This window comes from Parabacteroides sp. AF48-14 (genome assembly GCF_003477465.1).
In the GTDB taxonomy this organism is placed as follows: Bacteria; Bacteroidota; Bacteroidia; order Bacteroidales; family Tannerellaceae; genus Parabacteroides; species Parabacteroides acidifaciens.
Genome location: NZ_QUDI01000001.1, coordinates 57672 through 173014, shown reverse-complemented (window position 1 = coordinate 173014; position 115343 = coordinate 57672). Strand labels below are relative to the sequence as shown.

Here is a 115343-nt window from a genome sequence, read left to right as displayed (position 1 = left end):
AAAAGCTATGGGGAATATATTACAAGAGTTCAAACAGTTTGCCATGCGCGGAAATGTGATCGACATGGCTGTGGGTATCATTATTGGCGGCGCTTTCGGCAAGATCGTATCATCAATTGTAGGTGATCTTATTATGCCCGCCGTCGGTTTGCTAATTGGCGGTGTAAATTTCACCGATCTGAAAATCGTATTGAAACAAGCAGTAATGGAAGGCGATAAGGTTGTATCACCGGCTGTTTCCATTAATTACGGAAACTTCCTGCAGGTCACTTTCGACTTCATCATTATTGCATTTGCAATCTTTATGTTGGTAAAAGGAATCAATGCCCTGAACCGGAAGAAAGAAGAAGCACCGGCAGCTCCGGCTCCTCCACCAGCCGACGTACAGTTGTTGACAGAAATCCGGGATTTATTGAAAAAGAATCAATAACAAATATAAAGGATGTCGTTTTTCGACATCCTTTTTGTTTTAAACCATTCCTAATTGTCTATATTTGCAGATATCGAAAAACGAAATTCAAACATAGACTGACATGATCAAGAAACTACTACTTCTCTTTATTCCTATATGCATATTCACATCTTGTTATACCACCAGGATGAAAAATGAATGGAAAGCCGATGATAATATGCAAAAAGTCAGAATCGGCATGACCAAAGAAGAAGTTATCTCTATAATGGGAGACACATACAAAGTGATGGAAGCCAAGCAAACGGCAGACGGTTATCAAGAAGTAATCGGATATGTAGATTTGCAAAACGGCATCTATCGTCTCCGCCTGTCAAACGGCAAGGTGGCAGAATGGGACTATATCCTTCCGCCAGCTCACAGACACAGCGAGAACACCTCGACGAGTAATTGACTAATCCGATAATATTTCCAGCCCCGTTTCCGTCATCAAAAACGTGTGTTCCCACTGCGCGGAAGGCAATTCGTCTTCCGTCACGACTGTCCAGCCATCTTCTTCGTCGATAAAGACCTGCCACGTACCCATATTGATCATCGGTTCGATGGTAAACACCATGCCGGGAACCAATAACATTCCGGTTCCTTTCCGGCCGAAATGGCAGACTTCCGGCTCTTCGTGAAACTCCAGCCCGACACCATGCCCGCACAAATCGCGAACGACAGAGAAACCGTTTTTCTCGGCATGACGCTGAACGGCATTTCCTATATCGCCGACAAAACCGAAAGGTTTAGCCGCCTGCATCCCCACTTCAAGACATTCTTTTGCGACCCGCACCAACTTTTCTTTCTCCGGTGTAGTTTTACCGATGACGAACATACGGGAAGCATCCGAATAATATCCGTCCAGGATTGTAGAGACATCCACATTGATTATATCTCCCTCCTCCAATATTTCATCTTCGCTGGGAATCCCATGGCAAACCACCTCATTGACTGAAGTACAAACACTTTTCGGAAATCCTTCAAAGTTGAGAGGCGCAGGAATAGCCCCATGGGAAACGGTATAATCATATACCAACTTGTCGATCTCGGCCGTAGACATCCCTGCTTTAATCTCTTTTGCCACCAGGTCGAGGACACCGGTATTCACCACGCTGCTCCGGCGGATTCCTTCTATCTGCTCTGCTGTCTTGATTAACTTACGGGAGGGAACCAGATGGCCTTTATTCTGGAAGTAAAGTACTTTTTTGTCTAACTCGGTAAGAGGCTGCCCTTTAATGATATGCCAATTGTTTTTAACTCTTCTGCTATACATAGCTTTATTCTTTTATACACACAAAGGTAACGGTTATCCGGCATTTTCCAGATACTTTTCCTTGAATATATTGAAACAAAGAATAAAGATAGAGATCAGAAGCGGACCGAAGATAATTCCCATAAACCCGAAGAGAGACAAGCCAATTATCACCCCGAATATAGTAATCAACGGATGTGTATCCGCCATCTTTTTCTGCAAGACAAAACGGATCAGATTATCCACATTCGTAACGACGATCAGCGCATAAGCCGTCAGTCCGAGCGCATTTACCCAATCGCCTGTCAGCGCCATATAAAGAGCAAGCGGAAACCAGACCAACGCCGTCCCGACAACCGGAATGATCGTCGCAAAGCAAGTCAGAAAACCGAATAGGAAAGGGCTCGGCACATTAAATATCCAATAGCCGATCAAAGCGATCACGCCCTGGATTATGGCCAACAACGGGATACCGATCGCATTGGACGTTACAATCATATTGATTTCGCTCAGGACATTCTTCTTGTTTTCGTCGCTGAAAGGCAGGATACTATACACATATTTCTCCATCTTGCCCCGCCGATCAACATAAAATAGAGAATAAGCACCAGGACCGCCACATTGATGGCAAACCCGCTGATACTTCCCATCACCGTTTGTCCGATCTTCGGCAAGATGGAAACGGCCGACATCAGGTTAGAGGTGTCGAGCACATCATACCCGGTACGCTGTTCGATCAGGCTTGCGACATGTTCGATCGACTTGACCAGTTGAGTCGGGTCCAGGTTAAAGTTTTGCAGTTTGCTCACAAACAGCCAGACGGCCAGTGATAAAGGAATCAGGAAACAAAGAACCGCCTCCAAGAGGAGAAGGAAAGCGACGAAACTCCGGTTCAAATGCTTCTTTTCCGTCAGATATAACATTTGTTTCCTCACCAGTATATAAATGGTGGAAGCCCCCAATATTCCACCCAGAAAAGGAATAAACTCGACAAAGAGAATAACACCCAATACAATAATAATTGCAATCAGGGAGAATCTCCAATACTGTTCTTTTAAGCTCATGTTGTTATTTCGATTTATTATACCTTATACCTATATAAATAACAATATGGGAGCAAGGTTGTTTATCATCTCCTTAATAAAGACTGAAGTCAGTCGGCTTGATTACAAATCCGATTCTCAACATACTCTTGAACTTATTATATTCCAGCAGGTTTTCTCCGAATCCGTTATAATATTGCAGGAAGAAATACTGATTCTCGTTATTGTTGAATTTATAGCTCAGCTCTACCTGGGAATTGAAACTCGTCCAGGTCTTACGTTTGGTCAGGATCACGCCACAATTGAAACGGCGGTTATTGGTCCGGTAATTAGCTGCCACTTGAAAGATACCGTTATACTTCAGCAAGTCTTTGTTGTATTTGCCGTCTACGATCGGTATCCAAGTCTTGAACTGCGCCTCCCAATTCCGGGAGAGCGTTATGGCAACGGCAAAAGTCACTTTATTCCAGCTGCGGGAAGCGGTGCTGTCTTTCCCGTTCGACTCGTGTTCAAACATCAGGTATCCTTTTCCTATATATTTATTATGGGAGACAATCAGGTGCCCTAAGCCGATACCGGGATTAAAATTCAGGTCTTTCATCGGCAACGATTCCTGAAAGACATTCCAAAAGGCTTTCTGGGTATATTGGATAAACAGATACGTATCGAACGGCAGCTTACTTTTTGTCAACCGTTGGGCGATGCTCAACTGGAATTTCACATCCGAATTGGCAGCAGTCGGTTTGTGACCGATCGTCGTACCTCCGACAAAATAGTTGTCTTTGAACAAAGTGAAGTACGGCATTTTGTCTAAAACGGCGCGGACACTATCTGCATTATATGCATTCGCCACGATCTTTTCTCCGATGGTCTCTCCTTTTTTCTCCTGTGCCGACACCCGGCATGCCATCATGGACAGAAGCAGGAGCATAACGATTTTTTTCATAAAATGCATCAAGTTTACTTATCAATAAAGATATACGCAAATATAGGCGAATCTTTTAAATAGAACCAATTGCAGAACGGTTAGTTCATTTTTTCTATCTTTGCGTCTATGGAAAAGATATACAACTATTATAAAGAGACTGTCACGGCTTATACGCGCAGAGCTGAAAACCTGAAAAGAAAAATACACTTGCTCGGAAGCATCCGGCTGTTGTTGGTAGCCGGACTGATCGCGATGATCTGGCTTTTCAAGTCGGAAGACTGGAAGGTGCTGGCAGGTATCGTGGTGGTGTTCATGATCCCCTTCATTGCTTTGATGGTATGGCACACCCGGTTGTTTGCCCGGAAATGTTATGCGGAAGCGCTGGCACAGCTTTGCCGGAACGAGCTGAACGGGTTGGACTACGATTTCAGCGCTTTCGACGGGGCACCGGAAAAAAGTTCGGCCGAGCATTCGTTCAGCCTCGACCTGGATTTGTTCGGAGACCATTCCCTCTTTCAGTCCATTAACCGCACGGTGACTTATATCGGAAAAGAGAAGCTGGCCGACTGGTTTATCCACCCGCTGACCGACAAAGCGATGATCTTAAAACGACAGGACGCCATACGCGAGTTAGAGGCATACACGCAGCTGCGCCAACATTTCTATGTGACAGGCATCCTGCAACCGGGAAACAAAAACGACCAACGGTTGGTTTCCCTACTCAGCAACGAGGCCCCAAGTTTTATCAACAGTATCCTTTGGAAGGTATTGGTCTGGCTGATCCCGGCGATCTGGGTAGTCGTGATTGCCGGCTGTGTGTTAAACCTGCTCCCCGCCTCTGCCGCCGGAATACTTTTCGGAGCCTCGTTTGTCATCTCTTATCTGAATGCCGTACAGATCACAAAGCTACATAATTCGTTGGACAAGACCGAGCAAATCCTCCATACCTATTCCGACCTGATCAAGAGCATCGAAAAAGAAAACTTCCGGTCTTCCGAATTGACAGATATCTACAAACAGTTTGTCAATGACGGACAGACAGCCTCATCAGTCATCAAAAAACTTTCCAAACATATCGGCGCACTCAACCAACGTTTCAGTGCGATCGGCGTCATTCTGAATATCCTCACCCTGCGTGATACCCGTATGGCTATGAAATTAGAAAAGTGGAAACTGGCACACGGGCACGACACGGAACGCTGGTTCGAGGCGTTAGGGCTGTTCGACGCTTACTGCTCGTTAGGCGGTTTTGCCTTCAATCACCCGGGATATATCTATCCGGAAATAGCCGACACATACTTCAAGATGGAAGGGAAAGCGCTCGGACATCCGCTCCTGCGCCGGGATGTCTGCGTAAAGAATGACATCGACATCGAGAAAAGTCCCTGGTTCCTGATCATCACAGGGGCGAATATGGCGGGAAAAAGTACATACCTGCGCACGGTCGGAGTCAACTACCTGCTGAGCTGCATTGGCGCTCCGGTCTGTGCCGGTTCGCTTACCGTATATCCGGCCCAGATGGTAACCAGCCTGCGCACCTCGGACTCGCTCGTAAGCAACGAATCTTATTTCTTTGCCGAACTGAAACGGTTGAAGATGATAATCGACCGCCTGCAACAGGGCGAAAAGCTTTTCATCATCCTGGATGAAATCCTGAAAGGAACCAATTCGATCGACAAGCAGAAAGGCTCGTTAGCCTTGATGAAACAGTTGGTCGCAAACCAGGCTTGCGGCATCATCGCCACACATGACTTGGCTTTAGGGGAACTGGAAAAAGAATTTCCAAACCAGATCAAAAATTACCGTTTCGAGGCTGACATCACAAATGAAGAACTGACCTTCTCCTATCAGCTCCGCGAAGGTATCGCACAAAATATGAATGCTTGTTTTCTGATGAAGAAGATGGGAATCACTGTGTAAATTATAGCCGGTTTTGAACCTCCTGCAAACCTAAAGAATTACAAGAACCCTCTTTCCGACCATATTTCTATTTCGTCCGAAATCTTGATCGATTTTGGATTGACTTTTTTCATGGTTTTATCCAGATCGGATGACAATAGATAAAATGAGGTGCTGAGCCCATTCCAAAAAGCGTGCAATTTGATTACCGAAAACCGGAAACACCGACAAAGTGATAAAGCTTAACTCCCGGAGAATCGAATATTTGAAAACAAAACGGACGGCGTCCCAAATATCGCAAGGAAATTCAGGGGCTTTTTTGCCATGAAAACGGTCCTCTTTCCAATTAGGACGGTCATAATCGCCATTACGACCGTCCTAATCTTCGCGAGGTGCCGAGTGCACTACACATTAGCACGGTCGTAATAGCAAAGAGGACGGTCGCAATGGCGGAAAACATTCAAAAAAGAGAGAAAAGTCCCTTTTTGAGGTCAAAAAAGCGGATTAACATTTGTTTAATTTCGGATGCCTTTTGAATCTAAAAAATGCGTTTTATACAATAAGTCAATGATAAAATGACAACTTACAATATCATTTTTCAGCACGTTTACAAATCAAATTTATAACCCAATGAAAAATAAAAAGTCCTGTTTTGAAATCCCTCCACATTTTTGTAAGCGCTTGTCAGCCCCAGCAAATACCTGAAATCAAAAAGAAATCCGTTTTTGAATTCATATCCGGCTCCAAAAGCAAGGCTGAAATCGAAAGGTTGCTTTTCGCCCATCAGTTTCTGCTGCTGTACCACTTCACCGACCCGCAACCTTCTTTTAAGTAGAAAACCGATCTGTGGTCCGAGCTGAAGATTAAGACCCGTCTTATGCGTAAATTTGGCTAACAAAGGAATTTCCAAATAATGAAGGGCGATATCCATATCCATCGGATCATCCCCCATGTTAATCCAAATAAGATCCTTCTCCTTATAGCCCTGTTTCATGTACAACAACTCGGCTTGCAGGCTGAAAAAACGGTTAAACCGATACTGCGTGAGAAAACCTCCGTTTATACCAAAGCAATGCGAAGGATTCTCGATATCATCCGGATAGTTTACGGAAGATGTATTCAAACCTATTTTCCCTCCAACAGACCACTGCGCAGACATAGGGGCAGCCAACATAAGGACCAAGGCAAACAATAATACTTTTTTCATGTTCATACACTTTCTATTTTAATCATTCATACCCTTTAATAACGAAGCGATGAACAAATATATTATCGACACAAAATTTCTTTTTTGATGTAGGCAAGTTCACGCATGATATTGTTTACCCTGATTATTTTAATGCGCGTAAAGAGTAGCGCAAGGAAACACCAAACAGATTGTAAAGACAGAAATTCAATTTCTGAGTTAAAAAGGCTTGCAACAATCACTGAAAAACACGACCTTTGCAACGTATTGAAAATAACGTAGAAGCGTTTCGATATTATCTTGCTTTGAAATCTGGACAATTTCAATCGACCAAGATAATAGACAAAATGGCTCCTGCGCTTGTGTTTGTTATATACCTATCTGGTAATGGATGGACTATATACATACATAAAGCGTGGGATCATTGTTCTATTATTGGTCGGTGGGCAGTCCAGAGCCTCAAAGCAGTAATAGACGATGGTCCTCACGCTTTTTTATTTAATAATGCCGAACGGAGGGGACAGGGAGGAAAAAATTCAATAACAATGGACTACTTAACAAGTATTTTTCACGAATTACCTTTGAATTTTATTGGTAATTTAAGAATCGGAGAAATTATCTTTATATTAATGATAATTCTCATTCCTATTATTTTGCTGATATTCATTATACATCTAATCAAAAAACACAGAAAGAAATAGGAGATTTATCTTTAAAACGGTTTTATTATGAACGAATTTATTTCAGCACTAAGAAAATATGTTGTTTTTTCTGGACGAGCGAACAGGAAAGAATATTGGACTTTTTGGTTGGTATCAGTTATTCTTTACATATTAGCGTTTATGTTAGATACATATTTGGATCATTCTATTATTGTAGTTTTTTTAGGACTATTTTTATTATTACCAACATTATCCATAACATCAAGACGTCTACATGATGTCGGAGTTCCCGGCTGGTTAAGCATTTTCACTTTGCTTCCTTTTGTGTGGCTTGTAATGTTATACGCATTAGTCAAAAAGGGAGATGATGGCGATAATAAATACGGAAAACATCCACTTATATAGATGTATTCTTGATAGTCTAAACATTTTAGACAGCCATCAAAGAAACTTTTAACTTCTTCGATGGCTGTCAAGATATCTTGTATAAGCAAATTCAGTCTTCATCATGGAGCAATCCATAAACCTCTTCCTGCAATTTGGGCAGATGATTAACGACTATACTCCATAATATATCTACAGATAAGCTGTCATAACCATGAATGATATAATTACGGGCATCTACTATTTTGCGGGAATTGGTAATTGCGATAGAAGGATTCGTCTTTAATATCCGGTTCATGGCTTCTCCTATAATTTCGATATTCCTTTCTGTCGCACGCCTACGCCAGATTTCTTTAGAAAAATCGTCGAAACGCTTTGGCTGGCCATCGAAGAAACTTTCAATTTCTTCGATGGCTGTCAAAATATCCTGTAAATGTTTTTTAGTGTAGTTATCCATATATAAGTTGTTTGGTCATGTCTATGTCCTTTTTTAAATAAGGATTGCGAATGGCCTGTTCTTCGAGCAAATCCACCTCTCTGCCTAAAAGATTTTCCAATGCATACTTTAAATCAAAGAAGTTGGAAAAATAATCATCTACTTCTTCTTTGTCAAAATCCACCACCAAGTCAATATCGCTTTTATCGGTAAAACGATTGGTCAGGACAGAGCCAAAAGCAAACAACCTCTTTACCTTGTACTTTTTGCACAAAGCGATAATACTCGGATAATATTGGGCAAAGAAACTCATAATTATCATGTTTGTTTCAGACAAAGATAAAGATTTCAGACAAATAACCAAATTACTTCTTCGTCCGATACTTCTCAATCTCCGGCAAATGCTGCTTGATCTCATTAATACGCGTGGCATCGCTGGGGTGGGTGCTCATAAATTCGGGGGTGGAGCCGGAACCTCCGGCGGACATCTTCTGCCAGAAAGTGACGGCGACTTCGGGGTTATAACCTGCCATTGCCATAAAGACCAATCCCATGTAATCGGCTTCCGATTCGTGCTTGCGGGAGAAAGGCAGCATAACGCCGTATTGTGCACCTAAGCCATAGACTGTATTTCCTACCTGCTGGACAGCGGCCGATTTATTGCTCAACGCCTGCCCCAATATCTGGGCACCGTATTGTGCCATCAACTGCTGGCTCATGCGTTCGTTGCTGTGTTTGGCAACGGCATGCGCCACTTCATGGCCGATTACGACAGCCAATTCGTCGTCCGACGAAACCAACTGCATCAGCCCTTCATAGACGACAATTTTACCACCGGGCATACAAAAAGCGTTCACCTGCGGGTCTTTCACCAAGTTAAACTCCCAGGAGAAATTCTTGATTTCACTCTCCAACCCATTATTTTTCAAATATTGTTCGGTAGCGGCGGCAATCTTCTTGCCGACACGCGTCACCATAGCCGCCCCGTCTTTGGAGGACGATTTGGCAGCCGACTTCATATAATCGGAATATTGGGTCAGACTGGACGACAACACTTCCTGATCCGAAACAAGCAACACCTGCTTTCTTCCGGTCAGTGGAACACTACCGCAACTACTTAACAATAATAGCATTGCAACAAATAAACCTGTAATCTTTTTCATCTCTTATCTTTTGTTTCTAAGTGTTTGCAAAAATATGATTTCTCTTTTATTAATAAACAATTCACAAGAGCTTTTTACCCAACGAATAAAGAATATAAAGATTTATGCAAAAAAAGAGCGGATATTTGCATATTTATTCAATCATACTGTTTATATTTGCAGCCTTGTTGCATAAATATACAAGTATGAGTACAAAAAAAGAACGATTGGATGCCATCTGCCGCATTATACAGACAGAGAAAATAGGTAATCAGGAGGAGCTGCTTAAACAATTGGAGAATAGCGGATTCCAGGTTACCCAAGCAACACTGTCGCGCGACATCAAGCAGCTGAAAGTTGTCAAGGTACACGACGGAAACGGGAATTATGTATATCGCCTGCCTGATTATTCAGCGCTTATGCAACCCGCGAAAGAGCAAACGCAGCATCATCCCAACATCGAGTTTTCGGGAAACTTAGCAGTAGTCAAGACCCGTCCGGGATATGCAATGGGAATCGCCTCCGACATCGACACGCATGCCCCCCACGAAATATTGGGGACAATCGCCGGTGACGACACCATCCTGATCATTCCTCGCGAAGGGATCAGCCGGGATAAGATAGTTAGCGCCTTGTCGCATTTCATATAACGTAGAGACACACGGCCGTGTGTCTCTACTACGGCCGCGTGTCTCCACAACAAGAAGATAAAAGAACAAACATAAAATGGAACAACAAAGAAAAATTGATGTGATGATTGCTGAATCCTGCCACGAGGAATATGTCGACATTATCCTCGACACTATCGAGGCGGCAGCCAAAGTGCGCGGAACCGGTATCGCCAAGCGTACGCACGAATATGTTGCACAGAAGATGAAGGAAGGAAAAGCCGTCATCGCGCTCGAAGGTAACAAATTTGCTGGTTTCAGTTATATCGAATCATGGGGAAACAAACAATACGTGACCACTTCCGGTCTGATTGTACACCCGGATTTCCGGGGCTTGGGCATTGCCAAGAGGATTAAGGAAATGACCTTCCAATTGGCACGTATGCGGTGGCCGCACGCGAAGGTTTTCAGTCTGACTTCCGGAGCCGCAGTGATGAAAATGAATACGGAGTTAGGATACGTTCCGGTTACCTTTGCCGACCTGACGGACGACGAATCATTCTGGAGAGGCTGCGAAGGTTGTGTCAACCACGATGTCCTCGAACGGACCAACCGGCGGTATTGCATCTGTACAGGTATGCTCTTCGATCCGGACGATCCTCACCGGGCGGAAAGGGAAGCGAGAGAGAGGAATCTATAATAATGGGCTGATTGTTCAATGTGCCAATGTGCCAATTGAAAGAGGGCTCGATAAACAGGAATAATAACATTAATATATAGAATAATGAAGAAGAAAGTAGTAGTCGCATTCAGCGGAGGATTGGATACATCTTTTACTGTTATGTATCTGGCTAAAGAGAAGGGTTATGAAGTGTATGCAGCTTGTGCCAACACAGGCGGTTTCAGCGAAGAACAACTGAAGCAGAACGAAGAAAATGCCTATAAGTTGGGCGCAACCAAATATGTGACTATCGACGTTACAAAAGAATATTATGAAAAGAGCCTGAAATATATGATCTTCGGAAACGTACTGCGTAACGGCACGTATCCTATCTCCGTCAGCTCGGAACGTATCTTCCAGGCATTGGCAATCGCCCGCTATGCAAATGAGATTGGTGCGGATGCTATCGCCCACGGTTCCACCGGCGCAGGAAACGACCAGATCCGTTTCGACATGACGTTCCTGGTACTGGCTCCGAACGTAGAGATCATCACGCTGACACGCGACATGGCCCTGACGCGCGACTACGAAATCAACTACCTGAAAGAACATGGTTTCGAAGCGGATTTCACCAAGTTGAAGTATTCTTATAACGTAGGCCTGTGGGGAACATCCATCTGTGGCGGCGAAATCCTCGACTCCACACAGGGTTTGCCCGAAAGCGCTTACCTGAAACAAGTCGAAAAGACCGGAAGCGAAGAACTTCGTATCGAGTTTAAGAATGGTGAGATTTATGCCGTGAACGGTGAAGTTTTCGAAGACAAGATCGCTGCCATCCAGAAGGTGGAAGAGATCGGAGCTGCATACGGTATCGGCCGCGACATGCACGTCGGAGACACCATCATCGGCATCAAGGGACGTGTCGGATTTGAAGCTGCCGCTCCCATGCTGATCATCGGCGCACACCGTTTCCTCGAAAAATATACGCTGAGCAAATGGCAGCAGTACTGGAAAGACCAGGTTGCCAACTGGTACGGAATGTTCCTCCACGAAAGCCAGTACCTCGAACCGGTTATGCGCGACATCGAAGCCATGTTGCAGGAATCGCAGCGTAACGTAAACGGAACAGCCATCCTGGAACTTCGCCCGCTCTCCTTCTCTACCGTCGGCGTTGACTCGAAAGACGACCTGGTAAAGACCAAATTCGGCGAATACGGGGAAATGCAAAAGGGCTGGACTGCCGAAGATGCAAAAGGATTCATCAAGGTAACTTCCACTCCGCTGCGTGTTTATTATAATAACCATAAAATATAATTAATCAATGTGCCAATATGCCAATGTGCCAATTAATGGATACATTCGCATTCTTATTGCACATTGCATATTGGCAAATTATACACATTATTTATGATCAAGATAGGAATTATAGGTGGTGCGGGATACACGGCAGGCGAACTGATTCGCCTGCTGCTGAATCATCCGGACGCCGAGATTACATTTGTGAACAGTACGAGCAATGCAGGCAACAAGATAACGGATGTGCACAGCGGACTGTATGGAGAAACCGACCTGGTATTTACCGGTGAACTGCCGTTGGACCAGATCGACCTGCTGTTCTTCTGTACCGCCCACGGCGACACGAAGAAGTTCATGGAAAGCCATACCGTACCCGAAAATGTGAAGATCATCGATCTTAGCATGGACTACCGTATCGAAAGCCCCGAACACGATTTCGTGTACGGCCTGCCCGAGCTGAACCGACGCCGCATCTGCGGCGCTAAACATATTGCAAACCCGGGATGTTTTGCCACCTGTATCCAGTTAGGCGTTTTGCCATTAGCCAAGCACCTGATGCTGAACTCCGAGTTGCATGTAAACGCAATCACGGGTTCGACGGGAGCCGGCGTAAAGCCGTCGTCTACTTCCCACTTCAGCTGGCGAAACGACAATATCTCGATCTACAAACCATTCACGCACCAGCACCTTGCCGAGATCGGACAAAGTTTGCGCCAGTTGCAGAACAGTTTCAGCAGCTCGATCAACTTTATCCCGGTAAGAGGAAATTTCTCGCGAGGCATCTTCGCGACAACTTATCTGGACTGTAAGATCGGGTTGGATGAGATCACGCGTATTTACGAAGAGTATTACGATGATCATTCGTTCACCTTCATCACAGACAAGAATCCGGATCTGAAACAGGTGGTCAACACCAACAAATGCTTGATCCATTTGCAGAAACATGAAGACAAGTTGCTGATCATCTCGATGATCGACAACCTGCTGAAAGGCGCCAGCGGCCAAGCCGTCCACAACATGAACCTGTTGTTCGGCCTCGAAGAAACGGTCGGCCTGCACCTTAAGCCTTCAGCGTTTTAATAATTAATCAATGTGCCAATTTGCCAATATGCCAATTAAGAAATACAGGTGTCTTCTTCATTGCATATTGGCACATTGGCAAATTAAACACATTATTCATTATGCATTTATTCGACGTATATCCATTATTTAATATCGAGATACAGAAAGGCAAAGGATGCCATGTATGGGACACGGAGGGAAACGAGTACCTCGACCTGTATGGCGGACATGCCGTGATCTCCGTCGGGCATAGCATCCCACTTATGTGAAGGCTATCTCCGAACAAGTCGGCAAGTTAGGATTCTATTCCAACTCTGTCATCAACAGCCTTCAGCAGAAGTTAGCAGACAAGTTAGGTAAAGCCTGCGGCTACGACGACTACTCGCTGTTCCTGATTAACTCGGGAGCCGAAGCGAACGAAAATGCCCTGAAGTTAGCCTCTTTCCATAACGGCAAGAAGCGGGTGATCGCCTTCAAACACGCGTTTCACGGACGCACATCGGCAGCCGTACGCGTGACCGACAATCCGAAGATTATAGCACCGGTAAATGAAGACCTGGCCGTAACTTACGTGCCTCTGAACAATGCGGCAGCCGTAGAAGCAGAACTGAAAAAAGGCGATGTATCCTCGGTTATCATCGAAGGGATCCAGGGTGTAGGCGGTATCCAACTACCGACAGATTCCTTCATGCAGGAACTGCGTGCCTTGTGTACGAAATATGAAGCCTGCCTGATCCTGGATGAAATCCAATCCGGTTACGGACGTAGCGGAAAGTTCTTTGCCCATCAGTATGCAGGGATCAAGCCGGATCTGATCACGGTTGCCAAAGGTATCGGCAACGGTTTTCCGATGAGCGGATTGCTGATCAGCCCGATGTTCAAGCCTGTATATGGTATGTTGGGTACGACATTCGGAGGTAACCATCTGGCATGTGCGGCAGCCATTGCCGTACTGGATATTATGGAAGAAGAGAAGCTGATCGACAATGCGGCCAAAGTGGGTGCATACCTGCTGGAAGAACTGCACAAACTTCCGGGTATCAAGGAAATTCGCGGACGCGGCCTGATGATCGGTATCGAGTTTGAAGAGTCGATCAAGGAAGTGCGCAACAAACTGCTGTTCGAGGAGAAGGTCTTCACGGGTGTTGCCGGAACAAATACGATCCGTCTGCTCCCTCCTCTTTGTCTGACGATAGACGAGGCAAAGGAGTTCCTGGTTCGTTTCCGCAAGGTGCTAAATGCCTGAAAATAAAAGAGGGCGGTTCACGAACCGCCCCTACCAGATTTAATTGTGTCTTTATTAAAAAAGCTCCACCCCGGAAGTTCCGGAAGGTGGAGCTTTTGCTTATATCATTATTACAATCTAACTCTTATCAATTGAATTTCTCAACCGTATAAGTGAAGATCAGGGTTGAACCGGCTGGAACCGGAACATTCCCATAATATCCGTAAGCCAAATAAGCGGGGATAATAGCCTCTACCCGTTCACCGACAGTATTTTCTAACCAAATGGCCCCCAATCCTGGTATCACTTCTGCCGGAGTAAAGTCCATTGACATTTCTTTTTGGAAATTGGTTCCGTTAATCAAGTCACCTTTCAAAAGCGTTGTAATCTTTGTCTGTCTCGTCGGTTTCTCCGTTTCCGTTCCTTCCTTACTCAACACACGATACAATGCGGTATCGCCACCTAAAACGACCTGTTTGTAAAGCAATTCCCCGTCCTCACCCTTGAGGGCTTTCTTCTCGCGGATATAATCGCGGTTCTTTTCGAAATAGGCGATCTGCTCGGCAGAAAAGTTGTTGTCATCATCTCCACAGGCTGTAAACCCAATCAGCAATACCATCATCAAACAGGCTGCCGCATAAATAGTTCTCTTCATTTGTTCTTCAGTCTTTTATTGTTTTGAAGGCACAAAGATAACATTCAGAGCAATACGGCGCAAATGGGAAAGATCAATCCACGACAAAGCTATAACTCCCTGAACCGATCTTTCCGGCATACAGGAACGGTTCGCCTTTGACGCGGGAAACCTTTACAGGAGTCCCATTCTTCGTTACAGCATACTTACCGGAGGGAAGCGGCAGGTAAACTTCAGCAGACATATTGGCCGGGATCGTCACTTTCAGCGTATAGGAGCCGGCCTTGTTTTCGACAGACATCCGAACGCCACCCCGAACAGTCGGGATCGTAGCTTCAGCCCATTCCAAAGAGGCAAGCTGCGGTTTGATACGGATCGTACCGAAACCCGGCGTCAGCGGTTCGACACCCATCAGACGGCGCGGGATGATATTGGCCGGGGCAGCACCCCAGACATGGTTCCAATCCTGGTTCGGTTTATATTTGTTATCCCAGGCTTCGAGCGAAATGGTCGAGCCGACACGGATCATATTATACCAGCTCCGGTCGTCCGTTTTCGTCAGCATATGCAAGGCATATTCGGCATCGTTCGCTTCATAGAGGGCATCCATCAGGAATTGCGAACCATAGACGCTGCAAGCCATACCACGGGTTTGGAGAAAGCAGGCAACCCCTTCTTTCTTCCCTGCCGGAACCAAGTCGAAAACTAACGGAAACATATTGCCATGCAGGGACGCATGTTCAGTATCGGCAGCCAGCCCATCAATGAAATACCCTTTACGGGCGTTGAAGAAAGAACGGGTGTACAACTTTCTGAAAGCCTCCGATTCGGAAGTAAAGAATGCAGCTTCCTCCGCCTTGTCGAGCACGCCGGCAATACGCCCCATCAGCTTCAGGGCTTCATAATGCCAGGCATTCGTTACGGCGTTATAGTCGGTAAAGACAAATCCGTCGGATTCTCCTCCCTCCTGTTTCCCTAAACCGAGAATACCGGTATGAGGCCAATCGACGATATCCCGTATCTTACCGTTAAAACGAATGGATTTCAGAAAAGCATCCGTCTGCAAGCCGGTTGTCGTACTGATCAAACCATTTTTCTCACGAAGCTGCAACAAGGTACGGGCTTTCAAGATATCATAGCTTGCCTCCAACGAGCGGCTGTCACCCGTGTACAGATAATCATACCAGGCAATCGACACAGCCTGCAGAATCCACTCGGTAGGCCAGGTAGGATATTGCAACAAGTATTCATGCGAACGCCGTGCAATCGCATATTCGCGATCCACGCCATAATGGCAAAGCTGATTGATCAAAGCATCCGCCTCATACGGGATTCGTTCGCGATCTCCATCCACATAAATGCCTGTAAAAGAGGTTGCACGGACTGAATATTTACACAGGTCCCAAATCTGGTTCAGCGTATCATTGGAACAACGGAAAGAGGAAGCCGTCTCGTCAAAAGGATAATGCACTGTTTCGCGGACAACAGCAGCAGGCGTTAAAGCGCCCTCATATCCTTCGATCTCACAATAACGGAAAGGCATGACCTCACCGACATACTCCGGCATCAGCACAGCTGCCGAACCGGTATTCCGTCTGTCTTTATCGATCTTGATACGGTAGGTATTGGTCCCCTTCATCAAAGCCAACGGATAGCGATGGTAACGGATCGTTGACTTTCCCGGATCGCGCAGGATACGTCCGTTTTCCAGACACTCTCCCAGATGCACGATCACCGAATCGCATCTCCCGTCCGACGTAAGCGTCAGCACCAACTGTCCGAAAGCATCCTTACCGAAGTCGATCAGTCGCGTACCGGAACCAAGTTCCTTCACTCCGGCCGGATATTCCATTGTTTTCACCTGCGGATAGTAAGTCGTTTCATATTCGGACAAGCGGTCGGCCGTACGGAATGCTTTCACTTCAGACCAGTCGCTTTCACCTTCGGTATTCGTCGTTGTCTTCACCCGCCAGAAGTAGGCAGTGCCGGGTTTCAATGCCTCACCAGCATAACGGACAGCCACCGAACGGTCACTTCCAACCTCCCCGCTATCCCATACATTGCCTTTTCCGGCGGCGGCATCAGCCGGGTTATCAGCCACGATCAACCGGTAGGCCGTCTGGCACGTCCCCTCGGTTTCACCGGGTACGATCCAGGAAAAAGCGGGATGCGCCGATCGGATAGCGGCATATTGCAGGGGTTCTATCGCAACATCGAGTTTCCAGACCGGCAGGTTCGACGCATAGCCGTTCTGCCAGGTCCGTTCAGTATGTTCAATCAGATCAGTCATTAGCCCGGAAGGCTTCCTGTCAGCAGCCTGCAGGCAAAACGCAGAAAGGGCGCAAGAGGCAAACAGGGTGAATCGGTTCAGTAATTTACTCATGGTATTCTTCTTTTTGTGATTTGAGGACAAAGGTAAAATGAGTGAAAGAATTGTCTATTCTTATATCTGACATTTTTCTTTTTAAATATGGGAAAGAAGAGCATGTTACACAAAAGCATTATATTCCCTATGCGCCAAGTTAATTTTTTTCTGTTACATAAACATTTAAATTCTTTCTTTTGCCCATCTCGTAAAACATTCCGTTCTTTGCAGGCAGCAAACTATTAAAACTAATATACATGAAACTAAACAAACTCATTCTTCCGGTAGCCTGCATGCTGTTTGCCGGAAATGTCTGTATGGCACAAATCATGCCTTGGGAAAACCGGACGGAGACGGACAATGATCCGTTTGCCAAAAGCGAAACAGCCAAAACGCAAGGCAAGCTGCACCTCGAAGATGTCGTAGCCGGACGGTTGGTGCAGACCAGAGGGATCGGCGCCATGAACTGGATGAAAGACGGCGAACGCTACAGCCGGATGGAACCGAACACTGAGACAGGCGGCGTGGACATCGTTGCCTACCGTGCCAAAGACAACCGCCGCGAAGTCATCATCCCCTCTTCCATGTTTATCAACAAAGAGACAGGGAAACCGATCGCTATCCGCAGCATCTCCTGGAGTGCCGACAATGAGAAAGTTCTGATATATACCAATACCCAGCGGGTATGGCGCTACGACACACGAGGCGACTACTGGGTGCTGAGTTTGAAAGACGGTTCACTCCGCCAATTGGGTAAAGGGCTGCCCGAATCGTCCATGATGTTCGCCAAGTTCTCTCCCGACGGAACGCGTGTGGCCTATGTTTCACGCAACAATCTATATGTGGAAGATATCGCCTCCGGCCAGGTCACACAGTTGACGCACGACGGAAGCGACAGGATCGTGAACGGGACATTCGACTGGGTGTATGAAGAAGAGTTCGCCTGCCGCGACGGTTTCCGCTGGAGTCCGGACGGACAATACATCGCCTATTGGCAGAGCGATACGAAAGGAACGGGTGTATTCGATATCATCAACAATGTGGATTCCATCTATCCGACCATCCTGCATTTCCCTTACCCGAAGGCAGGAAGCACGAACTCGGCTGTCAAAGTCGGCTATCTGCCGGTGGCCGGCGGAGCGACTACCTGGGTGGAGATTCCCGGCGACCCGCGTAATAACTATATTCCGCGTATGGAATTTATCCCCGGAAGCAACGAACTGTTTATCCAGCAGTTGAACCGCCAGCAGAATACGAATAAGGTCTGGATTGCCCGCATCGGCAGCGCCACGCCTGAAAATATATTCACCGACACGGATGCCGCCTGGTTAGACACGAACGACAATATCCAGTGGTTGAAAGACAACACCTGGTTCACCTGGGAAAGCGAACGCGACGGCTGGCGCCATCTCTACCGCATCAGCCGCGACGGGAAAGAGATTCTGCCCATTACGAAAGGCGATTTCGATTACATCTCGCCGGTCGGGACAGACCTTCAAAAAGGGTTGGTCTACTTCATTGCTTCTCCGGATAACTTCACGCAGCGTTATCTGTACAGCGCTAACCTGTTCGGCAAAGGCGATGTGAAACGCCTCAGCCCGGCGGACCAACCGGGACAGCACCGCTATAATATGTCACCCACCGGTAAATGGGCCGTCCACACATACAGTAATGCGGCTACACCTTCGGTGATCGATATGGTTTCTTTCCCCAAACACCAGTCCGTACGGGTCATTGAGGACAACGCCAAGGCACGCGAACAATATGCAGCCCTCGGCCTGAATCCGAAAGAGTTTGTCAAAGTGACATCGGGCGACCTCACGCTGGATGCCTGGATGATCAAGCCTGTCAATTTCGATGCGACAAAGAAATATCCCGTTATCATAGAAGTCTATGGCGAACCGGCAAGCTCTACCGTACAGGATGTATGGGGCGGCGGCGACCTGTGGAACCAGTATATCGCCAACCTCGGGTACATCGTGGTCAGCATCGACAACCGCGGAGCCAATACACCGCGCGGACGCGAATGGCGCAAGTGCATCTATGGCGAAGTCGGCACGTTTGCTTCCGAAGACCAGGCACGCGGCATCCAGGATATGGCACGCCGTTATCCGTTTATCGACACCGCCCGCATCGGCATCACCGGATGGAGCGGCGGAGGAAGCCAGACGCTGAATTCCATGTTCCGTTATCCGGAGGTGTTCCACACGGGTATCGCCATCGCTTTCGTTGCCGACCAGCGCACCTACGATACGATCTACCAGGAACGTTATATGAATACGCCGCAGAACAACCCGGACGGCTACCGCAAAGGTTCGCCGATCACATACGCATCCGGTCTGAAGGGCAATCTGCTGCTGATACACGGCACTGGTGATGACAATGTCCATTACCAGAACTGCGAAATGCTGGTGAACGAGTTGGTGAAACACGGCAAGATGTTCAGCCAGGTCAGCTACCCGATGCGTAGCCACGGCATCTATGAACGTCCGGGAACGACGCTTCACCTGCGCATGACAATGGCTAAATACTGGATCGACCACCTGCCGGCCGGCGGCAAATAACAAACAAGCAGATATACAGTAATAGTTCGACATGAAACAATTAGCGGAATATTTCCTGATCTTTATCGGGATATTTGCTTTCTATTCTCCGGCCCAGGCACAGTTGATCGAAAAGGCTGAAAAGCTGATCCAGACAGCCATCAACGAGCCTCACCCCGATTCTCTTCCGACAGTCTCGGCTGACACGCTGACTGTCGAAGAGCGTCACCGCCAGGATTCGATCCGTATCCAGGAGATGACACTACAGCTACAGGAAATGAGGCTGAACGAGATTGTTCTGCGCACGGAATTAGATGACGCACACAACCGGAATCTGGCAACCGATTCACTGAAACGCGTAGAGCAACGTCGCAGTATAGACTCGCTCCGTGCCCTCACGCCCGGCGTACCGGTCTTGGTGGATGGCGACACGCTTTTCACCCTGTATGCCAAGCGGGGCGGACATTCAGCCCTCGACCGTGCAGCGAGCGTCAACGACATCATCCTGAAGATCGGGAAAGACCGCAAGCTGCACAAAGATTCGGTCTATACGTTCGACAGCGAGTATTACGTCGACATCATGTACGGCGATAAAGTGATCGCCAGCATTACCGACCAGGATGCGCTTTGGCAGAACACGACACGCCAGGAGTTGGCACAGCAATATGTGCCCGTCATTGCCGAAAAAATCAAGGAGCTGAAAGAGGAAAACAGCTTGTTGCAGGTTGCCAAACGGGCAGCACTATTCGTGTTGGTCCTGGCAATCCAATACCTGCTGTTCCGCGTGACCAACTACCTTTTCCGGAAGCTGCGCCGGCAGATCATACGGCTCAAGCAACAACGGTTGAAATCGATCGTCATCCGGGATTACGAGTTTCTGAATACACACCGGCAAGGGCGTATCCTGATATTCTTCAGCAATGTATGCCGGTATATCGTCCTGCTGATACAGTTGATGTTCAGTGTCCCGATGCTGTTCGCCATCTTCCCGCAGACAGAGAAACTGGCACTCCGGATATTCATCTATATCATGGAACCGGTCAAGATGGTTTTCAAATCAATCATAGAGTACATCCCGAACCTGTTCATCATCCTGGTAATCTGGTACTGTATCAAGTATATCATAAAGGGAATGCAATACATCGCCAACGAGATCGAGAACGAGAAGCTGAAGATCACCGGCTTCTACCCGGACTGGGCGCAGCCGACGTTTAATATCATCCGCTTTTTGCTCTACGCCTTTATGATCGCAATGGTCTATCCTTATCTGCCGGGATCCAAATCCGGTGTGTTCCAGGGGATATCGGTGTTTGTGGGTTTGATTATCTCACTCGGTTCCAGTACGGTGATCGGGAATATCATTGCCGGACTTGTCATCACCTATATGCGCCCCTTCAAGCTGGGCGACCGTATCAAGCTGAACGAGACAACCGGTAACGTAATCGAAAAGACTCCCTTCGTCACCCGCTTGCGTACGCCCAAGAATGAGGTGGTAACGATACCGAATGCCTTTATCATGTCGTCCCATACGGTTAACTACAGCGCTTCGGCACGTCAGTTCGGACTTATCATCCACACAACGGTAACAATCGGTTATGACGCACCCTGGCGACAGGTCCACCAGTTGCTGATAAATGCAGCCCGCTCCACCCCTGGCGTTCTGGCTCATCCGAAGCCGTTCGTATTGGAGACTGAACTACAGGATTATTATCCTTGCTATCAGATCAACGCCTACATCAAAGATGCCGACCGACTGGCACAGATCACCTCCGATCTGCACCAGAATATTCAAGACACCTTCAACGAAGCCGGTGTCGAAATCATGTCACCGCACTACTTTGCCGGCCGCGACGGAAGTGCCACGACAATCCCGGAAGACTATCTGAAAAATAAATAAAAGGAGCTTTTCCCCGAAATAGTTAAAAAGACCCTCTGCAAAAACAAAATGCAGGGGGTCTTTTGTTATATCCCCAAAAGTCACTAAATCATCAAATAAAAAGCAGAATAATGAAAAAGTATTTTATCGCAGTAGCAGCACTGGCATTTTTGGCTGCATGTAGCGGGAAAGCAGCAAAAGACGCTCCCGTATTAGTAGAAGAAGAAAGTCTTGCCGTAGCCGAAGCAGCTCCTGACGCTCCTTCTCTTCCGGAATTACCGGTTGTAAAGGCAAAGCCTGCAAAGCCGATCAATATGCGTGACTCCCTGAAAACGGATCCGAAAAAGGGTGCAGTCGTACAGAAAAAATATAAAGGCACGGTTCCGGCTGCCGATGGTCCCGGTATTGTTTATGATCTGACTCTGTATTATCAGCAGGATAGCGATGATGGTGTTTACGAACTGGATGCCACTTATCTGGAAGCGGAGAACAACAAGGATCAGACGTTTACTTCCACCGGCAAGCGCAAAGTGAAGAAAGGCACTCCGGCCGATGCAAGCGCAGTTGTATATGAACTGATCCCAAGCGACGGCAGCATGGTTTTCTATTTCCAGGCAGAAGGCGACAGTCTGACAATGTTGAACCAGGATTTGCAGAAGGCTGCTTCCGATCTCAATTATACGCTGACACTCGTACAATAGACAAAACATCTTCGCTACACATCTTTATATAAAAAAACAGAGGCTTCTCCCGTTCCTATGGGATAGCCTCTGTTTTTTATATGGATTCCGTCTCTGTTTATTTAATACCTAATTTAGCCTTGATAGCTTTAGGAAGTGCATCTTTGTGAACAACGATGTTCATGGTTTTGTAACGGACAAAAGCCTTGGATGCATACCAGGTTCCTTTATATTTGTTATCCGTACCCCAAGAGTTCTTCACCATATAATAGTCATTACCTTCCTGGTCTTTAGCGATACCATAGATCTGCATACCGTGGTCGTCTGTCGTTTCATAGTTATCATAAGCCAACTGACGTTCTGCCTGCGTACACCATTTCTGTGGTTGGGGCTTCGTATTCAGTTTCTTTTCTTCCGGTTTCATTTTCAACCAATGAGCCATGTCAGAACCACTCAGTTCCTGGATCTTTTCACCATCAGGCATAACAGCCACACCATCGCGAGTAAAGCCGGCTTCGCTCACATCAGCTCCCCAAGCAATCGTATAACCGGTATTAACGGCATTGTCAAATACTTCCATCAGTTCGTCGATTGGCAAATTGTAAGACATACCATGACGCCAGTTATCCTGGACTTCGATCGGGAACTCCGTATAGAACGGACGATGCGTATAAGACGTCAAAGACACATAGTCAGAAGGATTCAGCCCTGTAGATTCATAAAATGACTTCGGAGTATATTCCTTTCCTTTATAAGTGAACTTTTCGGGAGCTTTGCCCAAATATATTTCATGAACGGCAGCAACCGCCTTTTTCCACAACATAGCGTTATTGTCGTCCGACTGCAATTTACGCAATCTGCCTTTGGCAACAGCTGCCACCATTGCATCTGTAAGAGCGGAAAGTTCGGTATGATTGCTCAATGTATCGCCATACATCACGCCCGGGCGCATCTCTGCTTCCGGAACCAGTCCGAATGTTTTCATGCCATACATGACATCATAGAAAGAACCTCCCTGTGAGAAAGATACATCTCCATGAGTACGCACGGCTGCATCTGCACGATCCAGATAAGTATTGTAAACTATATACATTTCGGATAAATCATATTCACCCTTTCCCATACGAAGCAATTCCGATTCCAGGAATGCCATCGTTGAATAACACCAGCAGGTTCCGGCACGATTCTGATTTTTGATCGAGGTTATCGGGTTTTCCTTTACCGTCGTAAACACAAAGCCTTCTTCATTGTCTTTCTTCTCCGAATCCTGTGCATGAATGGTTGCAGACATCGTCATGGCGAACAGCATACCAACTGCAAAAATTGTCTTTTTCATGTAAATCTGTTTATATTTTGTTATAAGATTAATTCTGATGGGCAAAGATACTATTTTAATTGACAACGGACAATGAACAATTGACAATTAAATTCATATCTTTGTAACCCTTAATAATTAGTAATTAAAAAGACATGAAAATAACGATTATCGGCGCCGGAAACATTGGGGGCGCTATTGCACGGGGACTGGCAAAAGGAAACAGGTTCAAAGCATCCGACATCACTTGTACGGCACAGTCAGAAGCTACTTTGGAAAAAATGAAAAAGGCTGATCCCGACTTTGTCCTGTCGCTGGACAATGTGGAAGCGGTTAAAGAAGCCGACATTATCGTTATCGCCGTTAAGCCGTGGCGCGTAGAAGAGATCGTCGACCAGATCAAAGGCGTGCTCAATTACGACAAACAGATAATCGTTTCTGTCGCCGCCGGTATCACGTTCGACCTCTTGAACACCTATCTGACCAAAAACACAGGTTTCGACGATTGCCTGGCCACTCCGACGATTTTCCGTATCATGCCGAATACAGCCATCGAAGTACTCAGCAGCATGACATTCGTCGCTGCCCGTAATGCCTCCAAAGAACAGACAGACCTGATCATCGATATCTTTAATGAATTGGGAAATGCAATGCTGGTGGAAGAGCGCCTGATGTCAGCCGGAACAGCCCTGGCTTCCAGCGGTATCGCCTTTGCCCTGCGCTATATCCGTGCCGCAATCGAAGGCGGTGTCGAATTGGGTTTCTACCCGAAGCAGGCACAGGAAATCGTAGTCCATACCGTGAAAGGCGCAGTCGACCTGTTGTTAGAAAACAAAAGCAACCCGGAAATGGAAATCGACAAGGTCACGACACCGGGCGGTATCACGATCAAAGGTCTAAACGAAATGGAACTTTCCGGCTTCACCTCCTCTGTTATACGGGGATTGAAGGCGAGCAAATAAACAAGAAAAGGGGAGGGCCTTCACAGGCTTCCCCTTTCCAATATAAATGCATAAATAAAAAACAGATTCTATTCTGTGACCGGCTGCAGCGAAAGCTGGAATGGCGATTCCTCTGTCCCGCTATTTCCACCATTACTGAACTGGAATGTTTCAGCCGCCCTATAAATACCGCTTGTTTGCAAGCTGTAATATTGGAAATAGACCGAAGCCGACTCATCCTTCTTCCCACGAATCTCAAACAGATAGACCTTTTTCCCATTCACATCCTTCAGCGTACCGACTCCACGACATTCCGCCCCGACAAAAGCCGCCAGCATATCCTTGTCACGATAATCGAACGGCACGGATTCAGGCAAAGCCACAACAGCCGTCATTACTGCCGGATACTTGCCGGATTCTTCAAACGGAGGAACCGCTGGTTTCGTCACTTTCCCGTACGTTCCGTTTTGCTCAAACTCCAACAAGTTCTGGCAAACATACGTTTTCTTATTTTTCGCACTGTAATACTTCAACGTCACCTTCTGGGCTTCAGCCGAATTACCCCGTATATAAAGGAAAAACAGCTTGACCCCGTTGTTCTCTTTTACAGTCGCAATACCCCGGCATTCATCTCCGACAAAGGCAGATATCTCATCGTTCGCATCTGCATACGTCTCAAGAAACTCCGACAAACGGATAATTGCGGTCATACTGAATTGGTAGATTCCGCTCCCCGGAGTATTCCATGTCGGAGCCGGCTCATTCTCCACCAGGTCCAGCTTCCACTCGGGTTCCGGGACCGTCACAGGTCCCGGCTCATCCGATTTGCAGCTCCACACCATGGTGGAGACTGCAAAAAGAATCATATAGTTAATTACACTTTTCATATTGATTCGATTCATTCTTCTTATTATTTTCTTCTGACTTTATAAACATTTTTCTGTCCGTTCACAACCACTACAGCCATATAGACCGTACGTGCCAATTCTTCATTACAAACCCAACGATGATGCAAATAGCCACCTGCCACACAGGTTTCCGCATGGCGGTACATCATCTGCCCGGCTAAGGTATAGAGATAGATTTCCACCTTATCGCCCGGTGCCGTATTCATAACGAAATTCAGTTCACGTTCAAACGGATTCGGATAAACCGATATCTGCAGATCGTTCATGAAATCGAGTATCACAGGTTGTTCGATGCTACCCTGTACATTATGGGCACGATAGTCGAACACCGGAGATGTCTGGGCTATGATTTCGCCATTCCGTTCAAGGGCGAAAGATACCGTTTCGTTTCCGGTACCACCAACCGTTATGAAATATAGAGGCGTTCCGTTTTCAGGATTCTCGGTCAGCGTAGCGGCTCCGCGCAACTCGCCTTTGGAATATGCCAACAGCTTGTCTCCGGTATGGACAGGCAAGTTTTCAGCAATGGTAGCCACCACCGACATATTGGCTTCATAACGGTTATCCGGGTAAACCGGTTCTTCCGTCATCGAAGCAGAACGAGTCTGGATATCACTCCGCAACCTGCCACCGGCGGACATATCCGGATAGACCAGCTTGCCGGCAACCGCACTGGACAACATATACCCTTTGCCCGGCTCCAGATAATTCAAGCTACCTAACCAACCGGTAACCGAACCATACATAGAGAATGCATTCTGCGATTTGATAATATCTCCATCTTTGGCTTCATAACCATTCAAAGCTTCCACAATCGGCAAGTTGACAGTAGGCAAATAGCTGATATAGTTCCACCCTTTGGCGATGTCAAGCGTCAGGCTGTCTTTATCGTGGATAGCGACACCCGACACACTCAACTTCTGATTCACAGGCGACTGTAACAGGAACATATGCTGGTTATCCAACTTGACAGGATCGCCCACCCAATCCTTAACCACAGGATCGTAAGCGGAGAATGTTGCAGTCGTCTCATCCTTGACCAGTTCGTCTCCTTCGAAGTTAAGCTTTTTGAACAGGCCTTCCGGATCGGAGAGCAGTTCGCTTGCCACATTGAAGGATATCCAGTTCCAGCCCTCTTTCAGACCGATATTCTGGATTACGCGTTCTTCCGCATCAAAGACAATCGGACTCATGGCGGAGCCTTTCACGTCATCGCTCTTGAAAGAGATCGTTTCCGACGAATACGCATCGTACACCAATCCGGTGCTGGCATCCCATACGCGGAATTCCAATTTATCACCGGTCATCGAATTGCCGTAAACCGTCATGAAGACATACCACATATCATTCGTCTTCAAATACTGGTTGTTGGCAACCCCCACACAACGTCCGTCACTGTCGAACGCAGCGATCATATCTTCGGCATCCGTCGAGAAAAGCCTGTTCACCCGCAGCTTACCGTAGATATTCATGTTGTACTTGAAGTCGGCCGGATCAACCATCCAGTCCGGTTGTTCGTCAAACACTTTCAGCGTGACAGGCAATGCTTCGGACACATTATTATCACCCTTCACATAGACCACTTCGTCATAACGTCCGACATTCGTACCTTCGTCTACCGTGAAGTTGATCGTCTGTGTTCCTAACGGATCGATCGTGCCATACATCGGTTCGGCAGACAGCCATGCCGGCAATCCCTCGATCGTGAAGTTCTTCTCCGTACCGCCCTGGTTTTCCACATCGACAGTGAAACTCATCTGGGCATACAGCTTCTTCTCTTTCGTCACGGATGCTTTGCTCCACTTCAACTGGTTACGGTTGATGTAGGCACTCCAGGTCACCGGACTTTGCATCAGGTTTCCGTTCAGGTCGCTCACCTCTTTCACCGTAAAGTTGACAATTGTCTTTTCGAGCGCTTCGGGCGTATCCATCAGGTTGATGACCAAAGCATCTTTATTCACGACAAAGGTGAACGGAATATCTACTTCCGGCCCTTTGGCGCGTACAGGTGCTTTTTCGGTGGAGACAAACTTGCTTCCGTCTGCGACAAGCGTAGAATCGGTCACCACATCTTCGCCACTGAATACCATCTCTTTGACGTTTGCACTGTTCGTGATATACTTGCTGAAAGGCAGATAAGCCATCAAGCCCATTTCCGTGCCCTTCGGACACACATTATAATTATTTCCGATGTAAGTGGAAGGCAACGCCATATTCCAGAGTTGCAGTTCGTCGACCTGCCCCTTCAGATACATATCCGTATGATCCACCATCTGGGCAGCCTCTGTCCAGCGGCGTGCACCCAGGTTCAGTTCCGTAGCCGAGAAACCGCCCAGCTTGCCGGCATCGAAATAGGTATTCAACACTCCGTCCATAAAGATCTGGGCATTACCAGCATTCCGGTTCACGGAGACGGCAAAGTGATGCCAGTTGCCGTCGGCCCAATGGCCTGCCACTTCCTCCTCATGGTCATTATTGCGGAAGACAAGCTTGCCACCTGCAAATCCGACAAACACTTTATTATAGCTGGTGTTATTCTCCTCACCTAATCCTTTGCCATTCGATACCAAAGCGGCATCTTTCTGTCCGGTAAACGCCTTGAACCAGAATTCGAGCGTATAGTCCTGCTCATCCGTCAGCGGAATGCGGGAAGAGTTGACCGTCAGGATCGTATCGCCTTTGAAAGCGACAGAGAGTCCGTCGAGCGTACTCCATTCGGCGCCATAAATCCAGGCAGTAGCTCCCTGGGCCTTATCGGTCACCTTGTCACCCTTGCCTTCTGTCATCGGATAATAAGCCAGCATACCTAATTCCTTTCCGGTGTAGATCGTCAGCTTGTTGGCAACAAGACTGCTCGGGCTCACCACCTTGTTCCAGACGCGCGCCTCGTGCATCTTGCCGGCAAAGAAGTTGCCTCCCTTCATATCCCGTCCGAAGAGCATCGGTCCGGAGCCGGTATAAGAATCCGTCTGCACGCCGGCGATCACCTCGATACCGCCGAAGTAAGCCGAAAGCTGCCGGTTGGAAGCCTTATAGCTCATGGCCACATGCGCCCAGTCCGTTGTCTTGAAATCCTGCGGTCTGGAGGTATATTCTTTGTCGCCGATCCGTACCTTCACCGACTTGTCGGCACCGATCGAAAGAACCAGCGAATTGGTCGAAGTGCCGTGGCTAAACAATGTCATCTCCTGTCCGAGCGCAGCCGGCAACACCCACATTTCGACCGTCAGGTCTTTGTTCGTCAGGTTACGTTCCGCCTGGGTAGCCAGATAAGCGGAATCGCCGTTGAACGTCAGCGAAGTGCTGTGGTCCCCCTGCGAACCGTTGCGGATCGCCGTCACCTGGAAATTCTTCACATCCGTCATATACCCTTCGGCAATCTCCTCGTTGAAATTCAAGCGAATCTCGTCTTCGATGCCCAGCACGCCGTCGGCAGGCTGGATATTACCGAACACAACCGGCCGTTTGGTGTCTTTCACACCGGAGATGATCGGAGATGACTTCGTAACGAACTCATTGCCCACCTTACTAAAGGTGACGGCACGGATATCGTACTTCTGGTCTTCGGCGCCGTAGAAGTTGGCAGTGACAGTCGCCCCGTCAATCATCTCCTTCGTACCCGTAGCCACCTCATAAAGCAGAGTCGTTATAGAAGCTGCAAATCTTCACCCACTTCGTATCCGCTTCAGAAGAAGCCTTGGACTGGATTTCGATATGGTCGAAACCCTGGAAGTTCACATCGAAACCATCGATCGTCAGCGGCATATAGTACTTGCCAAGCGAATCGACCGGCGACAATGTATTCAACGTCCACTTGTCCGACGGACTTTTTATATTGATATCCGACGACGAGGGGATAAAATGAGCCGAAATATAAACCGTATCGGCAATGATATCCTGAAAATCGGTCGGATCCGCCTGGCATTGCGACTTCAAGACGACAGCCAGGTCTTCATAGTCATACTCCGTTCCCCGGCGTATCTCAAGCGTCTTCTGCAAGACTTCACCATAGTCGACCAGAATACCACGTCCTTCACCCAGAGGCACACCGTCCATCGAGAACTTGGCGCCATGTTGGTTAGCAGCATCCACCACCGAGAGTGTGAAATAACAACCTTCGGCCGCTTCCGACTCATTATACAGGTTCAGTTTGAACACGGCAGCCTGGTCGGAAGGCACATTCGAAACAACAGACTTTTCAGCCGAAATCTTCGGGTTCTCGATCTTAAGCGTCGCTTTATCCAGAACCGATCCCGGTATATAGTACTCGGTCAGACGTTCTCCTTCATACGGACAACTGGTCGCTCCCCCTTTTGTACGGAACACGAAATTACCATACTGCGTTGTCTTAATATATGACCCCAGGTCCGAACTCCAACCATCATTAAAATGATCGCCCTCCATCATCGGCGCATTCACACGATAGACATCGACGCTCAAATAATCGTCATCGCCATTCTCTGCCAGCACAAATCCGGAAGAACGGCTGTCTTCGGACGAAGAGGTGCTCTCTTCATCCTTTGTGCCATAGCCTAATTCCTCGATCGAGACAATCACCCCGACTCCGGCAGCCCGCAATCCCAAATCGCCAAGCATACCGCCCCCCGCAATCAGATTATAGGTATGAGTCGATTCTACAGCATGCGACATTTCTTCCGCATATTCAATCAAGGCACCCGCCTGGAACGAATAATTATTGACCAAGTCTGTCGCCTCGAGCTTTTCTCTCTCATTTTGTTCAAGCACCCGTTCCCATTCCCGGATACTCTGGTTCAGTACATACACAGAGTCGGTAGATCCTTCGAATTTACTATCCGGCAGGTAGACCGTGTAACTGTCGCCATCCGAAATATATGCGCTATCCTCCGGTGTAATACTGGGGTCTTTCCGGCTGGTTTTGTTATCCTCGCCATATCCCTCCTCATCGGATTTACGGTGTGTGACGTAGACCGGCTTATTAGTCGTTTTGGCTATCGATTTCGCCTCTGACTCTGTCGTTCCGTAAGGAGCAAACAGGGAATTACGCAAAGCACGGATATTATCCATCAATGTTGTCTTTATAAATATCTGCGGATAAGCAAAGAAGGTATCATGTTTCACGCCAATGCTCAAAGCAGTACGTTTCACTACGACATAATTTTCGGTTTCAAGCAATTTCTGACTTTCCTCTCCATAAATACCGGAAGTTCCTTTTGCATCCACCAGTCTTTGATATTCCTCTTTTGTCAGGATCGTAATATCATCAGCCGGCCCATACAAGATATTGCTGGTCGTTCCTAAGAACAGGTCGCCATCGGCACCCACATACAGCGGGTCGTCGCTCGTCTGGTAACGGGAAGTCGTCGTGATCGAGAATGCCTCTGCATTCGCATCGCTACTTGAAACCTCCTGTTCAGCTTTTATACCAACGGTATTAATAGCCTCATTCTTCACCATGATTCCAAATCCGGTTTCAACCTCCGTACCGAAATACGAATTGACCGTTTCGCTCCCCTTATGCGCCTTTCCGGTGGCATAAGAAGAATAATAGGTATATGTCTGTCCCTTTTCGCAATATGCATAGCTGTTACTTCCGGGAGGGTCGCGCAGGATGTTGAACAGGCGGACCGGTCCTGCCGTCACGTAGCTGTTACCCCGGACACGCATACCCAGCACGATCGCTGTCAACAGGGGTGCCTTGGTATTCCCTACCACAAATTCCAACGTCTTCTTGCCTAAGAAGTTTCCCCCAATATCCGGGCTATTGACAGTAATCGCCACTTCGGCCGTTCCGGTCTCATCGAGTGTCACAGACTCTGGAGCACTGTTCTCCTGCATATTATTTGTAATTTTCAAATCGCCGCCTTCAGTCGGGACCTGGTCGACCCTCACGTCATCGCCTGTCCGCACGTCATTATAGAAATAGTCTTCGTGGCTGAACACCTTAAAGTAGTAAGTCGCCGTATGGAAAACCGGGCAATCGAACAGATATTTACCTTCATCATAAAGCGTGATCTCGACATTCTCGCCCGTCTGCGTCATCATGGTGAAGGTTTTGTCACCGAAATAATCCAGCGCCTCGCCTCCCTTGCGTTTCAGCTGTTTATAGGTCAGTGCAGGATCAACCCGGTAGGTATAGCTATACTGGTCATGATAGCTGAGGTAATAAATCGTATCGTGCTCCACGTTCGAAGCGTCCGTATAGGTAGTCTTATATTCGTCGGTCTGAAGGTCCAGCTTGTTTGTCAAATCGAGCTCAGCGCCCTTCAGTAAGTCACCATGTCCCTTTACAGATACCTCTTCGACCTGATACTTTTCGGGATATAGCCAGGCGTAATATTCGCCGGTCTTCACGTTCGGATAAATCAGGATTTGGTCCTTTTCGTAGGAGACCTTATTCGTACATCCGGCCAAAGAGACCTGATGACGCATAGTGCTGTCAGCCTCTACCACCGACAGATTCGCAGTTGAATTGCCTTGCAGCGTCAACTTCAGTCGTATATCATCCCCTAAGTTGTTCTTCGAAAGGGAAAAGCCGAGCGACTTGCCGCTTTCGACAGGGCCACCGGTCACACGCCCGATCACCTTCACCTTTGTCTGGTCCCAGAAACGGATATTCGTCAACGGGTCGTCGAAGTTCCAGTTGTTGCCGTTGCTGTCGAGCAAGCGTCCGCCGTCCTTAAAGACATGGTTAGCCTTCTCAACGACCAGCACCTTGGTTCCGGCATCGACCGAGATATCGAAAGAACCGTTGTTATCTGTCTCGACCCGTCTGCCGTCCGAACCGATTATGTAGTTTTCACCCTGGCGGAAATAAGCCCCCTGCACAGGGATCGTCGTGTTCTCATAATAAACATACCCGGTGACATGGACGGACGACCGGTCTTTGAAGTCCTGCGTCGCAGTGGTCTGGTTCGGACCGATCACGACAGTCATCGAACCGGGATCGAACGAATGGTTCGGGAAACTCGGCGTCAGCGTATAGGTCGTACCGGTCCCCTTGTAAGGCACGCCGGTAATACGGTAAAGCCCCTCCTTATCGGTCAGCCCGTAGAGTCCCAGCTGCGGTTCGGTCGGGATTTCTTCCGTTCTGGTACACAAAGTCGCATCATGTATCTTGCCATGACGGGCATTATATTTCTCATTATAGTTCGACAGATCATAAAACTCCGTCGTCACCGGATCATCCAGCCGCCAATAGGCGATCAGCGATACATCGGTACCCGGCAGCAGGCGGTTATAATCGCGTTTAATCTCCGCAGCCGTCAGCGCCCGGTTCCAGAGGCGTATCTCGTCGATGTAGCCTTTATATCCTTTTCCGACTACGACTTTAGAGTCGGCAGAAGTGAATGCACCAGAACCCCCCGTAGCGGTTTTCTCCCCATTAACGTCGGTCACATAAAGAGACAGCGTTCCATCCGCCTGCCGCGTTGCGGTCAGGTGGCTGAAACCATTGGTGGGGAGTACGGTGTCTAAAACGAGGTAACTCGTTCCGCCGTCAGACGAGAAGCAGGGTTTGCCATCCGCAGTCAGTCCCAACCGGTAATTGCCTGCCGAAAACAGGGTGGCTTCTTTCACTTCCGTCGGCCTCACATACATTTGCACGGTAAAGCCGGACGACAGGGTCACATTGTCGTCCGTCTCGATATAACTGTTGTCAGAGCCATTAAAGAAAAGGCTGCGGCTCGGCTGGAGATCAACGCTGGCATCGCGCTTCAACTTGACGACGACATCCGGCTTGGCATACCCCGTCCCATCGTAGGTAATACGGCCGCTGATGACACCTGTCGGGCTGCGGAAGCCGACGCTCGTTTCGGACGGTTTATCCGTTGTGATGCCTTCACATTTGCCACGAGCGATAACCCGGTATTCGTAAATTTCTCCGGCACTGCCTTTCGTATCCTCAAACATGGTATAATCACCGGTCAGACTACCAGCCATTAAGTAGCCCTCGGTTGAGCCGTATATCCGTCGCTCAATGATAAACTCATCGATCGGTTTGCCATTGGTCGTCCATTCCACACGTGTAAAATCAGGATAGTAACCTTTAGAAACGGTGATTCCTGTTATTTCCCCCAAATTGGACGGGATAATCGGATCGTTCTCTGAATTTCCTGAAGTAATGTTGTAAACCTTAGTCTTCACATCCGGTTCCTTGTAAGCATTATTGCCTGGCTTCACATAAATCTCATATTGATAGCGATGACAAAATACTGGAAGATAATCAGTATAAGAACCTTTCTCTGCTTCTGTATCCGGAACAATGATCGAAGTAGGAGTACCTCCCGCACTCAGATCTTTCCTGACAATACAGATTTGAGCACCGGCCGTGGTCGCCACATTCGCGCCAAGCTCGTCGAGTTTCCATTCAAGCTTAACGGTTCCTGTCGGATCTGTCATTTCAGCGGTAGCCGAAGCGACAGACTGGTGTGTCATTTTTTTGGGTGTCGATGCAACAGTTGCGAACTCCCACCCCCATTGCGCCGCGGCATCACGGCGGATACGGTAATAGACCTCGCCGTTCAGGTTGTCTTCGCCGGTGTTGTCAGTAAGAGCATAAGGGGAAGTTCCAAACGGCACTTTCCCGACCGTTTTCACATTATTGACAAACCCACCGTCGGTAGAACGCTGCACTTCGAAGTCGCCGGTGCCGAAGTCAGCGACGCTGTTGCCATTATTAGTACTCCAGGAGATTTCCGTGTCTCCACCTGGGAGATCCTTTAAGTTTATACCTTGTGCCTGCCGGAAAGGTGGCAATATGCAAGTTGCCTCTTTCGAATAATATACCGGTTCATTTCCCGCTCTTTTACCATGATTATGGATCAGATATTTAAATGTGAATTTCGTATTCTGTTCCTTATCCAAAACAGAAAAATCCTTATTGCCTGTTATATTGTTTACATTTTCTTCCTTACCATCATTCCACACTATTTTAGACCCTTCTTTGGGATTTGACACTCCCGAATAAGTCACTGTATAATTTCCGGCAGTATTTGATAAATTATAGCTCAGGTTGGGTGCCGGATACTTACCTCCTATAACCACAGGAAATGTTTTTCTCGCATTATATGCTGAATGTCCATCACCATCATACTCAATACCTAAGTCCAATATAAAAACCAAATTCTTTTCAACCAACTCTTTGGGAACATACCATCTTACATACAGATAACAAACGAGAGCATTGTCGCTTCCCCTCGTTTCTGGTAGCCAATAAATATAATCATTTTGACCATCACCTTCTATTCCTGTTGATTCACCTTGTGCTTTCCAATTTATCCCATCTCCTGAAAATTGGGCATCACCATTTGGTCTGCCCTTACTATCATTACGTGCGTCTATACGAATAAAATAATATTGCTGCCCCCCCACATTCTTCGTTGGAATCTCCCATTTGATATCATTACCTTTATCATCCTTACCCATAGTCCATGTCTTCTTCGAACCATCTTGCCATTCATCCCCCCAGGGATTTTTTGTGTAAAAATGGAAACACCTCGCAATAGTGCTAGTATCCCCATCAACCATTACTTTAAGCTCTGAATTATTAAGTCCCTCCCTTGTGTCATCAGTTCCTGACTTAAATGCAGGCAACGTTAATTCAATAAAACCATCAGTTGCCACTCTATCCACCAAAGTAGCCTTGTCAATCGTAATATAACCTTTCGCCATCGCCGGCGACATCCCCGAAGCCGCGAACAGCAATAATAATACAATCCAAAAAATAGAACTTCGGAAGTCCTGTCTTCTTTTTCTGTTAGTAAGTAAACGTTTTATCATACACTCTCTTTATTAATTTATATACTTATTTATTTTAACTATCCTTCCCGGTTTATCTTAAAAAAATATAAGTCGCAAAGAAGAACAAATAATGGTGAAGAGTATAGGACAAAACAGCATTCAAATGTGACAAAAGCCGCTATAGAGCTACCGACAGCGGACAAATGACAGGAATACAACCTACGGTGATAGGAATACCTATCATTCCGCTAAACAACCTTTTAATGGGTTTTTATCATGCAAGGTAAACATCGTCTTTACAAATTTATACTATCTTTGCCATAGAAACAATTGCATATAAAAAGCACAATGAGAGTATCACTTCTCGCGCAAACAATCTTACTTGCGCTTATCACTTTTGCACAGCCCACCCGACCGGCAACACATCCGGCAGACAGCCTGGTCGACATTAAAGAGGTGCAACGCCTGATGGCTTCCGATCCGGACCAGGCCCTGAGCCTGCTCGAGAAGGTTAAGGAGCAGAAGCAAACCCCGCAATTCAAAATCGACTGGGTAACATACCAGATCTATGCAACCAAAAGGCAATACCGGTTGGGTATTGCCTTCGCTAAGCGTGCGCTTAGCAACGATTCGCTGAACGCGGACACCCGGAAAAGCAGGGGTTATTACCTCAATATGTGCAAAAACTTGATTTTCGCCAACGATGCAATCGATGATTACGAGGGGGAACTCTATTATGCGAACGAGATGCTAACCAAAATGACCGAATTTGGCTATCCCGAATATGAGAAGCATCTCCCCTATTCCGCCCTCGCCAATGTGCAAAGGGAAATCGGAGACAAGGAAAAAGCTTACAAGCTGAAACAAAAAGCAATCGCACTGATCCGGCAGGCCTGCCGGAATGCAGAAGAGCACAACACGGGCAACGCATACCCGCTTCTCTACCTCTCGCAATACTATACCGAAACGGAAAACTGGCTGATGGAGGATTGCGACTACGAAGCCGCACTCCAAACCGCACTCGAACATCAAACCGCCATCGCCGAACTGGAAAAGAGGAAGGGCGGCAACCTGCCCCAGGGGATACCCGAGCCTTATGTGGAAAGCATCGTATGCACGGAAGCCGGATTTATTGCCTCCTGCTATCAGCAATTGGGACGACCGGAGGAAGAGAAGAAATGGTTCGACAAGTTCAGGAGCAGCCTTATTCGGAAAACGAGAAAGGGCTCTACCGATCGATCAGTTATTATACAATAAAGAAGAATTATCCGGAAGTGATCCGGCTTGCCCTGAAAGTCAAAGATATCATCAAACCACAGGAAGACATCGAGACAGAAATCCAAGTCTACAAGACGCTGGCAGACGCCTACGAAAAGACACACGACCTGCCGAACGCGATCCATTATCAGAAAGAGTCGCTCGCGCTCACCGACAGCCTGAACAAAATAAGACACAAAAATGATGCCCTCGAAATGGCAACCCTCTACGAAACCCGCGAGCAGGAACTCCGGATAGAGAGGCAGGAAGACACCCTGCAACACCAACGAACATTGTTGGCAGGCAGCGGAGCACTCATATTCCTGTTGGGCCTGGTCCTCTACCTGAGCGTACACAACTGGCGGACGGTACGCCGCAAGAATATCGCGATGGTCAGGCAAATACAGGAACAATTAGCATACAGCAAGAACATCGAACTACAACTGAACCGGTTGCAACAGGAAGAAGATACTACTGAATCCACGGAAGCGGCTTCAGAAACACTGCCGGGGACACCGGCTATCGGCTCCTTCAACAAAGAAAAACAATTGTTCACCAAATTCCGGAAACTGATTGCGGAAGAGAAACTATACACAAACCCAGGGCTTACCCGAAACGATGTCTGCACATTACTCGCGACAAACAGAAACACGCTGAACAGTGTGCTTCAACAATATACGGGCACTACATTCATCGATTATGTGAACAACCACCGGCTAATGTATGTCTTGGAGCAGTTGGTCGGCTCGAATGATACGATCGAAGTCATAGCCGAAAATGCAGGCTTCGGTTCCGCCCGTACCTTATACCGACTGTTCCGCCAGAAGTACGGAATGTCGCCGACCGACTATAAAAATGTCTTGCTGGAGGAAGAGAAAGAAAAAGAAAAAGAGAAAGAAGAAAAGGAATCCTAACCTTGTCCCCGCGCTTGACGCGGGGCCGCAAAAGAACAGGCCTTAATCAACGTTTACTGTCAGTTCTGATGCGATCCCGCGTCAAGCGCGGGAACAAGGGTTTACCTCATAATAACATCCTATTTCTTTGCCGCTTTCCGGCGATCCAGTTCCAGCTTCAGCATACGGAGCTCGCGGCTGGTCTGCCCGGCTACGGAGGTATTTTCCTCGGCACGGCGGATCAGGTAGGGCAATACGTCCCGCACTTTTGCATACGGCACATACTTGGTAACACGATATCCTTCATGGGCCAGGTTGAATGAGATGTTATCGCTCATCCCCAATAACTGTGCAAAGAAGATGCGCGGATCATCCCGTTTCAAGCCCTTCTCGTCAATCAGCTTGGCCAGCATATAGTTGCTCTCTTCATTATGGGTCCCCATAAACATCTCGAAATGTTCGAGGTGATCCATTGTGAAGCGGACAGCTTCATTATAATTGTCATCCGTCGCCTTTTTGTCCTTGCAAATCGGGTCGGGATAGCCCAAAGCGGCTGCCGGGCACGTTCGGCTTCCATATAAGCACCCCGCACAAACTTAACGCCGGCAATATAACCTTTCTCCTTCGCATCGTCCAGGATACGGCGCAGATACGGCATACGGTCATGGCGGTACATCTGTAAGGTCGCAAATACGATCGCACGTTTCTTATTGAACTTGCGCATGGCTTCGTCGGTCAGTTCGTCCAACGCATCCTGGAAACAATAGTCTTCCGCATCGACAATCAGGCGGACATCATTCTCGTAAGCGCGCTGGCAGAAAGCCATAAAGCGTTCCTTGAATTCACGGAATGCCTTTACCTCTTCAATCGTCAGCTCTTCCCGCTTCTCGGATGCTTTGGCAAGCAGTTCGTCCGTTACGATCGTGGAAGGTTTGAACACGGCATACGCCAGGTTATCATTGCCTTTTGCAAAATCGATCGAACGGATCGTTTCTTCAAAAGTAGCCTGTATGCCTTCGGGCGTCTGTTCGCCTTCGGCAGAGAAGTCGAGCGTCGAACGGACGTTGAATTTCCGCAGGTGGTCGATTGCTTTCGTGCAATCCTGCAAGGTCTCGCCACCCACAAATTGTTTGTACAAGGTCGGCTTAACGGCCCATGCCAAAGGAAAATGGATGTTCAAGGCAATATTACTCGCTACGCTGGCGCATTTAACTAACCAGGGGTACTTGATTGTATTGAACAGCAAATAAGCATTTTTCAGCTCAGACTGCGATTTGGCAGAGAAAGCGATTTCAGTGTTATCAAAGTCTAACATGGTATTATATTTAGTCTGTTATTTTTCTCCCAGGAACGGATAACCGTAGCTTGTCGGCGGAACCAGCGCCTCTTTGATGCAGCGGGCATTTGTCCAACGGATCAGGTTCAACGGGCCACCGGCCTTATCGTTCGTACCGGATGCGCGCGAACCGCCGAACGGTTGCTGGGCAATAACGGCACCTGTCGGTTTGTCGTTGATATAGAAGTTTCCTGCTGCATAACGCAATTTGTTAAATGCCATGTCGATCGCATAGCGGTCGCGTGCAAAGATAGAACCTGTCAGGCCGTACGGGGAAGTGCGGTCGCAGAGTTCGAGCGTTTCTTCATATTTGGCATCGTCGTACACATAAATCGTGATGACCGGACCGAAGATTTCTTCCACCATGCTCTTGAACATCGGGTCTGTAGTCTGGATAACAGTCGGCTCGACAAAGTAACCGACGGACTTGTCGCCGTTGCCGCCGAATACGATCTCTGCATCCGGAGATTGTTTTGCATAGTTGATATAGCTCATGATGTTGTCGAACGAAGCCTCGTCGATTACAGCATTGATAAAGTTCGTGAAGTCCTGGACATCCCCCATCTTGATTTCTTTCAGCATATCGCCCACATAATCTTTCACCTCTTTCCAGAGTGAAGCCGGGATATAGGCACGTGAACCGGCCGAACATTTCTGTCCCTGATATTCGAATGCGCCGCGCACGATGGCTGTTGCCACATCCAAAGCCGGAGCAGAAGGATGAACAAAGATAAAGTTCTTACCGCCCGTCTCACCGACGATCTTCGGATAAGATTTGTAGTTACCTAAGTTTTCACCGATCTGGCGCCACAATGTATTAAAGGTAGAAGTAGAACCTGTGAAGTGGAAACCACCCAAGTCGCGGCTGGCTGTCACCACCTTGCCAATCACACTTCCCTGTCCCGGTATAAAGTTGACAACGCCGTCGGGCAAACCTGCTTCCTGGAATACTTTCATCAGGAGGTAGTTGGAATGGATAGCGGTCGTAGACGGTTTCCAGACAGCCACATTACCCATCATAGCCGGAGCCATGTTCAGGTTGGAAGCAATAGATGTGAAGTTGAACGGCGTGAGCGAAAACACAAAACCTTCCAAAGCACGGTATTCCATCCGGTTCAGGATGCCGGTTTCCGAATAAGGCTGGTCGGCATAGACCTGGCTGGCATAGAAGGTGCTGAAACGCAGGAAGTCGATCAACTCGCAAGGAGCGTCGATTTCTGCCTGGAACGGATTCTTACTCTGTCCCAACATCACGGATGCATTCAACAAATAACGATACTTGGTCGACAGCAATTCAGCCACACGCAACATAACGGAAGCTCTTTCCACCCAAGGAAGTTCAGACCAATCCTTGTGCGCTTTCATTGCAGCATCGATAGCCATTTGCACCTCTTTTTCGCCGGCCTTGTGATAGGTAGCCAATACATGATGATGGTCATGCGGCATCACGACTTTACCGGTATTGCCGGTACGGATTTCTTTACCTCCGATCACCAAAGGGATATCCCATTCTTCTGAAGACAGCTGTGTTAGCGTTTTTTTCAAGGAAGATTTTTCACTGGAACCGGGGGCGTAAGCTTTTACCGGCTCATTAATAGGTTTAGGAAAGCTAAAAATTGCATTGTCCATAGTATTCTTGTTATTTAAGTGTTCAATAGCTGATTATTTCAGCGGCGTAAACATAATGAATAATTTTTTAATAGAAGAGAGCGAAGCGTTAAATTTAATTTAAAACAAAGTGTCACAAGATAGCCGCTCCCTATCAACTATTCACCCCATGCAGATGTTATCTTAGTATATTAATCATCTAAAATATAAGAATTATGGCAATAAAGAGTGTTTGGATAGAAGAAGACTGCATCGCTTGCGGCACTTGCGAAGGCATCTGCCCCGAAGTGTTCCAGGTAACCGACCGTTCGCACGTAAACGAAGGAGTGAACTTCAACGACTACGAAGAAGGCATCAAAGAGGCGGCCGAAAGCTGTCCGGTTAGCGTGATCAAATACGACTAAACGGATATTTAAAGGACGCAGATTACGCAGACGAGCGCAGACGAACGCAGATATTATTTATTCATAATAAAATAAGTCTGCGTTCGTCTGCGTATTCTGCGTTATCTGCGTCCAGTAAATATCCAAATCACATTATATTCCTCTTTTCTTATACATTTTGCTTTTTATTCCTATCTTTGGAGCATCATAAACATAATAATCAACGATATGAACGAACAGATAAAACAAATTGCAGAACGTCTGGCCGGCCTCAGGGATGCTTTAGAGATTACTCCCGAGGAAATAGCCAAAGTCTGTAACCTGACTCCGGAGCAATATATGGAGTTAGAAAGCGGCACAGTCGATATTTCCGTTAGCGTGCTGCACCAGATTTCACAGGCCTACGGTGTGGAACTGACAACCCTGATGTTTGGCGACGAACCAAAGATGAGCAGTTATTTTATCACCCGCAGAGGGAAAGGCGTTGCCGTAGAGCGCACCAAAGCATACAAATACCAGTCGCTTGCCGCCGGTTTCGTCGGTCGCAAGGCAGACCCGTTCATGGTGACCGTCCATCCGACAGCGGAAGACGCACCGATCTACCTCAATTCGCATCCCGGACAAGAATACAACATGGTACTCAAAGGCCGCTTGCTTTTACAAATCAACAACAAGGAACTGATACTCGAAGAGGGCGACAGTATCTATTTCAACTCCGAACTGCCACACGGGATGAAGGCGCTCGACGGAGAAAAGGTCAGTTTCCTGGCCATCATCTTATAAATTGTCAATTAATTTAGTCATGTTAGAAAGATTCATAGACAAGACGACCTTTGAGTCGCAGGAAGATTTTATAAAGAATTTCAAGATAAAAGTCCCGGAGAACTTCAACTTCGGATATGACGTAGTAGATGCATGGGCGGAAGAAGACCCCGACAAAAAAGCATTATGCTGGACAAACGACCAGGGTGAGCACATCGACTTCACCTTTGCCGAACTGAAAAAATATACGGACCAGACAGCCTCCTATTTCCAGTCACTGGGGATCGGGCACGGCGACATGGTGATGCTGATCCTGAAGCGCCGCTACGAATTCTGGTTCTCGATCATTGCCTTGCACAAATTAGGAGCCGTAGTCATTCCGGCAACCCACCTGCTGACAAAGAAAGACATCGTATATCGCGCCAATGCCGCCGATATCAAGATGATCGTCTGCGCCGGCGAAGAGGTGATCACGAAACATATCATAGACGCGATGCCCGACTCCCCTTCGGTGAAAACACTTGTTTCGATCGGCCCCGATATCCCGGAAGGGTTCGAAGATTTCCACAAAGGGATTCAGAACGCCGCTCCTTTTGTACGTCCGGAACACCCGAACAGCAACGACGACATCTCGCTGATGTACTTCACCTCCGGCACGACCGGAAACCCGAAGATGGTGGCGCACGACTTTACCTATCCGCTCGGACACATCGTGACCGGCAGCTTCTGGCACAACCTGAACGAGGACAGCCTGCACCTGACCATTGCCGACACGGGCTGGGGCAAAGCCGTATGGGGAAAGCTCTACGGACAATGGATTGCCGGAGCAACCGTGTTCGTTTACGACCACGAGAAGTTCACGCCAGCCAATATGTTGCAGATCATACAAGATTACCGCATCACTTCGCTCTGCGCACCTCCCACAATCTTCCGTTTCCTGATACGCGAAGACCTGACGAAATACGACCTGTCGTCACTCAAATACTGTACGATCGCAGGCGAAGCATTGAACCCTGCCGTGTTCGACACATTCTATAAACTGACAGGCATCAAGCTGATGGAAGGTTTCGGACAGACCGAAACGACACTGACCGTCGCCACATTCCCCTGGATGGAGCCGAAACCCGGTTCGATGGGCGTTCCCAATCCGCAGTACGATGTCGACCTGCTGCGTCCGGACGGAACCCGTGCGGAAGACGGCGAGCAGGGACAGATCGTGATCCATACGACAGGCGGCAAGCCGATCGGCCTTTTCAAGGAATATTACCGCGATGCCGAACTCACGCACGAAGCCTGGCACGACGGACTGTACTACACGGGCGACGTGGCTTGGCGCGATGAAGACGGCTACCTCTGGTTCGTGGGCCGTGCCGACGATGTGATCAAGAGCTCCGGCTACCGTATCGGCCCGTTCGAGGTGGAAAGCGCCCTGATGACGCATCCGGCCGTAGTGGAATGTGCCATCACCGGCGTTCCCGACGAAATTCGCGGGCAGGTGGTAAAAGCAACCATCGTCTTGTCGAAGGAGTATAAAGACAAGGCCGGCGAAGAGCTGATCAAAGAGTTGCAGGACCATGTCAAGAGAGTGACAGCCCCGTACAAATATCCGCGTGTCGTAGAGTTCGTGGACGAATTGCCCAAGACCATCAGCGGCAAGATACGCCGTGTGGAGATACGCGACAAGGATACAAAATAAAAACACCCGGCAGGTGGCAACCGTCACCTCCGCAGAACTTTTGGATTAACTCCGTGCAAAAATACATTTTGTACGGAGTTTTTTTCTGCCGCATCCCACACAATCCTTGTCCGACCCGGGTCGAACAGCTGTTCGACGATTGTGGGACAGCTGTCTGACCCGGGTCGGACAACTGTTTGACCTCCGTCGGACAAGGATTATGTGGAATGAAAAGAAAATCAAGTGCCTGCGGACAGGTAAAGATCCGGGAGTCCGGCAAAAATACCCCGGCAGCCGGCGGGAAAGAGGACGGCGGAGGACAATGCGTTTATTTCCGGCTTTCTTTACTGACATTCTGAAAGGAATTTTTATATTTGCAGAATAAGAAAATCATAAATATGGCATATCTGTTTACAAGAATAGCAGTAAAGATCGGCAGCAACGTGCTCACCCGCAAAGACGGCACGCTGGATATTACCCGGATGTCCGCTTTGGTGGACCAGGTGGCCGACCTGCATCGCGAAGGAGTCGAGGTCGTCCTCATCTCTTCCGGGGCAGTCGCCTCGGGACGCAGCGAGATAAAAGCCGGCAAGAAGCTGGACTCCGTCTCCGCCCGGCAGCTTTATTCCGCAGTCGGACAGGCGAAACTGATCAACCGCTATTACGAACTGTTCCGTGAGCATGGCATGACTTGCGGCCAGGTGCTCACCACGAAGGAGAACTTCGGTAGCCGCACGCACTACCTCAACCAGAAGCATTGCATGGAGGTGATGCTCGAAAATAAAGTCATCCCCATCGTGAACGAAAACGACACGATATCGGTTACAGAACTGATGTTCACGGACAACGACGAGCTATCCGGGCTGATCGCCACCATGATGGGCATGGACGCCTCATCATCCTGAGCAACATCGACGGGATATACAACGGCAATCCGTCCGACCCGGCGGCAACCGTCATCCGCGAGATAAACGGGGGCAAGGAAGATTTGTCGGAATACGTGCAAGCCAGCAAGTCCTCGTTCGGCCGCGGCGGTATGCTGACGAAATGCAGCATTGCGCAAAAGGTGGCGGACGAAGGCATCACGGTCATCATCGCCAACGGCAAGAAAGACAACATCCTCGTGGACCTGCTCGCCAAAGGCAGCCAGACCGTCTGCACGCGCTTCATCCCTTCGGACAAGCCTGTCAGCAGCGTAAAGAAGTGGATTGCCCACTCCGAGGCTTTGCCAAAGGCGAGATACACATCAACCGGGGTGCGGAAGAGGCGTTGCGGGCACCGAAGGCAACCAGCATCCTGTTGGTCGGCGTGACGCGGATTGCGGGCGATTTCGAGAAAGACGACATCGTGAAGATCATTAACGAAGCGGGCGTACAGTTAGGCGTCGGCTGTGCCGGTTACGACAGTACGGAGGCACGCGCGCTGATCGGCAGCCGGGACAAGAAACCGTTGATACATTACGATTATTTGTATCTGGATTAATAATAAAGAAGAGAGAGTATGAAAAAGTATTGGTTATCATTCGCATCCTTCCTGATGATTATCGTAGGACTGCTCAGAGGCGTTGGAGGCATCACCCTCCTGACACAAGGGGATAAACTGGATTTAGGGCTGCCTGTCACGGCAACGCCTGTCGAACTGAAGATTGCGGCCTACAGCCTGATTGCGGTGTGCTGCCTGCTTATCATCTCCGCCATCTGCCTGACAATACGCCGCCTCGTCTCCAACTATGCCTTCTGCTGGATAAGCCTCGGGTTGTTTCTGGTCGGCGGGCTTATCAACGGCTTCCTCCTGTTCGGCCATCCGTTAGGCAGCGGCCAGTTGATCAACTGGGGCGTCAGCTTCGTGATCGGGCTTTGCCTGGTTTTGGGGAAAGACGCCGTGCATCCTAAGTATATACAAAGTTACGAGAAGTAATCATGATAAACGAACTATTGCAACAAACGCTTGCCGCCTCGCGCCGGCTTGTCATGCTGGACGACGCGACCATCAACCGTGTCCTGCTCGATACGGCGGACGCGCTGATGTCGCGCCAGGCCGAAGTGCTTGCCGCCAACGCGGAAGACCTCCGGCGCATGGACCCGGCGAATCCGAAATACGACCGTCTGAAGCTGACGGAAAAGCGTCTGGCGGGCATCGCCGGAGATATGAAGAACGTGGCTTCCCTCCCGTCGCCACTCGGCAGGCTGTTGAGCGAAGCGGTGCGGCCGAACGGTATGGTGATACGGAAAGTGACCGTTCCCTTCGGTGTGATCGGCGTGATATACGAAGCCCGGCCGAACGTCACCTTCGACGTATTTTCCCTCTGCTTCAAGAGCGGGAATGCCTGCGTACTGAAAGGGGGCTCGGATGCGGATTGCTCGAACCGCGCTTTGGTTGCGATCATCCACGATGTGCTGGCTTCGCTGGGTATCGACCCGGCCATCTGCACCCTTCTCCCGCCCGACCGCGAGGCGACGACGGAGCTGTTGAACGCGGTCGGCCTGGTGGACCTCATCATCCCGCGTGGAAGCAGTTCGCTGATTAACTTTGTCCGTGACCATGCCCGCGTCCCGGTAATCGAGACCGGAGCCGGCATCTGCCATACTTATTTCGACAAGGAGGGCAACAAGGAGAAAGGACGCGAGATCGTGAACAATGCCAAGACGCGCCGCGTCAGTGTCTGCAACGCATTGGACTGTCTGATCGTACACGCCGACCGGCTGGCGGACCTTCCTTATATATGTGGCAAGTTAGCAGACAGCAACGTCACGATCTATGCCGACGAACCGGCCTTCGCCGCCCTTGCCGGACATTATCCTGCCGCCTTGCTCCAACCGGCTACGGCAGAGAGCTTCGGCACCGAGTTCTTAGACTACAAGATGTCGGTCCGCACCGTCGCTTCTCTCGATGAAGCATTGGCACACATCGCCCGCTACAGTTCGAAGCACAGCGAGAGCATCGTCAGCGAGTCGGCCGAAGCCGTCCGCCGTTTCCAGCAAATGGTCGACGCCGCCTGTGTCTATGCCAACGTATCGACAGCCTTCACCGACGGCGCACAGTTCGGCTTCGGTGCCGAGATAGGTATCAGCACGCAGAAGCTGCACGCCCGCGGCCCGATGGCGCTGCCGGAACTGACGACTTATAAATATATTATCGAAGGGGAGGGACAGACGAGAAAAGATTAATTATCTTTGTTTGCACAAAAGAGGAACGACTATGGCAACATCAGTAATCAGGAAATACCCCATCGGCATACAGAGCTTCGAGAAGCTCCGCCGCGGACAATATATATATGTAGACAAGACGGATCTGGTCTACCAGTTGGCTACAGCCGGCAATCCCTGTTTCCTGAGCCGCCCCCGCCGTTTCGGGAAGAGTTTGCTGCTTTCAACATTCGAAGCCTACTTCTTAGGGAAGAAAGAGTTGTTCACCGGACTGGCTGTCGAACAGCTTGAGACGGAATGGGCAGTTCACCCGGTATTCCATCTCGATCTCAACGCCGAACGTTACGACAGTGTAGAGGAGCTGGACAATATGCTTGAAAGCCAGCTTTCCCGATGGGAACAAACATACGGGATCACCCAGCCCAACCGGAGTATCTCCATCCGCTTCATGGATGTGATCCGCGAAGCCTCCGTGCAGACCGGTCGCGGCGTGGTAGTCCTTATCGACGAATACGACAAACCCCTGCTCCGCTCTTTTCACAACGAGGAGTTGCAGCAACAGTTCCGCAATCGCCTGACTGCTTTCTATACCGTGCTGAAAAGCGCCGACCCGTGGCTGCGGTTCGTCTTCATCACCGGTGTAACGAAGTTCGCACAGATGAGTGTGTTCAGCGAGCTCAACCAACTGACCGACATCAGCCAGCTGCCTCAATATGCCACCCTTTGCGGTATGACGCGCAGTGAAATCGAAGACAGTTTCGCTCCCGACATAGAGGAATTAGGCAGGCTCAATAACCTGACAACGGAAGAGGTCATGAATAAGCTGACCCGCCTCTATGACGGCTACCGATTCAGCGAATATGCTACCGAAGGGATATACAACCCGTTCAGCCTGCTGAGTGTGATGTCACATAAAGTATTCAAAGACTACTGGTTCTCCAGCGGCACCCCCACCTTCCTGGTAAAGATGTTGAAGGAAACAGATTATGACCTGCGTGAGCTCGATGGCATCGAAGTGCCCTCGGCAGCACTGATTAGCTACCGGGCAAACAGCAAAGAGCCCGTCCCGATGATTTATCAGAGCGGGTATCTCACTATTAAGAGTTATGATAAAGAGTTTAAGACATATACCCTCGGTTTCCCGAATGAAGAGGTACGCTACGGCTTTCTCAACTTCGTGCTGCCTTTCTATACGCCGATCGACAGCGAGGAGGGTAACTTCTACATAGGCAAGTTTGTACAAGAGTTGCGGAAAGGTGATCCTGAAGCCTTCCTCACCCGCCTGCGCGCTTTCTTTGCCGATATACCTTACGAGCTGAACGACAAGACGGAACGTCATTATCAGGTGGTATTCTATCTCGTATTCAAATTGCTCGGGCAGTTTGCGGAAGCGGAAGTGCGCAGTGCCAAAGGACGCGCCGATGCAGTCGTCAAAACAGCCGACTACATCTACGTATTCGAGTTCAAGTTAGATGGCACCGTCGATGAAGCCATCCACCAGATCGACGACAAAGGATATCTTATTCCTTACACCACCGACGGCAGGAAGTTGGTGAAAGTAGGAGTCTCCTTCAGCCGGGAAGAGCGGAATCTTGGAGAATGGGTGATTAAGGGCTAACTTGCTCCCGACCGATCGGGGATGGGCAAACGAAAAAATTAATTACCTTTGTTTACAGTAAACAAGAACGACTATGGCAACATCAGCAATCAGGAAATACCCCATCGGCATACAGAGCTTCGAGAAGCTCCGCCGCGGACAATATATATATGTAGACAAGACGGATCTGGTCTACCAGTTGGCTACGGCCGGCAATCCCTGTTTCCTGAGCCGCCCCCGCCGTTTCGGGAAGAGTTTGCTGCTTTCTACTCTGGAAGCTTACTTCGAAGGGAAACGCGAACTGTTTGAGGGATTGGCTATCGACAAGTTAGAAACGGATTGGGAAGTACACCCCGTGATGCACCTCGACCTCAATGCCCGCAACTACGAGACCCAAGAGGACCTTATTGCCATGCTCAACCAGCATTTAGAGAAGTGGGAAGCCCTGTATGGCGATGAAAAGAAAGACAGGGCGCCGGAGGAACGTTTTGCTTATATCATTGAACAGGCTTACTTGAAAACAGGGCATCCGGTAGTTGTCCTCATCGACGAATACGACAAGCCTTTGCTCCGTTCTTTTCACAGCGAGGAGTTACAACGCCAATTCCGTAACACACTGACTGCGTTTTATACGGTACTGAAAAGTGCCGACCGTTACCTGCGTCTCGTCTTCATCACAGGTGTAACGAAGTTCGCACAGATGAGTGTGTTCAGCGAGCTCAACCAACTGAACGACATCAGTATGGACTATGCTTATGCTGACTTATGCGGCATGACCAGTATCGAGATAGAAGCGACCTTTGCCCCTGAGCTAAAAGAGCTGGCAGCACAAACCAGACTATCCTACGAAGAAGTCAAGCAAAAGCTAACGGACCTATACGACGGCTACCATTTCACGGAGGACGTAAACAAGCCGGGAATATTCAATCCGTTCAGCGTGTTAAGCGCCTTCTCCAAGCAACGTTTTGGAGACTACTGGTTCTCCAGCGGTACTCCCACCTTCCTGGTAAATATGTTGAAGGAGACTGACTATGACCTGCGCGAACTCGATGGTATCGAAGTGCCCTCAGCTGCACTGATCAGTTACCGGGCAAACAGCAAGGAGCCCGTCCCGATGATTTATCAGAGCGGGTATCTCACTATTAAGAGTTATGATGAAGAGTTTAAGACATATACCCTCGGTTTCCCGAATGAAGAGGTACGCTACGGCTTTCTCAACTTCGTGCTGCCTTTCTATACGCCGATCGACAGCGAGGAGGGGAACTTCTACATAGGCAAGTTTGTACAAGAGTTGCGGAAAGGTGATCCTGAAACCTTCCTCACCCGCCTGCGCGCTTTCTTTGCCGATATACCTTACGAGCTGAACGACAAGACGGAACGTCATTATCAGGTGGTATTCTATCTTGTATTCAAATTGCTCGGGCAGTTTGCGGAAGCGGAAGTGCGCAGTGCCAAAGGACGCGCCGATGCAGTCGTCAAAACAGCCGACTACATCTACGTATTCGAGTTCAAGTTAGATGGCACCGTCGATGAAGCTATCCGTCAGATCGACGACAAAGGATATCTTATCCCTTACACCGCTGACGGCAGAAAGTTGGTGAAAGTAGGAGTCTCCTTCAGCCGGGAAGAGCGGAATCTTGGAGAATGGGTGATTAAGGGCTAACCTCCTATTAATCCGGACAAAGATTGTCCAGCTTCTAAAGAAATCGTATCTTCGTATCATATAAACAAATTGCATCAGTCGTATGGATACAACAAGCAACAGCCGTCTGCTCCCTATCGGAATACAAAGCTTCGAGAAACTTCGCTCGGAAGGTTTCCTCTATGTCGATAAAACCGCTCTCGTTTATAAGCTGGCGAACAGTCGTCTCCCCTACTTCCTGAGCCGTCCCCGCCGCTTCGGCAAGAGCTTGCTGCTTTCGACTCTCGAAGCCTACTTCCAAGGGAAGAAAGAGTTATTCAAAGGATTGGCTATCGAACAATTGGAAAAGGACTGGAAGGAATATCCAGTGCTCCACCTTGACCTCAATGCCGAAAAATACGACAGTCGCAAGGCGCTGGAAAGTATCCTCGAACGACAGCTCAAAGGATGGGAGGAACTTTACGAAACCGGGGGCGAAGGTATTACCCACTCCGGCCGCTTCATGACCGTAATACGGAAAGCATACGAAAAGACCGGCCGCCGCGTCGTCGTCCTGGTGGATGAGTATGACAAACCGATGCTCCGTTCCATGCACGACGAAGTATTGCAGAAAGACTTCCGCGAGACGCTGACCGCCTTCTATACCGTACTAAAAAGTGCCGACCTTTACCTGCAATTCGTCTTCATCACCGGTGTGACGAAGTTTGCACAAATGGGTATCTTCAGCAATCTGAACCAGCTGAACGACATCAGCTTCGATATCGAGTATGATACGCTCTGCGGTATGACCCATCCGGAAATCGAGGCGACCTTCCGCCCGGAGCTGGAAGCTATGGCGACCAAGAATAAACTGTCTTTCGACAAGATGTTTGCCGAGCTGACCCGACAATACGATGGCTACCGTTTCACACCGGATGAAGAGTTTCACCCGATGTACAACCCTTTCAGTGTACTGAGCGCCCTGAGCAAAAGCCGCTTCGGAAACTACTGGTTTGCCAGCGGCACACCGACCTTCCTGGTCGAAATGCTTAAGAAGACGGACTATGACCTCCGTGAGATGGAAGGTGTCGAAGTATCTGCCGCCAGCCTCTCCGACGACCGGGCCAACATACACAACCCCATCCCGATGATCTACCAGAGCGGCTATCTGACAATAAAAGAGTATGATGAGCGGTTTAACCAGTACACCCTCGGCTTCCCGAACGAAGAGGTGAAATATGGCTTCCTCAACTTCGCAGCCCCTTTCTATACGCCGGTTGCTGCACAAGATACAAGCTTCTATATCGGCAAGTTTGTCAGGGAGCTTGAAAAAGGAGAGACAGAGGCTTTCCTCACTCGCCTGCGCGCCTTCTTCGCCGACATTCCGTATGAGCTGAACGACAAGACGGAGCGGCACTATCAGGTCATCTTCTATTTAGTCTTCAAACTAATGGGGCAGTTCGTCGAAGCGGAAGTGCGCAGTGCCAAAGGACGTGCCGATGCAGTGGTCTGGACGGACGACTACATCTACGTATTCGAGTTCAAACTGAACGGCTCCACCGATGAAGCCATCCGCCAGATCGATGACAAAGGATATCTTATCCCTTACACCACAGACGGCAGGAAGTTGGTGAAAGTAGGAGTCTCCTTCAGCCGGGAAGAGCGGAATCTTGGAGAATGGGTGATTAAGGGCTGACTCAGTCATATCCCGACCTATATCCGGCACTTTGCATTTTCCCCGGAAATGCCTACATTTGTGCCTCACTACATTAAATAGTATAATATGAGAAACTTCACTTGTGTACAGGATTTGGGCGACCTCAAGCAGGCGCTCGCCGAAGCGTTCGAGATTAAGAAAGACCGCTACCAGTTCACCGAGCTGGGCAAGAACAAGACGTTATTAATGATATTCTTCAACTCCAGCCTCCGTACCCGCCTCTCCACACAGAAGGCGGCCATGAACTTAGGCATGAACACGATGGTGCTCGACGTGAACCAGGGTGCCTGGAAACTGGAAACAGAGCGGGGCGTCATCATGGATGGCGACAAACCCGAACATCTCTTAGAGGCCGTTCCGGTCATGGGTTGCTACTGCGACGTGATCGGCGTACGTTCCTTTGCCCGCTTCGAGAGTAAGGAAGACGACTATAACGAAAAGATACTGAACCAGTTCATCCAATACTCCGGACGGCCGGTGTTCAGCATGGAAGCGGCTACCCGCCACCCGTTGCAGAGCTTCGCCGACCTGATCACGATTGAAGAGTATAAGAAGACAGCCCGTCCGAGGTCGTAATGACTTGGGCACCGCATCCTAAATCGCTTCCGCAAGCCGTTCCTAACAGCTTCGCCGAATGGATGAATGCGACCAACTACGAATTTGTGATTACGCATCCGGAAGGCTACGAACTGGACCCGCGCTTCGTCGGTAACGCCCGCGTGGAATATGACCAGAAGAAAGCCTTCGAAGGGGCTGACTTTATCTATGCCAAGAATTGGGCTGCCTATACCGATCCCAACTACGGCAAAGTCCTCAACATGGACCGCAGCTGGACAGTCGACACCGAAAAGATGGCACTGACCAACAACGCCTATTTCATGCACTGCCTCCCTGTCCGCCGCAATATGATCGTAACGGACGACGTAATCGAAAGCCCGCAAAGCATCGTCATCCCCGAAGCTGCCAACCGCGAGATTTCGGCACAGACGGTGTTGAAGAAGATATTGATGGAGTTGTAATAGAGGAATGAAGAGTTCCTTGTTCCCGCGCTTGACGCGGGATCGCATTAGAACTGGCCGTATAATAATTTATTGATTAGGCTTATTCTCTTGCGGCCCCGCGTCAAAGCGCGGGGACAAGGGAGTTTAACACATTCCTTGCCAACATTTATTATAATAATCCTATGAAAACAAACTTACTCATCTTCCTCTCCCTCCTGCTTTTAGGCAGTTGCACGATGCAACCGCAATACATCGAAACAAACGGGCAGTTACATACACCTTATCGCATCCTCTACCAATATACAGAACCGCTCGATGACGAGATACACGCCGAACTGAAACGATATTACCATTCCCTCAACCCTTTCGACTCGCTCTCCATCATCTCACAGGTCAACCGGAATAAGGAAGTGGAAGTAGACACCCTTTTCGCCGAAGTCTTCCGCAAGGCGAGAGAAGTATCAGCCAGGACAGACGGGATGTACGACATTACCTGTGCCCCACTTATCAACCTCTGGGGCTTCGGATTCAGCAAGATGGACAGTGTTACGCCGCAGATGATAGACAGCATCCGCTCTTTTGTCAGCTACCAAAAAGTCCGGTTGGAAGGAAGACATATAATAAAGGACGATCCGCGCCTATTACTAAACTGTTCGTCGATGGGCGACGGTTGCAGTTGTGAAGTGATCGCCCGCCTGCTGGAAAGCAAAGGCATCCGGAACTACATGATCGACATCGGAGGCGAATTTGCCACCAAAGGCGTTAATGCGAAAGGCCAATGCTGGCATCTCGGCATCGCCAAACCGGTTGACGATCCGATGGGAGTCAACCAGGAAACAGAAGTAATCGTGCAGCTTTGCGGCCGCCTCGGCCTTGCCACCTCCGGCGACTACCGGAACTTCTACATCAAGGACGGCAAGAAATATGCCCACACGATCAATCCGCTTACCGGCTATCCCGCTGCCCAACCTGTCGGAAGCGTCACCGTCGTTGCCCCCGACTGCATGTATGCCGATGCCTATGCCACCGCTTTCATGGCGATGGGACGTGATGAAGCCCGCCGGATAAAGGAGCAGCTACCGGATATCGAATATATGTTCATCTATATGGATGAAGACGGCAACTACCAGACCGACTGCTCGGCAGGCTTCGACCGGTATCTGCTAAAATAAGCCGTATTCCTTACAGATTATACGTCAACGTCAGCCAGGTCACCTGTGCATCGCGGTTGCGGACCTGCGTGATCTGCAAGTCAGGAGTGTCGACAATCGTTGTCTCTTTGAGGCCGTTGAAGATGTTGTTGATGCTCAGGTTGGCACGCAGTTTGCGGTGCATGAAATACTGGGAGATGCCGGCGTTCACGCTGGAACGGTGTTTGATCTTCCCCTGCGGAGTGAGCTGGTCGGAAATGTAAAAGCCGTCGAGCTGCAATTCCGTAGTCGGTGTGATGGCAATATTGATATTGCCTTTGATATCACCGCAAACCAGCGATTTCTTCTCATCATAACCGATCGTGCGGCCGTCGATCTCGTCGCGGAAAATATCGCCGGACAGGCCGATCGACAAAATACGGATCGGTTGCCAGGTTCCGGACAGTTCAAAGCCCAAGGTCTGGCTATGGCCGATATTCTCCTTTTGCCAAATCGTTTCGTTGTCGGACGAGGTGGCGATATCCATGATCCGGTTCCTCTTGTTGCGGTAGTAAAGGCTCGGCGACAGGCGGAAATGATTATTTGAATACAAATAAGACAACTCGAAAGAATGGATAAACTCATCCTTCAAATCCGGGTTTCCCTTCTTTATATAAGTGGCGTCGCTCCTGTCGACAAACGGGTTCAGGTCTACGCCATACGGACGGATGGCGCGCTGTGTATAGCTCAACGCAAACTCGCCGGCCTTACCGGTCTCATACGCTAACTTCACACGCGGATAAAAATGAGTACGCGTGGCATCGTCTGTATTCTGCCAGTTCATCTCGGCCTGTACGCCCACTTCCGCATAGAAAGCATCCCAGCTTTTATCCAAAGAAGCCAGAAGCAGATTGGTCCGGCGCTTGAAGCCGAAATCATTCAGCTTCTGCATATCGGGTTCCCAATTCCCATTCGCCAGTTTATTCCCTTCCGCCAGATAAGTCTCGTCTTTGAAACGACCGATATATCCGACATGCAGATTCAGGTCGTTGGCGAAAGCCGTACGATAGATCGCAGACAGATAGTAATTGTTCTTATCCTGATTGACGAAATAATTATCTTCGGCAATGATAGCTCCCGTCTCCGGTTTCTCATTCTTATATGCGTTGTCTTCGTCGTAGGTGAAGTTGTTATAGTTGAATGTCACATCCAGACGGTTCTCCGGATTGCGGAACGTGTGGTTCCAACGCGCCTCGGCCGCATAGGCTTCCTGGCGCTGGTCGTTATAGCGGTGGCGGAACATGACCGGTTGCAGGTTGCCGTCTACCAATTTATTATTATGGATCTTTCCGTAACGGCTGTAGTCCATCAGACTATACAGGCCATATACGGTGATCAGATCGTTGGCCGTCAGGTCATATCCGACACTCAGGTCAGCCAGATGCACATCCGGACGGGCCGATGCGTTATTGTTCATAACCGTTGTCCCCGCCTTGTTCGTCGTCGATTTGCTAAACGTACGTTTCCGGTACTCGCGGCGATAGTTATATTTCCCGACGATATGGAACTTGCCGGGATGCAGGTTCAGGATCGCCCCGGCGTTATATCGTTCCTGGAATCCTGCGCCTAATGTCACGATGAGTGGAGAATCCTTATCGGTATAAGCTGTCGACGACAGGTTCAGAACTCCCGCATCTCCATCGGGCACCAACTCAATAGAAGGAGTCGCCGTCATCGATACCCGGTTGAAGAAGAGCGCCGGAAGCTGGATCAGCATATCCCCGCTGTATTCCTCCATCAGCCCGTACGGAACGCCGTTGATCAACAGGCCGGGATGGCTGGAACCACGGAATGTAATTCCACCCTCGATATCCGTTACAACCGACGGCAACTGGCGGAACACATCCGCTGTCGTACCGGTCACACCACTCAGGTTATAATCCACCTGCAGGCGTTTCACATCGCCGCCGGTCAACCCGCCGAAGCGTTTTCCCTGGATTTCAATACTCTGCAAAGAGACTGTCTTATCGACAGGCTCCTGCGAGAATGCAGGCAGACTCAGCCATGCAAGAACCGGAAGAATCAATAACGTTCGTTTCATACTCGTCTATTTCAAAGGTTCATAAAACAAAAAAAGTCTGTATGTTATGCGCATACAGACTGTCCTCATCAACTGATTACCGAATGGATTATTCAGCAGGAGCAGCTTCAGTTTCAGCAGCCGGAGCTTCAACAACTGTTGAATCGCCTTCAGCAACTGTTACTTCTTCTGTTGCTTCTTCAGCAGCAGGTGCAACAACTTCTTCTACTGTAGCTTCTGTTTCAGTTTCTGCAACTTCAGTATTTTCTGCTGATTTGTTGCCACAAGATGTGAATGATACAGCTGCGATAACAGCAGCAAATGCAACTAACTTTTTCATTTTGTTTTTTAATTTAAACGGTCTATAATATCTTCTTGTCTTAAAACGATGCAAATGTATGTATTAATCAAATATGTTGTACAACATAGTACGTTTTTTTTCAAATTATTTTTCACACATTCGCCAACAAGCTGATAGACAGACCGGATAAACAAATCAATAGTTGCTATACAGGTAACGCTTGATACTCTTCTTCGGCGTCTTTTCAAATTCCGTCGGATAGAGTTGCAAGGCGGAAACGGCTTCGAAAGGTGCTAAAAGTTTGTTAAGTTCGATCCGGTTCTGTTCCATGATAAGCGGAAGGTCTTCGTGCGAAACACCCGTCCCGTCCACCGTATCATAATCCGGATAAACCAGCCCTATCAGCTTGCCGTTCTTCTCGATTACAATACTTTCCATCACGAACGGCAGGTTATTCAGCTTCGACTCGATTATCTCCGGATAAATGTTTTGTCCGCTTGCCCCGAGGATCATCGTCTTGCTGCGGCCACGGATATAGATGCGGTTGTCATGATCGATCGTTCCTAAGTCGCCCGTGTGCAGCCAGCCGTCTTCGGTAAAGGCTTGTGAGGTCGCTTCTTCGTTCTTATAGTAACCTTTCATCACGTTCTCGCCGCGAACCTGGATTTCCCCTACCTTATTATATGGGTCGTCCGAGTCGATGCGCACTTCCATGATTCCTTTCAGCACCTGTCCGCAGGAACCGGGCACATATTCATCGTTATGGTCGTAGCTGATCAGCGGTCCGCACTCCGTCATGCCGTAACCGATCGTGAACGGGAATTTGATCTTATACAAGAACTCCGTCACCTCGTCGTTCATCGCCGCACCGCCAACGATCACTTCGCGGAAGCGTCCGCCGAAAGCGTCCACCAGCTTCTTCCGTATCTGTGCATAGATACGGGAATCCAGCAGCGGGATATTCAACGCCAACTTCATCGTCGTCTTGCCGAGCTGCGGCAGGATCATCTTCTTATAAATCTTTTCCAGGATAAGCGGGACAGTCAGGATCAGGTTCGGCTTCACCTCCTCGAACGCTTTCACCAGGATTTTGGGAGAAGGCACCTTGCCCAACATATAGACATGCGCCCCGACAGCCATCGGCACGAGGAAATTGAAAGCGCAGCTGTAGGCATGCGCCAGCGGAAGGAAGCAGACTTCGCGTTCCCCTCTGTACAAGACGCCGAGCTGGATGCCGTACATCACGTTTCCCGCCAGGTTGTTCCCTGTCAGCATAACGCCTTTGCTAAAACCGGTCGTGCCGGAAGTATAGTTCAGCAAGACAACCTTGTCATTATCGAGTTCTGCGTATTTGATATCGTCCTTTCCGAACCCGTTCGGATATTTCTCCGCCATCTTCGCCTCCATCCCTTTCAGGAGTTTCTGGATGCTTTCGCCGTCGCGCTGATGCAGGCAACGAAAATCGGACAGCGAGAACACGCCGCGCACATCCCCGATCATGTCTTCTTCCAACGAATCCCAGATGCGGTCGCTGACAAAAAGGAAAACCGACTCGGAGTGGTTGATGATATGATGCACGTCGTTCGGGCTGAAGTCTTGCAGAATCGGCACGATAATCGCACCGTATGTAACAGCGGCCATATAGACAATGCACCAGCGCGCACTGTCTTTCCCGATCAGAGCTATCTTATCGCCCCGCCGTATCTGGCATTCTTCAAACAGGATGTGGATGCGGGCAATCTCCTCCGCTACGTCCGCAAAAGAAAAGGTCGTTCCCTTACTGTAATCCGTCAAGGCGGGCAGTTCCCAGTTGTTCTTGAAACTGTTCTCGTATATCTTGATAAAGTTCTCTTGTATCATACCGCGTACAATGTTATAATTGGGACAAAAGTACAGACTAACTAACAAATAAGCAACAGATACGTATAGTTTAACCCTTTCACCTTATGCTCTTAGCTCTTTCCATACGGCTCATTAGTTGTCCGCTTGGTGGCGAACGATCGTTCGCTTGCCGCCGGACGATCGTTCACCGCCAAGCGGACGATCGTTCACCGGGCGGCGGACAACTAATGAATAGCAGAGAAAGAGTTAACGGATAAGGTAGAAAATCATAATTTATACTTATCTTTCGGCTATCAAATAACGAGTATATGAATAAATGGATCATACTTCTATGCGGAGCACTGGCGGGTTGCCAGATTTCGCCTAAGGAGGAAGCAGACGGCAACGCCTGCCAAACGATTAACCTGGCTACTGTTTTAGACCGGGAACCGACCGGGATAAAGCTGGACGAATGGGCGAAAAGCGTCCGCTTCATCCCGCTGGAAACGACCGACTCCGTGCTGCTGAATGCCTATATTCCGCAGTTGGTTTACTTCCAGGACAAATTAGTAATCTATAATAATGAGAAGATATACCTTTTCAACCCGGAAGGGAAATTCATCCGGATGATCGGGAGCAGAGGCGAAGGGCCGGAAGAGTTTCTTGCCGCCGGCAATCTGAGTGTCGACGAAGAGGGTATCCACATCGAAGACTATTGCAAATGGATCAAGACGTACGGCTGGGACGGCAAATGGAAACGGACAACAAGTGTTCCTGCCAATATCAACATCCAGGAAGTCCTTCCGCTACCCGACGGACGGAACATCGGATATGTCCAGAATATATCCGGAAAGGAGCCGACGCGCATGTACCTGTTCCGCGATTCGACCGTGCTGGATTCGATACCTTACGCCCGGAGCTTCGAGCCGGGAGAGATCAAGATGGTGTTCTATAGTGAATGCAAAGCCTTTTCCACTCCGTCCGGCGATTACGTGAAAGAGATGTTCAACGATACGATCTACCGCATCACAAAAGAGAATACGCTTGCTGCCCGCTGGGTGGTGGACGCCGGACAATACAAAATGCCGGAAGGCGGCCGTTACCAACTGCAAGCCCCGCGCAACAGCCTGTTCCAGGAAAAGAAGGCGGCCCACATCAGCGTTGTCGGCAACAGCAACGGGCTTTTATATCTGACAGCCAACCTGAACGGCAAGTCCTATCTGGTCTGCTACGACGAGAAGGACGGGAAAACGGAAAGCGTCAAACTGCCATATCCCGAACATTCGTTCGAGTTCAAGGAAGAAAATACGTTCGTTCCCCGCTTCGTTTCGGAAGACAGCCGCTACCTGATCGGCTATGAGGCGCAGGAGAATGATGAGAATCCGGTTATCATCTTGGCGGAACGATAAGAGGATGTCATAAGCTATACATTTATATAGTTTACAGGGAACAGAAGCGTTTAATCCTTGTTTTTATATATATTATTCATTACCTTCGCAGAAAAGAATGAATATGTGGACAGAGATGAGCAATCCCGCGATACTGCTTAAGATTGGAAGCCGTATCAGAGAGACAAGGATCAGGCAGGATAAAACACAAGCAGAACTTGCCTTGGCTTCCGGCGTAACACCGCTTACGGTTGCTAATATAGAGAAAGGGAAGTCTGTCAGTACGCTTATACTGATAAGCGTACTAAGGGAATTAGGTTTGTTGGAGAATCTGGAGAATCTTGTTCCCGAGGCCAAAATAAGCCCGCTGCAATTAAAGAAAATACAAGGCAAAAAACGCTCGCGTGTACGCCGGCTAAAATCAAACGACAATGAATGAATTGATAGTAGACGTAACACTGTGGGGAAAAAGCGTCGGTTCCCTTTACTGGGAGAAAGAGGCCGGAGCTGCCGTCTTCGATTATGAAAGAAAGTTCCTCCGTTCCGGATTGGATATTTCTCCGATAGTCATGCCTTTAGACAGGTATAGCGGCGAGCCTTACCAGTTCTTAAGCAACCGGAATAATTGTTTCAAAGGCCTGCCCGGCCTGTTCGCCGATTCCCTGCCGGATGCCTTCGGTAATCAAATCATCGACGAATGGTTTGCAAGCCGGGGGTTGTCAGGCGAAGAAATCACTCCGTTAGACCGTTTATGTTATGTAGGTAAAAGAGCGATGGGAGCACTCGAGTTCGAACCGAGTCAGGAGATCGAAGGTTTCGGCGAGTCATCGATCATCCACGTGCAAGAACTGACCAATCTTGCCAAGGCTGTTTTTACAGATCGCGAGAACTTCCGTACCCGGCTCAACCAGTCTGATAAAAAGATTTTGGATATGCTCAAGGTCGGAACCTCTGCCGGCGGTGCAAAACCTAAAGCTATCATCGCCTACAATAACGCTACCGGAGAAGTTCGTTCCGGCCAGGTACAGGCACCGGAAGGTTTCGGCTATTGGCTGCTGAAGTTTGATGGCGGCACATACTCCGAACATTCGGAAATAACAGATAACCCGCAAGGCATAGGAAATATAGAATATGCCTATTATCTGATGGCCAAGGATTGCGGCATCGAGATGACGGAATGCAGGCTTCTACCGGAAGGAGATTCACATCACTTTATGACCAAACGGTTCGACCGTACCGAAACTGGCGAGAAGATACACGTACAGACATTAGCCGGTATTGCTCATTATGACCGCGACCAACGGCACTCATACGAAGAAGCGTTCAGAGTCATGCGTGCGATGAGACTGAGTTATCCGCAACAGGAACAATTGTACCGGAGAATGGTATTCAACGTCATGTCGCGCAACCACGACGATCATACGAAAAACTATTCCTTCCTGATGGATAAAGACGGCAGCTGGAGCTTGGCGCCGGCTTACGATTTATGCTACTCATACACGCCAGGCGGCAAATGGACCAACCGACATCAGCTCTCACTCAATGGTAAACAAGACAACTTCACTTACGAAGACCTTGTTGCCGTTGCCGGGAATATGGGGATAAGAAACGGTAAATATATCATCGAACAAATCAGGGAAACAGTCTCCCATTGGAAAGATTACGCAAAAGAAGGAGGCGTAAAAGAAAGGCACAGTCAAATTATCAACGACAACCTTCTATGTTATCATCTTGGCGGAACGATAAACAAATTGTAGCATGAATCTGAAAGTATTATTCATCATAACAGGACTATGTGTATTAGGATGCACCCGCATATGTGCACAAAGAGCAGGGACAACCGATTCCCTGTCGCGCCATCCGCTCATTCATGAGATCGGCGTTGATTTCCGTCCCGTTTACCTTATTCCCACCAATGAGTTTTTTTCAGGCAAGAACGCGACGTGGGAGCCCTTGCGCAAATCCGTGTCGGCACACCTGAAATACTCGTTCCGGTTTCATCCGGAATCAAAGACAGGGAAATTATATCCGTACACGTATCAGGGGATCGGCGTTTCGTATCACTCATTCTTTGACAAGGCTGAAATCGGGACTCCGGTGTCGGTATATGCTTTCCAGGGTTCGCGCATAGCCCGGCTCGCTCCCCGGCTGTCGCTGGATTACGAATGGAACTTCGGCGCCTCTTTCGGGTGGGAGAAGTACGATCCGATAACCAATTCCTACAATTATGTAGTAGGATCGAAGATCAATGCCTATATCAATTTGGGCCTCTTGCTGAACTGGCGATTAGCGGCAGGATGGCGGCTGACAGCGGGCGTCGACCTGACCCATTTCTCCAACGGTAACACCCAGTATCCCAATGCAGGCGTCAATACCGTCGGAGGCAGGATCGGATTGGTGCACACGTTCGGAGAAAGTGACGGGACGGCAATGCCCGACAGGCCGGCCGCACTGCGTACCACGCCGCACATCAGCTATGACATCGTCTTATACGGCGCATCGAAACGGAAAGGGGTCATCAAACCCGATGATTCTTACCTGGCACCCGGTTCGTTCGGCGTATTCGGGTTCAATTTCAATCCCATGTACAACTTCCACAAATACTTCCGCGCCGGGGCATCGCTCGACGTGCAATATGACGAAAGTGCCAACATCAAGGAATACGAGGCCGACTATAACGGCCAGTCGGAACACCGGTTTTACCGCCCGCCATTCAAGGAACAACTGGCAATCGGATTATCCGCACGTGGGGAACTGGTCATGCCGATCTTCACGATCAATTTAGGCATAGGCTACAACGTGTATCACAAATGCTCCGATACACAAGGCATGTACCAGATCATGGCGCTGAAGACATCCATCACCCGCGACCTGTTCCTGCACGTGGGATACCAGTTGAGCAAGTTCAAAGATCCCAACAACCTGATGTTAGGGATCGGTTACCGGTTCCACAATAAACGATAAGAATATACTATGTCCAAACATTTTCGCTAAATTTGCGCGATAATTAAAAGACAATGATTGACAAGACTGTTTTTGAGAATAAGATTGCCGCATACTATACGTTAGGATGCAAGCTCAACTTCGCCGAAACATCGACCATAGGAAAAGTACTTGCCGAACAAGGGGTACGCAAAGCGCGTGCGGGTGAGAAAGCGGATATCTGCGTTGTCAACACCTGCTCTGTGACGGAGCTGGCAGACAAGAAATGCCGCCAGGCGATCCGGCGTATCGGCAAACAGCATCCGGGAGCCTTCGTCGTGGTAACCGGCTGTTACGCCCAGCTGAAGCCGGAAGAGGTTTCGCACATCGAAGGGGTCGACCTCGTGTTGGGAGCCGAACAGAAGTTGGACATACTGATGTATTTAGACGACCTGAAAAAGAAAGAAGAGGGAGGCGCCGTCATTGCTTCCCAAACAAAAGATATACGCACCTTCTCACCTTCCTGCTCAGCGGACGACCGCACGCGCCATTTCCTGAAAGTGCAGGACGGATGCGACTATTTCTGCTCCTACTGCACCATCCCGTTCGCACGCGGACGAAGCCGCAACGGGACGATCGACAGTATGGTGAAACAAGCCGAAGAGGTGGCAGCCAAAGGAGGAAAAGAGATTGTGCTGACGGGTGTCAACATCGGTGATTTCGGAAAAAGCACGGGCGAGACGTTTATCGACCTGATCCGTGCGCTCGACGAGGTGGAAGGCATCGTGCGCTACCGCATCTCTTCCATCGAACCGAACCTGATCACCGACGAAGCAATCGACTTCGTGGCAGGCAGCAAGCGTTTCGCGCCTCATTTCCATATTCCCCTGCAAAGCGGGAGCGACGAGGTGTTGAAGCTGATGCGCCGCCGCTACGACACGGAGCTGTTCCGGCATAAGATAGAAAAGATCAAGGAAGTGATGCCGCATGCCTTTATCGGGGTGGATGTGATTGTCGGGACACGTGGCGAGACGGATGCCTGTTTCGAGGAAGCCCGCACCTTTATCGACAGCCTCGACATCAGCCAGCTGCATGTGTTCAGCTATTCGGAACGTCCGGGGACGCAGGCGCTCAAGATCGACCACGTTGTCGATCCGAAGACCAAGCATGCCCGCAGCCAACAACTGTTAGACATATCCGACCGCAAGCTCCATGCTTTCTATGAGGCTCATATCGGCCGGGAGGCAAACGTCCTGTTCGAACAGACCCGCAAAGGCGGCATGATGCACGGTTTCACCGAGAACTATATCAAGGCGGAGATTCCTTACGACAATTCCCTGGTCAACGAAACGCGCCGGGTGATATTGGAAGGCTGGAATGAGGACGGAACGGCTTTAGTTGTAAAGATAATAGAATAATATATTATGTGGAGTAAAATACAATATGCGCTTATCTATAGTTGGGTAAAGGTTCACGCCATCCTGCCGATGTGGGCGTTGTATATATTATCGGACATTCTCTATGTCGTGATCTACAAGATCGGGCGATACCGGGTAAGAGTCGTCCGCCGGAACATGAAAGCCTCTTTCCCTGAGAAATCGGATGCAGAGCTTCGCCGGTTGGAAAAAGCTTTCTACCACCATTTCGCCGATTATGTCGTCGAGACGCTCAAACTGGCGCATATCTCCCTCGAAGAGCTGCAACGCCGGGCTTTCCTGAAGAATCCCGAATTGGTAGACCGGCTGATGGAGAAAGGACACACCTGCTTCATTCTGCTGATGGGACATTACGGCAATTGGGAATGGTTCTCCGGTTCCACCTCCCGCTTCAAGGACTCGCGTATCTACCAGATATACCGTCCGCTCAACAACAAGGCATTCGACCGGCTGTTCATCAAGTTGCGTACCCAGTTCGGTTCATACGGGATCAAAAAACAAGACTCCGTACGCGACGTGATCCAGTTGAAGAGAGATAAGATACGCAGTGTCGTGATCTTCATTGCCGACCAGACACCGAGCCGGAACAACCTGCATTACTGGACAACCTTCCTCAACCAGGAATCCTCCATCCTGACAGGCCCCGAACGCTTGGCACGCAAACTCGACCTGCCCGTCATCTTCCTTGACACCAAGCAAGTCAAACGCGGCTACTACACCGTAGACATGAAACTGGTGACCGAGACTCCCAAAGAGACTCCCGAAAACTGGATCACCGAACAATATGCCCGTCTGATGGAACAATGCATCCTGCGTAATCCGGCAGGCTGGCTTTGGACGCATAAGAGGTGGAAATACAAGCGAGTGGAAAGTGAAGAGTTGAAAGTTAAAAGTTAATGAAAAGCAAAGATGGATATCATGGAAACGAACAATAACTTTCAACTTTCAACTCTCAACTCTCAACTAAAGAAGCGTGTTGCCGTTGTCATCCTGAACTGGAACGGGCGGGAGCTGATGGAGAAGTTTTTGCCTTCTGTCGTAGCTTATACGCCAGGGGAATGGGCGGATGTAATCGTAGCTGACAATGGCTCTACGGATGATTCTGTCGAGATGTTAAAGGCGAAGTTCCCGACGGTAGGCGTCATCCAGCTGGATAAGAACTACGGCTTTGCCGAAGGTTACAACCAGGCGTTGAAACAGATCGGACATGAATATACGGTATTGCTGAACAGCGATGTGGAAGTCACTCCGGGCTGGCTGGACGCACCTGTGGCAGCGATGGATGCCGACCCCGATATCGCTTGCGCACAACCTAAAATACGCGCCGAGCGCAACAAAGAATATTTTGAATATGCCGGAGCTGCCGGAGGTTTCATGGACCGGTATGGCTATCCGTATTGCCGCGGCCGTGTGTTGCACGTCGTTGAAAAAGATTTGGGACAATATGATACTCCCGCCGATCTGCTTTGGGCTACGGGAGCTTGCCTGTTTGTCCGCACTACCGTTTATAAAGAGGCGGGCGGCTTGGATGCCGGTTTCTTTGCGCATCAGGAGGAGATCGATATGTGCTGGCGACTGCGTTCGCGGGGCTATCGCCTGGTCTGCACGCCCGCATCGGTCGTCTATCATGTGGGAGGGGCTACGCTGAATGTGGAAAGCCCGCGCAAGACCTTCCTCAACTTCCGTAACAACCTACTGATGTTATACAAGAACCTGCCGGAAAAAGACCTGAAGCACGTGATGCGCACCCGCTTCTGGCTGGACTACATCGCGGCAGCCAAGTTCCTGCTCTCCGGACATCTTCCGAACGCCCGTGCCGTGTATGAAGCCCGGAAAGCCTTCTATGAATTGAAACCGTCTTACGAACCGGTCCGCCGGGAAAATCTGGCAAAGACGAAGCTCGCCGACATCCCGGAACTGCGAAAAGGAAGCCTGATTGCGGCGTTCTATTTACAGGGGAAAAAGAAGTTTACGGAATTATAAAAGGAGAGAGAAGAATCAATAACGATAAACACCGGTCCGCTATTGCATGTTACGGCTGTATTCTTTCCATGTCACAACTGTCTTCCTTCTATGTTACAGTTGGATTTCTTTTGTTTCACGGCCGTGACATGAATAGCGGGTAGGTATGGAAGGAGCGCACATCCTGCATCGTTCATTCTATCTGCCGGATGGTTCCTTCCTTTACGGCACTATAACCCCATAAAGCACTACAATACCATTTTACAGGTTTGCTTGCTGTAAAATATCGATCATGATCGGTTTGAAACCACTGACAAAGCATTCTACGGCGATCACCATCAGGATCAAACCCATCAGGCGCATCATCACATTATTGCCCGTCTCGCCCATATAGCGGTTCAGGCGGGTGGAAGCACGAAGGATCAGATAAGTGATAAAATAGATCAGCCCGATCGTTCCGATCAAAATGCATTTCTTTGCCAACGTCACGGCATCATCCATCAACATCAAGGCGTTGGCAATCGCACCGGGACCGCACAACATCGGGATCGCAAGAGGCGTGATAGAGATGTCATTCACATACGTCTTCACCTCTTCTTCCTTCAGCTTCGCCTTTGCATAACGTGCCTGAAGCATATCGAAACCAATCGTAAAGATGATAATTCCTCCTGCTATACGGAACCCGTTTGTCGAGATACCGAAGAACTTGAAGAGAAACTGTCCGGAGAAGGTGAAAACCATCAAAGTCAGAAACGACACGATAGTCGCACGACGGACAATGGCACGGCGCTGTTCTTCACTCATGCCATTTGTCATCGTCAGGAAGACAGGCATTGTCCCCAACGGATTCGTCAGGGTAAAGAACGAGGTGAAACATAATAGAAAGAAAGGCAATAGTGAATCCATAGTATAAATGATTTAATGTGTCAATTATTTATTCATCCCAAACCAGGTAAGCTGATACCAACCAATGATTCAGCTTGTTTCCATCTATCCCGGCTGCTTCGGGAATGCTTACCGTAAAGGTATGTTTACCCGGCTGGATATCCATCAGAGCCACTTCTTCAGGCACCACATCCGACCCCGGACACCAATTCGAACGAGACAGGTCAGATGAAGCCAACGGCTCTTCCACCTTCTTCTCCGAATAACCGTCTTTATCGATATACGATGCCAGACGCTCTTTCAGCCAGACTCCCGTTGCCGGATTAAAGCGGCGAAAAGAGGCACAGTCCGAACGCCAGGGGACGAAGTTCAGCACTTCTTTTCCGTCGATAGAGACGATATTCCGTTTCTCCACAAACTCATCTCCTCCGGAATGGCCGCCATGCCCCGTTACAATATATTTCAACCGGACATTACGGGCACCTTCGGGTATATCAAAATCCATCGATACATCCCGGCGGGCAAAGATATCGGGATAGGTCTGCCCTTCATAATAAACCGTATTCATCAACGGCTCTACATGACGGCGGACAAGCGGGTCATATGCCAAGTGGGATTCATCCACATCGATCGTCATACTGGCAATATATCCTTCCGCCGTCCAGGTATCGATAAAGATACCGACATATGCGCCTCCTTCAAGTAAGGGATAAAGATCGGTTATATCCTGTTCCCAGCTCACATTGTCGGCCCAATGGTCAATATAGACCGGCTTGCGGTTATGCGTGAGGCTGTCATCGGGCGCGCTGAAATGCCCCACTCCGAATGGCGTCATGAAGCGCATCAGTTCGACAGTCGGTTTATAATCTTCACCCGGCACGATTCCTATCATGTGTTCCAACTTCGTACTGTCCACTTCCGGGAATTGCTTTTCGCCTTTGGCAATATTCAACAAATTGATACCCGATGCTTTCGGTAACACAAAACAGGAACCGGACTTATCCCAACGGTCACCGTTGGATGCGATCGTCACCCGCAATTTGACCGACACATTGCGCCGGAAGTCGGGTAGTGTTATTTTCTTCAGAATAATACGTCCGTTCACCAGATGATAGACACTGTCCGGTCCCGGTGCATTATAGGCTTCCGGATAGACATCCGGGGCAAAGCGTACAGGTGTATCTTTAAATACATGTACGGTAAAATCTCCTTTCGCCGGTATTTCCCGAGGGCCACATGCCGCCAGCGATAACATCCCGGCCAGCGAAAAGAACAAAACAATCTTTCTTATCATTTGCGTTTAGTATTTAGTAAGCTCCTTGAGCAACTGCTTCTGTCCGGAAGCCCTGTCACCATGAACGCACGGGCCTGTCACACATCCTCCTTCGCAGGCCATCACTTCGATGAACTGTCCCGGAGCCTTGCCTGTCTTGGCGTAAGCACGCAGCAGAGCGACGTTCTTCTTGGTCAGGTTGGCTACTTGTATTGTATTCAGATTAGCCACCTGGTCTTCCTTCAGATATACCTTTACGGCGTTGATTACACCGCCGGTCTGTGCAAATCCATGTGCTTCACGTACGGCATTGAACAGGACCGAAAAGGGTTGTGCCTCTTCTATCTTGATGTCCAGGCCTGTCAACACAGAACCGATTTCCTCGAAGGTAAGAGTAAAGTCCACACATGGTCCATCTTCACCTCTTTGCGCTTCGCCACGCACGGGCCGACAAAGACGATCTTGGCATCAGGATATTTCTCCTTCACGATCCGGGCTGTGTAATACATCGGTGAACCGGTTGACGAAATATACTTTTTCAGGTCCGGGATATGCTTCTCGGCCAGTTGAATATAGGATGGACAACAACTGGTTGTCATAAAAGGTTGGCCTTCTTCCAGTTTTTCTTTCAGTTCCTCGGCTTCGCGGCGAGTCGTTTCCATCGCTCCCTGAGCTACTTCCACCACTTCGAGGAAGCCCAGTGACTTGATCGCACCGTACACTTTCTCTACCGGGGCAGAAAACTGTGCCAAGATAGAAGGGGCTACGATAGCCACCATCGGCTCTTTATTGCGCAGACGTTGCAGGATATCGAATACCTGGGATATTTCGAAGATGGCTCCGAAAGGGCAAGCGTTTACACATTTACCGCAATAGATACATTTGGATTCATCTATATGTTCCACCCCGTACTCATCCTTGCTGATCGCTTTGACCGGACAAACCTCTTCGCAAGGAATCGGGATATAAACAATCGCATGATAGGGACAGTTCTGATGGCATTTGCCGCAACTGATACAAGTGTCGTGGTCAATCTGCGCCTGTCCGTTCTTCCTGAAGCGGATTGCATCTTTCGGACAGTTCATATAGCAACTGCGCGCCACACAACCACGGCAAAGGTTTGTTATCTCATAGTTCACTTGTACACAGGATGAGCAGGCTTCGTCAACCACACACATCAGGTTTTCTTTCTTATTTTCCGAACGGAACAATGCTTGTTTTGCATACTCAGACAAGGGAGTCAGCTCGTCTATTTCATCCTGCATATCAAATCCGAGCAGTGGCAGTGTCTTATATTTCCAGACTGCCCGCTCCTTGTGTACACAGCAACGGCCGATGACTTTCGATTTACGGGGACTTAACTCTATCGGTAGGCGGTCTATCTCTTCAAGCAGACGGTTTTCCTTCCAAAGTTTAACTAACTTCGCCAACAATCCGTGGCGGACTATCATTACGTTGTTGGTAAATGCCATAAGATGAATGTATTATTTGTGCTTTAGGATACAAAGATAGATATATTTATTAAAATAGCCTAACAGTATGTCTCACTAAGAATAATCGATGCACTATAAACATCTCCACCGAAAGGCGGATTCAGTTTGGCAAGCTTCAATTCGATAGCTGTCAACTGTGGAAAATGTCCTTTCAGAGCTTGTAAAATGCGGCCTGCCGCATGTTCAATCAGCTTGGACGGCTTTTCCATCTGCTCCTTGACGACCGCATAGACAGCGGCATAATTAATCGTGTCTTCCAGCTCGTCACTCGTAACGGCTTTATCCAGCGGAGCCGTAAGAATCAGGTTCACGACAAAGTTATTACCAACCTTCCTTTCCTGGGGCATCACACCATGATAAGCGTAGAATTTCATTGCTTCAAGCTCTATCCTTGTTGTCATAATTCGTTATTTTATCTGTAAATGTAAATAAAGTAAACCTTTCTGCAAAAAAATAGTCTTATATTTGCGAAAAGCAACTAACTACATATATGATGGGAATAAAGCAAAAAGAAGAAAACACAAACGGCGGCTTACATAATACCCTTGCTGCCGGCACTACCGTAAAAGGCAATATCATAACGGAAACAGACTTCCGCCTGGATGGAAAAGTCGAAGGAGATATCAATTGTAGTGGTAAAATCGTAATCGGTCCGAAAGGGAGTGTTACCGGAAATATTGTTTCCGCAAATGCTGAAATATTAGGGGAAGTGGATGGTTCCGTCCATGTTAGTGCCAAACTTGTCTTGAAAGCAACCGCCGTCATTAAAGGAGATATATTCACCCAAACCCTGGAAATCGAACCCAATGCCCGCTTCAACGGCGTTTGTAAGATGTCGGGGGAAGGAACTACGAAAGAGGCTGCCAAACCCAAACAATAAAGAAAAGTCGGGCTTATTTGCGGCCCGACTTTTCAATTAGTTCTATTATCTTATTATTCAGACTATCCGCCTGTATCAATCTTTCTAACGGGATATGCATCCTGTAACGCCAATAATGGTTAGGCACGGAAGGCACATTGATACGCTCCGCTTCATAATCTTTCCGTTTAACGGAGTCATCCATTGCAAACCAATCCTGCAAGGGGATAATGGTTAGCATCGAACGGGATTCCAAATGAGAAGCTACAATCTGTGTCGCGATATCCGCTGTACATTCTTCCGGAGCGTCTCCGGCACGTCCCAATACATTATTATAATAACGCTGTATCTTCGCGCGATCTTCCTTCCACCAACTGCGAAGCGGTGACATATCGTGCGTGGAGGTTGTACAAACCGAATGATAAGGCAGGTTGAACATATCCGAGAACTCCCTTTGTGGCGTCTTTGGCATTCGTTCTATTTCAAGACTGAATATCTGCAACTTGTTCATTACATCAGGTACGGATTCGGGAATCATCCCCAGATCCTCCCCGCAGACCAGCATATCCGTACATCCGACCAACGGTGTCAACCGGTTAAAGGCCTGGGCCTTCCAAAAGTCGTTATGACGATGATAAAAGAAATTCCAATATAACTGATCAAAGGCGTATTGATCGGCAGCACTTAACTCGCGATACAGAAAAGACTGGCTGGCAGAAATACGCGGATGGAATTTATCCGGATCACGCGGATCACGCAGGAACAACACTTCATTGGCAATAGCAAACAAGCCATTCTTGATACGAAGGGATGCTTCATCTGTCTTTCCGGCAAACAACGCATCGACTTTACGTTGCGTATCGCAGAAAGGTTTCAGGACAAAATGATGTGACGACGACTGCGCCAGAAAAGAGCCGATGACTTCTTCTGCCAAGTCGCCAAACAGCTCGGGCAAGAATTCCCGGTTGATATGAGGTGTCGTCAGACGAGCTTCATTAAAGTTCAGGCCATACTGTTCTATCTCGCTCGGAGTAAGAGGCAAAGCCGGATTGAAATGTCCGCAAAGCCCCTGTACATAATCCAACGGCACTTCCCAGATACGGAAAAAGCCAAGGATATGATCGATACGGAAACAATCGAAATAGTCTTCCAGTTTATGGAAACGTTTCTTCCACCAGGAGAAATTATCCTTCTCCATCGTATCCCAATTATAGGTCGGAAACATCCAATTCTGACCGTTCACGGAAAAGTCATCGGGAGGAGCACCGGCCTGTCCGTTCATATTGAAATACTTCGGCTCCATCCATGCCTCAACGCTTGTACGGCTCACACCGATAGGCAAATCGCCTTTCAGCACAATCCCGTTCTTACGGGCATAATCGGAAACAGCTTTAAACTGGGTATGCAAGATGTATTGCAGAAAATAAAGGAAAGAGATTTCCGGATAGGCCTTGTTTGTTTCAGAACAAAGCTCGCGGATACTGCTCTTATCATATACGGAATTTTCTTTCCATTGCGTGAAGTCGGAAGTGCAATACTTGTCACGCAGATAGCTGTATGCAGCATAGGGCATCAGCCAGGATGAACTTTGTGCAAAGAACTCCTTATATTCCGGAGAGGACATAACAGCCTGTCCCTCTTGTTCAAAGAATTCCCGGCAATATTCTATCTTATACTTAACAGCCTGTTCATAATCGACAGCTTCCAACGCATTAAGTTCCGCCTGTTTGCGGGCAAAGAAAGCGGCTTTCTCCTGGTCTGCCAGTTTTCCCAAATGGGGCAGGCTAATATACATAGGATGAAGGGCATAAATGGATATTGCACTATAAGGATACGAATCCATACAGGTGTGCGACATTGTCGTATCGTTCATCGGAAGCACCTGGATAATACGCTGATGCGTTTTTTTCACCCAGTCTACCAGCAAATGCAGGTCTCCCAGATCCCCTACCCCGAAACTCTGTTCCGAGCGCAAAGAGAACACCGGTATGACCGAACCGGCACATCGCCACAAAGGCAAGTTATCACGGAAATAAAGACCGGAGATAATAGCAGTCTCCCCAACCTGCTGTGGAGGCAGGTTCAGAATACGGTTCTCATCTTCTTCCCAATATAGGGGCTGCTGATGATCGTCGCAGATCAGGAATTTATATTCCAACGGATAGGTAATCTCATTCGCATCCAGGTCTATATGCCAAACAGGAAAAGTATCGCAACTCAATATTAAAGCCTTGTCCGGATGCCAGTTGCCCAAGCATTCCTGGTTCCCTGTGATAGCCACACGCTGATCTTTTTCGACACGTGGCACGGAGATCTTAATGGTGAGCCGCTTTCCACTCTTCACGACCCGTTCGTGCGTATTACACGGATGGGCAAATAAACTTTTCGTAAAAGCCGATGAATAAAAGGCGAGATTAGCGGGACGGACCTGCCAGTAGTCGTATAGCGTATATTGGTCGGCCGAACCGATAAAAAATACCTGATGGTTCTTTTCCCATTCCTCGAATATCTGCTTATCGCTCAAACTCAGGAAATACCGGTATTCTATATCTTTGACCGGAGTCGTAACCTCCAGCTCCAGCTGCCAGTTTCCTTCCCCCTTATAACTCATTTCTTTTGCCAAAGCCGGTTCCCATGAACCTAACTCCGGGATCGACCCCACAACACATAACTTCTGTCCCCAAACGGTATGGAAGTTGATATTAAAGGTGACTTTCATGTGTACTAAATTTAGTTCCAGACGCGAAGATACAAAAAGAATTATGAATTATGAATTGTGGATTGCAAATTGTATCCCACAACTCATAATTCATAATTCACAACTTAATTAATTACCCGCACCTCGAAGCACCGCAATTGGTACAGATCAGGCAACCTTCCTGATAGACAAGTGTTTCTTGTCCACAGTTCGGACATTTCTGTCCTTTTGCTTCCATACCGTTAGGCAGGTATTTCTTCAAGGCCCTTTCTACACCGTTCTTCCAGGTATTGATGGATTCGTTATTCAACTCCATACCCTGAACCAGTTTAATTACCTGGTCGATAGGCATGCCATAACGCAATACACCGGAAATCAGTTTTGCGTAGTTCCAGAATTCAGGGTCGAACTTACCGTCCAAACCTTCGATTGTCATCTTATAACCACGCTTGTTTTTAAACTGGAAGTCATAATGCTTCTTGCCATCTTCGTCATAGCTCTTAATGATGCTGCCTTTGGAGACATTCTTCGGTAACATGATACCTTCGTCATCATCAGCAAGACCGGTAAAGATTTCGTAAGGACGACCATTCAGCAAACCGACAAATGCGATCCACTTTTCACGGTTATTCTGGAATTTCACCACATCAGCTTCCAATTCACGTGGACGGGTCGACACGATGATAGGCGGTTCCATGCAATTACAGTCGTCTTTCTTTTTCTTGCTGTTATCGGTAGACAACAGTACGCCTGAACGGGAGCCGTCACGATAAACCGTACAGCCTTTACAGCCACATTTCCAGGCTTCCACATACAATGTGTCAACCAGTTCTTCCGTCACATCAGACGGCAGGTTGATCGTGACACTGATGGAATGGTCTACCCATTTCTGGATACGGCCTTGCATACGTACTTTTTGCAGCCAGTCTACATCGTTTGAAGTTGCTTTATAATAAGGTGACTTGGCAACCAGATCTTCCACCTCTTCCTGTGAATATTTCTTGGAAGCGGAATAACCGTTAGCCAACATCCAAGTTACGAATTTATGATGGAACACGATATATTCCTCAAATGCATCACCCGTTTCATCTACAAAGTCGACACGGGCTTCCGCATCATTCGGATTGACCTTACGGCGACGGCGGTAAACCGGCAGGAATACAGGTTCGATACCGGAGGTTGTCTGTGTCATCAGACTGGTTGTACCGGTTGGAGCAATCGTCAGACAAGCGATATTGCGGCGGCCATACTTGACCATTTCATCATAAAGTTCCTGATCAGCTTCGCGCAGACGGTTAATAAACGGGTTATTTTCTTCCCGTTTGGCATCGTAGATTTCAAATGCACCACGTTCTTTCGCCATTTCCACAGAAGAACGATAAGCTGCCAGCGCCAAAGTTTTCTGAACCTCTTCCGCAAAATCTGTAGCCTCTTCCGTACCATAACACAATCCCAGAGCGGCAATCATATCGCCTTCAGCTGTGATGCCAACACCCGTACGACGTCCTTGCAATGTTTTTCTCTGAATTTTTTCCCATAGATGACGTTCGCTCTGCTTCACTTCCAGTGATTCCGGGTCGGCATCGATTTTCTCCAAAATCTTTTCAATCTTTTCCGACTCAAGATCGATAATATCGTCCATGATACGCTGTGCCAGTGCAACATGCTTGCGGAACAGATCGAAATCAAAATAGGCATCTTTTGTGAAGGGATTCACCACATACGAGTATAAGTTGATTGCCAATAGACGGCAACTATCGTACGGGCACAAAGGAATTTCCCCGCAAGGGTTTGTCGACACAGTGCGGAAACCGAGGTCTGCATACGAATCAGGAACGGACTCTCTCAGGATCGTATCCCAGAAAAGCACACCCGGTTCTGCCGATTTCCATGCATTATGGATAATCTTTTTCCAAAGTGCAGCCGCATCGATCTCTTTTACGGTTGTCGGTTCAGACGAATTAATCGGATACTGTTGCTTATAGGGTGTCCCATTGACAACTGCCTGCATAAATTCATCATCAATCTTTACAGATACATTGGCCCCCGTAACCTTGCCTTCCGTCATCTTGGCATCGATAAACGATTCTGAATCCGGATGCTTGATAGAAACACTAAGCATTAAAGCACCACGACGGCCATCCTGGGCCACTTCGCGAGTCGAGTTAGAATAGCGTTCCATAAAAGGCACAAGACCTGTCGAGGTTAATGCCGAATTTTTCACAGGAGATCCTTTCGGACGGACATGCGATAGGTCATGACCTACACCGCCGCGACGCTTCATTAGCTGCACCTGCTCTTCATCAATCCGGATAATAGCTCCATAGGAATCGGCTTCTCCGTCCAATCCAATTACAAAGCAGTTAGAGAGTGAGGCAATTTGGAAGTCATTGCCAATTCCCGTCATCGGGCTTCCTTGCGGCACGATGTAACGGAAATGATCAAACAGACTAAAAAGTTCCTCTTCCGACAACGGATTAGGATACTTTTTTTCCACGCGAGCAATTTCACTTGCCAGACGATGGTGCATGTCAGCGGGAGATTCTTCGTAGATATTCCCGAACGCGTCTTTCAAGGCATACTTATTTACCCATACTTTGGCGGCCAATTCGTCGCCCGTGAAGTAGCCAAGCGAAGCTTTAAACGCTTCATCGAAGGTGTAAGTTTTACGATTCACGATTGTTTTAAGTTTAAAGATGTGCAAGTTTAAGCATAGTTTACGGATTGACCAAATTATTCAATAAATAAAATACATTTTGTTGATAAGTTTCCAACTTCACACATAAACACCATTATTTATCAACATCTTACATCTCACCTCCAAACAAAAAGTTTTCCAAAAAGAAAAGCCTCTCCACTACAAGGTTTCTAAAAAACAAAAAAAGGACGCCACCCGGTGCATCCTTTCTCCTAAATATCTTATTAAAATCAAGCCTTGAGTAATGCTTCAATCTCCTCTACGGAAGAGCGGAAAGATTTATTAGTTTCGATCTGGTCTTTCACCGTTTTGCAGGCATGCAATACAGTTGCGTGATCGCGCTTACCTACAATTTTCCCAATGTGAGAGAAAGAACTATCGGTATATTTCTTTGCCAGATACATCGTAACCTGGCGAGCCTGTACAATTTCTCGCTTACGCGAATTTGTCTGAATAGCAGCCAACTCCAGATTATAATACTTACATACTACATTCTGAATGGACTCAACAGATACTTGCTTCTTTTCCAACTTTACAACGCGACTCACGACTTGTTTAGTCAGAGGCAGGTCTATCATCCGGTTAAATGCCGTAGAATAAGCCAGTAAAGAAGCAACGATACCTTCTACATCACGTACATTCTCCGTTACATTGCTTGCAATAAAGTTGAATACGTCATCCGGTATCACCACACCGTCGTGGCTGATCTTATTTTTCAGAATCTTTTTACGCAAATCCAGGTCCGGACGATCCAGTTCAGCAGTCAACCCCCATTTCAAACGGGTAATCAAACGCTCTTCCATCCCCTGCAAATCCACAGGAGCCTTATCGGAAGTCAGAATTAACTGCTTGCCCAACAAATGCAAGTGATTAAAAATATGGAAGAAAGTATTCTGCGTCTTATCCTTTCCGATCAGTTCCTGAATATCATCCAGAATCAACACATCCACGCCCTGATAGAAATACATGAAATCATTCGTCGTATTCTTCCGGATTGCCTCCGTATACTGAACAGTAAACAGATGAGCTGAAATATACAGCACTTTTTTCTCCGGATGGATTTCCTGAATGCGATTACCGATCGCATGGCATAAATGCGTCTTTCCTACACCAGATGCTCCGAACACAAACATCGGATTAAAGGTCTTTCCCGGCTCCTGTGCGATCGCTTCACTGGAAGAACGCACCAGACGGTTACTTGTTCCCTCAAAATAGTTATCGAAGTTGTATTTGGGGTTCAAATGCGAATCCCAGTCCTGACGGGCTTTCGATTCAAACAGAGAAGGGATCTCTGCACCTTTTTTAGCAGTACGGGGAGCGTCATTACTTGTTGGTAAAGTAATCATGCCATCATCCTTCACCTTATCAACCACCTTGATACGATAATTCAAGATCGTACCCTGCCCAATCACACGATACAATGTTACTTTCAATACATTCACATACTTTTCTTCCAGATACTCATAAAAGAACTGGCTCGGTACCTGAATCGTGAATTTATTATCCTCGTATGATAATGGTATGATAGGTTTGAACCATGTGTTAAAAGCGGCCTCAGGAACGATATCCTTAATGACAGCGAGGCATTTATTCCACAAAGTTTGATATTCCGTTTGCATGATTTTTTTATTCTCCCAACTATACTTACAACTTCAATTTTTACTTTACGACTACAAAGTTTAGAAATTAATTCCGAAAAAAAAAGTGCTTTTTTATTTGGAACTCTTGATTGTTTAATATACTGTTTACAGTCAAGCAGTTAATCACAACAATCTGATTATCTACAACTTACCACGCATCCATTATAATAAATCCTTTATTAATGGGCATTCTTTACAATCCTGTTACATGAGGGCAAGGCTATCAAAAAAGGCCTTTCGATTCAGTTACACACCTCTATCTAAGAGCCTTAGACAAGTCAGTCAAGCGTATTTTATATTTTTCTGTTTAATTGGAATAATTCTAAATAAACAGTTTACACAAGAATTCTTATGCAATATTAAAATACAGAAAAATGCACATATCTTTTAGGATTCTGCTTCAAATCGAGCAAGAGCTTGGAAGCATTGTCCGCCGTACTATTCAGATTATCATAAAGCGCACGATCATTCAACAAAAGCCCCATACTATTATCCTTTGAGTTCAATTTCCGTGTCATCTGCTCCACATTATCCAATGTCGCATTTACAGCATTCACCGTCGTTGCCAAATCTAACTTCTTCAAATCTGTACTGACATCCGCAAAATTGCTGGTAATTACTTTCAAATCCCCCATAATACCTGGCACATCTTTACTCAACATCTGATTAAGCTGACGGGAGGAAACAGCTAAGCTATTTGTCGTTTTTTCAATATTATCCAAAGATTGGGCAAGCGCGGGATGATTAACCAACGTTTGCAATCCACCTAAGATAGAATCGATCTTAGGAAGAAGCAGTTCGACTTGCGGCAAAATCTTTTCCTGCACAGACTGCATCATATCCGATTCCATCCGACCTTCAATGGTTGCACCGGGCTTCAGATAATCATCTACATACTTATTCAAATGGATATGCAATTCACCTCCACCCAGAAAACTATTCACAATTGTGATATAGCTACCTTTATTAATCTTCATATGATCTTCCAGGCTGATATCAATCGAAATCTTATCAGTCGCATCATAATCATAGACAATATCACGAACCAATCCCACCTTGAAACCTTCTACAAATACCGGACTCGAAATTGTCACTCCTTTCACATTCGTACAAGCCACCACATAATGATTGGTTGGTTTAAACAAATTTATCCCTTTCAAATAATTAATTCCTAAATACAGCAATGCCAGGCTTATTATGGACACGAGCCCGATCTTTGCCTCTTTGGTGAATACATTTTTCATTTCTTCTCTATATAATATAAATTCCTATTACTACTAATATTTTACTTTTTTCCCATCCTTAAAGGCGACAATAAAAGCATCTTTAAAGTCTTTTGCCACCTGACGGCGCATCTTACGAATTGAGTCAAAATTAGTTGTCTCGCCATACGTATATTTATAAATACCTTTCTCGACAAAGTAATCAACATTCTTATATCCCTTAAACAATTTAGAATTGGGAGAAAGTTTTTTATCAGAGGTCAATATTTGTATTTTGTAGACAGTTTGTCCTTTTTTCACTTGAGTAGCCATCTGCGCTTCCGGAGTGGCAGACTTCGATTGACGAACAGTTTTTATCTCTTCCGCCTTATTCTTCTGGCGAATATATTCTTCACTTCCAGGGGGATTGCGCAGGCGTTGATCCATCATCCGCTTATTCTTCTGGCGAATATATTCTTCACTTCCAGGAGGAGCTGTAACAACACTTTCTTGATCATCTACGACTTGCAGAACAGGCGCAACACTCGCATTTCCCGATAATGCCCCACGTTTACGATCATATTCCCATTTATATTTCGTAAAAGCATTATATATAGCTGTAGCCAACTTATCCTGCCCATCTTTCGTCTTCATAAAACGCTCTTCCGCCGGATTCGAAATATATCCCAATTCTACAAGAATACTCGGCATACTCGTTTTACGCAACACAAGAAAACCTGCCTGTCGCACACCACGATTATTACGCTTTGCTGAAGTAAAGCATTTCTGAACTTCCGAAGCCAGACTAATACTTTGCTCCATGTGTTTATTCTGCATAAATTCGAAAATAATATACGATTCGGAAGATTTAGGATCGAAGCCTTCATATTTTTGCAAATAATTATCCTCCAACAGAATAGCGGAGTTTTCCCGCATAGCGACCTCCAAGTTTTCATCACTCCGGGCCAAACCTAACGTATATGTTTCCGTCCCAGACACAGAACTGCCCCGCTTCACGGCATTCGTATGAATGGAAATAAACAAGTCGGCCTTATTCCGGTTAGCAATATTTGCACGTTCGTCCAGTTCTATAAAAACATCCGTCTTGCGCGTATAGATAACTTTCACATCACTATGCTTTTCTGATATCAAACTCCCCAGCTTTAAAGCGACAGCCAAGTTAATAGCTTTTTCATTAATGACCGTTCCCCGTGCTCCAGGGTCTTTTCCCCCATGTCCGGCGTCGATCACTACTGTAAACGTTTTTTCCTTAGCCTGCAATACAGGCAAAACAAGAAACAAAGCTATTACCAAATTGATATATAGAAAAGTACTTTTTGCCACTTTCTAAATTTCTTGCAAATTTGGGACAAATGTAATGCTTTTTGATGAGTAAAACTTGGCTGATCTGAAATAAAAAAAGGGCAATTCAATATGAATCGCCCTTTTTGTTACTATATTCAGTGACTATATTACTCTGAAACTACTTCAAAAGGAATTTCCACTGATACTTCTTTGTGAAGTTTCAGGATAGCTTTGTAACTACCTACTTCCTTAACAGATTCTTTGATATAGATAATTTTACGATCTACTTCGAAACCAGCTTTTGCCAAAGCTTCAGCAACCTGGATGTTCGTTACAGAACCGAAAATTGTACCAGTTGAACTTGTCTTTGCACCGATCGTCAGCGCTACGCCTTCCAACTTTGCAGCCAAAGCCTGAGCATCTTCTTTAATCTTAGCCAACTTGTGAGCACGCTGTCTCAAGTTTTCAGCCAATACTTTCTTTGCTGATTCAGATGCGATAACTGCCTTACCCGTGGGGATTAGAAAGTTACGTCCGTAACCGTCTTTAACTGTTACGATATCGTCTTTGTAACCTAAATTGATTACGTCTTCTTTCAAAATAACTTGCATATTCTGTCTCCTCTCTTTTTATTATTTCATTAAATCGGTTACGTAAGGAAGCAACGCCAAGTGACGAGCTCTTTTAACAGCCTGAGCGATACGACGCTGAAACTTCAAAGAAGTACCAGTAATACGACGCGGAAGAATCTTACCCTGTTCGTTCAGGAATTTCTTCAAGAATTCAGGATCTTTGTAATCGATATACTTGATACCGTTCTTTTTGAAACGGCAATATTTTTTCTTTTTAACGTCTACTGAAGGCGGAGTCAAATATCTGATTTCTGATTGAGTTGCTGCCATAATTAATTCTCCTTTACTGTTTCTTTAGATGATTTCAAACTTCTTCTCTTAGCGGCATATTCTGCTGCATATTTGTCCTGGCGGAAAGTCAGGAAGCGAATCACACGTTCGTCACGACGGAACTGGACTTCCAGAGTCGCAATCGTTTCAGGATTTGCTTTGAATTCAACCAACTGGTAGAAGCCTGTTGTTTTCTTGTCGATAGGATAAGCTAATTTGCGCAAACCCCAATTTTCTTCGTTCACGATTTCTGCACCCTGTTCTTTCAGGAGGTTCGTGAATTTTTCTACCGCTTCCTTCATCTGTGCGTCAGACAAAACGGGAGTCAAAATGAAAACGGTTTCGTAATTGTTCATAAAACGCTGTTTTGTATTGTTATTACTAATAATTTTTGCGGTGCAAAGGTAGATACTTTTTTTTTATTCTGCAAACAAATGACGGTCTTTTTAATCATATCAGCCAAATCCACAGCTTACAACAACCAATGGAAGAGACAGTCAGCGTCAAACCAACACATGTCTCATAAAGAATCAACCGTAACCGTTGAGCGATCGAAACTTCGACACACCCGCCCGTTGCATGAAAAAATGACCCGTGTGGCAGATGATCCAAAACCGTCGCACTTGCATTAACCATCGCAGCTCCCCAAACGCCGGACAAGCCGGAGTTCAGTATCGCAGTTGAAAAAGAGGAAGAAGCGATTGTTGCTCCCGCTGTTGTAGAAGCAGTAGCGGCAGACATCAAAACGCCAGCGACTGGGGCAATCATAAAATCGCTGATATGCCAACTGCCCAGCAACGCGAGCAAGTCCGAATTCAGATCTGAAGCTTTGATAATTCCGGCTATCGTCCCGGTGCCGACCAATAAAATCGCAACCAAGGACATCTTTCCAAGACCATATTCCAAACTGTCCCCTAATACGCTCCAGCGCCTCATCGCGACCATCCCCGCAAAACCGCCCAACGGCAAAGCGATTAACGGATCTATTGTTATATCAACCAACGGGCGCAAAGCCAACAAAAGAACTGTCACAACAGGAGCTGTCATACTTGCCCAAAACGGCGGGAGATCTTCATTCGATTCATTCGAACCAGAGTCTTCCACTTCTATTTTGGATGAATATTTGTCGGGAAACAGCCGTACAATCACCCAAACTGTTATAACAAAACCTATCAATGCCGGCACAACATTGGCAGCCATGACAGAAGACAGCGGTGCGTTAAAATTCTCAGCTGCAATAAGCGTATTAGGATTTGGAGAAATAATATTTCCACATTTAGCACCGCCAATCATTGCCAACAGCAATTTCAGACGTGAAATTGAATGACGGTTTGCAATCGTCAGGGCCACAGGAGCAACCGTAATGACAGCCACATCCACAAACACCCCGATAGCCGTTAACAACATTGTCGAGAAAGCCAGAGAGAAGAAAACATGTTTCACTCCCAAACGCCTGACAATTGTTTGAGAAATTGATGCCGCAGCCCCAGTCCGGATCAGTATTCCCGACAAAACTCCCGCGGTCAATATACGTATGATTGCCGGGACAAGAGCCTGAATGCCGGAAACCATGGATGTAACGGTAGTGGTCAATCCCAGACCACCAATTAAACCTCCGACCAGGGCGCCTATTATCATACTGTAAACGGGCGACGCCTTTCGTATAATCAATACGATGCAAAGTAATAGCCCTATAAGAGCTCCACACGTACTCATAAATGATATTTTGCCTCCACTTCTTTCCAAAAAAGCTGGCATGCTTCTCCATATTTGGGAAGATCCTGCTGCAAAACGTAAAGCATGACAATGACTCCGTCCTTAAAATAAAATCTGGAATCCGTACCATAAGCGCCAGCGTGCCCGATCCAATCATCCGAAACAGCCCATCCCAACCCACGTTGTTCTTTCACATTCTTATCCGTCTGGTCTTTTCCCAGTTCTGCAACAGAATTTTCCGTCAGCAATCTTTTCCCGTTAAAAAGGCCCTTATTTGCAATCATCTGGTAAAATTTCACTAAATCAACCGGCGTCGAGAATAATCCTCCGGCAGCTTCTGCAAAACGTTTGCTTTTATCGTCCAGCGGATATTGCAATTGGTCGATAATCGTCTCTTCCAATTTCCCGTCCTTACCTTGTTTATAAGGAATTACTAACTTTTCCAACTGTCTCCCTGCCGGCCAAAAGGTTGTATTAGTCATGCCTAAAGGCTCAAATATCCTCTTTTGCAAGAAATCGGCATACGGCATTCCGGAAATCCGTTCAACAATAGTGGCGGCAATATTTATACTCTGATTGGAATATGAAAACTTCTCTCCCGGTTCAGCTATAAGAGGCGTCATCGCCGTTACATAGAGACTGAGACTAAAAGGCAACACGTCTATTTTTCCCGTCCGCTCCTGTACTCCGGCAACCCAAGACATACCGCTGGTATGCGTAAGAAGCTGTCTTAAAGTTATAGGCTGTGTAACTCGTTCGGTTACTTGCCAATTCTCCCGGCTCACACGACTGACCTTCATATCTTTCAACTCAGGAAGATAAGTCGTAATTGGTTCATCCAGATTTAATTTCCCCTCATCGACAAGCATCATGACCGCCGCCCCGGCAATGGGTTTGCTCTGAGAGGCAATCCAAAACAGGGAATTAGGCTCCATCTTCTTGTTTTTCGCAATATCCTGATAACCGAGACATTCCATGCTAAGAACTTTGTCTGCCTTAGCCACAACAGTAACAAAACCAGGTAACTCGCCCGAATCAACATAAGGTTGCAATACTTTACTGACACTCTGGGAAACGACCGACACAGGAGTCAGAACCATCATTGATAGTAAAAGAAATAAAGAATTAACACTTTTCATTTTTAGCCATTTTAATCAGTTTAAAGCTTATCATTAAGACCAAACGTTCAACAGGTTAAAGATATAAAATATTATCTAACCCGCTAAAGGCCCATCCTTTATATTTATTCTTTATTAATATAAACGGCTACTCCCACATCAGCCTTCCAACACATAAACCTCGCCCCGCAACATATCTTCCGCCTCCTGCTTCATTACTTCCGGGATGGGAGTCACAGCGCCTTCGTCTATCTTGCGGATAAAATCAGGATATTCTTTTTTATAAACATCAAACATATAATTGGCAAAAACAAACATCACGGTGAAGCGGAGGTTCGCCAAGCGGTCGCACATCTTGACGAACGAAGCGAATTTCGTCTCGCATATACCTTTATAATAGGCAGCATTCGCACGCTCGTCGCGATTGCGGCCTTTCTCATTGGTCAGAGCGTAGACAATTTCCGGAACCTGACGGTCGAGTTGCTCCTTGCTTGCGTCCGGCAAGGTTGTTCCTTCCGGCTTGAAACTGCGGACAAGCTTCACGACATCGTTATAGGTCATGCGGGCATCTTCTATCGTGTCGTGCAGATAGGCCGAAGCATAGAGGACAAGCACATCCGCTTCCGTTTCCGCCACCAGATGGCCGTAGCGGGAGACATACGAGGCAGTAAGTTTCAGGTGAAAACCGTAGGGAAGGAATTTCCCATAGCGCTGATTAACACGGTCATGGATGGCAAAAGCCTCCTTTTCCATTGCACGTAGCCACTGCTGGTTAGCCTGCACTGTCTTAACAAAATCAAGTTGTTCCATTGTCTATCTATTTAGTTCCGACAAAATTGTCTGCAAAGATAAGCGGTTTCATCCTATTTCCTTATCTTTTTTATGCAATACTATTAGTCCTTTCCGAAGCATTCGTAACTTGTCCGCTTGCGCGAACGATCGTTCGCTTGGCGCCGGACGATCGTTCACCAGCAAGCGGACGATCGTTCACCGCCAAGCGGACAACTAATAATAGACGATGGAAGAGATAACGGATCGGATAGTACGACCTAATCTATACTTATCACACGGGGAATATGACGCTGAAAGTGGAACCTTTCCCCTGCTCAGAAGAGACTTCTATACGCCCTCCGAGTTTTGTCACCAAAGCTTTGGATATGGCCAATCCCAAGCCGACGCCGGTCGTCCATTCCGTTAGCTTGACAAAGCGGTCGAAGACACGGCCTAACTGCTCTTCCGGTATGCCTTCGCCGGTATCCGTCACATAAAAGACGAGTTCCGAGGCTGTTACCCGGTAGCCAAAACGGATGGAGCCTTCCTTGGTATGTTTGATGGCGTTTATCAACAGGTTCGTGAGCACTTGCGTCAGGCGGCTGCGATCGGTATGAAGTGTAAAGTTAGGGCAATCGTCCAACTGCAACATCACGTTTTCAGGCATTCGCAACAATATTGTACTGTAAATATCCTGCATCAGCACCGGCAAATCCTGATCACTCAAGACAAATGCAAGCGTGTTCGACTCTATTTTCGATATGTCCAACACATCTTCTATCAACCTCTGCAACAGGTCATTGTTTTTCTGGATAATCCGGGCAAACTCCCGGCGAGTCTCTATATCTTCTTCCTCTGCAATTATTTGCGAAAAGCCGACTATTGCATTCAACGGCGTACGAATCTCATGGTTCATATTAGCCAGAAAGGTCGACTTCAGGCTATCGGCTTCCTCTGCTTTTTCTTTTGCGATTTTCAGGCGGGCTCCATAACGTTGACGGGAATGGGCCAGCAAGCCTAATGCTGCACAAATCAGGAGCAAAACAATCACTCCTCCACCATAAGCCAATGCTCTGGCATGGGATTTCTCTGCCTCCAACTCTAACTTCTTGCTTTGCAGTTCCAGTTTATCCACTTCCCTTTGCGTCCTTAACTGTGCCAAATCTTCATAATATTGGGCATGGACAATCGAATCGCGTACAGCTTTCGAATCTCTGTAAGCTTTGGCCGATTCCATTCCTTTTCCCATCTTATAATAGATATCGGCCCTGAAGTCTTCCACTGTAACCCAGTCATTATAACGTTTATTATTCAAAAGGATCTGTTCCAAACGGTCGATCACGGCAAGCGCCTTATCATAATCTCCGATCAGATTATAATATTTCATCCAAAGGAATTGCGCCATGATCTTTTCCGTATTCATATTGTACTGATTCTCCAGCTCATCCAGTTTTTGCAAATGGGAATAAGTAAGCAAAGCATTCTTTTGATTAATATAATACTGTGCGGAGTAAAGGTGGAAACTCTGTTTCAGAAAAGCTAACGTGTGCTCCTCATCCAGGCGGAAGATTCCTTCCTTTTCACAGTTCTTTATACAAGTGTCGAGTTTGAACAAGTATTCCTCTTTCGTCTCTTTGTTCAATAACAAGCGCAACAGATAGAATCGACGGATACGGGAAACTCCCCCGCTCTTCCATGCCTTGCAGAATCTCATTACACAAGTTGACGCCTTCAGCTTGCAGACCGATACTGAAATAAAAGTTTGCCAAAGCCTGGTTAGCCATATCCACTCCTTCCGGATAATTAAAACGAACAGCAAGTTTCTTCATACTTTCGACTTCTCCGAGAACTTGTTCGTGGGTTCCTTCATTTGTCAAGGTGTAAATATTCCAGCCTTTCACTCGGCACAAATCTTCTATCCGGTTGGTTGCGATATATATAGGTTCAGCTTGTTTTAGGTAAAAGCGCATACTATCCGGGTTTCTGGCATAATAATAGCGCATCAGCAATAACAGAGCATTGCCTTTGTAAAAATCATTCTTCTGTTTCTGGGCCTCTTCCAATAGCAGGTCCGCATATATTTTATACACGTTGTTACGATTATTCTGATAAAGCAACTCGTTTAGTTTTATCAATTTGCTGCTATCCGGCAAGCCCATTAACTGCTGCCGCAAACTATCTGTCGTATTTGCTGCAATTATACTTACAACAAATAGCTGTGTAAGGATAAGACATATAAGAATTCGTGTTTTTCTCATTTAGAAGTCCGGAGTTTCAACTCCTTTATATTTTGCGACGCAATTTAATCATTAGAAATAAATGTTACAACAAATATTCGAAGATATCTGTCAGGATGATTGTATTTTTGTTGCATTTACGGGCAACAAACACCCGGATAAAGACGTTATAGTAAAGAAATCAAACGAATATGACACGGAAACTATATTTTATTATCTTATCACTGCTCTTCTTCTCAACCCTTTATGCCCAATACGTTCCCGACGTACTGGGCGACAGCTATCTCCGCCGGACTATCCAAATGCCGGACGATTATGAGGGGAAAGTGGTCTGCACGCTTGTCAAGAAGCCGCAACTGCCGGACACCAAACAGGCAATACTTTATATACATGGCTACAATGATTATTTCTTTCAGAAGCAACTGGGCGACAGCGTGAACGCACATGGCTACAATTTCTACGCCATGGACCTCCGCAAATACGGCCGCTCGATCTTGCCGGGTCAAGATCCTTTCTTCTGCAAAAGCTTGAAAGAGTATTTTGCAGATATCGATACGGCTCTGGCCATTATCCGGGAAGAGGGCAACGACAAGATATTGTTGATGGCGCACTCTACGGGAGGATTGATCACACCTTATTACCTGAACAGCAAGAAAGGAGAACTGCCTGTAGACGGACTGATACTGAACAGTCCTTTTCTGGACTGGAACTTCGGCTGGATGATGGAAAAAGTCGTAATCCCTGTCGTTTCCTTTATCGGCAAGCTCTTTCCGAACCTGACTGTACAGGGATATGGCGACGCTTCATACGCGCACAGCCTGCTAAAACAGTTCAAAGGGGAATGGGAATACAATACGGACTGGAAGATGATAAACGGACATCCGAAAAAAGCGGGATGGATAAATGCCATACAGGAAGCACAAAAAACTGTTCAAAAAGGAATTGACTTGGATTGTCCGGTCCTGGTGATGTCGTCAAATAAATCATTTCCGGAAACAAAGGAATGGAACAATGAATATCTCTCGTCCGACATCGTACTGGACGTGCACGATATCCAGAAATACGGGCAAAAGCTGGGCAATTATGTCACACGCGATACGATCCCAAACGGCATCCACGACTTGATACTGTCCGAAAAGGCATCGCGTGACCATGTATATCGCACGGTGTTTGATTGGCTGAGTTTTTATCCTTACCTTTGTCCGGTAAAAAATTAATTTGGAATGAAAGCCTTACAAACAATCATTATAGCTATCACCCTTCTATATTCAGCAAACATTTTTGCACAAACGGAGGAAACGAAAGATGCGACCTCATATAAAGCCGAAGCGTTTGGCTCGGTTAGCAGTGGTTCGACTACTCCATTCTGGATGGTGAGCAACCGGTACGGAATTGTTCCTTTAGATGCCAACAACGGTTATCTGAATGCAGGCGTGTTCCATCAGCAACATTTGGGAAAAGGTTTCCGCTGGAGCGCAGGACTGGATCTTGTTGCTGCGGTTCCCCGCTATCACAATGTGTTCATTCAACAGATTTATGCAGAGTTAGGATACAAGAGCCTGCTTTTGAGCATCGGCAGTAAGGAGAACCGCCATTCGCTCTGGGATCATCCCCTTAGTTCCGGCGACATGGTACTTTCCAACAACGCCCGTCCGATTCCGGAAATAAACTTGAGCATGCCTGAATTTACAGTTGTCCCGCTGACGAAAGGTTGGATGCAGGTAAAAGGGGATTTTGCAGTAGGCCGGTCTTTTGATACCGGATATCTGGAAGATTTTTCCAATGGGAAGCAAACTTATATAAAGGATGTACTCTGGCATCATAAATCCCTTTACGTCCGTATTCAGGATACGAAAAACGATTTTCCTCTCTCCGGTATCGTAGGTGTGCAGCATTGGGCACAATGGGGAGGAACCTCCAGTGATCCGAAGATAGGCGTGCAGCCTCATTCCCTGAAAGACTTTATCCGGGTCGTTTGCGGTAGCGAGGGCGGAGGCGATGCTACATTGTCTGATCAGATCAATGTATTGGGCAACCATTATGGTTCGTATGATTTCAAACTGGAATATACGATGCCTAACTGGAAACTGGCTGCTTATTACCAGCATTATTTCGAAGATAAATCAGGAATGATATTTGTGAATGGTACAGACGGATTGTGGGGTACGCAATTGGATCTTCCGCACTTTCCCTGGCTGAAGAAGGTTGTAACGGAATACCTGGTCACCCGTAACCAAAGCGGACCGTTCCATTTTATCCTGTTCGACCACGACAAATATAAAGGTCCGGGAGGCGGAGGAGACAATTACTATAATAATATCGAATATATAACAGGCTCGTCCTACTTCGGGCGCGGATTGGGCTCCCCTCTTCTGACTGCTCCCGAATACAACACGAACGGGGATGTCGACTTCAAGAACAACCGTGTCCGTTCCTGGCACCTGGCTTTTGAAGGAGATTTATCACCGATGGTATCCTACCGCCTCAAATACACGCTTATGAATAGTTGGGGGACACCTTACGGTCCGTTCCGGAATAATAAGCGCAGCAATTCGGGACTGGTCGAAATCAAGTACCGCCATCCTCGCTTGCAAGGCTGGGAATTCACCGGAGCGATAGCCGGGGATACGGGTTCCCTGTATGGAGACAATGCCGGTTTCAGCCTGAGTGTCTGCAAACGCGGCATACTTAATCCTGGAAATAACTTATTTATATTGTTCCCATAAAGCAGAAGCGATGATCACCTGCGTTTGATCGGCCATTTGTTGCAACTCTTTATGGGAAGCCTCCATTCCTTCCGTTGAAATAGGCGGATGGATAACCATTTCCATTTTATGCCGGTGAATATTCAAAGAGCCGATCGGCAATACGTCAAAAGGCCCGTTCAAGGTGATCGGAACAATGGGTAAATGTTGGTCGACAGCCATTTGGTATGCACCTTTCTTAAAACGGATCATTTTCCCATCGTAGGTACGCGAACCTTCCGGGAAAACAATCACAGATGCTCCGTTCCTCAGACAACGTTCCGCTTCCTGTACGCTACGCGTAGCAGCTTTGCGCGTTGAATTGTCCACAAAAATAAAACCGGCAGCCCGGCAGGCTGCTCCGACAAACGGGATTTTGGAAATCCCCGCTTTCATCACCCATTTGATAGGAACACCCAAAAAACCATATATAAGAAAGATGTCGAACGCCCCCTGGTGATTGGATACAAATACATACGACTTCTTCCGGTCTATATTCTCCCGCCCTTTAACTTTCACCGGACAAAGCGCCAGATGGCATGTCAGCCACGACCAAATCATTCCGGGGTAATAGGCAAATATCCGTTCCCCTCCCAACAGACAACCCACAATCACCGTCACGGCCGTAAGTATAGTAAGCACGACAAATACCGGCACCATAAACAGCCACAAATAAAGTATGTAAAGAATTCTAACCATATATAAATGCTTTATTATGCAAATATAAAGGCTAAATTCAATGGTTTCATTATTTTTCTCTCAAAATATTTTTACAATCGGGTTATTATTGCTTTATTTGCGGTAGAAAAAAATAATATATAAAATATCTATCACCATGAACGAATTATTGAAAAATCTGGGGGTAATCGTACTCCTTATCGGTGTTATCATTTTAGCAGTACCGGCTATCAGTGGAGGTATGTCAAATACGATTCTTCTTACCGGTTTAGGAATCATTATCCTGGGTTATATCGGTCATATCGTTATTAACAAAAGACTCGGATAATCTCACACACACTTACAAATAAAAAAGACCGCTCTTTTGAGTGGTCTTTTTTATTTTCTACCAAGAGATCAGGCTTCACCTTTCACGCCTCCGATGGGAGGAACAAAATCTTCAAACTTCGCAGTCTTACCGCTAACCTGCTCTTCGAACTTTGCCAAATTATCCTGCAAGGCAAACAGCAGGCGTTTAGCATTATCCGGAGTAAGTATCACACGACTTTTCACCTGTGCTTTCGGTGCCCCCGGTACGACCCGGATAAAGTCTAAAATAAACTCAGACGATGAATGCGATATAATTGCCAGATTTGCATACGTTCCCTGAGCCATCTCTTCTGACAGCTCTACCTGAATTTCATTTGTCGGTTTGTTATTTTCCATATCTCCTATTTTCATTTATAAATATTCTAAGACAAATATACATATTAAAATCGGAATGCCAGCAAATAAAAAGGGCCACCTTCACAGGCAGCCCTTTTTCAGTTGTGTTTTTAATTCTCAATTCTTTAGACCAATGTAAAAAAAAATACCTTATTGTGTTTAATATTTTCTAATCAAGACGCTTAAACTAAGGCCATTCGTCTTAGTGAATTCGTTGTTTATTCAACATTACAAAGATATGACCAACAGAATTAACCACCAAATACTATTTTATCATTATGTGATACTATTTCGTCAGATAGAAAACTTCCATTCTGTGAATTAGTTTAAAATCATGTTTTAAACCCTAAAACGAGTTCGTGCATATTTTTCACGATATTCGGTAGGAGTACTACCTTTTCGTCGCTTAAAAGCTCGATTAAAATTCGATAAGTTATTAAAACCGGACTTATAACATATTTCTGCTATTGTATCGCTTGTATCGATCAGACGACAAACGGCTTCCGATATACGAATGTCATTCAAATTATCAATAAAAGTTTTCCCAGTCCATTTTTTTAAGAAGCGAGTAAGCGATGCTTCACTCATATTTATTAACGAAGCAAGTTCAGGTAAAGAAACCGGACGCTGATAATTTTCGTGCAAAAATAGCATGATCGTATCCAAACGATCATTATCTATATTCCGGAAATTTTCCACTGTATTGACAGCATTTAACTTGCGGGCTTCTTCATCCAGCGATAATGTCTTGAGTATATCTATCAAACGTAACAAATTGTGAAAAGAATCCGATTCCTCACTCGACAGCTTTTTCAATTCCGGCTGAATATGCAAAATCATTTCCCGGCTAAAAACTAATCCGCACGATGCCTTATCAAACATATCTTTTATCGTCTTAAAATGACGCTTATTAATTAAACTGTCGAATAAAGAGGCATGGAACTGGATCGTAATCTCCAGCATATCCGTGCAAGAACATTTGTGATTAGAATAAGCATGCTTAGTTCCTCCGGCAACTAAAAGCAAATCAAGATCTTCCATCTCCTCCACCGAATCTCCTACTATACGGATCGCTCCTCCGGCATTCTCCAAATAGTTCAGTTCAAATTCCGGATGTATATGAAGCGGATAAGAAAAACCACGCTTAGGTCGCTGCATCACCATAAAACAATCTTCAGGTGAAAGCGGCGTAATCTCTCTTAATACATCTACGGAATCCATAATCTGTTTACTGAATAAGTATTCTTGATATAACCGGACAATGGTCTGATGGATACAAATTTCCCAGACTTTCAGCCAACACACCGTGACGAAGGACCTTTATATTGCCTTTCACAAATATATAATCGATCCACTCACGTTTCTCCAAGGGAATACGTCCGAAATTATGAAAAGTCCATTCCGGACCGTAACGTAACGGAGCCACTGTACGGGTATGCGTTAAGCAACGCGGATCATTAGCGTCCGTCAGAACTTTGATCGGATCATCTTCCGGAACTGCATTAAAATCACCGGTAACAACCACCGGTAAATTTCCGGATAAGCTTTTTACCTGCGCAAGAACCAGAGAAGCACCTTCGTGACGAGCCACCTTTCCCATATGATCCAGATGAGTATTCAGAAAGAAAAACTCTTTCCCGGATTCTTTATCTTTAAAGACAGCCCAAGTTGCCACGCGCTCACAAGCAGCATCCCAACCTTTCTTTCCAACAGCATTTATATCTTCTGCCAACCAGAAATTGCCACTTTTCACAACGGTAAAACGATCCTTCCGGTACAAGATAGGAGCATATTCTCCCTTAGTTTTGCCATCCTCACGTCCAACTCCTACATATCCATAGTCAGGCAGACGCTCCAATAAATCAGTTAATTGATTATGCAGCACTTCCTGAGCACCAAACATATCCATATCGTAAAACTTAACCACATTTGCGGCCAGATCTTTCCTGTGTTCCCACCAATTATCTCCATCCGCTTTCGTGCTCAAACGAATATTAAAAGACATTACATTCATTTCGTTATCAGGATGCTTGGCAAAAGCAACATTCATAGATAAAAGAAAAGCAAATAAATAGAGCAGAACTTTTTTCATATATCGCATATTTTAATTATCAAGTCAATACACAAATATAAGGACTCTGACCTTATTAAACAAATTCCAGAAAACAAAATAGGGCTACCGAATAAAAATCCGATAGCCCTATTTACTATTTTACTTTCGTATATTACTCGTCGTCTCTGTCCATAGCATTAAAATCTACGACATTCTTACGATTTGCAAAAATACGTTCGAATTCATCTTTAGCACCAACAACCAGCTTGTCGAAATCACGCTGACCTGTACCGGCAGGAATAAGATGACCACAGATAACATTTTCTTTCAAACCTTCCAAGCGGTCTACCTTTCCATTGATAGCAGCTTCGTTCAACACTTTCGTCGTTTCCTGGAAAGATGCGGCAGACATAAAGCTATTTGTCTGCAAAGCTGCGCGGGTAATACCCTGGAGAATCTGATTGGCTGTAGCCGGAACCGCATCACGCACTTCAACCAACTTCAAGTCGCGGCGTTTCAGCATACTGTTCTCGTCTCTCAACTTACGAACCGTCACGATCTGACCAGCCTGCAATGTCTGGGAATCTCCCGGATCCGTAACAACTTTCTTGCCCCAGATACGATCGTTTTCATCCATTACTTCCAGCTTGTCTACAACCTGCTGTTCCAAGAAGCGAGTATCTCCCGGATCGATGATTTCCACCTTACGCATCATCTGGCGGACGATTACTTCGAAGTGTTTATCGTTAATCTTCACACCCTGCAGACGATATACGTCCTGGATTTCATTTACGATATACTCCTGAACTGCCGTCGGCCCCATGATAGCCAGAATATCAGACGGAGTTGTTGCACCATCAGACAACGGCATACCGGCACGGATATAGTCATTTTCCTGAACAAGCAGCTGCTTAGACAGAGGCACCATATATTTCTTAACTTCACCCAGTTTAGAAGTGACGGTAATTTCACGGTTACCACGTTTGATCTTACCAAAGCCAACCTCACCATCGATTTCTGAAACGACAGCCGGGTTAGACGGGTTACGAGCCTCGAACAATTCTGTTACACGAGGCAAACCACCGGTAATATCACCTGCTTTACTTACAGCACGCGGGATCTTAACCAAAACCTCACCGGCCCGGACCATATCGCCCTCGTCTTTCACAACGTGAGCACCTAACGGCAATGAGTAATTCTTCAGATAATTTCCGTTTTCATCCACAATGTGGGCAGCCGGAGCTTTCGTCTTATCTTTGGATTCGATAATGATCTTTTCCTTCAAACCGGTTGTTTCGTCACTTTCAACATTGTAAGTTACGTTTTCAACCAAACTTTCAAATTCGATTTTACCGGAAACCTCAGATACGATAACGGCATTGAACGGGTCCCATTCGATGATAACATCACCTTTCTTGATTGTATCCCCATTCTTGAAGAACAATTTGGAACCATAAGGAATATTATGAGCCAACAAGACAATCTTCGTCGTAGGATCTACAATACGAAGTTCAGCCAGACGGCTTACAACAACCTGACATTTCTTGCCTCCCTCTTCACTGTCTACGGCACGAAGCTCTTCGATTTCCAGAACACCGTCATATTTAGAAGTAATGCTGTTTTCTGTAGCGACGTTAGAAGCGATACCACCGACGTGGAATGTACGCAATGTCAACTGAGTACCCGGTTCACCGATTGACTGTGCAGCAATAACGCCGACAACCTCACCTTTCTGAACCATCTGGTTCGTTGCCAGGTTACGGCCATAACATTTTGCACAAACACCTTTCTTGGACTCACAAGTCAGTACAGAACGGATTTCAACGCTTTCGATCGGAGAATCTTCGATCTTCTTGGCTGCATCTTCACGGATTTCCTCACCGGCACGGACAATAACCTCGCCTGTCAACGGATGAATGACATCATGAACCGACACACGTCCCAGGATACGTTCTCCCAAACTTGCGATCACTTCATCATTATTCTTTAATTCCGTACAGATCAAGCCACGCAACGTACCACAGTCTTCTTCGTTGATGATCACATCGTGCGAAACGTCAACCAGACGACGAGTCAGATAACCGGCATCGGCAGTCTTCAAAGCCGTATCGGCCAAACCTTTACGAGCACCGTGAGTTGAAATAAAGTACTCCAACACAGACAAACCTTCCTTAAAGTTTGAAAGGATCGGGTTTTCAATGATCTGACCGCCTTCCGCGCCACTCTTCTGCGGTTTTGCCATCAAACCACGCATACCGGACAACTGACGAATCTGTTCCTTAGAACCACGGGCTCCGGAATCCATCATCATATAGATAGAGTTGAAACCGTCGTTATCAGCCGTCAACTGCTTCATCAATGTATCAGACAGCTTGCTGTTGACATGTGTCCATGTATCGATAATCTGATTGTAACGTTCGTTGTTGGTGATGAACCCCATATTGTAGTTGTTCATAATCTGCTCAACTTCGTCATAACCTTCTTTCACCAATTCCTCTTTCTGAGGCGGGATCAGAACGTCGGCCAAGTTGAAGGACAGACCCCCCTTAAAGGCCATATAATAACCCAAATTCTTGATATCGTCCAAGAACTGAGCCGTACGGGCAACACCACAAACCTTAATCACCTTACCGATGATATCGCGCAGTGCTTTTTTACCCAATACTTCATTGATATAACCTACTTCTTCCGGAACGAATTCATTAACCATCAAACGGCCGACAGAAGTTTCGATCATTTTCTTAACCGGATTGCCATCCTTGTCGATATCGTTCACATATACTTTGATCGGAGCGTGGATATCCACCTTCTTCTCATTATATGCAATCGTTGCTTCTTCCGGTCCATAGAATACCAAACCTTCGCCTTGTGCCCCCTTGCGCATCTTTGTGATGTAGTACAGACCTAATACCATATCCTGGGAAGGAACGGTAATAGGCGCACCGTTTGCCGGGTTCAGAATGTTATGGGAAGCCAGCATCAACATCTGTGCTTCCAATACGGCTTCGTTTCCTAAAGGCAAGTGAACAGCCATCTGGTCACCGTCGAAGTCGGCGTTGAAAGCCGTACATGCCAACGGGTGCAGCTGAATAGCCTTTCCTTCGATCAGCTTCGGCTGGAATGCCTGAATACCCAAACGGTGCAATGTCGGTGCACGGTTCAGCAATACAGGATGACCTTTCATAACATATTCCAGAATATCCCAAACAACCGGTTCTTTACGATCCACGATTTTCTTTGCAGATTTAACCGTCTTCACGATACCGCGTTCGATCAATTTACGGATTACGAAAGGTTTATAAAGTTCGGCTGCCATATTCTTCGGCAGACCACATTCATGCATCTTCAATTCAGGACCTACGACGATAACCGAACGAGCTGAATAGTCCACACGTTTACCCAACAAGTTCTGACGGAAACGACCTTGTTTACCTTTCAAACTGTCAGAGAGAGACTTCAGCGGACGGTTGGCATCTGTCTTAACGGCACTCGACTTACGAGAGTTGTCAAACAGTGAGTCCACAGCTTCCTGAAGCATACGTTTTTCATTACGCAAAATCACTTCGGGAGCCTTGATATCGATCAATCGTTTCAAACGATTGTTACGGATGATAACACGGCGATACAAATCGTTCAAATCGGAAGTGGCAAAACGTCCACCATCCAACGGAACCAACGGACGCAGTTCGGGCGGAATAACCGGCACCACCTTCACGATCATCCATTCCGGTTTGTTACGGCCTCTGGAAGCGCGGAAAGATTCAACGACCTGCAAACGTTTCAACGCTTCGTTCTTACGCTGCTGTGAACCGTCCGTACTTGCACGGTGACGCAGTTCGTAAGACAAAGAATCCAAATCCAGACGGGCCAGCAAATCATAGATTGCTTCGGCACCGATCTTTGCGATAAACTTATTCGGATCCGTATCTTCCAGCATCTGGTTTTCCTTTGGCAGGTTGTCCAAGATCTGCAGATATTCTTCTTCCGAAAGCAAGTCCAATTCAGCAACAGTGTCTACACACCCCGGCTGAATCACCACATAACGTTCGTAATAAATAATAGAATCCAGCTTCTTGGTCGGCAAGCCTAACAAGTAACCGATTTTATTGGGCAGGGAACGGAAATACCAGATATGAGCGACAGGAACTACCAGATGGATGTGTCCCATACGTTCGCGACGCACTTTTTTCTCTGTAACTTCCACCCCGCAACGATCGCAGACAATCCCTTTGTAACGGATACGCTTGTATTTTCCGCAATGGCATTCGTAATCCTTGATCGGACCGAAAATACGCTCGCAAAAAAGACCGTCACGCTCAGGTTTGTACGTACGATAGTTAATCGTTTCCGGTTTCAAAACTTCACCACTGGAGTTTTCAAGAATTTCTTCAGGGGAAGCCAGACCGATGGTTATTTTTGAAAAGTTACTCTTTATCTTGTTTTCTTTTCTAAAGGCCATATTTTTTATTTATAAAGAGTTATCAATGAGTAAGCAGATGAGCCGAAGCCCATCTACTTATATTGTTTTTTGAATTAATCCAGAGTGAAGCTTAAACCAAGACCTCTCAGTTCGTGCAGCAATACGTTCAGAGATTCAGGGATACCCGGTTGTGGCATCGGATCACCTTTCACGATTGCTTCATAAGCTTTGGAACGTCCGACAACGTCATCAGACTTGATTGTAAGGATTTCCTGAAGAACATGTGCAGCACCGAAAGCTTCCAGTGCCCAAACTTCCATTTCTCCGAAACGCTGACCACCAAACTGTGCCTTACCACCCAGAGGCTGTTGAGTGATAAGAGAGTACGGACCGATAGAACGGGCGTGCATCTTATCATCAACCATGTGACCCAATTTCAGGAAGTACGTAACACCTACCGTAGCCGGCTGGTCAAAACGTTCACCGGTTCCACCATCATACAGGTAAGTTTTACCATAGCGGGGCACACCGGCTTTATCCGTCCATTCGTTCATGTCATCCAAAGTCGCACCATCGAAAATCGGAGTAGCAAACTTCACACCCATCGAGCGACCGGCCCAACCTAACACAGCTTCAAAGATCTGTCCCAAGTTCATACGGGAAGGCACACCCAGCGGGTTCAAACAAATATCAACCGGAGTTCCGTCTTCCAGGAACGGCATATCCTCCTGACGAACGATCTTGGAAACAATACCCTTGTTACCATGCGACCGGCCATCTTATCACCAACCTGGATCTTACGTTTCTTTGCAATATAAACCTTCGCCATCTGAACAATACCTGTCGGCAGTTCATCACCGATCGTAAGATCGAATTTCTTACGTCTTAACTCGGCATCCAGTTCTTTATATTTCTTCAGATAGTTCAGGATCACCTGCTTGATAAGTTCGTTCTTATCTGCATCAGCAGTCCATTTACTTACCTGAACAGCATTGTAATCCAAATCTTCCAGAGCCTTACGAGAGAATTTCGCTCCTTTCGCAATGATCTCTGTATTCATATAGTCTTTTACACCCTGAGAAACCTTACCAGTGGTCAAAACCAACAATTTGTCGACCAACAGATTCTTCAGGTCGGCCATCTTCATTTCGTATTCCTCATCCAGCTTCGGCAGAATAGCCTTATCAGTCAGTCTGGACTTACGCTTTTTAACAGCTTTCGAGAATAAAGCAGTTTCGATAACCACACCACGCAAAGACGGAGTCGCCTTCAAAGAAGCATCCTTCACATCACCAGCCTTATCACCGAAGATCGCACGAAGCAGTTTTTCTTCCGGAGAAGGATCCGATTCCCCTTTCGGAGTAATCTTACCGATCAGGATATCACCCGGTTCAATGCGGGCACCTACACGGACAATACCTCTCTCGTCCAAATCCTTGGTCGCTTCTTCGCTGACATTAGGAATATCGGATGTCAACTCTTCCATACCACGTTTCGTTTCACGAACTTCCAAAATATATTCGTCAACGTGAACTGAAGTAAAGAAGTCCTCACGAACCATACGTTCGTTCAGAACGATAGCATCCTCGTAATTGTATCCCTTCCAAGGCATATAGGCCACTTTCACATTACGTCCCAGTGCCAATTCACCATTCTGGGTAGAATAGCCCTCTGTCAAAATATCACCGGCTTTCACACGCTGGCCACGATGGCAGATCGGACGCAAATCGACAGTCGTACTCTGGTTCGTCTTACGCCATTTCGGAATCGTATATGTCTTAATTGAATCTTCGAAACTTACGAATTCTTCGTCTTCCGTACGATCATATTTGATCTTGATGCAAGTAGCATCCACAAATACGACTTCACCTTCGCGTTCAGCCATGATCTGTGTACGTGAATCGCGTGCAACCTGTGCCTCGATACCGGTACCCACGATCGGAGCATCCGTACGCAACAAAGGAACTGCCTGGCGCATCATGTTAGATCCCATCAATGCACGGTTGGCATCGTCATGTTCCAAGAACGGAATCAAAGAGGCCGCAATAGAAGCAATCTGCTGCGGAGCAACGTCCATCAAGTCGATTTCAGAAGGCGGTACAACAGGGAAGTCCGCTTCAAAACGAGCTTTCACCCTATCAAGTATAAACTTGCCATCATCGTCCAGAGGCGCATTACCCTGTGCAATGGTCAATTCTTCCTCTTCCTCTGCCGTGTAGTATTGCAAACCTTCTTCAGAGAAGTCGACTTTACCATCCACCACGTTACGATACGGAGTAGAGATAAAGCCCAGATCATTGATCTTTGCATACACACAAAGGGATGATATCAAACCGATGTTCGGACCTCAGGAGTTTCAATAGGACAAAGACGGCCATAGTGCGTATAGTGTACGTCACGAACCTCAAATCCGGCACGTTCACGAGACAGACCTCCCGGTCCCAGGGCAGACAAACGACGTTTATGCGTAATCTCAGCCAGCGGGTTTGTCTGGTCCATAAACTGCGACAAAGCATTCGTACCGAAGAAAGAGTTGACAACAGAAGAAATGGTCTTCGCGTTAATCAAATCGATCGGGGTAAACACTTCATTATCGCGAACGTTCATACGTTCACGAACCGTACGGGACATACGGGCCAGACCAATACCGAACTGGTTATACAGCTGCTCGCCAACTGTACGCACACGACGGTTGCTCAAGTGGTCGATATCATCAACAATCGCCTTCGAGTTGATCAACTCGATCAGATACTTGATGATCTCGATTATATCTTCTTTCGTCAAAACCTTAATATCATCGCTGGTAGTAAGGTTCAACTTCTTATTAATTCTGTAACGGCCTACTTCACCTAAGTCATAACGCTTTTCAGAGAAGAACAGGTTCTGAATAACTTCACGGGCACTTGCTTCATCTGCAGGTTCTGCATTACGCAACTGACGGTAAATATACAGGACAGCTTCCTTTTCAGAGTTACTGGGGTCTTTCTGGAGCGTATTATAGATGATAGCATAATCCGAAAGATTCTGGTCTTCGCGATGTAGCAGAATGTTCTGCGTACCAGACTCCAGGATAGCCTCTATGTTGTCGCTATCAAGAACCGACTCACGGTCGATGATAACGTCATTACGTTCAATAGAAACAACCTCACCGGTATCTTCATCTACGAAATCTTCCACCCAAGTCTTCAATACACGGGCAGCCAGCTTACGGCCGATCAGTTTCTTCAGGTTTGTCTTTGAAACTTTTACTTCTTCCGCCAGATTAAAGATTTCGAGAATGTCTTTATCGCTTTCAAAACCAATAGCTCTTAAAAGGGTTGTTACAGGCAATTTCTTTTTACGGTCGATATACGCATACATCACATTGTTGATGTCTGTTGCGAATTCGATCCAGGAACCTTTAAAAGGAATGATACGTGCTGAATACAACTTTGTACCATTAGCGTGTGTACTCTGTCCGAAGAACACACCGGGTGAACGGTGTAATTGTGAAACCACAACACGCTCTGCACCATTTATCACGAAAGTACCTCTCTCCGTCATATACGGAATCGGGCCCAGATACACATCCTGTATCACGGTATCGAAATCCTCGTGATCAGGGTCTGTACAATACAGTTTTAACTTCGCTTTTAAAGGCACACTATAGGTTAACCCGCGAGCGATACACTCATCGATCGTGTAACGGGGCGGATCAATATAGTAATCTAAGAACTCCAACACAAAATTGTTACGAGTATCTGCTATCGGAAAATTCTCAGCAAATACCTTATACAATCCCTCCTTTTTTCTCTTTTCGGGAGGTGTGTCAAGTTGAAGAAAGTCTTGAAATGACTTCAATTGTACTTCGAGAAAGTCCGGATACGGGAACTGATTTTTAATCGAAGCAAAATTAACTCTTTGGTTTTCAGCTGTTGAAGACATCTAGTAAGGAATTTATTGAACTTATTGAAATTATAGACACAAAAAGGTTAAGAATCTCCTTGGAGGGAGACTCTTAACCAAATCACCTGATTACCAGGTTATAAATACTATTTAAGCTCAACTTCAGCTCCAGCTTCTTCCAACTGTTTCTTCAATGCTTCAGCATCAGCTTTAGCGATTCCTTCTTTGATAGCGCTGGGAGCACCATCTACCATATCTTTAGCTTCTTTCAAACCAAGACCTGTTAATTCTTTTACCAACTTAACGATAGCCAGCTTGTTTGCACCAGCTGCTTTCAATACTACGTCAAAAGAAGTCTTTTCTTCTTCTGCAGCAGCAGCGCCGCCAGCAGCAGGACCAGCAACAGCAACAGCTGCAGCTGCAGGTTCGATACCATATTCTTCTTTCAGGATTGTAGCCAGTTCGCTAACTTCTTTTACGGTCAGGTTTACTAATTGTTCTGCAAAAGCTTTCAAATCTGCCATTTTTGTATGATTTAAATGTTTGTTTATCTGTGTAAATTAAAAAAATTATCTTTCTTCCAGAGTCTTCAACAGACCATGGATAGTTTGTCCTGATGACTGAAGAGCAGAGATAACGTTCTTCGCCGGAGATTGCAACAGCATGATAACATCTCCGATAAGTTCGTTTTTGCTCTTGATATTTACCAGTGCTTCAAGGTTCTCTGCTCCGACATAGAAGCTTTCCTGTACATAGGCAGCTTTCAATTCCGGTTTAGCAACAGTATCTTTCTTAGCATCCTTGGTAAAACTCTTAATCAGACGAGCAGGTGCGTTAGCAGTCTGTGAGAACATCACAGCTGTATTGCCTTTCATTGCAACATGCAGAGGAGAAAAATCACCACCTACATTTTCCAATGCTTTCTTAAGCAAGTTATTCTTTACAACAACCAACTTGATCTCATTCTTGAAACATTCCCGTCTCAATTTGCTTGTTTTCTCAGCATTCAATGCTTCGATATCAGTCAAATAGAAATTAGGATATTCCTTTACGATTTCAGTCAGTTGATCTATGACTAAGCTCTTATCTTCCTTTTTCATTGTCCAATAATTTTAATTAGTTTTCTTCAACTGATTTGGGGTCTATTTTAATACCCGCACTCATTGTACTTGAAAGATAAATGCTCTTTATATATGTACCTTTAGCTGCAGACGGTTTCAACTTCAGAAGAGTTGAAATAAATTCCTTAGCATTGTCACGGATCTGATCGGGGTTAAAAGAAACCTTACCGATTGAAGTGTGAACGATACCGGATTTGTCTACCTTAAAGTCGATCTTACCTTGCTTAACTTCTTTCACAGCGTTGCCGATCTCATTGGTAACCGTACCACTCTTAGGGTTAGGCATCAAACCACGCGGGCCTAATACTCTACCCAGAGCACCGATTTTACCCATGATAGAAGGCATCGTGATAATTACGTCAATATCAGTCCAACCGCCTTTAATCTTTTCAATATACTCATCTAATCCTACATAGTCAGCTCCAGCAGCAGTTGCTTCAGCTTCCTTGTCTGGTGTACATAATGCGAGAACCCGAACTTGCTTACCAGTCCCGTGAGGCAGTGAAACCACGCCTCTTACCATTTGGTTAGCTTTACGAGGGTCAACACCTAAACGGACATCAACATCTACGGATGCATCAAACTTAGTAGTAGTAATTTCCTTTACTAAAGCTGAAGCTTCTTTCAATGTGTATGCTTTCCCAGCTTCAATCTTGCCCAAAGCCAACTTTTGATTCTTTGTAAGTTTACTCATCTCAATTGAAGTTTATTAATTATTACCCGGGAATGTCCCTTTAACAGTGATACCCATACTTCTTGCTGTTCCGGCAACCATTTTCATAGCTGACTCAACAGTGAAGCAGTTCAGATCGACTAACTTGTCTTCTGCAATAGTTTTTACCTGATCCCAAGAGATTTCTGCAATCTTCTTACGATTCGGCTCAGCAGAACCACCTTTCTGTTTGGAAGCTTCCAGTAATTGGATAGCAACAGGAGGTGTTTTCACAACAAAGTCGAAAGACTTATCAGCATAGTAAGTAATTACCACAGGTAAAACCTTACCAGCCTTGTCTTGGGTTCTGGCATTAAATTGCTTGCAAAACTCCATAATATTAATACCCTTAGAACCTAAAGCAGGTCCTACTGGGGGAGAAGGGTTTGCTGCTCCTCCTTTAATCTGCAATTTGATTTGTCCAGCAACTTCTTTAGCCATTGTTTCTAAAATTTTTTAGATATATAACATCGATAACTTTAAGAAAGGAGTACTTTTCGTAACAAGAGTACTTATTCTTTCTCTACTTGCATATAACCCAACTCAAGCGGTGTCTTACGTCCGAAGACCTTAACCATCACTTTGAGTTTCTTTTTCTCGGCATTGACCTCTTCGATTACACCGGTGAAACCGTTGAACGGTCCAAAGGTGATTTTCACATTCTCGCCAACATAGAACTGGATGTCCAGGTCTTCCTGCTGTTCCTGCAGTTCGTCGACCGTACCTAAAATACGGCTTACTTCTGCCGGACGCAAGGGAACGGGATTATCCGATCCACCTAAAAATCCAATCACATTGGGAATGTTTCTCAATCGATGAGCAACTTCTCCGACCAATGCAGCCTCTACCAATACATAACCCGGCAAGTAAGCTCTTTCTTTCATCACTTTCTTACCATTACGTACCGTGAAAGTCTTTTCCGTAGGAATCAGCACCTGGTTGACATATTCACCCAGATCTGTATTCTTCAGTTCAGCCTCGAGGTATTCTCTGACTTTATTCTCCTTGCCACTAATGGCGCGCAGAACATAAAATTTCTTTTGAATATCAGACATACTCTAAACTGATTAAAAGATTTTCTCGTAGAAGAAACGCATCACGCCTTCAAAGCCTAAATCAATAACAAAGATTAATGCGGCGATTATAAGGGAAGCAAACATAACAACCACAGCACTATTGGAAAGCTCTGTTCTCGTAGGCCAAGAAACTTTATAAACAAGTTCGTTATAAGATTCCTTAATATAAGTAATTATCTTTTTCATCGAATCTATAGATTTTTAGCACGGAAGGAGAGGCTCGAACTCCCGACACCTGGTTTTGGAGACCAGTGCTCTACCGACTGAGCTACTTCCGTAAAATAGCCAGTCCTTTAACAAGACTGGCTACACTTTGTATGTATTTGAATTAGTTTTCTAATTCTGTGATCTGACCAGCACCTACTGTACGTCCACCTTCGCGGATAGCGAAACGAAGACCTACGTTACAAGCTACCGGGTAGATCAGTTCAACTTCGATTGTTACGTTATCACCAGGCATTACCATTTCAGTTCCTTCCGGAAGAGTGATTTCACCTGTAACGTCCAATGTACGGATATAGAACTGAGGACGGTATTTGTTGTGGAACGGAGTGTGACGACCACCTTCTTCTTTTTTCAGGATATAAACCTCAGCTTTGAAGCGAGAGTGTTCTTTAACCTGACCCGGGTGGCAGATTACCATACCACGTTTGATTTCGTTCTTGTCGATACCACGCAACAACAGACCTACGTTGTCACCAGCTTCACCCTGATCCAACAGCTTACGGAACATTTCAACACCTGTTACAACAGATTTCATGCCGTCAGCACCCAGACCGATGATCTGAACTTCTTCACCAACTTTTACGATACCTGTTTCGATACGACCTGTAGCAACTGTACCACGACCTGTGATAGAGAACACGTCTTCAACCGGCATCAAGAAAGGTTTGTCAACTTCACGCGGAGGCAGCGGAATCCAAGTATCTACAGCTTCCATCAGCTCCATTACTTTTTCTTCCCATTTTGCGTCACCGTTCAAAGCACCCAGAGCAGAACCACGGATGATCGGAGTGTTATCGCCGTCGAAATCATAGAAAGAAAGCAATTCTCTCATTTCCATTTCAACCAGTTCCAACATTTCTTCGTCGTCTACCATGTCACATTTGTTCATGAAAACAACCAATCTCGGAACGTTTACCTGACGAGCCAACAGGATGTGCTCGCGAGTCTGAGGCATAGGACCATCAGTAGCAGCAACTACGATGATAGCACCGTCCATCTGAGCAGCACCAGTTACCATGTTCTTTACGTAGTCGGCGTGACCCGGACAGTCTACGTGAGCATAGTGACGGTTTGCAGTCGAATACTCTACGTGAGAAGTGTTGATTGTAATACCTCTCTCTTTTTCTTCAGGAGCGTTGTCGATAGAATCGAATGAACGCAATTCTGAAAGACCTTTCTTTGCCAATACTGTTGTGATAGCAGCTGTCAAAGTTGTTTTACCGTGGTCAACGTGACCAATCGTACCAATGTTCACATGTGGTTTCGATCTGTCAAATTTCTCTTTTGCCATAACTTTAATTGTTCTTTATTTGATTAATGATCATGTTCTAAAATATCATTTTTGAGCCGGTGCCGAGACTTGAACTCGGGACCTCTTCCTTACCAAGGAAGTGCTCTACCGCTGAGCTACACAGGCAATAAATAAGAGCGGAAGACGGGGCTCAAACCCGCGACCCTCAGCTTGGAAGGCTAATGCTCTATCAACTGAGCTACTTCCGCAATTTAATTGCCAATTGTCCATTTTCAATTAGCAAGTGGGCAGTGATGGATTCGAACCACCGAAGTCGAAAGACAGCTGAGTTACAGTCAGCCCCATTTGGCCACTCTGGTAACTGCCCAATATGTTTTTTTGAGCCTCTTGTCGGATTCGAACCAACGACCCCGAGATTACAAATCACGTGCTCTGGCCAACTGAGCTAAAGAGGCATGTCCGCTTCAAAAAGCAGCCGTTTCGTCACCAAGGCGAAACGGCTGCAAATTTAGGCATTATTTCTTACATACCAAATTTATCTACCGTTTTTTTTATTTGGCTCTGATTTTTTCCTTGAATTTAACTAATTGCTTTTCCAGCGCTTCGACACATTCGTCGATTGATCCTTCAAAAGTGTCATTTACCTTCTCAGCAAAACAGTCTCCATTCTTAATTTTCAGTCGAATAGCAGCTTCTTTATTCTTCGCGGTCTCAGGTTTGACGACCTTCAACGTTACTTCTGCTAATATTATGCCGTCGAAGTATTGCTCCAACTTACTAACTTTCTTCTGAATAAACGCTTCCAGTTGAACTGTTGCGTCAAAATGGATTGCCTGAATTCTAATGTCCATAATTAACCTCCTTCTTTTTGTGCTCTTGGATGAGCATGATACACTTTTTTTAATTCCTCAAAGGTTGTATGTGTGTAAATACTGGTTGAAGCCAGACTGCTGTGTCCGAGTAACTCTTTCACGGCGTTCAGCTCCGCTCCGTTATTCAACATACTTGTCGCAAATGAATGTCTTAATACGTGGGGACTGCATTTTGCCAATGTCGGAATGTCCGAGAGCTTCTTTTTTACTATTGTATAAAGAATGCCGGTGGACAACTGTTCTCCGTTCTTCCGAACCAAGAACCATCCGCTTCCTGAGCCAACTTCACGATTTCGGACTTCAGTGTATGCAAGCATCAAGTTTTTCAATCTTTCTGCAAAAGGGATCAACCGTTGTTTGTTGCGCTTCCCCGTCACCTTGATCTGCATGGCATCGTAGTCTATGTCGGCATCTAACAAGCCGACCAACTCCGAACGCCGCACACCGGTGTCGTAAAGCATTTCAAGAATCAAGCGATCCCTCACACCTTCAAAATCCTCATTAAACCCGTCTCCATCCAGCAATTGTTCCATATCCTTCTCTTTTACAAAAGTAGGTAACGGCTTCTTTGTTTTCGGACCGATTACAAACCGTAACGGGTTTACAGAAACAAATCCCTGCTTCATAAGGAATTTAAAAAAAGACTTCAAAGAACTTAATTTCCGGTTGACCGACACGGGCGAAATCTTGCTATCCAATAAGAATATAATCCAATTCCGTACAATATCCGTATCTACCTCTTCCGGTATAAATGCGCCTTCCTTCTTCTCTTTTACAAAACCTTCAAACTGATGCAAATCCTGAGAATAAGCATCAATCGTATATTCGGAATAATTCCGCTCATACCGAAGATAATCTAAAAACGAATCAATCTGCACATTCACGTTGCATCAACTTTTATGCAACGAAAATAGGAATAAGAATCCAATAAAACAAGCCTGGCAGATAGATTTTGTATTTTTATTCTTCTACCTGCTGCAATTGCTGAACGTAAACAGCGCGCATAGTCTGTTTTCTCTTTGTAACAGAGGGTTTTTCGAAAGCCTGACGGTTTCTCAATTCTTTAACTACACCTGTCTTTTCAAACTTTCTTTTGAATTTCTTCAGCGCTTTTTCAATGTTTTCGCCTTCTTTCAATGGAACTACGATCATAATTTAATTTTATTATATTGTTTATTACTATATCCACAAATTGGGCAGCAAAATTACTGATTGTTTCGGGATTAGCAAAACTTTCGAAGAATATTTTTTATAAATCATCCAACCGGAAAGGCGGATAAGCAATCCCCTTTTCCGTTATAATCGCAGTTATCAGTTCGTGGGAAGTCACATCGAAAGCAGGATTATAGGCTTTCACTCCTTCGGGAGCCATCCTCGAAGTGTACCACATATCCGTAATTTCATCGGGGCTACGTTCTTCGATGACGATCGAATCTCCGTCCGGACAAGCCAGGTCGATCGTCGACGTCGGCCCCAGCACATAAAAAGGAATGCCGTAATGACGGGCCAGGATCGCCACGCCTGAAGTTCCGATTTTGTTGGCCACATCACCATTAGCCGCGATCCGGTCGCAACCGACCACAACCGCCTGCACCCAACCTTTTTTCATGACGATCGACGCCATATTATCGCAGATCAGCGTAACGTCCACGCCGGCCTTATGCAATTCGTAGGCCGTCAGGCGCGCTCCCTGCAGCAGCGGGCGTGTTTCATCGGCAAACACCTTAAATCCGTACCCGCGTTCTTCCCCCAGATAGACCGGAGCCAATGCCGTCCCATATTCCGAAACAGCCAAATGCCCGGCATTACAGTGTGTCAGGATTCCCATTCCCGGCTTGAGCAAGGAAAGGCAGTTCTCCCCTATCTTACGGCAAGCGGCTGCATCTTCTGCCCGGATAGCCTCCGACTCGGCATGTAAAAGCCGCAGAAGTTCCACCACCGGAACGTCCGGATGACCGGTTACGACCTTCTCCATCCGGTTCAACGCAGCAACCAGATTGACCGCCGTCGGACGAGAAGACGCCAGATAGTCCTTGATCTTCAGAAATTCCCTGTGAAAATCATCGAACGTAGCAGCCTGAATCCGCCTGCTACAAACATAAATGCCATAGGCAGCCGCAATCCCGATAGCAGGTGCTCCGCGTACCTTTAACTTATAGATAGCATCCCAAACCTCGGCAGCCGAAGCGAGGGAAACATAAACTTCTTCACCCGGCAAACGGGTCTGATCCAAAATAATGACAGCGCTCGCATCTTCATTCAGGCGAACGGTCTTTAAGGCGGCAATAATTGTATTCATCTTTTTTATTTACTGATCAAAAATGGCTCGGCATATCCATAGAGGGCTTATGTGTCACAATAAGAATTATAGAAGTAAGTGCAGAAACCCCTAAAGCCGCGTATCCGATAATCCAACCGGTCGTTTGACCACGCCGGTTACAATAATAGGAGAAATTGCCTTCCTCACTCTGCCCGATCCGGATGCCCGAAGGAGACATCTTTCCGGCATCTACCCATTCGGAAAGATAGAAAGACGATTCATAAACGGATTTATGTTCTTCCTTTCCCGTATAAATGGTCAGATAACTCCTGATATGCAACGGACTGTTTCGCTCCGTGAACTCCATTACTTTCAGGTTTGTCCTGTTGCCGTCGGATGTCACAAAAGAGCGTTTCGTAAAGCTGCAATCAGGAATCCGGTCCAGAAACTCCCGTCCCAAACACAAAGCTGAAGATTCGACCCTTGACTTAGGTGGAATAAATTCGACTCCTCTCGGCAACTGCACTTCCCCGAAAAAGGAACCGCTTGAATAACCGCTGACCGTGCCATCTTGCCAGGTAGAAGAGTAAGATTCCACCTTCCCATGTACAGGCATTACATCCTGATAATAGCTTATCGCTTCGTCTCCCAGAACCAGGGAAGAACGTTGCCAATCGATATACATCGGCTCGTCCAACTTATTATACACTGTCACATTCACCGGCGCATCTTCCCCATAAAAATTATAAATGATGCACACGCTGTCGTTCTCCTGCACGAAATCATTATATTCGTTCATTCCCGAAATACCACTATTGGCACTCAACATCGAATAGTAGTACGACGAACAGGAGCTTAAACAGAAAAGCAAGCCCAAGAAACAGGTAAAAACAATCAACTTCTTCATGGCTTTCTATGTATTAAAGTGTGTAGAGGCAAATATAAGCATTTAAACCGATTTCCGGTTTAAACGGCATCGATTTATTTGTATTCATTTCCATGGGCATGGAAAACAACTGTCTATATGATCAAAAGTAATTGTCTTCGCATTCAAAAGTAATTGTTTTTGTGGTTACAGACAATTGTTTTCTTTTCCAGATATCATTATCTAAATAAAAGAAAAAAGGAACTGTATATATTTTATATATAATATATATGGTAGGGAAAAACCGCTTTCCGTTCAGCATATGCCTATAAGCGTTGAACATCAACTCCTATATAAAACCGCTTTCTGTTCAGTATAGAAAAACAATACAGTATATCCTATTTTGCCTTATATTATCATATTTGGTATGATTACAAGGAAAAACAGTGCTACTTTTGTACAACAAAGCGTAGTTCTTGCCAATTTAGATAGACAGCTTTCAACCGGGTTCAAAGATAATCCCCGCCAGGTTCTTTCGTTATCCGGGAATTTTATAACTTTGCAACTATAGTAAACGTTGACAAAATAAATAAAATGCGATGAAAACAAACATTCCTGAACGCATTGCCGCCCTGAGGGACGCAATGAAACAGCATAAGATTGATGCTTACATCATTCCGACTTCCGATCCGCACATGAGCGAATATCCGGCCGACTGCTGGAAATACCGTGAATGGATATCCGGGTTCACCGGTTCGGCCGGTACTGTCGTCATTACAGCCGACAAAGCCGGATTATGGACTGACTCCCGTTATTTCCTGCAAGCTACGACCGAATTGGAAGGAACGGGTATCGAACTTTACAAAATGATGCTGCCTGAAACACCGACAATCCCGGAGTTCCTGTCGCATGAGCTTAAAGCCGGGCAAACAGCCGGACTGAATGGCGAAACATACAGCTTAGCCGAAGCACGCGCTTTGGAGAAATCACTGGCTGCAAAGGATATCAAACTGGACACAAACGCTTCCCTGATCGATCCTATCTGGAAAGACCGGCCAGCCATCCCGGAAGCACCGATGTTCGAAATGCCGATCGAGCTGAGTGGAAGATCTGTTGAAGACAAATTGCTCGACATCAACAAGATGTTGCATAAAGCCGGTGCCGACTGCACCATTCTGTCAGCCTTGGACGAAGTGGCCTGGACATTCAATATCCGGGGAACGGATGTTACTTACAATCCGGTTGTCGTCAGCTACGCCTTTATTTCCGAAAAGGAAAGCGTGCTCTTCGTCAATCCGAAGAAACTTCCGGCCGACATAGCCGAACATCTGAAGAAAGAAGGGGTGACATTGGCCGACTATGGCATGTTGGCTACTTATCTTTCACGCCTGCCCGAACAGACACGGGTTTTCATCGACGGCAAACGGACGAATGTCGCCATCTGCAATGCCTTGCCGAAAAGCAGCATCCTTATTGAAGGAATTTCGCCCGCCAACCACCTGAAAAGTATCAAAAACGAAACAGAGATCAAGGGATTCCGCAATGCTGTCCTGAAAGACGGTATCGCCATGACCAAGTTCTTTTTCTGGCTGGAAAACAGCCTGAAGGCCGGAGAAAAAGTGACGGAGTTGAGTGCAGCGGCCAAACTAACGGGCCTGCGCGCCGAGCAACCGCAATATGTGATGGACAGTTTCGCCAGCATCTCCAGCTACGGTCCTCATGGGGCAGTCGTGCACTACTCTCCTACTCCTGAAACGGATACGGAATTGAAAACCGACAGCTTATACCTGCTCGACTCCGGTGCACAATACCTGGACGGGACAACCGACATCACCCGCACAATCGCCCTTTGCGACGAGCCGACCGAACAGATGAAGAAAGACTTCACCCGCGCCCTGAAAGGGACGATCGGTATCGCCAAATGTAAATTCCCGGCGGGCATACGGGGTTGCCTGATCGACGCTTTCGCCCGCAAGGCGCTTTGGGATGCCGGCATCAACTACCTGCACGGCACCTGTCACGGCATCGGCCACTGCCTCAACGTGCATGAAGGGCCGCAGAGCATTCGCATGGAAGAAAACCCTGTCATCCTCGAACCCGGCATGGTGATGAGCGACGAGCCGGCCATGTACCGCCCCGGCGAATATGGTATCCGGACGGAAAATATGATCCTGATCCGCGAAGACAGTGAAACCGAGTTCGGGAAGTTCCTCAGCTTCGAGACATTGACTTTATGTTACATCGACACCAAGCTGGTCATCCCGTCCATGCTCTCCGTACGCGAACATGCCTGGTTGAACAAATACCACCAGATGGTGTACGAACTGGTAAGCCCGCATCTGAATGAAGAAGAGAAGGCTTGGCTGAAAGAGAAAACAACAGAAATCTAACTAAATAATTATGGCTTTAATTAAATCGGTAAGGGGCTTTACACCCAAAATTGGTAAAGATACATTCCTGGCAGACAACGCCGCGATAATAGGTGATGTCGAAATAGGCGAAGGGTGCAGTATCTGGTTCGGAACGGTACTGCGCGGCGATGTCAATTCCATCCGCATCGGTAATGGCGTAAATATACAGGACGGATCTGTCCTGCACACGTTATATGAGAAATCGACCATTGAAATCGGCGACGATGTCTCGGTCGGCCATAACGTGACGATCCACGGGGCGAAAATATGCAACGGCGCCTGATCGGGATGGGTTCGGTGGTGCTGGACCATGCCGTGATCGGCGAAGGGGCCATTGTGGCTGCCGGATCAGTCGTGTTGAGCAAAACAATCGTCGAGCCGGGAAGCATCTACGCCGGCGTACCGGCCAAATTCGTCAAGAAAGTGGACCCGGAACAGGCGAAAGAGATCAATCAGAAGATCGCCAAGAATTATCATATGTACTCATCCTGGTATAAAGAAGAAGGGGCGGAATAGATGAAAAAGATTGGATGGGCAATACTACTGCTTGCCTGTTGCATAGGAGTTTTTTTAGCATTGCCCTCCAATTATTACCTGCGCAGGGCGCTCACGCATTTCCTCCCCAAGATCGACCAATACCCGATCTTTGAGAACCGGATCGTGAAGGCGGGCGATCCGTCTCCCTGGAAACAGGCGGAGGCATACAACACTTGTTCGATTCCGGAGAAGTATCTTCCGGTCTTTGACGAATTAGGAACGGTGGCGTATGTCGTCATACAGGACAGTTCGTTGCTTTTCGAGCAATATTGGGAAGACTATTCGCCGGAATCGCACAGTAACTCGTTTTCGATGGCTAAAAGCATCGTGTCGTTAGCTATCGGATGCGCCATCGATGATGGCTTGATCCGGGGCGTGGACCAGCCGGTCAGTGACTTTTTTCCGGAATTCAACGGATATAACGGGAAAACGCTTACCATCCGCCACCTGCTGACAATGAGCGCAGGCGTCGATTTCCAGGAGGCTTATTCTTCCCCCTTCTCCCCCACGACAAAACTGTATTACGGGAATGACCTGCACAAGATCGCGTTCGGCATGAAAGAGATAGCCGAACCGGGCATAAACTTTATCTATCAGAGCGGCGTCACCCAGCTACTCGCTTTCTTAGTGGAGAAGGCGACAGGAGAAAGCGTCAGTTCGTATGTCTCCCGCAAACTATGGACCCCGATGCAAGCGGAAGAGAATGCCTTGTGGAGCTTGGATAAAAAGGACGGTATGAAAAAGGCCTATTGTTGCTTCAACAGCAATGCACGCGACTTTGCGCGTTTCGGTCAATTGCTCCTGAACGGGGGAAGCTGGAACGGCAGACAACTGATTTCGGAAAGCTACCTGAAAGAGGCGACGACACCGGACAGTACGCTCCGCTTTGCGGAATACGACGAACCGAACCGTTGCTACGGTTTCCAGTTCTGGCATCTGAACTACAAAGGCATGGACATTCCGTACATGCGGGGAATACTCGGGCAATATGTCTTTATAATTCCCGATAAGAATGCAGTTGTCGTACGCCTCGGACACAAACGTAGCGACACCCGCACCGGACAACACTATCCGGATGACATCAACACTTGGCTGGACGCTGCATTGGACATAATGGAACAAGGAAAACAAAACAATCATTGATGAAAGAATATAACTATCTCCTGATGGATCTGGACGGCACGATTACCGACCCGATGATCGGCATTACCCGGTGTGTCGAATATGCGTTGAACCATTTCGGCATACAAGTCAAGGACCTTCGGGAGCTCTGCCCTTTTATCGGGCCTCCCCTCTTGGATTCATTCCGGGGATTTTACCATTTTACGGATGAACAGGCGAAAGAGGCTGCGGCTAAATACCGCGAACGTTTTGCCGATACAGGCATTTACGAAAATAAGCTATACGAAGGGATGAAAGATTTTCTGGAGGAGGCAACCCGGCAAGGACGCACCCTTATACTGGCAACATCCAAACCGACAGTCTTTGCCAAACGCATCCTGGACTATTTCGATATAGACCGCTACTTTACTTTTGTCGCCGGAAGCGGCCTGGACGGTTCTTTCTATACAAAAGGAGATGTAATCCGCCACGCATTGCAGAGCAATAACCTGACGGACCTCTCATCTGTTGTCATGATCGGCGACCGCAAGCACGACATCATCGGAGCCAAAGAAAACCAGCTCGACTCCATCGGTGTGCTTTACGGGTATGGCGACCGGGCGGAATTATCTGCGGCAGGGGCCGATTATATCGTGACCGATATTGCAGAACTGCGCCGGCAACTCTTGCATCAATAACATAATCTTATCAGATACCGGCAGATAACATCTCCGCCGAACACTCCGACGCAATAAAGGATTCCCAAACGGTAGCCTTTCAGGTTACAGGAGACTTTCAACGCCTGGAACATCCAGACAAGTGTCCAGATCAGAAAGACAAAGGCAACAAGTGACAACCATATTCCGACAAGGAATCCGGGCTGTTGCATCATTTCTACCGGAGATTGGTGCATGTCCATTTTTGCCAGATTCTGCATGGGTGGCAGAAATTCAAAAAGATTCATAATGATCAACGGCAGCTGTGCAAACGCTACTGTTCCCAACACATCTATTAACCGGATGTGCGAACGGGACAAAAGCAAACCGCCCAGATAAAACAGGGCAACAGGGACTAACCATACGACAAGATGTTCCACCGCATAACACCACCATGCCGGATTAGGAGCCGGCCCGAAATGTAACAATCCATGATAATGCCATGCCGAAAAATAACAGAGCACTGTTGAAACAACCATTCCCGCCAATCCCCAAAGTAAGGAATCTAACCCGGCAACCCGCTCAAACGGATTTACCAATCCGTACAAATACTGCTTTTTCATAATTTATTCCATTTTATTCAGTTTATCAATCAAATCATCCAATATATTCCGGACAGTAGGATAGCTGACGCCGATATTCTTTGCCATATCCTTCAAACTGCCGCTCGACTTGATAAAGTCTACCACAAACTGCTGCTCTTTATCCGTCAGCTTGGCAAGTACAGGCAGCTCGAATGTGCCGCAGACTTCCGTTTCACACTCTCCGCAAAACATCCGGCTGACTAACAGCGGAGCATCGCAGGCAGGACATTGTAAAGGCAAACGCCTCTTTATTTCACTCATACACTTCACCTCCTATGATTATTTATATTTGTAATACTTCGCATCAAAAATACATATTACTTTATAAATACGCAAATATAATTGAATATTATTCATTATAAATTCAATATTATTGAACACGCATTAGATTTACAAGCAAGAAGGACTTATATATTCATCTGGCATAATATGCCGGTATTTAGAGAAATTCAACTACATTTGTGACAAAACTCATAAAAACTAAACAAGTTATATCATGAAAGTAAACAACCTGTGGATAACAGCCTTAGCATGCGGGCTTTCGTTATCAGCTTACGGACAACAGACAGGAGGCGGTATCTCTTCCGATATGTTGCAGGAAATCAAACAAGCTTACAAGGGAACACCGGCTGACAAAGCGATTCATAACGCTATCAGCAACAACGACATCAACAAGCTGGCAGTCAACAATGACAGTAAAAACAATTTCGACACCTACTTTTCCCATAAGGTGAACAGTAAAGGTATCACGAACCAGAAGTCATCCGGCCGTTGCTGGTTGTTCACAGGACTGAATGTCATACGCGCCCGGGCCATCGCTAAATATAATCTTCCGGAATTCGAACTGTCACAAAACTATAACTTCTTCTGGGACCAGTTGGAAAAAGCAAATCTCTTCCTGCAGGGAATCATCGACACACGGGAGAGGCCGATGGATGACAAGATGGTGGAATGGTTGTTCAAGAATCCGATCGGAGACGGCGGACAGTTTACCGGCATATCCGACAACCTGATGAAATATGGCGTTGTTCCTTCCGAAGTAATGGTTGAAACACATAGCAGTGACAATACCAGCC

General features: G+C 46.9%; 89 protein-coding genes, 5 tRNA genes and 9 pseudogenes (1 of these 103 only partly in view). 44 read left to right on the top strand and 59 right to left on the bottom strand.

All coding sequences use genetic code 11. The features are described from left to right. The first annotated feature begins 7 nt into the window (after window positions 1-7). Together mscL and DW083_RS00715 are read left to right on the top strand one after the other, a co-directional pair. Complete coding sequence (mscL, locus tag DW083_RS00720) at window positions 8-430, top strand: large-conductance mechanosensitive channel protein MscL (RefSeq protein ID WP_115497924.1); 423 nt, start codon at window positions 8-10, stop codon at window positions 428-430. Between the two features lie 199 nt (window positions 431-629). Further along, window positions 630-863: a hypothetical protein gene (locus tag DW083_RS00715; protein ID WP_147382074.1), complete on the top strand. Its 234-nt coding sequence runs from the start codon at window positions 630-632 to the stop codon at window positions 861-863. On the opposite strand, the gene map is transcribed toward DW083_RS00715, so the two are convergent. The 3 genes and pseudogenes from map to DW083_RS00700 all read right to left on the bottom strand — a co-directional run bounded on the left by map (window position 864) and on the right by DW083_RS00700 (window position 3701). Continuing rightward, window positions 864-1724, bottom strand: coding sequence for a type I methionyl aminopeptidase (gene map / locus DW083_RS00710; protein ID WP_115497922.1), 861 nt, complete (start codon window positions 1722-1724; stop codon window positions 864-866). A gap of 33 nt (window positions 1725-1757) precedes the next feature. Continuing rightward, a pseudogene (locus tag DW083_RS00705) lies at window positions 1758-2767 on the bottom strand (AI-2E family transporter). A gap of 73 nt (window positions 2768-2840) precedes the next feature. Further along, complete coding sequence (locus DW083_RS00700; protein WP_122331086.1) at window positions 2841-3701, bottom strand: phospholipase A; 861 nt, start codon at window positions 3699-3701, stop codon at window positions 2841-2843. Window positions 3702-3800: 99 nt separating this feature from the next. Here DW083_RS00700 and DW083_RS00695 point away from each other — a divergent pair, with 99 nt between their 5' ends. Beyond that, a complete protein-coding gene (locus DW083_RS00695; protein ID WP_115497919.1) occupies window positions 3801-5594 on the top strand; it encodes a MutS family DNA mismatch repair protein in 1794 nt (597 codons plus the stop codon). 586 nt (window positions 5595-6180) lie between these two features. On the opposite strand, the gene DW083_RS00690 is transcribed toward DW083_RS00695, so the two are convergent. Next, on the bottom strand, window positions 6181-6786 hold the full coding sequence (locus tag DW083_RS00690; RefSeq protein WP_122331085.1) for a porin family protein: 606 nt from the start codon (window positions 6784-6786) through the stop codon (window positions 6181-6183). Window positions 6787-7016: 230 nt separating this feature from the next. Between DW083_RS00690 and DW083_RS00685 the strand changes: the two genes are divergently transcribed. Then, window positions 7017-7460 carry a hypothetical protein gene (locus tag DW083_RS00685; RefSeq protein WP_122331084.1) on the top strand — a complete coding sequence of 148 codons (444 nt, stop codon included), beginning with the start codon at window positions 7017-7019 and terminating at the stop codon, window positions 7458-7460. A 27-nt stretch (window positions 7461-7487) separates the two neighbouring features. Continuing rightward, window positions 7488-7826, top strand: coding sequence for a DUF805 domain-containing protein (locus DW083_RS00680; RefSeq protein ID WP_122331083.1), 339 nt, complete (start codon window positions 7488-7490; stop codon window positions 7824-7826). A 91-nt stretch (window positions 7827-7917) separates the two neighbouring features. On the opposite strand, the gene DW083_RS00675 is transcribed toward DW083_RS00680, so the two are convergent. The 3 genes from DW083_RS00675 to DW083_RS00665 are packed head-to-tail and all read right to left on the bottom strand — an operon-like array spanning window position 7918 to window position 9404. Then, window positions 7918-8262, bottom strand: a complete 345-nt coding sequence (locus tag DW083_RS00675; RefSeq protein ID WP_122331082.1) for a DUF86 domain-containing protein — start codon at window positions 8260-8262, stop codon at window positions 7918-7920. Further along, window positions 8255-8554, bottom strand: a complete 300-nt coding sequence (locus DW083_RS00670; protein WP_122331081.1) for a nucleotidyltransferase family protein — start codon at window positions 8552-8554, stop codon at window positions 8255-8257. Before DW083_RS00670 ends, DW083_RS00675 begins: the two co-directional genes overlap by 8 nt. Window positions 8555-8606: 52 nt before the next feature. Continuing rightward, window positions 8607-9404, bottom strand: a complete 798-nt coding sequence (locus DW083_RS00665) for a M48 family metallopeptidase (RefSeq protein ID WP_122331080.1) — start codon at window positions 9402-9404, stop codon at window positions 8607-8609. A 185-nt stretch (window positions 9405-9589) separates the two neighbouring features. Between DW083_RS00665 and argR the strand changes: the two genes are divergently transcribed. From argR to DW083_RS00640, 5 genes and pseudogenes are all read left to right on the top strand, one after another. Continuing rightward, window positions 9590-10033 (top strand): arginine repressor, encoded by a 444-nt coding sequence (gene argR / locus DW083_RS00660; RefSeq protein ID WP_122331154.1) that lies wholly within the window; start codon window positions 9590-9592, stop codon window positions 10031-10033. 76 nt (window positions 10034-10109) lie between these two features. Further along, on the top strand, window positions 10110-10691 hold the full coding sequence (locus DW083_RS00655) for a GNAT family N-acetyltransferase (RefSeq protein ID WP_122331079.1): 582 nt from the start codon (window positions 10110-10112) through the stop codon (window positions 10689-10691). Between the two features lie 84 nt (window positions 10692-10775). Next, window positions 10776-11966: an argininosuccinate synthase gene (locus tag DW083_RS00650; protein ID WP_115497913.1), complete on the top strand. Its 1191-nt coding sequence runs from the start codon at window positions 10776-10778 to the stop codon at window positions 11964-11966. Window positions 11967-12059: 93 nt separating this feature from the next. After that, a complete protein-coding gene (gene argC / locus DW083_RS00645; protein WP_115497912.1) occupies window positions 12060-13028 on the top strand; it encodes an N-acetyl-gamma-glutamyl-phosphate reductase in 969 nt (322 codons plus the stop codon). A gap of 101 nt (window positions 13029-13129) precedes the next feature. Beyond that, window positions 13130-14256, top strand: a pseudogene (locus DW083_RS00640) (aspartate aminotransferase family protein). A 127-nt stretch (window positions 14257-14383) separates the two neighbouring features. Here DW083_RS00640 and DW083_RS00635 read toward each other — a convergent pair. Together DW083_RS00635 and DW083_RS00630 are read right to left on the bottom strand one after the other, a co-directional pair. Beyond that, window positions 14384-14890 carry an FKBP-type peptidyl-prolyl cis-trans isomerase gene (locus DW083_RS00635; protein WP_122331078.1) on the bottom strand — a complete coding sequence of 169 codons (507 nt, stop codon included), beginning with the start codon at window positions 14888-14890 and terminating at the stop codon, window positions 14384-14386. Window positions 14891-14963: 73 nt separating this feature from the next. After that, window positions 14964-17252: a family 78 glycoside hydrolase catalytic domain gene (locus DW083_RS00630; protein WP_122331077.1), complete on the bottom strand. Its 2289-nt coding sequence runs from the start codon at window positions 17250-17252 to the stop codon at window positions 14964-14966. A gap of 239 nt (window positions 17253-17491) precedes the next feature. On the opposite strand from DW083_RS00630, the gene DW083_RS00625 reads away from it, so the two are divergent. The 3 genes from DW083_RS00625 (at window position 17492) to DW083_RS00615 (ending at window position 22354) form a co-directional block, all read left to right on the top strand. Next, window positions 17492-19798, top strand: coding sequence for a S9 family peptidase (locus DW083_RS00625; protein WP_122331076.1), 2307 nt, complete (start codon window positions 17492-17494; stop codon window positions 19796-19798). Between the two features lie 31 nt (window positions 19799-19829). Beyond that, on the top strand, window positions 19830-21674 hold the full coding sequence (locus DW083_RS00620) for a mechanosensitive ion channel family protein (protein ID WP_122331075.1): 1845 nt from the start codon (window positions 19830-19832) through the stop codon (window positions 21672-21674). A 110-nt stretch (window positions 21675-21784) separates the two neighbouring features. Next, window positions 21785-22354 (top strand): copper resistance protein NlpE, encoded by a 570-nt coding sequence (locus DW083_RS00615; protein WP_122331074.1) that lies wholly within the window; start codon window positions 21785-21787, stop codon window positions 22352-22354. Window positions 22355-22451: 97 nt separating this feature from the next. On the opposite strand, the gene DW083_RS00610 is transcribed toward DW083_RS00615, so the two are convergent. Continuing rightward, a complete protein-coding gene (locus DW083_RS00610; protein ID WP_255419768.1) occupies window positions 22452-23693 on the bottom strand; it encodes an aminopeptidase C in 1242 nt (413 codons plus the stop codon). Between the two features lie 110 nt (window positions 23694-23803). Here DW083_RS00610 and proC point away from each other — a divergent pair, with 110 nt between their 5' ends. Then, window positions 23804-24610 (top strand): pyrroline-5-carboxylate reductase, encoded by an 807-nt coding sequence (gene proC, locus DW083_RS00605; RefSeq protein ID WP_115497902.1) that lies wholly within the window; start codon window positions 23804-23806, stop codon window positions 24608-24610. Between the two features lie 68 nt (window positions 24611-24678). Here the strand turns inward: proC and DW083_RS00600 are convergent, their stop codons facing one another. From DW083_RS00600 to DW083_RS00590, 3 genes are read right to left on the bottom strand one after another with little or no spacing between them, the layout of a single operon-like run. Beyond that, on the bottom strand, window positions 24679-25476 hold the full coding sequence (locus DW083_RS00600) for a hypothetical protein (RefSeq protein ID WP_122331153.1): 798 nt from the start codon (window positions 25474-25476) through the stop codon (window positions 24679-24681). Window positions 25477-25499: 23 nt separating this feature from the next. Then, window positions 25500-29126, bottom strand: a complete 3627-nt coding sequence (locus DW083_RS00595) for a LamG domain-containing protein (RefSeq protein ID WP_122331072.1) — start codon at window positions 29124-29126, stop codon at window positions 25500-25502. A 1-nt stretch (window position 29127) separates the two neighbouring features. Then, complete coding sequence (locus DW083_RS00590; protein WP_122331071.1) at window positions 29128-35256, bottom strand: LamG domain-containing protein; 6129 nt, start codon at window positions 35254-35256, stop codon at window positions 29128-29130. A gap of 309 nt (window positions 35257-35565) precedes the next feature. On the opposite strand from DW083_RS00590, the gene DW083_RS22050 reads away from it, so the two are divergent. Beyond that, on the top strand, window positions 35566-36474 hold the full coding sequence (locus tag DW083_RS22050; protein WP_158582073.1) for a hypothetical protein: 909 nt from the start codon (window positions 35566-35568) through the stop codon (window positions 36472-36474). Then, entirely contained in the window at window positions 36396-37388 is a 993-nt protein-coding gene (locus tag DW083_RS00585) for a helix-turn-helix transcriptional regulator (RefSeq protein WP_158582072.1), read from the top strand. The genes DW083_RS22050 and DW083_RS00585 overlap by 79 nt, the downstream gene beginning before the upstream one ends. 119 nt (window positions 37389-37507) lie before the next feature. On the opposite strand, the pseudogene DW083_RS00580 reads toward DW083_RS00585, so the two are convergent. After that, window positions 37508-38682, bottom strand: a pseudogene (locus DW083_RS00580) (proline dehydrogenase family protein). Between the two features lie 18 nt (window positions 38683-38700). Beyond that, on the bottom strand, window positions 38701-40332 hold the full coding sequence (pruA, locus tag DW083_RS00575) for an L-glutamate gamma-semialdehyde dehydrogenase (protein ID WP_115497900.1): 1632 nt from the start codon (window positions 40330-40332) through the stop codon (window positions 38701-38703). 194 nt (window positions 40333-40526) lie between these two features. On the opposite strand from pruA, the gene DW083_RS00570 reads away from it, so the two are divergent. The 12 genes and pseudogenes from DW083_RS00570 to DW083_RS00520 all read left to right on the top strand — a co-directional run bounded on the left by DW083_RS00570 (window position 40527) and on the right by DW083_RS00520 (window position 53385). Then, window positions 40527-40715: a ferredoxin gene (locus DW083_RS00570; protein WP_115497899.1), complete on the top strand. Its 189-nt coding sequence runs from the start codon at window positions 40527-40529 to the stop codon at window positions 40713-40715. A 207-nt stretch (window positions 40716-40922) separates the two neighbouring features. Continuing rightward, window positions 40923-41477 carry a helix-turn-helix domain-containing protein gene (locus DW083_RS00565; RefSeq protein WP_115497898.1) on the top strand — a complete coding sequence of 185 codons (555 nt, stop codon included), beginning with the start codon at window positions 40923-40925 and terminating at the stop codon, window positions 41475-41477. Between the two features lie 19 nt (window positions 41478-41496). Further along, window positions 41497-43152, top strand: coding sequence for an AMP-binding protein (locus DW083_RS00560; RefSeq protein WP_122331152.1), 1656 nt, complete (start codon window positions 41497-41499; stop codon window positions 43150-43152). A gap of 206 nt (window positions 43153-43358) precedes the next feature. After that, entirely contained in the window at window positions 43359-43490 is a 132-nt protein-coding gene (locus tag DW083_RS23280; protein WP_255419767.1) for a hypothetical protein, read from the top strand. A gap of 39 nt (window positions 43491-43529) precedes the next feature. Next, window positions 43530-44613, top strand: a pseudogene (gene proB, locus DW083_RS00555) (glutamate 5-kinase). Between the two features lie 18 nt (window positions 44614-44631). Continuing rightward, window positions 44632-45048 (top strand): hypothetical protein, encoded by a 417-nt coding sequence (locus DW083_RS00550; protein WP_115497895.1) that lies wholly within the window; start codon window positions 44632-44634, stop codon window positions 45046-45048. A gap of 2 nt (window positions 45049-45050) precedes the next feature. After that, a complete protein-coding gene (locus tag DW083_RS00545) occupies window positions 45051-46298 on the top strand; it encodes a glutamate-5-semialdehyde dehydrogenase (RefSeq protein ID WP_122331069.1) in 1248 nt (415 codons plus the stop codon). Window positions 46299-46329: 31 nt separating this feature from the next. Continuing rightward, window positions 46330-47895 carry an ATP-binding protein gene (locus tag DW083_RS00540; protein ID WP_122331068.1) on the top strand — a complete coding sequence of 522 codons (1566 nt, stop codon included), beginning with the start codon at window positions 46330-46332 and terminating at the stop codon, window positions 47893-47895. A 73-nt stretch (window positions 47896-47968) separates the two neighbouring features. Next, entirely contained in the window at window positions 47969-49537 is a 1569-nt protein-coding gene (locus DW083_RS00535) for an ATP-binding protein (protein WP_122331067.1), read from the top strand. Between the two features lie 82 nt (window positions 49538-49619). After that, complete coding sequence (locus tag DW083_RS00530) at window positions 49620-51191, top strand: ATP-binding protein (protein WP_122331066.1); 1572 nt, start codon at window positions 49620-49622, stop codon at window positions 51189-51191. A gap of 87 nt (window positions 51192-51278) precedes the next feature. Continuing rightward, window positions 51279-52231 (top strand): annotated as a pseudogene (locus DW083_RS00525) (acetylornithine carbamoyltransferase). Between the two features lie 164 nt (window positions 52232-52395). After that, on the top strand, window positions 52396-53385 hold the full coding sequence (locus DW083_RS00520; RefSeq protein WP_122331065.1) for an FAD:protein FMN transferase: 990 nt from the start codon (window positions 52396-52398) through the stop codon (window positions 53383-53385). Between the two features lie 10 nt (window positions 53386-53395). Here DW083_RS00520 and DW083_RS00515 read toward each other — a convergent pair whose 3' ends face one another. From DW083_RS00515 to DW083_RS00505, 3 genes are all read right to left on the bottom strand, one after another. After that, a complete protein-coding gene (locus tag DW083_RS00515) occupies window positions 53396-55444 on the bottom strand; it encodes an outer membrane beta-barrel family protein (protein ID WP_122331064.1) in 2049 nt (682 codons plus the stop codon). A gap of 88 nt (window positions 55445-55532) precedes the next feature. Further along, window positions 55533-55763 (bottom strand): hypothetical protein, encoded by a 231-nt coding sequence (locus DW083_RS00510; RefSeq protein WP_115497887.1) that lies wholly within the window; start codon window positions 55761-55763, stop codon window positions 55533-55535. A 156-nt stretch (window positions 55764-55919) separates the two neighbouring features. Further along, complete coding sequence (locus tag DW083_RS00505; RefSeq protein WP_115497886.1) at window positions 55920-57584, bottom strand: AMP-binding protein; 1665 nt, start codon at window positions 57582-57584, stop codon at window positions 55920-55922. A 290-nt stretch (window positions 57585-57874) separates the two neighbouring features. Here DW083_RS00505 and DW083_RS00500 point away from each other — a divergent pair, with 290 nt between their 5' ends. The 7 genes from DW083_RS00500 (at window position 57875) to DW083_RS00470 (ending at window position 65274) form a co-directional block, all read left to right on the top strand. Further along, window positions 57875-58954 (top strand): 6-bladed beta-propeller, encoded by a 1080-nt coding sequence (locus DW083_RS00500; protein ID WP_122331063.1) that lies wholly within the window; start codon window positions 57875-57877, stop codon window positions 58952-58954. 103 nt (window positions 58955-59057) lie between these two features. Further along, on the top strand, window positions 59058-59372 hold the full coding sequence (locus DW083_RS00495) for a helix-turn-helix transcriptional regulator (RefSeq protein ID WP_115497958.1): 315 nt from the start codon (window positions 59058-59060) through the stop codon (window positions 59370-59372). Continuing rightward, window positions 59365-60690 carry a type II toxin-antitoxin system HipA family toxin gene (locus DW083_RS00490; protein ID WP_122331062.1) on the top strand — a complete coding sequence of 442 codons (1326 nt, stop codon included), beginning with the start codon at window positions 59365-59367 and terminating at the stop codon, window positions 60688-60690. The genes DW083_RS00495 and DW083_RS00490 overlap by 8 nt, the downstream gene beginning before the upstream one ends. 1 nt (window position 60691) lies before the next feature. Further along, window positions 60692-61897 carry an acyloxyacyl hydrolase gene (locus DW083_RS00485; protein ID WP_122331061.1) on the top strand — a complete coding sequence of 402 codons (1206 nt, stop codon included), beginning with the start codon at window positions 60692-60694 and terminating at the stop codon, window positions 61895-61897. Window positions 61898-61950: 53 nt separating this feature from the next. Beyond that, a complete protein-coding gene (gene mtaB / locus DW083_RS00480; RefSeq protein ID WP_122331060.1) occupies window positions 61951-63273 on the top strand; it encodes a tRNA (N(6)-L-threonylcarbamoyladenosine(37)-C(2))-methylthiotransferase MtaB in 1323 nt (440 codons plus the stop codon). Window positions 63274-63279: 6 nt separating this feature from the next. Further along, window positions 63280-64188, top strand: a complete 909-nt coding sequence (locus tag DW083_RS00475) for a lysophospholipid acyltransferase family protein (protein WP_122331059.1) — start codon at window positions 63280-63282, stop codon at window positions 64186-64188. Window positions 64189-64209: 21 nt separating this feature from the next. Further along, entirely contained in the window at window positions 64210-65274 is a 1065-nt protein-coding gene (locus DW083_RS00470) for a glycosyltransferase family 2 protein (RefSeq protein ID WP_122331151.1), read from the top strand. A gap of 240 nt (window positions 65275-65514) precedes the next feature. Here the strand turns inward: DW083_RS00470 and DW083_RS00465 are convergent, their stop codons facing one another. The 4 genes and pseudogenes from DW083_RS00465 to folB all read right to left on the bottom strand — a co-directional run bounded on the left by DW083_RS00465 (window position 65515) and on the right by folB (window position 69305). Then, entirely contained in the window at window positions 65515-66159 is a 645-nt protein-coding gene (locus DW083_RS00465) for a MarC family protein (RefSeq protein WP_115497880.1), read from the bottom strand. A gap of 28 nt (window positions 66160-66187) precedes the next feature. Continuing rightward, a complete protein-coding gene (locus DW083_RS00460) occupies window positions 66188-67432 on the bottom strand; it encodes a PNGase F N-terminal domain-containing protein (RefSeq protein WP_122331058.1) in 1245 nt (414 codons plus the stop codon). A 6-nt stretch (window positions 67433-67438) separates the two neighbouring features. Beyond that, window positions 67439-68496 (bottom strand): annotated as a pseudogene (locus DW083_RS00455) ([Fe-Fe] hydrogenase large subunit C-terminal domain-containing protein). A gap of 446 nt (window positions 68497-68942) precedes the next feature. Next, entirely contained in the window at window positions 68943-69305 is a 363-nt protein-coding gene (gene folB, locus DW083_RS00450; RefSeq protein ID WP_122331057.1) for a dihydroneopterin aldolase, read from the bottom strand. A 92-nt stretch (window positions 69306-69397) separates the two neighbouring features. Here folB and DW083_RS00445 point away from each other — a divergent pair, with 92 nt between their 5' ends. Further along, window positions 69398-69784 (top strand): polymer-forming cytoskeletal protein, encoded by a 387-nt coding sequence (locus tag DW083_RS00445; protein WP_122331056.1) that lies wholly within the window; start codon window positions 69398-69400, stop codon window positions 69782-69784. A 13-nt stretch (window positions 69785-69797) separates the two neighbouring features. On the opposite strand, the gene DW083_RS00440 is transcribed toward DW083_RS00445, so the two are convergent. From DW083_RS00440 to DW083_RS00385, 12 genes and pseudogenes are all read right to left on the bottom strand, one after another. Beyond that, window positions 69798-72482, bottom strand: coding sequence for a 4-alpha-glucanotransferase (locus DW083_RS00440; protein ID WP_122331055.1), 2685 nt, complete (start codon window positions 72480-72482; stop codon window positions 69798-69800). A 112-nt stretch (window positions 72483-72594) separates the two neighbouring features. Next, a complete protein-coding gene (locus tag DW083_RS00435; protein WP_122331150.1) occupies window positions 72595-75138 on the bottom strand; it encodes an adenosylcobalamin-dependent ribonucleoside-diphosphate reductase in 2544 nt (847 codons plus the stop codon). A 251-nt stretch (window positions 75139-75389) separates the two neighbouring features. Then, window positions 75390-76778, bottom strand: a complete 1389-nt coding sequence (gene dnaA, locus DW083_RS00430; protein ID WP_115497875.1) for a chromosomal replication initiator protein DnaA — start codon at window positions 76776-76778, stop codon at window positions 75390-75392. Between the two features lie 380 nt (window positions 76779-77158). Beyond that, on the bottom strand, window positions 77159-78043 hold the full coding sequence (locus tag DW083_RS00425; protein ID WP_115497874.1) for an MlaD family protein: 885 nt from the start codon (window positions 78041-78043) through the stop codon (window positions 77159-77161). A gap of 33 nt (window positions 78044-78076) precedes the next feature. Beyond that, window positions 78077-79345: an N-acetylmuramoyl-L-alanine amidase gene (locus DW083_RS00420; RefSeq protein ID WP_122331054.1), complete on the bottom strand. Its 1269-nt coding sequence runs from the start codon at window positions 79343-79345 to the stop codon at window positions 78077-78079. A gap of 128 nt (window positions 79346-79473) precedes the next feature. After that, window positions 79474-79917, bottom strand: a complete 444-nt coding sequence (rplI, locus tag DW083_RS00415; protein ID WP_115497872.1) for a 50S ribosomal protein L9 — start codon at window positions 79915-79917, stop codon at window positions 79474-79476. Window positions 79918-79938: 21 nt separating this feature from the next. Continuing rightward, window positions 79939-80208, bottom strand: coding sequence for a 30S ribosomal protein S18 (rpsR, locus tag DW083_RS00410; protein ID WP_007654155.1), 270 nt, complete (start codon window positions 80206-80208; stop codon window positions 79939-79941). A 2-nt stretch (window positions 80209-80210) separates the two neighbouring features. Beyond that, window positions 80211-80564, bottom strand: coding sequence for a 30S ribosomal protein S6 (rpsF, locus tag DW083_RS00405; RefSeq protein WP_115497871.1), 354 nt, complete (start codon window positions 80562-80564; stop codon window positions 80211-80213). Window positions 80565-80658: 94 nt separating this feature from the next. Further along, entirely contained in the window at window positions 80659-81924 is a 1266-nt protein-coding gene (locus DW083_RS00400) for a GntP family permease (RefSeq protein ID WP_122331053.1), read from the bottom strand. After that, window positions 81921-83063 carry a serine hydrolase gene (locus DW083_RS00395; RefSeq protein ID WP_122331052.1) on the bottom strand — a complete coding sequence of 381 codons (1143 nt, stop codon included), beginning with the start codon at window positions 83061-83063 and terminating at the stop codon, window positions 81921-81923. Before DW083_RS00395 ends, DW083_RS00400 begins: the two co-directional genes overlap by 4 nt. A gap of 138 nt (window positions 83064-83201) precedes the next feature. Beyond that, complete coding sequence (locus DW083_RS00390) at window positions 83202-83852, bottom strand: HD domain-containing protein (RefSeq protein ID WP_122331051.1); 651 nt, start codon at window positions 83850-83852, stop codon at window positions 83202-83204. Between the two features lie 253 nt (window positions 83853-84105). Continuing rightward, window positions 84106-86071 (bottom strand): annotated as a pseudogene (locus DW083_RS00385) (sensor histidine kinase). A gap of 170 nt (window positions 86072-86241) precedes the next feature. Here DW083_RS00385 and DW083_RS00380 point away from each other — a divergent pair. Both DW083_RS00380 and DW083_RS00375 read left to right on the top strand, forming a co-directional pair. Next, entirely contained in the window at window positions 86242-87267 is a 1026-nt protein-coding gene (locus DW083_RS00380) for an alpha/beta hydrolase (RefSeq protein ID WP_115497861.1), read from the top strand. Between the two features lie 6 nt (window positions 87268-87273). Continuing rightward, on the top strand, window positions 87274-88776 hold the full coding sequence (locus tag DW083_RS00375; protein WP_122331050.1) for a capsule assembly Wzi family protein: 1503 nt from the start codon (window positions 87274-87276) through the stop codon (window positions 88774-88776). Here the strand turns inward: DW083_RS00375 and DW083_RS00370 are convergent. Next, window positions 88756-89493 carry a 1-acyl-sn-glycerol-3-phosphate acyltransferase gene (locus DW083_RS00370; protein ID WP_122331049.1) on the bottom strand — a complete coding sequence of 246 codons (738 nt, stop codon included), beginning with the start codon at window positions 89491-89493 and terminating at the stop codon, window positions 88756-88758. The two genes, DW083_RS00375 and DW083_RS00370, sit on opposite strands and share 21 nt — an antisense overlap. 136 nt (window positions 89494-89629) lie before the next feature. Here DW083_RS00370 and DW083_RS22185 point away from each other — a divergent pair, with 136 nt between their 5' ends. Further along, entirely contained in the window at window positions 89630-89800 is a 171-nt protein-coding gene (locus tag DW083_RS22185; RefSeq protein WP_167451602.1) for a hypothetical protein, read from the top strand. A 68-nt stretch (window positions 89801-89868) separates the two neighbouring features. On the opposite strand, the gene DW083_RS00365 is transcribed toward DW083_RS22185, so the two are convergent. The 22 genes and pseudogenes from DW083_RS00365 to DW083_RS00260 all read right to left on the bottom strand — a co-directional run bounded on the left by DW083_RS00365 (window position 89869) and on the right by DW083_RS00260 (window position 108960). Beyond that, the gene (locus DW083_RS00365; RefSeq protein WP_122331048.1) at window positions 89869-90177 is read right to left on the bottom strand and encodes a DUF3467 domain-containing protein; all 309 of its coding nucleotides are present in this window, start codon (window positions 90175-90177) and stop codon (window positions 89869-89871) included. Between the two features lie 339 nt (window positions 90178-90516). Next, complete coding sequence (locus DW083_RS00360) at window positions 90517-91398, bottom strand: AraC family transcriptional regulator (RefSeq protein ID WP_115497858.1); 882 nt, start codon at window positions 91396-91398, stop codon at window positions 90517-90519. Window positions 91399-91405: 7 nt separating this feature from the next. Continuing rightward, complete coding sequence (locus tag DW083_RS00355; protein WP_122331047.1) at window positions 91406-92269, bottom strand: endonuclease/exonuclease/phosphatase family protein; 864 nt, start codon at window positions 92267-92269, stop codon at window positions 91406-91408. A gap of 133 nt (window positions 92270-92402) precedes the next feature. Next, window positions 92403-96689, bottom strand: a complete 4287-nt coding sequence (gene rpoC, locus DW083_RS00350; protein WP_115497856.1) for a DNA-directed RNA polymerase subunit beta' — start codon at window positions 96687-96689, stop codon at window positions 92403-92405. 74 nt (window positions 96690-96763) lie between these two features. Further along, a pseudogene (gene rpoB / locus DW083_RS00345) lies at window positions 96764-100574 on the bottom strand (DNA-directed RNA polymerase subunit beta). A gap of 107 nt (window positions 100575-100681) precedes the next feature. Then, window positions 100682-101059: a 50S ribosomal protein L7/L12 gene (gene rplL, locus DW083_RS00340; RefSeq protein WP_115497854.1), complete on the bottom strand. Its 378-nt coding sequence runs from the start codon at window positions 101057-101059 to the stop codon at window positions 100682-100684. Window positions 101060-101104: 45 nt separating this feature from the next. Continuing rightward, window positions 101105-101635 (bottom strand): 50S ribosomal protein L10, encoded by a 531-nt coding sequence (rplJ, locus tag DW083_RS00335; RefSeq protein WP_115497853.1) that lies wholly within the window; start codon window positions 101633-101635, stop codon window positions 101105-101107. A gap of 16 nt (window positions 101636-101651) precedes the next feature. Continuing rightward, entirely contained in the window at window positions 101652-102350 is a 699-nt protein-coding gene (gene rplA / locus DW083_RS00330; protein WP_115497852.1) for a 50S ribosomal protein L1, read from the bottom strand. A 15-nt stretch (window positions 102351-102365) separates the two neighbouring features. Continuing rightward, window positions 102366-102809 carry a 50S ribosomal protein L11 gene (gene rplK / locus DW083_RS00325; RefSeq protein WP_115497851.1) on the bottom strand — a complete coding sequence of 148 codons (444 nt, stop codon included), beginning with the start codon at window positions 102807-102809 and terminating at the stop codon, window positions 102366-102368. Window positions 102810-102880: 71 nt separating this feature from the next. Further along, window positions 102881-103423 (bottom strand): transcription termination/antitermination protein NusG, encoded by a 543-nt coding sequence (nusG, locus tag DW083_RS00320; RefSeq protein WP_102408019.1) that lies wholly within the window; start codon window positions 103421-103423, stop codon window positions 102881-102883. A 12-nt stretch (window positions 103424-103435) separates the two neighbouring features. After that, window positions 103436-103630, bottom strand: a complete 195-nt coding sequence (gene secE, locus DW083_RS00315; RefSeq protein WP_115497850.1) for a preprotein translocase subunit SecE — start codon at window positions 103628-103630, stop codon at window positions 103436-103438. A gap of 19 nt (window positions 103631-103649) precedes the next feature. After that, window positions 103650-103722: transfer RNA gene (locus DW083_RS00310), tRNA-Trp, on the bottom strand. A 50-nt stretch (window positions 103723-103772) separates the two neighbouring features. Further along, window positions 103773-104960, bottom strand: coding sequence for an elongation factor Tu (tuf, locus tag DW083_RS00305; protein WP_115497849.1), 1188 nt, complete (start codon window positions 104958-104960; stop codon window positions 103773-103775). Window positions 104961-105014: 54 nt separating this feature from the next. Beyond that, window positions 105015-105086 (bottom strand) — tRNA-Thr (locus DW083_RS00300). A 10-nt stretch (window positions 105087-105096) separates the two neighbouring features. Further along, a tRNA-Gly gene (locus DW083_RS00295) sits at window positions 105097-105169 on the bottom strand. 36 nt (window positions 105170-105205) lie between these two features. Next, window positions 105206-105288: transfer RNA gene (locus DW083_RS00290), tRNA-Tyr, on the bottom strand. Between the two features lie 14 nt (window positions 105289-105302). Continuing rightward, window positions 105303-105376: transfer RNA gene (locus tag DW083_RS00285), tRNA-Thr, on the bottom strand. Window positions 105377-105472: 96 nt separating this feature from the next. After that, the gene (gene hpf / locus DW083_RS00280) at window positions 105473-105772 is read right to left on the bottom strand and encodes a ribosome hibernation-promoting factor, HPF/YfiA family (RefSeq protein ID WP_115497848.1); all 300 of its coding nucleotides are present in this window, start codon (window positions 105770-105772) and stop codon (window positions 105473-105475) included. 2 nt (window positions 105773-105774) lie between these two features. Then, window positions 105775-106671 carry a tyrosine-type recombinase/integrase gene (locus tag DW083_RS00275; protein WP_199659128.1) on the bottom strand — a complete coding sequence of 299 codons (897 nt, stop codon included), beginning with the start codon at window positions 106669-106671 and terminating at the stop codon, window positions 105775-105777. Window positions 106672-106753: 82 nt separating this feature from the next. Next, complete coding sequence (rpsU, locus tag DW083_RS00270; RefSeq protein ID WP_115497846.1) at window positions 106754-106945, bottom strand: 30S ribosomal protein S21; 192 nt, start codon at window positions 106943-106945, stop codon at window positions 106754-106756. A 97-nt stretch (window positions 106946-107042) separates the two neighbouring features. Continuing rightward, window positions 107043-108092 carry an S-methyl-5-thioribose-1-phosphate isomerase gene (gene mtnA, locus DW083_RS00265; RefSeq protein ID WP_122331045.1) on the bottom strand — a complete coding sequence of 350 codons (1050 nt, stop codon included), beginning with the start codon at window positions 108090-108092 and terminating at the stop codon, window positions 107043-107045. A gap of 16 nt (window positions 108093-108108) precedes the next feature. After that, the gene (locus DW083_RS00260) at window positions 108109-108960 is read right to left on the bottom strand and encodes a hypothetical protein (RefSeq protein ID WP_122331044.1); all 852 of its coding nucleotides are present in this window, start codon (window positions 108958-108960) and stop codon (window positions 108109-108111) included. Between the two features lie 557 nt (window positions 108961-109517). Between DW083_RS00260 and DW083_RS00250 the strand changes: the two genes are divergently transcribed. The 4 genes and pseudogenes from DW083_RS00250 (at window position 109518) to DW083_RS00235 (ending at window position 113665) form a co-directional block, all read left to right on the top strand. Further along, complete coding sequence (locus tag DW083_RS00250; protein WP_122331042.1) at window positions 109518-111308, top strand: aminopeptidase P family protein; 1791 nt, start codon at window positions 109518-109520, stop codon at window positions 111306-111308. 10 nt (window positions 111309-111318) lie between these two features. Continuing rightward, window positions 111319-111845 (top strand): annotated as a pseudogene (locus DW083_RS00245) (gamma carbonic anhydrase family protein). Beyond that, window positions 111846-113009 (top strand): serine hydrolase, encoded by a 1164-nt coding sequence (locus DW083_RS00240; protein ID WP_122331041.1) that lies wholly within the window; start codon window positions 111846-111848, stop codon window positions 113007-113009. It begins immediately after the preceding pseudogene. Then, window positions 113009-113665, top strand: coding sequence for an HAD family hydrolase (locus DW083_RS00235; RefSeq protein WP_122331040.1), 657 nt, complete (start codon window positions 113009-113011; stop codon window positions 113663-113665). The genes DW083_RS00240 and DW083_RS00235 overlap by 1 nt, the downstream gene beginning before the upstream one ends. Here the strand turns inward: DW083_RS00235 and DW083_RS00230 are convergent. Next, window positions 113659-114246: a YIP1 family protein gene (locus DW083_RS00230; protein ID WP_122331039.1), complete on the bottom strand. Its 588-nt coding sequence runs from the start codon at window positions 114244-114246 to the stop codon at window positions 113659-113661. The two genes, DW083_RS00235 and DW083_RS00230, sit on opposite strands and share 7 nt — an antisense overlap. A gap of 3 nt (window positions 114247-114249) precedes the next feature. Continuing rightward, entirely contained in the window at window positions 114250-114528 is a 279-nt protein-coding gene (locus DW083_RS00225) for a DUF2089 family protein (RefSeq protein WP_115497838.1), read from the bottom strand. 235 nt (window positions 114529-114763) lie between these two features. Between DW083_RS00225 and DW083_RS00220 the strand changes: the two genes are divergently transcribed. Then, window positions 114764-115343: the beginning of a C1 family peptidase gene (locus DW083_RS00220; RefSeq protein ID WP_122331038.1), read on the top strand. 815 nt of this gene lie beyond the right edge of the window; 580 of the gene's 1395 nt are visible here — the first part of the coding sequence; the start codon lies at window positions 114764-114766; its stop codon lies beyond the right edge, outside the window.

Coding starts and splice junctions, on each gene's coding strand:
- DW083_RS00635 (WP_122331078.1), bottom strand. CDS start 14,890: ATGAAGAGAACTATTTATGCGGCAGCCTGTTTGATGATGGTATTGCTG.
- DW083_RS00390 (WP_122331051.1), bottom strand. CDS start 83,852: ATGGAACAACTTGATTTTGTTAAGACAGTGCAGGCTAACCAGCAGTGG.
- DW083_RS00590 (WP_122331071.1), bottom strand. CDS start 35,256: ATGATAAAACGTTTACTTACTAACAGAAAAAGAAGACAGGACTTCCGA.
- secE (WP_115497850.1), bottom strand. CDS start 103,630: ATGAAAAAGATAATTACTTATATTAAGGAATCTTATAACGAACTTGTT.
- mtnA (WP_122331045.1), bottom strand. CDS start 108,092: ATGAATACAATTATTGCCGCCTTAAAGACCGTTCGCCTGAATGAAGAT.
- DW083_RS00230 (WP_122331039.1), bottom strand. CDS start 114,246: ATGAAAAAGCAGTATTTGTACGGATTGGTAAATCCGTTTGAGCGGGTT.
- DW083_RS00500 (WP_122331063.1), top strand. CDS start 57,875: ATGAATAAATGGATCATACTTCTATGCGGAGCACTGGCGGGTTGCCAG.
- DW083_RS00625 (WP_122331076.1), top strand. CDS start 17,492: ATGAAACTAAACAAACTCATTCTTCCGGTAGCCTGCATGCTGTTTGCC.
- DW083_RS23280 (WP_255419767.1), top strand. CDS start 43,359: ATGAAAAGAAAATCAAGTGCCTGCGGACAGGTAAAGATCCGGGAGTCC.
- DW083_RS00545 (WP_122331069.1), top strand. CDS start 45,051: ATGATAAACGAACTATTGCAACAAACGCTTGCCGCCTCGCGCCGGCTT.
- DW083_RS00380 (WP_115497861.1), top strand. CDS start 86,242: ATGACACGGAAACTATATTTTATTATCTTATCACTGCTCTTCTTCTCA.
- rpsR (WP_007654155.1), bottom strand. CDS start 80,208: ATGGCAGCAACTCAATCAGAAATCAGATATTTGACTCCGCCTTCAGTA.
- DW083_RS00620 (WP_122331075.1), top strand. CDS start 19,830: ATGAAACAATTAGCGGAATATTTCCTGATCTTTATCGGGATATTTGCT.
- DW083_RS00260 (WP_122331044.1), bottom strand. CDS start 108,960: ATGAAGAAGTTGATTGTTTTTACCTGTTTCTTGGGCTTGCTTTTCTGT.
- argR (WP_122331154.1), top strand. CDS start 9,590: ATGAGTACAAAAAAAGAACGATTGGATGCCATCTGCCGCATTATACAG.
- DW083_RS22050 (WP_158582073.1), top strand. CDS start 35,566: ATGAGAGTATCACTTCTCGCGCAAACAATCTTACTTGCGCTTATCACT.
- nusG (WP_102408019.1), bottom strand. CDS start 103,423: ATGTCTGATATTCAAAAGAAATTTTATGTTCTGCGCGCCATTAGTGGC.
- DW083_RS00240 (WP_122331041.1), top strand. CDS start 111,846: ATGAAAAAGATTGGATGGGCAATACTACTGCTTGCCTGTTGCATAGGA.
- rpsU (WP_115497846.1), bottom strand. CDS start 106,945: ATGATCGTAGTTCCATTGAAAGAAGGCGAAAACATTGAAAAAGCGCTG.
- DW083_RS00585 (WP_158582072.1), top strand. CDS start 36,396: ATGGTTCGACAAGTTCAGGAGCAGCCTTATTCGGAAAACGAGAAAGGG.
- dnaA (WP_115497875.1), bottom strand. CDS start 76,778: ATGCAAACGGAATATCAAACTTTGTGGAATAAATGCCTCGCTGTCATT.
- DW083_RS00465 (WP_115497880.1), bottom strand. CDS start 66,159: ATGGATTCACTATTGCCTTTCTTTCTATTATGTTTCACCTCGTTCTTT.
- hpf (WP_115497848.1), bottom strand. CDS start 105,772: ATGGACATTAGAATTCAGGCAATCCATTTTGACGCAACAGTTCAACTG.
- DW083_RS00670 (WP_122331081.1), bottom strand. CDS start 8,554: ATGAGTTTCTTTGCCCAATATTATCCGAGTATTATCGCTTTGTGCAAA.
- folB (WP_122331057.1), bottom strand. CDS start 69,305: ATGACAACAAGGATAGAGCTTGAAGCAATGAAATTCTACGCTTATCAT.
- DW083_RS00250 (WP_122331042.1), top strand. CDS start 109,518: ATGAAAACAAACATTCCTGAACGCATTGCCGCCCTGAGGGACGCAATG.
- DW083_RS00360 (WP_115497858.1), bottom strand. CDS start 91,398: ATGGATTCCGTAGATGTATTAAGAGAGATTACGCCGCTTTCACCTGAA.
- rpoC (WP_115497856.1), bottom strand. CDS start 96,689: ATGGCCTTTAGAAAAGAAAACAAGATAAAGAGTAACTTTTCAAAAATA.
- DW083_RS00225 (WP_115497838.1), bottom strand. CDS start 114,528: ATGAGTGAAATAAAGAGGCGTTTGCCTTTACAATGTCCTGCCTGCGAT.
- DW083_RS00530 (WP_122331066.1), top strand. CDS start 49,620: ATGGATACAACAAGCAACAGCCGTCTGCTCCCTATCGGAATACAAAGC.
- DW083_RS00365 (WP_122331048.1), bottom strand. CDS start 90,177: ATGGAAAATAACAAACCGACAAATGAAATTCAGGTAGAGCTGTCAGAA.
- map (WP_115497922.1), bottom strand. CDS start 1,724: ATGTATAGCAGAAGAGTTAAAAACAATTGGCATATCATTAAAGGGCAG.
- DW083_RS00655 (WP_122331079.1), top strand. CDS start 10,110: ATGGAACAACAAAGAAAAATTGATGTGATGATTGCTGAATCCTGCCAC.
- DW083_RS00565 (WP_115497898.1), top strand. CDS start 40,923: ATGAACGAACAGATAAAACAAATTGCAGAACGTCTGGCCGGCCTCAGG.
- tuf (WP_115497849.1), bottom strand. CDS start 104,960: ATGGCAAAAGAGAAATTTGACAGATCGAAACCACATGTGAACATTGGT.
- DW083_RS00650 (WP_115497913.1), top strand. CDS start 10,776: ATGAAGAAGAAAGTAGTAGTCGCATTCAGCGGAGGATTGGATACATCT.
- rplA (WP_115497852.1), bottom strand. CDS start 102,350: ATGAGTAAACTTACAAAGAATCAAAAGTTGGCTTTGGGCAAGATTGAA.
- DW083_RS00630 (WP_122331077.1), bottom strand. CDS start 17,252: ATGAGTAAATTACTGAACCGATTCACCCTGTTTGCCTCTTGCGCCCTT.
- DW083_RS00375 (WP_122331050.1), top strand. CDS start 87,274: ATGAAAGCCTTACAAACAATCATTATAGCTATCACCCTTCTATATTCA.
- DW083_RS00470 (WP_122331151.1), top strand. CDS start 64,210: ATGGAAACGAACAATAACTTTCAACTTTCAACTCTCAACTCTCAACTA.
- DW083_RS22185 (WP_167451602.1), top strand. CDS start 89,630: ATGAACGAATTATTGAAAAATCTGGGGGTAATCGTACTCCTTATCGGT.
- DW083_RS00560 (WP_122331152.1), top strand. CDS start 41,497: ATGTTAGAAAGATTCATAGACAAGACGACCTTTGAGTCGCAGGAAGAT.
- DW083_RS00440 (WP_122331055.1), bottom strand. CDS start 72,482: ATGAAAGTCACCTTTAATATCAACTTCCATACCGTTTGGGGACAGAAG.
- DW083_RS00490 (WP_122331062.1), top strand. CDS start 59,365: ATGAATGAATTGATAGTAGACGTAACACTGTGGGGAAAAAGCGTCGGT.
- DW083_RS00600 (WP_122331153.1), bottom strand. CDS start 25,476: ATGAAAAGTGTAATTAACTATATGATTCTTTTTGCAGTCTCCACCATG.
- rplK (WP_115497851.1), bottom strand. CDS start 102,809: ATGGCTAAAGAAGTTGCTGGACAAATCAAATTGCAGATTAAAGGAGGA.
- DW083_RS00425 (WP_115497874.1), bottom strand. CDS start 78,043: ATGAAAAATGTATTCACCAAAGAGGCAAAGATCGGGCTCGTGTCCATA.
- DW083_RS00665 (WP_122331080.1), bottom strand. CDS start 9,404: ATGAAAAAGATTACAGGTTTATTTGTTGCAATGCTATTATTGTTAAGT.
- DW083_RS00680 (WP_122331083.1), top strand. CDS start 7,488: ATGAACGAATTTATTTCAGCACTAAGAAAATATGTTGTTTTTTCTGGA.
- proC (WP_115497902.1), top strand. CDS start 23,804: ATGAAAATAACGATTATCGGCGCCGGAAACATTGGGGGCGCTATTGCA.
- rpsF (WP_115497871.1), bottom strand. CDS start 80,564: ATGAACAATTACGAAACCGTTTTCATTTTGACTCCCGTTTTGTCTGAC.
- DW083_RS00445 (WP_122331056.1), top strand. CDS start 69,398: ATGGGAATAAAGCAAAAAGAAGAAAACACAAACGGCGGCTTACATAAT.
- DW083_RS00485 (WP_122331061.1), top strand. CDS start 60,692: ATGAATCTGAAAGTATTATTCATCATAACAGGACTATGTGTATTAGGA.
- DW083_RS00675 (WP_122331082.1), bottom strand. CDS start 8,262: ATGGATAACTACACTAAAAAACATTTACAGGATATTTTGACAGCCATC.
- DW083_RS00700 (WP_122331086.1), bottom strand. CDS start 3,701: ATGCATTTTATGAAAAAAATCGTTATGCTCCTGCTTCTGTCCATGATG.
- mscL (WP_115497924.1), top strand. CDS start 8: ATGGGGAATATATTACAAGAGTTCAAACAGTTTGCCATGCGCGGAAAT.
- DW083_RS00510 (WP_115497887.1), bottom strand. CDS start 55,763: ATGAAAAAGTTAGTTGCATTTGCTGCTGTTATCGCAGCTGTATCATTC.
- DW083_RS00550 (WP_115497895.1), top strand. CDS start 44,632: ATGAAAAAGTATTGGTTATCATTCGCATCCTTCCTGATGATTATCGTA.
- pruA (WP_115497900.1), bottom strand. CDS start 40,332: ATGGACAATGCAATTTTTAGCTTTCCTAAACCTATTAATGAGCCGGTA.
- DW083_RS00570 (WP_115497899.1), top strand. CDS start 40,527: ATGGCAATAAAGAGTGTTTGGATAGAAGAAGACTGCATCGCTTGCGGC.
- mtaB (WP_122331060.1), top strand. CDS start 61,951: ATGATTGACAAGACTGTTTTTGAGAATAAGATTGCCGCATACTATACG.
- DW083_RS00695 (WP_115497919.1), top strand. CDS start 3,801: ATGGAAAAGATATACAACTATTATAAAGAGACTGTCACGGCTTATACG.
- rplJ (WP_115497853.1), bottom strand. CDS start 101,635: ATGAAAAAGGAAGATAAGAGCTTAGTCATAGATCAACTGACTGAAATC.
- DW083_RS00460 (WP_122331058.1), bottom strand. CDS start 67,432: ATGATAAGAAAGATTGTTTTGTTCTTTTCGCTGGCCGGGATGTTATCG.
- DW083_RS00715 (WP_147382074.1), top strand. CDS start 630: ATGCAAAAAGTCAGAATCGGCATGACCAAAGAAGAAGTTATCTCTATA.
- DW083_RS00520 (WP_122331065.1), top strand. CDS start 52,396: ATGAAAACAAACTTACTCATCTTCCTCTCCCTCCTGCTTTTAGGCAGT.
- DW083_RS00495 (WP_115497958.1), top strand. CDS start 59,058: ATGTGGACAGAGATGAGCAATCCCGCGATACTGCTTAAGATTGGAAGC.
- DW083_RS00400 (WP_122331053.1), bottom strand. CDS start 81,924: ATGAGTACGTGTGGAGCTCTTATAGGGCTATTACTTTGCATCGTATTG.
- DW083_RS00370 (WP_122331049.1), bottom strand. CDS start 89,493: ATGGTTAGAATTCTTTACATACTTTATTTGTGGCTGTTTATGGTGCCG.
- DW083_RS00690 (WP_122331085.1), bottom strand. CDS start 6,786: ATGAACATGAAAAAAGTATTATTGTTTGCCTTGGTCCTTATGTTGGCT.
- rplL (WP_115497854.1), bottom strand. CDS start 101,059: ATGGCAGATTTGAAAGCTTTTGCAGAACAATTAGTAAACCTGACCGTA.
- DW083_RS00615 (WP_122331074.1), top strand. CDS start 21,785: ATGAAAAAGTATTTTATCGCAGTAGCAGCACTGGCATTTTTGGCTGCA.
- rplI (WP_115497872.1), bottom strand. CDS start 79,917: ATGCAAGTTATTTTGAAAGAAGACGTAATCAATTTAGGTTACAAAGAC.
- DW083_RS00235 (WP_122331040.1), top strand. CDS start 113,009: ATGAAAGAATATAACTATCTCCTGATGGATCTGGACGGCACGATTACC.
- DW083_RS00540 (WP_122331068.1), top strand. CDS start 46,330: ATGGCAACATCAGTAATCAGGAAATACCCCATCGGCATACAGAGCTTC.
- DW083_RS00535 (WP_122331067.1), top strand. CDS start 47,969: ATGGCAACATCAGCAATCAGGAAATACCCCATCGGCATACAGAGCTTC.
- DW083_RS00475 (WP_122331059.1), top strand. CDS start 63,280: ATGTGGAGTAAAATACAATATGCGCTTATCTATAGTTGGGTAAAGGTT.
- DW083_RS00515 (WP_122331064.1), bottom strand. CDS start 55,444: ATGAAACGAACGTTATTGATTCTTCCGGTTCTTGCATGGCTGAGTCTG.
- DW083_RS00395 (WP_122331052.1), bottom strand. CDS start 83,063: ATGAAAAGTGTTAATTCTTTATTTCTTTTACTATCAATGATGGTTCTG.
- argC (WP_115497912.1), top strand. CDS start 12,060: ATGATCAAGATAGGAATTATAGGTGGTGCGGGATACACGGCAGGCGAA.
- DW083_RS00355 (WP_122331047.1), bottom strand. CDS start 92,269: ATGAAAAAAGTTCTGCTCTATTTATTTGCTTTTCTTTTATCTATGAAT.
- DW083_RS00505 (WP_115497886.1), bottom strand. CDS start 57,584: ATGATACAAGAGAACTTTATCAAGATATACGAGAACAGTTTCAAGAAC.